A 110,089-nucleotide genomic window follows, 5' to 3' on the forward strand; every position below is an offset into this window, starting at 1 on the left:
CTGGCACTAAGCGGCGGCGGCGCCATCACGCTGTCCGCCCAGTTGACCGACAAGGGTTCCGACATCACGCGCGGCATCGTCTGGCGGGTCTTCAAGCCCGAAGCCGTCAACGGCAAATTGCCGATGGTCGCCTCCTCCCATGGCGGCACCGCCGTCTTCCAGCTCGAGCCTGGCAGCTATCTGGTTCACGCCTCCTACGGCCGGGCCGGCGCCACCAAGCGCATCACTGTCGGCAAGGACGCCAAGCGCGAAAGCCTCGTGCTCGACGCCGGCGGCCTCAAGCTCGACGCCGTGCTGTCCGGCGGCGTGCGCATTCCACCGAAGAAGCTGCGCTTTTCGATCTACGAGGGCACCGCCGAGGCCAATGGCGACCGCGCGCTGATAATTCCCGACGTCGAGCCCAACAGTGTCGTGCGGCTCAACGCCGGCATCTACCATGTCGTCTCGACCTATGGCGCGGTCAACGCGGTCATCCGCTCCGACATCCGCGTCGAGGCCGGCAAGCTGACCGAAGCCACCGTCGAGCACCACGCCGCCGAGATCACGATGAAGCTGGTGCGCGAGACCGGTGGCGAGGCGATCGCCGATACGTCTTGGTCGCTGCTCAATGAGTCCGGCGATCCGATCAAGGAAACCGTCGGCGCCTTCGCCTCTATGGTGCTGGCCGAGGGCGACTACACCATCATCGCCAAGAACCGCGACCGCATCTATCAGAAGGATTTTACGGTCGTGGCCGGGCAGAACCAGGAAATCGAGGTTCTGGCCACCGAGGCCGCGGCGATGGACCCTGAGGAAGGCGCTGATTAGACCAGACTGCAGTTCGCAATCCCTACCAGAGGAATCAGGTGTCTGCTTCATCCTCTGAACTGGCCGGATAATCCTGTCCGCCGTAGAGCACACGCAGGATGACCACGGTGTCACCGTTGACCCGGAAAACGATAGATACGCGGCGTTCAAAACCGACGATGCGGACGCTGGGGCCAACAGCGTCGCGCACGGTCCCGCGCTCCGGGAAGGTGGACAGCGCCATACACGCGGCCTCTATGCGGTTGACATAGTCGCCGGCACGCCGATTCCCGCTGTCGTTTTCGATGTAATTGTAGATGGCGAAGAGGTCGGCTTGAGCCGCTGGCCTGAAGACGACCTTATGCGTCACGCTTAGAGGCCTTCATGCGGTCCGCATGATGGGCGCGCAACGCTTTGAAGACGTCTTCTGCCGGGATGTCCGGACGCGGGTCGTCAAGGGCTTCCTGGACCTTGGCGTGCATAACAGCGGTGATGATCTGCTCCTCGCGATCGAGGGCGCGTAGCGCCGCGCGCATGACTTCGCTGGCGGAATCGTAGGCGCCCGAGGCCAGACGTGCGTCGACGCTGCTCTGCTGGCGGCCGAGGGTCACGGTGATTGGTTTGCTGGTTCTCATGGCAAGTTCGTTTCTTGCCTCCTTATAGCACCGCAACGTTACATTGTCATACTATTTTCTGAACGGACGGTCGAGTCTCGGCCCCTCGTGAGCCGGACGTTTGTTGCCTCAAGCAGCCAGCTTGGTCCGCGCCGGCAGGAACGGAATCCGGCGGCGCCTCACGACTGGCGCAAGGTCGAACACGCCGCGATAAAGCCGGTCGAGCAATGCCTTGCGGTCGCGCAATGGCTCCAGCTCGCTCCAGTTCAGCACATCGCCGACGCGGACGTCGATCGCCTTGCCCGATAGCCGCGCGAATTCGTGGATGAGCAGCGACGTACGCAGCGTCAGCGAGGCCTTGCCGACGAATTTCGCCACCCGGCCGTCGCGCTCTGCCATGTTCATCGGCCCGCTGACCAGATGGAACAGCCTGCCGTTCTGCCCGGAAAAATGCATCGGGATGACCGACGCTTTGGCCTCCTGGACGAGACGGGCCGGAAACATCTTCCACGGCAGGTCGCGCGCCCGGCCAAAACCTTTTGGCGCGGTGGCGACACCGCCGGCCGGAAACACCACGATGGTGACGCCCTCCTTCAGCAGCCGCACCGCTTCATGGCGCACGGCCATGTTGTTCTTCAGCGCGTCCTTGGTCTCGGAAAAGTCGATCGGCAGCGAGTAGGGCTCCATCTCGCGGATCTTGAGCAGGTCCTTGTGGATCATCACCCGGAACGGCCGTCCGAGCTGCTCGGCCAGCGACAGCACGGCAATGCCGTCACCGATGCCGAACGGATGATTGGCGACGATCACCAGCGGCGTATCAGGCAATTGCGCTGGCGGCCACTGATCTGCCGTCCGCACGCGGACGTCGATCAGGTCGAGCATGCGGCTGAACACACGCTCGCCGGTCGGCACGACCTGACGGCGCCAAAAATCGTAAAGCGCGGTGTAGCGGTCGCGGCCCGACAGGCCTTCGATCGAATGGATGAACCAGCGCGTCAGCGCCGGCTGGCGCGGATTGGCATAGGAAAGCTCGGGAAAGGGTCGTTCGCGCGATTTCAGCTTGAGCATAGGGGTTCGTTACAAGGTCGGCGTGACAAGGATATGAAAATGGCGGTGGATCGCTCCACCGCCATTTGGCCGAAAAACTATGCCGATCAGGCAGCGCGTTTGCGCCTGCGGTCGGGCGTGACGGCTTCTTCGGTCAATTGCGCGATCGCCTGGTCAAGGCCAAGCGATTCCTGGTCGCGTGAGCCCAGCCGGCGCATGTTGACCGTCTGCTCTTCCGCCTCGCGCTTGCCGCAGACGAGGATGACCGGAACCTTGGCCAGCGAGTGTTCGCGGACCTTGTAGTTGATCTTCTCGTTGCGCAAATCCGCTTCCGCCAACAGCCCGGCGGCCTTCAGCTTTGCCACCACTTCGGTCGCATAGCCGTCGGCATCCGAGGTGATCGTCGCCACCACCACCTGCAGCGGCGCGAACCACAGCGGGAAATGGCCGGAATAGTTCTCGATCAGGATGCCGAGGAAGCGCTCCATCGAACCGCAGATGGCGCGGTGCACCATCACAGGCTGCTTCTTCTCGGAATCGGAGCCGATATAGAAGGCGCCGAACCGTTCCGGCAGGTTGAAGTCGACCTGCGTCGTGCCGCACTGCCATTCGCGGCCGATAGCATCCTTGAGCACATATTCGAATTTCGGTCCGTAGAAGGCGCCTTCGCCCGGATTGATCGAGGTCTTGATGCGATTGCCGGATCGTGTCCTGATCGTCTCCAGCACGCTGCCCATGATTGCTTCGGCGTGATCCCAGGCTTCGTCGGTGCCGACGCGTTTGTCGGGCCGCGTCGAAAGCTTGACGCTGATTTCGTCAAAACCGAAATCAGCATAGGTCGACAGGATCAGGTCGTTGATGCGCAGGCACTCCGCGGCCAGCTGCTCCTCGGTGCAGAAGATGTGCGCATCGTCCTGCGTGAAGCCGCGCACACGCATCAGCCCGTGCAGCGCGCCCGACGGCTCGTAGCGATGCACATTGCCGAATTCCGCAAGCTTCACGGGTAGATCGCGATAGGACTTCAACCCATGCTTGAAAATCTGCACATGGCCCGGACAGTTCATCGGCTTCAACGCGAAGACCCGGTCGTCATCGGTGTCGTCGCCGGCGACCGTCACCTTGAACATGGCGTCGCGATACCAGCCCCAATGGCCTGACGTCTCCCACAGGCTCTTGTCGAGCACCTGCGGCGCGTTGACCTCCTTATAGCCCTGCTCGTCGAGGCGGCGGCGCATGTAGTTGACCAAGTTCTGGAACATCTTCCAGCCCTTGGCATGCCAGAAGACGACGCCCGGTCCCTCTTCCTGGAAATGGAACAGGTCCATCTCGCGGCCGATCTTCCTATGGTCGCGCTTCTCGGCCTCCTCCAGCATCATCTGGTAGGCTTCGAGCTGCGCCTGGTCGGCCCAGGCCGTGCCGTAGATGCGGGTCAGCATCGGGTTGTTCGAATCCCCGCGCCAATAGGCGCCGGCCACCTTCATGAGTTTGAAGGCATTGCCGATCTGCCCGGTCGAGGCCATGTGCGGGCCACGGCAGAGGTCGAACCAGTCGCCCTGCGCATAGATCTTGAGATTCTGATCCTCAGGAATGGCGTCGATCAGCTCCAGCTTGTAGCGCTCGCCCTTGTCGGCAAAGACTTTTTTCGCCCTGTCGCGCGACCAGACTTCCCTGGTGAACGGCTTGTTGCGCGCGATGATCTCGCGCATCTTCTTCTCGATCACCGGAAAATCGTCAGGCGTGAACGGCTCGTTACGGGCGAAGTCGTAGTAGAACCCGTTCTCGATCACCGGCCCGATGGTCACCTGCGTTCCCGGCCACAATTCCTGCACGGCTTCCGCCAGCACATGGGCCGCGTCGTGGCGGATCAGCTCCAGCGCGCGCGGGTCGTCGCGGGTGACGATCTCGACCTTGCCGGACTTGCCGAGCGGATCGCTGAGATCGCGAACGGTGCCGTCGATCGCATAGGCGACCGCCTTCTTGGCCAGCGATTTCGAGATCGATTCGGCGAGGCCAGCACCGGTCATCGCCGCGTCGTATTCGCGGACGGAGCCATCGGGAAATGTCAGGGAAACGGAATTCAGCATATATATCTCCTATCCAGTCCCGCAAACGAGCGCGGGTGGTTGAAATCCATGTCGCCCAAAAGTGTATGGCGGTTTTGGGTTACGACATGCATAGGGAAAAGCCGGATGCGTCCGGCAGCGGCTGTCTTTTATGGACAGATTCCGCCTCCGTAAAGCCCGGCTCAAATTCAGCGTTCATTTGATGAGGAGCGGCAGGTCCTTCAGGAACGCGGCCCGGGTCTTGAGGCCCTTGGGCATGTCGGTGCGGTTGGTGTCGACGACAAGCCGCGCAAAGACGATCTGGCGGCCATCCTTTTGCGCCCAGCCGACGAACCAGCCGAGCGAACGCTTGTCCTGAACCTTGTCGACATCGTTGCGCAGCCTGGTGCTTCCGGTCTTGCCTTGCACCGTCCAGCCTCCGGCCTGGAAGGTCGGGATGATGGCTGATGTCATGTCGTAAGCCCTGGCCGAGACAGGCAGCTTGCGGGCCAGCAGCTTGCGCAGGAATTCGACCTGCTCGACCGGCGTGATCTTGAGCGAGGAATTCACCCAGGACTTGGTCAAACCATCATTCTTGCCGGGATTGCCGGAAACATCGGCGTTGCCGTAGTCGAATTTCGAGACATAACCGGCAAAACTCTCAGACCCAAGCCGGCGGGTGATTTCCCGGGAAAACCACAGGATCGAATCCCGCTCCCAGACCACCGGATCGACGGTCTTCTGATCCCGCTTCACCGCGTTGAATTCAGGCTTGTAATCCCAGCTCGGCGTGTGCTCGTCGCTCAGGATCCCGCTGTCATAGCCGATCAGCGACAACGGCACCTTGAACGTCGAAGCCGGGCTGAACCGCTCGTCGCACACCCCGTCCTGGTAGAGCCTTGCCGCTCGCCGCATCGGCGATCACCGTGCACTGCACGTCCCCCAGCGGCGCCGATTGCGCGCGCAGCGGAAATCCCAGCAGCCAGGCGAGCAGGAACAGTATCCCGGCAAAGATGAAGGGAAGACGGTCGAAATTGCGCATTTTCTGCTCGCTCCAGAAGGGGGTTCGGGAGCGGCTTAGCGAGGTCTCTTGTCTCGATTTTGTCTCAAATGCGCAGTCTTTGTGCAGGCTGTTGTTAACCCTACCGGATCGTAAACGGGCAGAGCCGGCGGGACCTGACTGACGCGATCACCCCTGCGCTTCGCCGCGCTTGCTGCCGATCCGCCAGTACCGCCATGGCGTGAACCAGACATAACGATCCTCCAGCACCTCCGGCACGAGGTCTATGCCATGCGTGCCGAATGGCCCGCAGCGCAGCACCCGGAAAAATCCCATCCAACCGCCCGCCCACAGGCCATGGCGGGCGATCGCCTCATGGGCATATTCCGAACAGGTCGGCAGATGCCGGCAGGAATTGCCGACAAAGCCCGACAATGTCAGCTGGTAGAGGCGCACGAGCGACGTGCCGAGGAGACGGCCCGGCGTCTTGCGCCATGGACCGGGCCAGTTACGGCCGCGTTTCGGCGGCCGGGCGATATGCGCATGCCCATGCTGGTCGCGCACCACAGTCTCCGTTTCGCTGTTCCCCCGCGATAGATGTGGGCTTCTACTGGAGAACGCAATCCCCGCGCCCTGCATGGCCCCACCGTCAAGGATGGAAACGACGAAACGGCTGCCAGTCAGCCGAAGCCACCCACCGGCCACGACTGGTCGGCTCTTCGTAACGCTTTTCATGCTGTCTTCTGTCACGCCATTGAAACGTTGCGATCCGCATGACATCGCCAAAGATGCTCAGCAACTGGATCATGGTCGGTCTCCTTTGATGCGATTAGACGGCCGCTGGCCTTCGCCTTCAAACGAGTATAATTTCCACTTCGGATAATCCTGGGTTATGCGAAATGAAGCGTGGGCGCCTGCCGCTGACGGCATTGAGGAGCTTCGAGGCGGCGGGCCGGCATCTGAGCTTCAGCCGGGCCGCCGAGGAGCTTTTCGTCTCACAGGCGGCGATCAGCCGGCAGATCCGGGAACTCGAAATCTTCCTGCGCCAACCCTTGTTCGAACGTCACCATCGCCGTGTCGAACTGACCGACACCGGACGGCGTCTGCTGGATCAGCTTGTCAGAAGTTTCGACGCTATCGATACCTTGCTTGGAGAACTGGTGGCGACACCGGCGCAGTCCGTGGTCCGTGTCAGTGTCGAGCCGTCGCTTGCATCCGTGTGGCTGGTGCCACGGCTCAACCGGTTTCGCCAATTGCGGCCTGACATCGACATCTCGCTCGAGGTCGATCCAAGGCTGATCGAGTTCCGCAGCGATCAGCCGGAGCTTGCTTTGCGCTTCAGCGCACATGCCACCGCGTGGCCGCGCAGCGAAGCCGAGCAACTTGCTTCGACAGTCGACTCACCTGTTCTGTCGCCGGCGCTGCTTGCCTCGGGCCCCGCCCTCGAGAGGCCGATCGATCTTGGTCGCTACACGCTTTTGCACGAGGAGAACCGCCAGGGCTGGGCGCGCTGGTTCGAAGCGGCCGGCGTGCCCGCCGACGCCGTGCCGGCGCGCGGGCCGATGCTGGCGGATGCGTCGCTTTCAAAGCAGGCCGCCTTGCTCGGACATGGCGTTGCACTGGGCGATCTCTTGCAGATCGGCGGAGAAGTCGCGTCCGGCGCGCTGGTCAAGCCGTTCGACATCGACGTCGCATCCGGCGCCTATTGGCTGGTGGCCAGAAGCTTGCGCGATCTGTCGGAGCCGGCCGCCGCGTTCGCGGACTGGGTACGCGGCGAATTTGCCGAAAGCAGACGTGCATTGTAAACGGTCGGTTGCCGGCCCTCAGGCTTCGGCGCGCTTCTCGATCTGGCCGATGGCGTCGACCACGGCGTCGAAAGTCAGCATGGTCGAGGCATGACGGGCCTTGTAATCGCGCACCGGCTCCAGATATCTGAGGTCCGCGAAGCGACCGTCCGGCGGGGCGCCATTTTCCTTGAGCATCTTCAGCATGGTGTCGCGCACCGCGCGCAATTCCTCGGCGCTCGCGCCGACGACATGTTGCGCCATGATCGATGACGACGCCTGGCCGAGCGCGCAGGCCTTCACATCATGGGCAAAGTCCGTGACCACGCCGTCTTGCATCTTGAGGTCGACGGTGACCGTGGAACCGCATAGCTTGGAGTGCGCCTTGGCGGTTGCGTCAGGATGATCGAGCCGGCCGATGCGGCCAATGTTCCCGGCAAAACCGAGAATTTTCGCGTTGTAGACCTCGTTTATCATTATTTTCCAATCCGTCGCCGCCAAGCGAACAGCGATTGCCGCTGTCGTGTCTTCCTTTCGCTCGCTATGACCTTATATAATGGTGGCAGTCCGGTATCGACAAGAAGACGAAAGCCAATGTCCTTGCCGGGAAGTTCACGCCGCTTACGGGGCTGGAAACAGGGCGAGTTTCCGACACCGAAAGGTCGTGGTCCGTTCAACTCGTTCCTCCGCCGAGAGGGACTACGGGAGACGCCTTTATGGATGCCGTCATCAAGAAGCTTATGCCACAGTCAGCCTATATGGAAAAGCCGGTCACCGACCGGCCGAGCGAAGCCGAAGTCGAAGCCGCCGTGCGCACGCTTTTGCGCTGGACCGGCGACAATCCGGACCGCGAGGGGCTGGTCGACACGCCGAAGCGGGTGGCAAAGGCCTACCGCGAAATGTTCGGTGGCTACGACATGTGCCCGGCCGACGAGCTCGGCCGCACCTTCGAGGAGGTCGCCGGCTACGATGATCTGGTCATCGTCAAGGACATAACATTCCATTCACATTGCGAGCACCATATGGTGCCGATCATCGGCAAGGCGCATGTCGGCTATCTTCCGGACGGCAAGGTTGTCGGCCTGTCCAAGATCGCCCGCGTCGTCGATATCTTCGCCCACCGCCTGCAGACCCAGGAGGCGCTGACGGCGCAGATCGCCGGCGTCATCCAGGACGTGCTCAATCCGCGCGGCGTCGCCGTCATGATCGAGGCCGAGCACATGTGCATGGCCATGCGCGGCATCCGCAAGCAGGGTTCAACCACGCTGACCTCGACCTTCACCGGCGTTTTCAAGGACACGCCCGAAGAGCAGGTCCGTTTCGTCACCATGGTGCGCGGCGGCGGGGTCTGATCGGCCCTCGCCGGCCATCAGACCATGATCCCGAAAAGTGGAGACCGGTTTTCGGACAAGATCATGGTCAAAGAGGAAAATGGACCGGCGATGTCGGCACTGGAATTTCCAAAAGCTCCGTCAGACAAGAAAGCGCTTGAGGAAGGCGCGGTGTTTTCGCCGCGCTTCGATGCAGCCGGGCTGGTCACGGTCATCGTGACAGACGCCGCGGACGGCATGCTGTTGATGGTTGCGCATATGAATGCGCAAGCACTGGCACTGACACTGGAGACCGGCATAGCCCACTACTGGTCGCGCTCGCGGGACGCACTTTGGAAAAAGGGCGAAACATCAGGCAATTTTCAGCATGTCGTCGAGATGCTCACGGATTGTGACCAGGATGCCATATGGTTGCGCGTCAAAGTATTGGGCCACGACGCAACCTGTCACACTGGCCGGCGTTCATGCTTTTATCGGACGGTGGGGCTGATCGATGGCAAGGGGACGCTTGCCGACGACGGCAGCAAGCCGCTGTTCGACGCGGAAAAAACGTATCGGAAACCACTAGCTTGAACCTTCTGCCTGACACCGACCACACGGATTCATCATTTCGATACGGCCCGCTCGTATAGTAGCCGTGGGACAAGGGAGATCATGATGCTCGAGTGGGCGTCATTGCGTAACAGACCAGATGTCAGGGAGGCCAACGGCCTGTCCTCGTCAGGCGGCGCGTCCGAAACGAACTCCCAGAAGAAAACAGGCATTTCGCTCGCCTTAGGTGGCGGGTGCGCCCGCGGCTGGGCGCATATAGGCGTGCTGCGCGCGCTCGACGAAGCCGGCATCGAAGTATCGATGATCGCCGGCACCTCGATCGGCGCGCTGGTCGGCGGCTGCTATCTCGCCGGCAAACTGGACGAACTGGAAGAATTCGCCCGCAGCCTGACCAAGCGCCGCATCTTCGGCCTGCTCGATCTCAATTTGCGCGGCAGCGGCCTGTTCGGCGGCATGAAGCTCGATGCAAGGCTGCGCGAGCACATGGCCGGCATTCGTTTCGAGGACCTTGCCAAGCCGTTCGTGGCGGTCACCTCCGAAATCCGCACCGGCCACGAAATCTGGCTGTCGAGCGGCTCATTGATCACCGCCATGCGCGCCTCCTATGCGCTTCCCGGCGTGTTCGAGCCGGTGAATTGCAATGGCCGCGTGCTGGTCGACGGCGCGCTGGTCAACCCCGTACCGGTTTCGGTCTGCCGCGCCTACGAGCAGCCGCTCGTCGTGGCGGTCAACCTTCACTATGATCTGTTCGGCCGTGCCGCGGTGATAAAACACAGCGCCGGCGAACTGGTCATCGAAAAGGACGCACCAAGGCCCGGCAAGGTCGACGCCGAGCACCAGTCGCATCAGACGCGGCTCGGCATTACCGGCGTCATGGTCGAGGCCTTCAACATCATCCAGGACCGCATTTCGCGTGCCAGGCTTGCCGGCGACCCGCCCGATATGTCGCTGCAGCCGAAGCTCAGCCATATCGGCCTGACCGAGTTCCACCGCGCCGACGAGGCGATCAACATCGGCTATCAGGCGACGATGGCCCAGATCGGCGAGTTGACCCGGCTGCAGACCGTTCTCGCCTGATCAAAACCTACGCACGCGCCGCATCGGTGATGCGAAACTGCACGGTGCGGTTGCCGTTCCAGTAATTTCCCGACAGCGAACCGGCGACGTGGATCGTCTTGCCCCGGTTCTTGAACAGAAATTCGCCAAGCGCGGTATCGACGGCGCGAAAGGCGATCGCCTGGATGCGGCCGCCGCTTTCCGATTGCAGCTCCACGCGGATGTGGTTGGTGCCGACCGGCCGCGCATCGGCTAGTCGGTGGCGCGGCAGCGCGAAAACGGGGGCAGCGTGCCCGGCACCGAAGGGTCCGGCCTTCTCCAGCGCATCGAGCAGGCTGAGCGTCGCGCCTTCAGCGGCAAGCGCACCGTCTATGGCCAGGCTTTCCTCGCCCTGCAGGCGGAACACGTCGGCTGCCGCCCGCTCTTCGAAAAACGCCCTGAGCTCACCAAGCTTCGCCCGCTCGACGGTGATGCCCGCCGCCATGCCATGGCCGCCGCCCTTGACGATCAGCCCCGCAACGGCCGCCTCGCGCACCAGCCGGCCGAGGTCGAAACCCGAGACCGAGCGGCCCGAACCGGTGCCGATGCCCACAGTGTTGAAGGCGATGGCGAAGGCCGGCCGGCGGGCGTGGTCCTTCAATCGCGAAGCGAGCAGGCCGACAATACCCGGATGCCAGCTGTTGCTGGCGGTGACGACGATAGCCGGGCCATTGCCGCCGGCAAGCTCTGCATCGGCCTCGGCGCGCGCCGCCGCGAGCATCTCCTGCTCCATCAACTGCCGTTCCTGGTTGAGCCGGTCGAGCGTCTCGGCAATGGTGCGCGCCTCCACCGGGTCGTCGGTCGCAAGCAACCGGCTGCCAAGTGCGGCATCGCCGATGCGTCCGCCGGCATTGATGCGCGGACCGATCAGATAGGCCAGATGGAAAGTGCTGATCGGCTCGCCGATGCGCGACACCCGTGCCAGTGCCGCCAGCCCTTCATTCTTCTGCTGGCGCGCCATCTGCAGCCCCTTGACCACGAAGGCACGATTGACGCCGGTCAGTGGCACCACGTCACAAACAGTGGCCAATGCCACGATATCGAGCAGCGAAAGCAGGTCTGGCGGCGTAGCATCGGGCATGCGGCTACGCAGGATCCTGGCCGTCTGCACAAGGGCGAGGAAGACCACGCCGGCGGCACAGAGATGGCCCTGCCCGGAAAGGTCGTCGTCGCGATTGGGATTGACGACAGCGATTGCCGCCGGCAAGGCACCGCCGACCTGGTGGTGGTCGAGCACCACGACGTCGGCCCCGGCCTCGTTGGCGGCATCGATGGAAACGGCGCTGTTGGTGCCGCAATCGACAGTGACGATCAGTGTCGCACCACGCGAAACAAGTTCGCGCATGGCGTCGGGGTTGGGGCCATAGCCCTCGAAAATACGGTCCGGGATGTAGATTTCCGACGGCACCGAGAAATGCGTGAGGAACCGCTTCAGCAACGCCGACGAGGCGGCGCCGTCGACATCATAGTCGCCGAAGATCGCCACCTTTTCCCTGGCCATCACTGCGGCGGCGATGCGGGCCGCCGCCCTGTCCATGTCGGTCAGCGATGCCGGATCCGGCAGAAGATCGCGGATCGTCGGGTCGAGAAACCGCTCGGTTTGTTCGGCGGTGACACCACGGCCGGCAAGCACCCGCGCGACGATGTCGGGCACGCCATGGCCTTGCGCGATGGCGAGCGCAATCATGTCCTGGCGTTCTGTCAGCCGATGTTCCCAGGAAACCCCTGATACCGACTGCCTGACATCGAGGAAGAGGCGTTTTTCGCCGGTCATACGCTTTGCCAACTCATCGTTGGCCGCACGACAATGCATGCCGCCCATAAGTGCGCAGCGGTTTTGAGGCCACGACCCGCATTGGCAACAATTTCAAGCGCGTCACGTTCACGCGACGCTCTATAGGCCAAAGGCGGGCAAAGCCATGCGATTCACGGGTGTGCGCCGTCCCGGAATAGGTCAAGAAAACTGCGCTTTCCGCTTTTCAGCCTGTCGCCTAAGCCATTCGTCGGCCGCATCGCCCATCGTCTTTTCCACACCGTCCTTGAGCCAGGCCATGAAAGGCCGGTCGAACATGAATGCGTTGCCGCATTCCCGGATGAGAAAGCGACGCACATTCTGGGTGTTGCGATAGGACTTTGTGATGGCGGTGGCACGCGAAATCGGATCCGCATGCCAGTCGAACGGTTTCATCGTCAAATCCCTGCAGCCATCATCGGATGCGCCCGAATGGCTAACAATTGCAAGGCGGCTTCGCAAGCGAGCGTCAGAACTTATCCAGATCCTGATGGCGGGCCTTGATCTCGCGCACCGTCCGCGACGACGAGCGCAGCACGATCGTGTGGGTGGTGATGTAATTGTGGCCGAACTTGACGCCAGCCAGCATGTTGCCGTCGGTGACACCGGTGGCCGCGAACAACACATCGCCGCGCGCCATGTCCTCCGTCCGATAGACCCGTTTCGGATTGGAAATACCCATCTTTGCCGCGCGAGCAACCTTTTCCGCCGTGTCGAGGATCAGTCTGCCCTGCATCTGGCCGCCGGTGCAGCGCAGCGCGGCAGCGGCCAGCACGCCCTCGGGTGCTCCGCCAGTGCCCAGATAAATATCGATGCCGGTTTCTTCCGGGTCCGTGGTGTGGATGACGCCGGCGACATCGCCATCGCCGATCAGCCGGATCGCGGCCCCCGTGGCGCGCACGGCATCGATCAGCTTGGCATGGCGCGGCCGGTCGAGAATGCAGGTGGTGATTTCCGATACAGCGACGCCCTTGGCCCGAGCGAGGCTGGCGATGTTCTCAGCCGCCGAGGCGTCGATGTCGATGACGCCGTCCGCATAGCCCGGACCGATGGCGATCTTGTCCATGTAGACGTCCGGCGCGAACAGCAGGCTGCCCTTTTCGGCGATTGCGATGACCGCGAGTGCATTGGGCAGGTTCTTGGCGCAAATCGTCGTGCCTTCGAGCGGATCGAGCGCGATATCGACGGCCGGACCTTTGCCAGTGCCGACTTCCTCGCCGATGTAGAGCATCGGCGCCTCATCCCGTTCGCCTTCGCCGATCACCACCGTGCCCTTGATGGAAAGCCGGTTGAGCTCCTGGCGCATGGCATCCACGGCTACCTGGTCGGCCGCCTTTTCGTCGCCGCGCCCGCGCAGCCTGGCGGCCGCGACGGCGGCTCGTTCGGTGACGCGCACCAGTTCCATGGTGAGTATCCGGTCAAGGCCGGCGACGATGTTCTGGGCCACATTCATCTGGTGATTTCCTCGTTGGCAATGCGGCCCCCGCCGGAGGCGGGCCTGTTTTGTCAAACGAGCATGACAACGGCAAGACCTGCGGAAGATTTTATCGAATAGTCAGCAATATCAATCGATTAAATCGCATTTTTGAAACAAGGCCAGCCGGCCGCAATGAACCGGGCCGGCCTTGAAAAGCGAAAGTTAGACCTCTTTGGCGCTAGAAAACCGCAAGATATTTGAGCAGCGAAATGATGCCGATTATGAGGACGATAACCTGCACGATCTGCCTCATCCGGCCGTCGAGCGGCAGGCGCTGAACAAGATAGAGAACGAGGATGATGACGAGGAATGTGATCAGGATGCTAATCAAGGCGGATGAAGCCACAGTGCCCTCCTTAAAAATGATGTGCTGAAACAAGGAAACGAGCCGGCAAACCCGGCCCTATCGCGCCGTGGTCAATACCAGCGGCGCGACGTATCGTTCGTCGACTGACCTATGGCGAAACCGGCCATAAAGCCGAGCAAACCGATCACGCCGACCAGGGCAGTCGTCGTACCGGGGTTTTCGCGCGCTACTTCCGAGACGGACTGAGCCTGGCTGCGCAGTTGTTGCGCCGTACGCGAAGCGCGGCTCGCGGCCGTGTCGTACAACTCGGACGCCTGTTCGCTGGCGTCATCGAGCATTTCCGCGCCCCGCGCCGAAATGCTCTTGTTGATCTTGGTGATCTCCTTGCGCAAATCGGCAATCTGCTTTTCCAGCGTCTTCTGGATGTCGTCGATATTAGGGGTGTCGGACTTGTTGGCATCGGCCATGAAGCGGTTCCTCTGGTTGCTGACCAAGAGAACGGCGACGACACCAATTCGTTCCCGTGTGGCGGCTGTCCCCACCAGACCGGACCTCAATGCCTGCGGGATTCCTGTCCCGCAGGGCCTATCGGGCAAAAGCTACCCTGCCCGCTCGATGCGGATGACCTGCGGCTTGTCGGTCAGATGGCCATCCTTGGTGATGCCATCGACGGCCTTGCGCACAGCGGCCTCGGTCGTCTCGTGGGTGACGAGGATCACCGTCTTCTGTGCAGCCGCCTCGCCATTGACCGCGTGCTGAACGATCGATTCCAATGAAATATCATTATCGGCCATGCGCTTGGCGATTGCCGCGAACACGCCGATGCGGTCATGCACGGTCAGCCGGATGAAATAGCCGCCGGCATGGCTGCGCATCTGCGCCTTCTTGTAGGGTTTCAGCTCCTTCGCCGGCCGTCCGAAGACCGGACCATGCTGGAAGCCTGGCCGGCTCTTGGCGATGTCGGCGATGTCGCCGATGACGGCCGAGGCGGTGGCGTTGCCGCCGGCACCGGGGCCCGACAGAAGCAGCTCGCCCAGAATATCGGTCTCGATCGCCACCGCATTGGTGACGCCATGCACCTGCGCGATGACCGATGCGGTCGGCACCATGGTCGGGTGCACGCGCTGCTCGATGCCGCTCTCGGTGCGCTGGGCGACACCCAGCAACTTGATCCGGTAGCCAAGATCGGCGGCCGCGCGGATGTCGGCCTGGGTGATGTTGGAGATGCCCTCCATATAGATGTCATTGGCGGCGATCCTGGTGCCAAAGGCAAGGCTGGTCAGGATCGACAGCTTGTGCGCGGTGTCGTGGCCCTCGATGTCGAAGGTCGGATCGGCTTCGGCATAGCCCAGCCGCTGCGCGTCCTTCAGGCAAGCATCGAACGAGATGCCCTCGGCCTCCATGCGCGTCAGGATGTAGTTGCAGGTGCCGTTGAGGATGCCGAACACGCGGGTGACCGAATTGCCGGCCATCGCCTCGCGCATGGTCTTGATGACGGGAATGCCGCCCGCCACCGCCGCCTCGTAGTTGAGCAGAACACCCTTTTTCTCGGCGATCTCGGCCAGCGCCACGCCATGCTTGGCCAGCAGCGCCTTGTTGGCGGTGACGACGTGACGGCCGGCTTCGAGTGCCGTCTTCACCGATGAGCGCGCCGGGCCCTCGTCGCCGCCGATCAGTTCGACGAACACGTCGATTTCTGCGGTCTGCGCCATCTTGACCGGATCGTCGAACCACTTTGCCGAGCTCAGATCGACGCCGCGATCACGCTTCTGGTTGCGCGCCGAGACGGCGGTGACGATCACGTCACGGCCGCACTGGCGGGTCAGTTCCACCGCCTTGTCGCGCAGCACGCGCGCCACCGACGCGCCAACGGTGCCGAGGCCGGCAATTCCAACACGCAATGCTTCAGCCATGTCCGGCGACGTCCCTCAAAGTCAGATCGAATTTGCGTGCGGCAAGCTACCGGTGAGCGGAGAGCGGCACGACATTGTTGGGCTGCTTGGCGCTGGTCGACAGGAAGCGCTTGATATTGCGCGCCGCCTGCCGGATCCTGTGCTCGTTCTCGACCAGAGCAACGCGCACGAATTCGTCGCCATGCTCGCCGAAGCCGACACCGGGCGCCACGGCCACGTCGGCATGTTCGATGAGCAGCTTGGAGAATTCGAGCGAGCCGAGATGCTTGAACGGCTCCGGAATCGGCGCCCAGGCAAACATCGAGGCCGCCGGTGCAGGAATGGTCCAGCCGGCGCGGCCGAAGGCGTCGACCATCACGTCTCGGCGCTTGTGGTAGATGTCGCGCACCTCGGCGATGTCGGCGCCGTCGCCGTTGAGCGCGTGCGCCGCCGCCACCTGGATCGGCGTGAAGGCGCCGTAATCGAGGTAGGATTTCACCCGCGTCAGCGCCGAGATCAGCCGCTCGTTGCCGACGGCAAAGCCCATGCGCCAACCGGGCATCGAGAAGGTCTTCGACATCGAGGTGAATTCGACGCAAACGTCGATCGCGCCAGGCACCTGCAACACCGAAGGCGGCGGATTGCCGTCGAAATAGATCTCCGAATAGGCAAGGTCGGACAGGATGATGATGTCGTTCTTCTTGGCGAAGGCGACCACATCCTTGTAGAAATCGAGCGAGGCGACCAGCGCCGTCGGGTTCGACGGATAGTTGAGGATCAGCGCCAGCGGCTTCGGGATCGAATGCTTGACCCCGCGCTCGAGCGCCGGGATGAAGCCGTCGTCCGGCTCCACCTGCAGCGAGCGGATGACGCCACCCGACATGATGAAGCCGAAGGCATGGATCGGATAGGTCGGGTTCGGGCACAGGATCACGTCGCCGGGCGCCGTGATCGCCTGTGCCATGTTTGCGAAGCCTTCCTTCGAGCCAAGCGTGGCCACCACTTGCGTGTCGGGGTTAAGCTTCACGCCGAAGCGCCTGCCATAGTAGGCGGCCTGGGCGCGACGCAGGCCCGGAATGCCGCGCGACGAGGAATAGCGATGCGTGCGCGGGTCGCGCACGACCTCGCACAATTTGTCGACGATAGCCTTGGGCGTCGGCAGGTCCGGATTGCCCATGCCGAGGTCGATGATGTCGGCGCCACGCGATCGGGCGCTGGCCTTGAGCCGGTTGACCTGCTCGAACACGTAAGGCGGAAGCCGGCGAACCTTGTGAAATTCTTCCATGGCAGTTCCAGACAGCGAAGGGGGTGTTGGGCGCGCGCTATATACTTATTTGCAGGTAGGGTCGAGGGTAGGGTCGCATTTGGCTTCGATCTGCTTCAGCGTTTCGTCGCCATGCTTCTTGGCCAGATCCGTCAGCGCCGCCTGGTTGGCGACCTTCGGGCCGCCGCCCTTTGCCGCCTGCGCATTCTCATCCGCCTTCAATTGCGCGAGCTTGGCGTTCTTCTCGGCTTCGGTGAACTGCGACGCCGCCACTTGCGGCTTGATGTTCAGGTTCGGAAAGGTGCCGGTATCCTTCGGCCCCGTACCCGCAGCGACAGGCGTCGGGCCATTCGTGTTGGTGCTCGAGCACCCGGCAATCCCCATGAGGACGATCGCCACGCCGATGCGGCAAAAACGTCCGGCACCGAAAAAAACAGTCTCGCCAATATTAATCGTCATATTGTTTCCCTGGCAGCCGAGGTAGAGCGAGATTGGCCCGGTCGGATGTCCCATGTTAATATGTCAAGAAAAGGCCTCGGGAGGAACCCCGCCAACCATGTCCAAAACACCCGATTCGGGCAAAGCGGAAGATGACGAGCCTTCGACCGTCGAGCAATATCTGGTGAAGGACCCGGAACGCTTCGCCCTGAACATGGCGCGCATGATCGAGCAGGCCGGCAAGGCAGCTTCCGCCTGGGCTGAGCCGCGCGAAAAAGGCGACGTGCGCGACCATGTCGCCGAGCCCGTTGTCGATATGGTGAAGACCTTTTCCAAGCTCAGCGAATACTGGCTTGCCGATCCGCAGCGCGCGCTGGAAGCGCAGACGCGGTTGTTCTCCGGCTATATGACGGTCTGGGCCAACGCCATTCAGCGCACCAGCAACGCCGCGCAAGACACCGAAGACGCGGTCAAGCCGGAGCGCGGGGACAAGCGCTTCCTCGACCCGGAATGGGGCCGCAACGCCTTCTTCGATTTCCTCAAGCAGGCCTATCTCGTCACCTCGCGCTGGGCGGCCGATCTGGTCGAGCACGCCGAAGGTCTGGACGAGCACACCCGCCACAAGGCCGGGTTTTACGTCAAGCAGGTGTCCAACGCCATCTCGCCGTCGAATTTCATCCTGACCAATCCGGAACTGTTCCGTGAAACCGTCGCCTCGAACGGCGAAAACCTGGTGCGCGGCATGAAGATGCTGGCCGAGGACATCGCCGCCGGCAAGGGCGACCTGAAGCTGCGGCAGGCCGACTACTCCCCCTTCGAGATCGGCCGGAACATCGCCACCACCCCCGGAAAGGTGGTCGGCCGCAGCGACGTCGCCGAAATCATCCAGTACGACCCGGCGACCGAGATGGTGCTCAAGCGGCCCCTGCTGATCTGCCCGCCATGGATCAACAAATTCTACATCCTCGATCTGAACCCGCAGAAGTCCTTCATTCGCTGGGCGGTTGAACAGGGCCACACCGTGTTCGTCATCTCCTGGATCAATCCGGACGAGCGCCACGGCACCAAGAGCTGGGAAGCCTATATCCGCGAGGGTCTGCAATATGGCCTCGACACGGTCGAGAAGGCCACCGGCGAACGCGACGTCAACGCGATCGGCTATTGCGTCGGCGGCACGCTTTTGGCGGCGGCACTGGCGCTGATGGCGCAAGAGGGCGACGACCGCATAAAATCGGCTACGTTCTTCACCACGCAGGTCGACTTCACCCATGCCGGCGACCTGAAAGTGTTCGTCGACGAAGAACAGGTCGCCGCTGTGGAAAAGTCGATGAGCGAAAAAGGCTATCTCGACGGCACCAAGATGGCGACCGCCTTCAACATGCTGCGCTCAGGCGACCTGATCTGGCCCTATGTCGTCAACAACTATATGCGCGGCAAGGATCCCCTGCCCTTCGACCTGCTCTACTGGAATGCCGATTCCACCCGCATGGCGGCGGCCAATCACTCTTTCTACCTGCGCAACTGCTATCTCGAGAACAACCTTTCGCAAGGCACGATGGAACTGGCGGGCCACACGGTTTCGCTCGGGGACATCACCATCCCGGTCTACAACCTCGCCTCCAAGGAAGATCACATCGCGCCGGCGCTTTCGGTGTTCCTCGGCTCGAAATATTTCGGCGGCGCGGTCGAGTATGTGATGGCCGGGTCGGGTCATATCGCAGGGGTCGTCAATCCGCCGGCATCCAACAAATACCAGTATTGGACCGGGGGTACGCCGACGGGCGACTTCAGCCAGTGGATAGCCAATGCCACCGACCATCCAGGATCCTGGTGGCCGCACTGGCAAGACTGGATAGAGGCCAAGGACAACACCCGCGTGCCTGCCCGCAAACCGGGCAAGCATATGAAAACCTTGGGTGATGCTCCCGGCACCTATGTGAAAGTACGTGTGTAACGGACTGTAATGTGTGGTGAGTTGACGGACCGCCAAAAGCGGGCGAAATGGTGTCGTCAACCATCAAGCGGCCGTAATTCGGCAATCACCGCAAAAATACTTTCAGGCTTGCGGATTTGACACAGGTCTCGTTTCCGGATCGGAGACAAAGGTCACCCTGGCATCGACGCATGCGTGTGGCGCCAAGGATATACCGACCGGACATCGAGGGGGAATTTGACTTTGAAATCAGCAGGATGGAGCCTCGCAAAGGGAGAACGCCGCGCCATTGTGGCAGCGCTCTGCTCCTTGCTTCTGGCCTCCTGCACTTCGGCTGGCGACCCGACAATGTCGGTCGGAATGCCCGGTTACAATGCCACCGCATCGGACATAAACGCGGCCTCCAGCGGCAAGGCGATCGCCTCCGATTCGTCTGATATCACGACCGAGCAGACGACGGTGATGACGGCAAGCGATACGGCGCTGCCTGAAAAAGTCGCCTACGTGCCTATGTCCAAACCGGGAGCTGCCTTTCCGCTGATCACGCCGGCGGGCGCCGAAACCATCGTTGGAAACACGCCGCAATCGCTGACGCAGCAGGCACAGACCGCGCAGCAAACCGACGCGGTCGCCCAGCAGATTGCCGCGGTCGACGGCGATGTGGCGGCGCCGAAGCCCGCTTCCGCTCCGGCCATGAACAACCCGGTCTATGTGACGGCTGGCGAGATGCCGCAGGCCGAAGCACCAAAGAAGAAAGGCTTCCTCGCCTCGATGTTTGGCGCAACGCCAGCCTCGGCGACACCAGCCCCCATCATCAGCAACGCCCGGACGGGCGAGCAGCCCCCGGCGCAGGCAAAAGCGGCGCCACCAGCGGCAAAGCCGATCATCACGCTTGCCTCGGCCAGTTCCACGGCCAAGCCGGCGCAGCTGGCTTCGCTCGGCGGCGATACCGGCCACGTCACTGGCAGCGATGCCCTGCCCGGCGTGCGCCAAACGGCCCTGTTCGAGATCAAGCGCAAGTCCGGCCTCGATGACGAAAGCGACGTCGACCTCAACGAGGATGAGGGGCCAATCGGCGGCTCCTATCAGGTTGCGTCAGCCGCCGGCATGGCCCGGTTGGCGCCCAACGGGCTGCTCAAGCAGAACGAGAGCGTCGACGTGGCCTGCCTGAAGCCGTCGCTGGTGCGTGTGCTGAAGACGATCGAAGGCCACTACGGCCGCAAGATGACGGTGACGTCAGGCTATCGCGACCCGGCCCGCAACCGGCGCGCCAACGGCGCCAAAAATTCGCTGCACATGTATTGCGCCGCCGCCGACATCCAGGTGCCCGGCGTTTCGAAATGGGAACTGGCGAGCTACATCAGAAGCATGCCCGGCCGCGGCGGCGTCGGCACCTACTGCCACACAGAATCGGTTCACGTCGACGTCGGCCCCGAGCGCGACTGGAACTGGCGCTGCCGCCGGCGCAGCGGCGGTGACGGCTAGCGCGGATCTGAGATCGGCTGGCGGCCAAGATCGTTCCGTTGGGCATCCCGAATATCGGATTGGCCGAAGCCTTCCCAACTTCATCATTCCGGAGCAGAGCGATGCGGCGTCCCCGCTAATCGTCAAGCTCGCCAACTTCGGGAAATCGTTGATTTGGCAGGCCCGGAAAAAAGTTGTCCAAGGTGGCACCTGACGGGTTGCCGGTTGCGCACAACGCCAGTATAAGCCGCTTCGTCTGAGCGCGCCCATCGTCTAGCGGTTAGGACACCGCCCTTTCACGGCGGTAACAGGGGTTCGATTCCCCTTGGGCGTACCAGATCTTTCAACGACTTAGCCGAATCTGTACCCCATTCGTCACATAAGCGTCGAATAAGCGCAGCGAATTTCAGCGGACGTTCGCGCACAAACCGAATCAACGTGACTGAGAAAAGCCCGCCACCGTGAGGTAGCGGGCCAAACGCGACAGTTCAGGCTGCGCCGCCTTCCGAAGCGTTGACCGCCTCTTCCAATACTTCTTCCGGTAGGAACGACCAGAGCAGCGCGTCAATGTCCTCATGCTTGGTCCGCGATTATGTCGGGTGCGAGCAGATCGAAGTTGGCTTGGTGGACTGGATAACCAGCAAGTAGCAACAAGGAAACCTTTTTCGGGGTTAGGAATTAAGGCCATATGGCCCGCTTCTTCTTTGATCTAACGGACGATGGCGAAGTGTTTCCCGACCCTGAAGGCACCGAGCTTAAAAGCCGGAAAGCCGCTGAAGATGAGGCAGCAACAGCGTTACTCGAAATAGCCAAAGACCAGATGCCGGAAACTTTCAGGAAAGTTGCCATCCGTGTCCGCGACCACACCAGCAAGCCGCTATTCACCGTGAAGGTCACGTTCGAGTGGGTGCGTGAGCTGCCCGATGGATGAGGACATCGCCTTAGAGCTATTCATTATGGCGGCGCACCGACGCCAGCGACATGCGGTCGCTGAGGCAGACAACATGCTTTCGGCCATCGCGGACACGCGCCGCACAATCGCAGAGTCGCGCAAGCTGCTAGAAGGACTAACCGACACGTCAGGCCTTAAGTGGGTAGCACCGGCCCAGTAGTGTTCCACCGGATGAACTCGACTTCCCTTCCGGTCACATCCCGCACGGCTTTCAAAAGCACCTCATGTAAGACGCGTGTCTGTCTGTAGTGGTCGCAGTGCGGCGATATGAACGGCTTGACGATGCTCAGGTGCAGCGCTTCCGCTGCCACCAGAAAGCGCTCGATTTCAACCTGTGATAACTGCTTGGAAGGTTTCGATCGGGCCATTTGTGCGAACTCCGTTTGAGGGGATCGCCGCAACGGAAGGATTATATTCCTCATCGCCATCGGGCTGGCAAGCGACCGTAGTCGGCCCGTTCAAGCAGCCGAGCATCGAGCGCGAGCATCAGCGGCTAAAGCGACCTAGCACCCGGATCGACCTTTCTTGATTTGTGAAGCCTTGGCTTCGGCAGCAAGGCGTTGTTCTCGAAGTCGGGCAGTTTTTGTATCTCGCGCCTCTCTCTCGGCCGCGTTAGCAATCTTTGCCTCACGGTCTGCGCGCTCCAACCGGTCTTTGTCGACGCTCCGCTGGGACAGTTTGGCCTCCTGCAGAAGAACCTTCAATTTACAGTTTGCTAAAATGTTCCCATCAATTTTGTCGCCCTGAGGGAGCAGTGACGGCCTTCCGATGTTCTGCTCCGCCAGGGGAACCGAGCGCGATCCAAACTTCCTTTTCGGAGCGTGTTCCAGTGGGTCCGCCCCCACTGGCGGGCAGAGGCGGACCCGGCCGGGGCTTGGAGCCTCGGCCCGGCAGCGGGGGACGCTGCCGCCATTTCCAACCCCCCTCGATATATCAGGTTCCGCTATTACACAAAAAGCCCCCACCGTTCGGCAGCGGGCCAAACCTTGGATGGAAATCAGATCACCAGCAGGGTTCGAACAGTGGCCAATTCACCGGTCCGTCCCGTGCCACTGAATGAACGACGCATCCTTAGGGGCCGGAACTTTGATGCAATAGCGAAGTTCGAGAGGAGATATTTTCGCAGCAGGCACGCAATGAACGGGATCGTAAACGACATCCTGGCCGAGGTGGCAGAGATACTTCCGTCGCTATCACCGGACGAAAAAGATTTGCTGCCGAAACTGCCAGTCGACGCGCCCAATTTTCCCAACGACCTGGAACCAGTGATTCGAGCGGAGACGCCACCCCCGAAGCAGAAAGCAGAAACCGCAGACCGTCACTGCGACGGGAAGCCGCCTCAAGGCGAAGCCTGATGTCGGACGACGGGCGGAACCGAGTTCGGGAAGGCGCGTTGCTCACCAGCGCCACGTCACGAAAGGCCGGAGCAATGGTGGACAATCTATCTCGCAGGCAAGAACAGCGTGGCACGCGAAGACTCATGGCGTGGGGCGTGGCGGTTATCGCCGTCCTTTTTCTAGGCCTGATAGCATTCTTTGTACTCACGCCTTTATCGAACGGCTCTTGGCAGACAGCACCGTTCAAGCGTGCTCCTGAGCAAAACCAGGGCGGTAATGCGCCAGCGGACACGTCACCCAGCCCAGGCGTGAAAAAAGACCCTCAGGAAAATACTGAAATGCCCGAGCAGCAGTAGTGGGGTGGGAACAAATCCGCACCGGTCTGGAAAACTTCTTTCGGGGCTGCCGGGCGATTTTAACAAAGAACTCGCCCGCCGACCTTTCCCGCGCGGACCTTCTGGTAATGCTCCTACGAGCGGCCCTGATGCTCCGAAACGTAACCGGCCCAGCGCTTGACCCGAGGGTCCAAGAGCCCTTGTCGGGCGTGGCGGAAGAAATGGGGCTCACGAGGGCGGACCTCATCCGAACCATAGTGAGCGATTGGCTTGTCGCTAATGCGTATCTGCCGGTTCCGCATGCATTGGACGAGGACAGCACTGTGGAAGGAAACGCAGAAAGTGAAGGTGGCAGGATCACATTGGTGAAAGATTACATTCGCCAAACCACGTTGCGCGGCTCTCGCCCGAGCAGCGTCAAGAGCCTCCGCCGACCTGTCAGAGCCGATGACAAGACCTGTGGGTCCGACAACATCTGCCGCGAGAAAGGCGACATCCCCGGCGCCGCTCCCCACATCAAGGACATGCATTCCCGCTCGGAGACCAGCTCGCCGTAGGTAATCCCGTGTCAGCGGGTCAACCAATGTCGCCTGCGTCGCCAGCCTTTTTAGTTCTCTTTCCGAATGCCCAGTTCGTATTCGTGCTGACGTTCGCTTGTCATACTGGTGTCCCCCCGGATGAAAAAGCACAACAAGTTAGAGCTCGAATGCAGGCCCTTGGCGCACTCTAAAGCCGAGCGGCTCATCTGCACTTTAGAGATGTCTAACATAAATGGCGGCTGAAAGGGTGTCTAGGCGCATCCTCATTGGACCTCCCAGAAGTCCTTCAGCGAGGCGAACCCGCCGTGCCGGCCCAGCACGACGGTTTTTTCGAAAGTGGCTACATCCTGAGAATCGACCGCTATGCATCAACCTGGGACAGGAAAGTCCCAACGGAAGGTCAGCAGCCTTCCGTGGTCTTTTTCATCTGGCCAGGAGCAGCCGAGTTAGCATCGGTATCCTGTTGACCTGGCGCTGCCTGCTTGGCGCTGCCAGTTTGTTGACCCGGAGCGCAGTCCTTGGCGGAGTTCGAGTTCGTTCCACTCGTGGTGGTCGAATCCGTGCCCTGATCGGTCGTAGTGCTCGGCATGGTCTTGGTTGTCGAGGTCGACGATCCGCCTGTGGTCGTGTCGGTCGATTGCGCAAATGCGAGGCCAGTTGACAGTGCCATAATGGCTGAAGCGAAAAGAACCTGTTTCATGATCAACTCCATTTCGGAATGTCCCTTTGGTACCGAACTTCGCTGCGGCACGACGGTTCCAAGAAAAATGGGCAATCCAGAGGTCCGCACCTGGGATTGCCCTATGGCCCGCCACTGGGAAGCTCTCTGCCGTTATCTTCAACGAAGACCTGTCTTCCGCGATCACACCATAGGCTAACGCGGTCACACGGGTCATAATCCTGCTACAAAGTGGTCGATTCCTCAGGGATGTAGCCGCTCCAAGAGCCCGCCGCAGGTCGCCCCCGTGGCGGGCTTTTCAATTGCACGGTCGAGTTGGGTTCTCGGCACTGCGATGATGAGAAAGCCCCGCAGTGGTGGTAAGCCCGTATTTATTGCCTGGTTTCCCGGCTTTAAACAGCTGACTTCGCGGTGTGCGGATTCGGGCAAAAAGCCGGATTCTGCCTGATGAAGGCGAAGGCGAGCCACCACGGTCAAAGAGTGGGTGTTGCAACCCCCTCAAGCGCAATTATCCTGGTATTGGCGCAACGCTTCCGGATTTCAATAAGGCGGGCGTATTCCGGCGAATTGTACCAGCCCATCAATGACGTCATGTCGGGGAACTCGATAATAACCAAACGGTGTGGCTCCCAATCACCCTCCAAAACCTTGGTCGCACCGCCACGACCTAGATATCTCCCACCATAACGCTCCTCGGTGGCTGGCACATCGCGCCGGTATTCCTCGAAGACGGCAGCATCCTTTATGTCTACATCCGCGATCAGATAGGCGGCCATTTGCGCTTCCTTCTCCTCGACGGCGCCCGATCGTTGCGCTCCGGTGCCGGGGTGGGGCCTGTCGGTTAAGACAACTCTCTTCTGCGCTTCAACCGGCATCCGCCAATGCGAAGTCAAAAGCCGGTTACAATCCACGGGTTGGAGTCGTACCCGAGGCGCGGCTCTGCCTTTGCGCCGCTATCTTCCGGTTTGGCGGTTCCGGTGAAACCGCAGTCCAGATTTGGAACGGGCTTCTTGGCTGACGGGTTGGTGGAACACAAGGCGGCGGCGTCACTGACCGCCACCTTCTTTTCCTTGGCAACAGCGACACCAGCCGTAGCGAAAACGACAGCCACGCAAAATACAGCCACTCTCATTTGAACCCCCATATTGCACCCGACAGATGGTCGGACATGACCTAGCGTCACCTTAATATTAGCACTACGAAATATATTATCTAGCCCCGTGCCATCAAAAGCAGGCTGAGTGCCAAGCTTGCATCGTGACCGCCAAAACCGGTGCCGATCTGGACACCAGCCGGCATGAGTCGCATTCTGCTCGTGGAGAAGGATGTGGATCGACAAAAAACAGGGGCTGATCAGGCCAAACGCTGGCGGGACCGGGCCCTGCGCAGTCGCCGCAGGCGTCTGTCACACAACATTGTGTCGTGGGCGCTGATCCTCATGGCGATAACCATTCTCGGTGGTCTGATCGCGCTCAAGGCGTACAAGTAAGCAGAGCCCCAGCGCGCGAGGCTATCAGGCCACAGCCTAGCCGCTGCCAAGCAGCGGCACGGTAACGGTTGTCGCGTAGTTGATCGGGAAGGAACTGAAGTAGGGGAAGTCGATGACGAAGGCATAGGCCGCGGTCAGATGCGCCATGCGGAAGCCGCCGCTCACGGGGTCGATGGCGATCGTGACGTTCACGTCTTTAAACCCCAAGGCCTGCAATTTCTGCGTGGCGATCGATTGAATGTCGGCCTGGGTCAGCGTGTTCTTAAGCTGCAGCGAGCGCGCTGACGTCTCCAGCGTATAGCGAACACTGGAGACCGAGTGCATCGACCAGCCAAAAGCGAAGATCCCGAACAGCAGCATGACGAGGAAGGGGGCGATCAGCGCGAACTCCAGCCCGGCCCCGCCCGATCGATCCTGCCGGAACGCGCTTACCCTAGCGGACACGGATCATCTCCTGGTGACCGATTACAGTGGAAGTGGCAAATGGGCCGAAGGCAATTGGCGGCACCCAGGTGGCCGATGCCTGGATCTGGACATAGACCGACGGCACCTTCGGCCCACTGCACAAGGTGGCAGCGTCGACCACGGCCGTCCCGCACATGTAAATCCGGCTTAGCGTGACCTGGCCGTCCTCCGGCCGATTCTCCCAGCTCGCAATGGCAACAGCCTTGGTCGCCGCATCATTGGTCGATCCGCTCATGACCAGGTTCGAGGCGGTCTTCACGCCGGCGCGCATCGAGAGCGAACTCGTTACGTAAGACCAGCCGTCCAGAATACCGAGCAGCACCAGGCACAGGATGGGCAGCACCATTGCGAATTCGACCGCCGCAACGCCCGCTTGATCGCTCAGGATCGGCACCGATCGGCGTTCCACGGAGGCTACTCTACCAGCGCCACGGACTGCGCCGCCGGAATGTCGCGCATCCCGAGGCTCTTGCAATCCTGGTTGACGGTCGCGCTGCCGGACCATTGAATTGTGTTGGCGACCACCTGGGTGCAGCCGCTGTTGCCCGAGAAGTTGCCGAGATAATTGACCTGTTGCTTAGGAAAATAGAGCGCGCCGGTCAAAAGCGAGTCCGCCGTGCCGTTGAAGGTGCTCTGGGCCGCGGTCCCCGTCCTGTCGCCATAAAACAGCACCCCGGAATAGGTGCCTGAAGTCGGCGCGCTGAGCTTCACGGAGGCGTTGCCGTTCATGCTGACGGTGTTGCTGCCTTGCATGAAGATGGTAACCCCGGTGCCCAAAATGACCGCACCCGCGTTGATCTTCAAATTGCCCTGCACGACATAGACGCCGGGAGACAGCGTGATGGTGCCGTTAAGGTTCATGCCACCGCAATAGGTCCCGGGCTGGATTGTCTGCGTCGTCTTGTTGCCGTTAATATTCTTGCACGGGTTGCTGGCCGCAGGCGTTGGCAGGTCGGCAAATGGATCGGCGGCAGGCAGTGCCTGGGTGATCGGGGCCTCGCAGACGGTGGTGACGGGATTGCTGAGGGAGACGCCGCCCGCCGATATCAGGCAATCCACCTGGAGGGCCGCCGAGCCCTGAAGCTTGATGGCGTCCGGGGCGTTCGAATTGGACATGATGACGCAGTGTGTGACCTTCACGCTGGTATTGCCGGAAAACAGTACAGCCTGTGGGGCGACCGGATCGAGCGCTTCCATGCAGGCCTTCGAGCCATCGATGATAAGTGCGACCGCCCTCGCCTGCTCGGGAACCGGGGTCTGCGTGAAGATCAAGGTGAACATCCGGTCGAGGTTTTGGCGGACTATGACCTCGACCGCTTTCTTCGCCGTGTTCGGTCCGGACGCCGGCGGCGTATTGACGACGATGGTGCCCGAGCCCAACCCGTTCGTCGCGGCCGACTGGGTCGCGGCCGCGACGATTGTCGGCTTGTTGGAACCCGAGATCTGTTCGAGCGCACCGGCATAGGCGGCGGCATCGGCCGTCGCCTGCAATTTCAGGCTGTTGTAGTACCAATAGGAGGTCTCGACACCGAAGCCTGCGCCGCCGACAACGACCGGCAAGGTCAGAGCAAAAATGGTGGCGACGTTAGCGCCCGTGCTCCGGCGCATGGCGTCCATTACAAGCCGAACACGGGTGAAGCTACTCAAGGCCATGGTTTAAATTAGAAAGCACGCATAGATGAACGAATGGCTAAAAAGTTCGTTGCATTTTTGAGCAGTGGTCCATTGGCTTCAAAAAAGAAGTGTTTCGCTGGCTGACCAACGCGCAAGCGCATCGATGTCTCAGAGTGGGCCACCCCTCAAGGCCGGCGGGAAATTGCCGGATTCGCAGCCGAGACCGCGCGAACAACGACCGGGTCTCCGAAAAACACACCGGAGTAAGTGTATTTACAAATTACTGATGCATGTGTGGAGGATGGAGGTTCAGGATTTGCTTCAAGCGGAAAGAATTGGCATCGACTCCGAGGCCGTATCAGCCAACATCTCTCGCTGCACGGCCAGGAAAAACCTGCGCACTTCATCGCCGGCTGCTGTTCTGTCCCTGCCGGATCCGACCACAAGATCGAGCAACTCCGACGCCTTGGCTCTCCAGAACGAGGTGGCGGTCTCGCCATGCAGGTTGCCGAGCTTGGCGGCAACCTCTCTAACCAAGAATACCTGACGGTCGATCGGGAATGCACGGACTTTTTCTGGGGACATCTTCCAAACCATGAGACTGACGCAACGAATCACCATCGCCAACAAGCAATGGCGTAGCCGGGAAGGTGGAAACGGAAGCTTAACGGCGCTGACGTAGGTGCTGCGGTCGTCGGGGACGAAAGGGCGCAGCCCTACGCTCACGACATCGCCGCGTGCGTTCAAACGCGATCGTTGACGTAGGAATCGGGGCAGGCGAAACGGGCGACGGCCCTCAGGCCTGGAGCGCCCTCGCCTCACCGCCGCGCTTGCGCGGCGTCATCATGTCCCTGGCCATCAGTCCACTGGCGCGGCAAAACGCCATGAACGCCCGGCAGGCATCCTCGGTCTTGACCACCTCCACCGTGGCGCCAAAGCAGGCGTTGAACGCTTTCTGATAGATCGGGCCCTGACGGCGCGCAGGCCAGTCCTGGAGAAAATCGAGCGCCTGTTCGACGCCATAGATCTCCTCGACTGGCAGACCGGATCCAGGCGCTATGCGCACCGGCACCTCGAATTGCAGTCTATCCATTTCCTGTCTCCCGAACGGCGTCGCCGAGGCAACGCCGTTCGTCGTCAAAAGTTGCTTTGACCGGCTTTTGGCTCAGAAATGTGTCGTCACTTGGGTCGCGGGCCGCCACATCGCGCCAAAGAAATCGCGCATCCGAGATCTGTCCTGGGTGCCATATGCTCACTGGTTCGCCGAATCCGTCTCCGCGTCGAAGGCCATGCGAATGGCGGTGATCAGTACAAATACCGTCGGCACGGCGAAGATGCCGCCGAGAACAAGGGCCGCCATCGCCGACAGGCCGAGCGTCTCGGCAACCGCCCAATAGACGGTTCCGATGCAGATGAGCGCCTGGACGGAGAGAAACATGGCAGCCGAGGCCGCGCGCGACAGGGTTTTGAAAGTCTTGATGCGTTGTTGCATTGAAATAATCCGGAAATGACGCGCCGCGCGACCGCTGCGCGGCCGACAGCCGCCGCACGATCACGACGCAACAGGAATAACGAATGAGGTAAAGGGTACGGTCCTGGACCGCTCAGGCCGTGATGGTCGGCGGTGCGCGCGGCTGATTGGTGCTCGCCCCGGGAACCGGAGCGGCCCCATATCCCGAAACCATCGCTCTTTGCGATGTCCGTTCGGCCCAAAGAAAAACAGCGTCGGGGACCGGAAGCGCGGGATGGCCGCCGGCGAACTTGACCAGGAGCGGACGGCCGGCACGAACTTCCAGCGCTTGCGCCTTGCCGGTGACACGCAGCAGCGCCGCCACCTCGCCCGACCGCTCGACACCGACACTGGCACCGCTTGGCGCAGACCCCGCAAAGCCTGACGCCGCCGGCAGGCCGAAGCACAGCATCGCCAGCAGCACCATGCCCATCAGGCATGAGCACGCTGCCGTCAGCGGCGCTTCAGGCCATCCGGTTTGCCTGGCCGCCGCGAAGGGACGCGATCTCGAAAACATCACCCGCCCTAACGCACCATGGCCAGAAAGGGAAGCAAACCGGGCAAAAACCGGCAAGACATCGCCCATGCGAGGCAAATATCCGGAAGCGCGCGGCCGCATCAGACAGTTCTTCCTTGAACCTTTTGCCCTCAAGTGCCAAATCTGGGGAAATTCTCACGCTGGCTCTCCTGCAGAGCCCTACCCGCTACACGGACAAAATGGTCACCTATCTCGACGCCGCCACGGCCCCGCTCAGAAATACCGGCCAGATCCGCCTCTATGGCGAGGACGGCTTTGCCGGCATGCGCAAGGCATGCGATCTCACCGCACGCTGCCTCGACGAGCTGGTGCCGATGGTCCAGCCCGGCGTCACCACCGAAGCAATAGACCGCTTCGTCTTCGAATTCGGCATGGACCACGGCGCGCTACCGGCGACGCTCAACTATCGCGGCTACACGAAATCGTCCTGCACCTCGATCAATCATGTCGTCTGCCATGGCATTCCCGACAACAAGCCGCTCAAGGATGGCGACATCGTCAACATCGACGTCACCTACATCCTCGACGGCTGGCACGGCGATTCCTCGCGCATGTATCCGGTCGGCACGATCAAGCGCGCCGCCGAGCGCCTGCTCGAAGTCACGCATGAATGCCTGATGCGCGGCATAGCGGCGGTCAGGCCCGGCGCTCGCACCGGCGCCATCGGCGCCGCCATCCAGACCTTTGCCGAAGGCGAGCGCTGCTCGGTGGTGCGCGACTTCTGCGGCCACGGCGTCGGCCAGCTTTTCCATGACGCACCGAACATCCTGCACTATGGCAGCGCCAATGAGGGCGTAGAGATGCGGCCTGGCATGATCTTCACCATCGAGCCGATGATCAATCTGGGCAGGCCGCATGTGAAGGTTCTGTCGGACGGCTGGACCGCGGTGACGCGCGACCGCTCGCTGTCGGCGCAGTACGAGCACACGATCGGCGTGACCGACACAGGGTGCGAGATTTTCACGCTGTCGCCCAAAAAGCTCGATCGCCCCGGCCTGCCGGCCTAGCGGCGCATCTACCCGGCAGGAGGCCGTCTATGCCGACTGCACGCCTGCGGCATTCGGCAGGTCGATGGTGACGACCAGTCCGCTGGGCTGGTTGTCCTCCAATTCGATCCTACCGCCGTGACCCTGGACGATGTCGGCAACGATCGACAGGCCCAGACCGAAGCCATGCTTCGATGCAATACCGCGCGACGCATCTTCCTTGAAGAATGGTTCGAAAACACGGGCGCGTGCCGTCATCGGAATACCCGGCCCATCATCCCCTACCGTGATGCGCGCCGCCGTGCCGGTCGCCGTCAAGGCGACCGTGACATTGCCAGCGAATTTGACCCCGTTGTCGCAAAGATTGGCGATGGCACGCGCCAATGCATTGGGCTTGCACCAGCCCAGGAGCCGGTCCGGCCCGGAATATGAGACAGGAAATCCGACATCGGAGAATTCGGCGCAGACGGTTTGCAGAACGCTGGCAATGTCGGCGCGCTGCAGCTTCTCCGTCGAAACATCGTTGCGCAGATAGGTCAGGGTCTCGTCGATCAAGATTTCGATGTGCTGGACATCGGACAGGATTGCGGTTCGGATTGGGCCATCATCCATACGCTCGGCGCGAAGCCGCAGCCGCGTCAACGGCGTGCGCAGATCATGACTGACGCTGCGCAACATGCGCGTGCGATTTTCGATCATCGTGCGGATGCGCGTCCTCATCCTGTTCAGGGCGCGCGCCAAGCCCACCATTTCAATGGAACCGTGTTCGACGAAGAGCTGTTCGCCATTCTCGATCTCGGCCGAACCGACTGCTGCCGAGATGCGCTTCAATGGATCCGTCACGGCCCAAACCGCAAACAGCCAGATCAGCACGGGCAAGGCGACGAAAGCCATGAACCTGTAGAACGAGGCACGGACGAGGCCCGATGTCAGCCAGGAATCGGGCATGCCGAAATGGGCCAGGACGTCCTGCTGGTCCAGGTCGATGACAAACGCGTATCGGCCGCCGATCCTTAGCCAGCGTCCATCAACCGTCCCCCTGTCGATTCGCAAAAGCCATTCGACACTTCGCCATTGCAGATAGGACTGGGGAATGCCGCGTATCTGCTCCTTGGGCAATATCTCGAAATCAAAGCCGGCCCGCGTTGCTGTCGCCAGAATTGCCCCACGCGCCTCCGCCGGCGTTTCTTGCAACAAGGCAGCAACAACGGCCGCACGCCTTGCGTTATCTTCCGCGGCGGGAAGGTCGACGTTCTCCATGAAACTCTCGACGACCGAACCGACGAACATGATCACGATCACCGCGATGAAAATGATCGCCACAAACTGCCCACGCACGGACTGTGGCAAGAAACGGCGGATGAAACCCTTCATGCTTCCTCCACCGTCGCGGTGAAGATGTAGCCACCCAACCGAACGGTCCTCAAAAGCACCGGATCGCGCGCATCCTTTTCGATCTTCCTGCGGATTCGACTGATATGGACATCGACGCTACGCTCGATCGGCCCCGCGAGCCCGGCATGGGTTACGCCCAGAAGCTCCTCGCGAGAGAGAACCCGTCCTGCATTGCGACAAAACGCAAGCAACAGGTCGAATTCATGCGTCGTGGTCGTAACCCGCGCATTGTTGGGGTCATGCAATTGCCGTCGTATGGGATCGAGGCGCCAGCCGTTGAAACGAAGCACCTTCGACCAGTCCCGCTCGTCTGGAGTATAGGCTGTACGGCGCAGCAGCGCCCGTATCCTGGCCGTCAGTTCGCGCGCGCTGAACGGTTTCGTCACATAGTCGTCGGCGCCGATTTCCAGCCCGAAGATGCGGTCGATTTCCTCGCCGAGCGCGGTCAGCATCAGGATCGGAATGTTGGTTCCGGCACGAAGACGGCGGCAGATGTTGAGACCATTTTCGCCCGGCAGCATGACATCGAGCACGATGAGATCGAATTTCTGGTTGCGAAGCGCGGCATTCATCTGGACGCCGCTCTCGGCAATTTCCACGATCATGCCGTTGTCGGTGAGCGTCTCGCCCAGCATCCGTGCGATCTCAAGATCGTCTTCGACAATGAGGATGCGCGAACCTTGCCTTGCCGACCTGGATTCGGCGCTCAAATCGCTTTGGTGCCGTTGCTGTGCCATTCCGGAGTTTGTCTAGCCTGCATTTGGTGCCTGGGTAGGCGTCAGAACCGATATCCGACGAGAAGCATCCCTGAAGGCTGGATCTTTTCGACGACAACAGGACTGTCGGCAGCGTCACCCAAAAGAACACCGACCCCCGCTTCGCCGCGCACCATCCAGCTCTCGTCAAGCATATATGTGGCGGAAATCGAAAAATCGGCGTGCTTCAAACCGGCGCCGGCATCATAGCGCGCCAGCCCCGAGCGAGCCGATTGTTCGGGCGTGACGCCAAAATAGGCCTGCATGTAATTTTCGTCGGCAAAGACGGCGGACGCGCTGGCGCCGATCATCAACGATTGAGACAGAGGCCGGGTCACCTCGATCCCCACCCTGCCCTCCAGGCCATCGCTGCCGCCGATGGTCTTGTCCAGCTGCGCGAATATTTCGGCTGGACCGAACTTCGCCGCTGCCTTCGCGCCGACCGTCGCGCCCATGTCGACATCCCCCAAGCCGCGCAGATGGTCGGAGTCGTCTTCCTTGCGGCCCATCTCATAGCCAAGCCGCGCGCTGAACGCGAACGGTCCTTGTCCATAGACGGCGATGTTGGCACCTGTCGGATCGATCGTCACCGTGTCGAGGAATGTCGCCGTGACGAAAGGCACCGGCATGATCTTGAACTCATCGCTGCCCTCGTATTTGGGGACGATGATGGCCCCGCCGCCGAGCACGACATGCCAGTCGGCCAGCTTCTGTTCGAAACGCCCGAAACGGGAAGGCTCGGGCGGCAGGGTAAAATCATCGGAATTCACGGCAATGGCGTCTGCCGCCAGCGCGCCCTCCGAATGCGTCGAAAGCAGGATTGCCATGGCCGCGAGAGATGCCCGGCCGGCAAATAGTCCAGAGTCGATTTTGGCGAACATGCGCGCTCCAGTATAGCGAGGCCACGAGCCTCCGATGGCGCCAACATGTCAGGTGAAAGTGGCCGCATGCGTTAAGTGATGTTAAGTTTTGTTGCGCAATCGTGGTTTCATCTTGCCGTATAGGGAAGCCATAGACTGACAGCGGGAGCTGCCACGATCTGCCGTGGATCGTCTCGCGATCGGGGAACAGAACTGTTTCAATCCCGGCCAGAACAGTTCTAATGTCTGTGCTGGAGCAATGTAGGCGGTGTATGGGGAACACAAGCGACGACGACGAGCGGAGTTTCTTCTCCGAAGCGCCGATGCGGCCTGCGGCGAAAGCCAAGGCGACGCTCGACGAAAAGCCGCATTACCTCGGCCATCGCGACCGCTTGCGCGAGCGCTTTGCCCTGGCGGGGCCGGATGCCCTGCCCGATTACGAACTTCTGGAACTTCTGCTCTTTCGCCTGATCCCTCGTGCCGACACCAAACCGGCGGCCAAGGCGCTGCTGGCACGCTTCGGCACGCTGGCCGAAGTGCTCGGGGCGCCGGTTGGCCTCCTGCAGGAAGTCAAGGGCATTGGCCCTGCGGTGGCGCTCGATCTCAAGATCGTCGCGGCAACCGCGCAGCGCATGGCGCGCGGAGAGGTGCAGAGTCGCGAAGTCCTCTCGTCCTGGACGCAGCTTCTTGCCTATTGCCGGTCGGTCATGGCCTTCGAGGCGCGCGAGCAGTTCCGCATCCTGTTCCTCGACAAGAAGAACGCGCTGATCGCCGACGAGGTTCAGCAGACAGGCACCGTCGACCATACGCCCGTCTACCCGCGCGAGGTGGTCAGGCGCGCCCTCGAACTCTCGGCCACCGCCATCATCCTGGTCCACAATCACCCGTCAGGCGACCCCACACCCTCACGAGCCGATATCGAAATGACGAAGGAGATCATCGAGGCGGGCAAGCGGCTGGGCATCGCGGTGCACGACCACATCATCATCGGGCGCAAGGGATACGCCAGCATGAAGGGCCTGTTGCTGATCTGACGGGCCGGGGGCATGCCACGACCGCCCGATCAAGCCCGGGCGATCGAATGAAGTGCAGGAAATTCGCTTGCACAATCTTTTGCCAAAAAATTTGAAAATTGTTCAATCTTGGAAAGAGGATCCCAGTATCCGCTATTTCTGGATTAATCTTCCAATCTAGAAGAATTCTCTCTTTGATTTTTAGAAGATAATTCCGTTGAGGCATCGCATTTTCGCTGCTACCGTTTTGAAACGCTTCAATTGGAACTCCGCCATTGCAACGCAAGCGCCCGACCATAGCGGATGTCGCACGAACCGCCGATGTCTCCATCGGCACGGTGTCGAACTTCATCAATGGAACGGCCAGCCTGAGGGAAGGCACGCGCGACCGCATCGAGAAGGCGGTTGCCGCGCTGATGTATCGGCCGAGCTCCTTTGCGCGCTCACTGCCGGGCCGCGCGCCACACAGGCCAAAGAACCTCGATCACCTGCCAAGACTTCTGGTCGCCGGCAGGGTGAGTGTCGACTTCCTGTGCCGCGTCGACGTGCTGCCGCATCGCGACGACCGGATCACCGCCAGCCACATCGACAAGGCGCTGGGTGGCCCCGCCGCCAATCTCGCGGTTGCCGCCGCCGGCATCGGAGCACCCTACGCGCTGGACGTTGAACTGGCGACAGCGGTTGGCCAGGATCCAGAGAGCGATTGGGCGCTCGGCGCGCTTTCGAAACTGGGTGTCCACGCCTTGCCGATCCGCAACACGCCCAACAACCGACTCTCCCAGGCGATCGTGATCATCGAGCGCAACGGCAGCCGGACGATCATCAGCGAACCGTTCGAGCTTGGCGAGGTCGACCTGACAGCCAATCTGGATATCCAGCCCGAGCAACGTCCGGCCTGCCTTCATATCGAAGGCTTTCACTACGAGACGATGACCGCCTCCATCGCGCGCTTTCATCACGCAGGCTGGAAGGTGAGCCTGCATTCGGCCGGCCTTCCCAAAAGCGCACGCACGCCGGAAACCTTCTCGCAGATGGTCAAACAGATCGATCTGACCTTCATCAACGATGTGATGATACGGGAGATCTTCGACTTTCGCAGCCGCATGGCGACGACGATCGAAGAGGTGCGGCTGATGCTGTCACGCATCAAACAACGGGGAACGGTCGTGCTCACCCTCGGCGAGTTCGGCGCCGTCGTTTTTCCGGCGAATGGCGGTCCGCAGATCGAGGTGCCGGCGCTGCCGGTCAATCGCGTCGACGCGACGGGCGCCGGCGACAGCTTTGCCGGCATCTTCCTTGCCCTTTGGCTGCATGGCGCGTCGCTGGGCGACGCCGCGCGCTACGCGGCGATCGGGGCGAGCCTGACGACAACGGTCGAAGGCGCGCAGGGTTACATCGCAGACTTTGCCACGCTGAAGGCTGCGGCCCTGGCGAACAATGCCGTGATGGCCAGTTGAAACAATGGCTTATCGACGTTTCGACCCGGCGCGGAAAACCGCATCAACCGACGAAATCAGGAGAGTATGATCATAGCGAAAACAAAAGTCCTTCTTGTCGGCGAAAGCTGGGTGAGTTCGGCGACCCACTACAAGGGGTTCGACCAGTTCGGCAGCGTCACCTTTCACCTGGGCGCAACACCCCTGGTGGACGCCTTGAAGGGCAGCGAATTCGATCTCGACTACATGCCCGCTCACGAGGCCGTCGAGAAGCTGCCTTTCACCATGGAAGGGCTGTCGCAATACAGGGCGATCATCCTGTCCGACATTGGCGCGAATTCGCTCCTGCTCCACCCCGATGTCTGGCTCCACGGCAAAACGGTTCCCAACCGGCTCAAGCTGCTGCGCGACTGGACGCTGGCCGGCGGCGGCCTGATCATGATCGGCGGCTATTTCAGCTTCCAGGGCATTGACGGCAAGGCGCGCTGGCATCGCACGGCGGTCGAGGAGGCGCTGCCGGTGACCTGCCTTCCCAACGATGACCGGCTCGAAATTCCGGAGGGCTTTCGTCCTGAGATCACTGGTTCCAGAGACCACCCGCTTTTTGCCGGCATCGAGGGCGAATGGCCGCTGCTGCTCGGTGCCAACGAGGTCATCGCCCGTGATCGCGACGATGTCGAGGTCCTGGCACGGCTGCCGCAGGACCAGGGCGGCCATCCCCTGCTGGTCACCGGGCGCCATGGCGAAGGGCGTACGCTGGTCTGGACGTCGGACATCGGTCCTCACTGGCTGCCGAACAGTTTTGTCGAATGGCCTGGCTACGCGAGGCTTTGGACCAACGTGCTGCGCTGGGTCAGCAACGCCTAGCGGTCCGCAATCGTCGGGGAACCCGTCATGACAGAGCCCTTTCTTGTCGCCAGAAACATCGCCAAGCGCTTCGGCGCTCTGACCGCGCTGGCAAATGTCGATCTGGAGATCCGCTCCGGCGAGGTGCTGGCGCTTCTCGGCGATAATGGCGCCGGCAAATCGACCTTCATCAAGATCCTGGCAGGCGCTCATCCGCCCAGTGGTGGGGAGCTTGTGATCGAGGGCAATCCGGTCGCCTTTCACTCGCCCAAGGATGCCGCGGCATCGGGGATCGCGACGATCTTTCAGGAACTGGCGCTTTCGGAGAACCTGTCGATCGCAGAAAACGTCTTTCTCGGCCGTGAATTGAAACGCTCCATTTTGGGCATTCCGTTCCTGAAGCGCAAAGAAATGCGCCAGCGCGTCGACGGCCTGCTGAAGGAGCTCGATGCTCATATTTCCGATCCAGAAGCGCCTGTTGGCAGTCTGTCGGGCGGGCAACGCCAGGCCGTCGCAATCTGCCGGGCGCTCAATCTGAATGCCAGGCTGGTCATCATGGATGAGCCGACTGCGGCCCTTGCCGTTGCCGAAACGCGCAAGGTCCTGGCGCTGACACGGCGGCTTGCCGCGCGCGGCTGTGCCGTTGTGCTCATCAGCCACAACATTTCCGAGGTCTTCGAGGTCGCCGACCGCATCGTGGTGTTCCGGCGCGGCCGCAAGGTGGCCGAACGGCTGGCTGCCGATACCGATCACGAGGAAGTCGTTTCGCTCATAACAGGCGCTCATCCCGACGTGCGGGCGCTTGAAAAAACAAACTGAAACGCACGTCATTTCCAGAGAGGTTCAAACACAATGCTTTCACAGTTCAAGAAAGTGCTCGCCGCATCCGCACTGTCACTCGCCATTGCAACCGCGGCGCATGCCGCGGACAAACACAAGGTCGCCTTCGTTCCGCAATTGATCGGCATCCCTTACTTCAACGCCATGGAAGCCGGCGGCAATCGCGCCGCCAAGGATCTCGGCGTCGATTTCATCTATTCCGGTCCCGTCGACACCAATCCGGTCGACCAGTTGCAGATCGTCCAGAACCTGATCGATCAGGGCGTCGAGGCGATCTCGGTCAGCGTCCTCGATGCCTCCAGCATCGCACCCGTGGTCGAGAGCGCCAAGGCGAAAGGCATCAAGCTGTTCACCAGTGACAGCGACGCGCCCGACAGCGGCCGCGCCGTCTATGTGGCGCAGGCGACCGACGAAGGCCTCGGCACAACCATTGTCGACGAACTCGTCAAGCGCGTCGGCGAGGACGCAACCATCGGCATCGTCTCCGGCGAGGCAACGGCGTCCAATCTCAACGCCTGGATCGGCTTCATGCAGAAGCAAGCCACCGCCAAATATCCGAAGCTGAAGCTGCTCGCGCCGCAATTCGCCGGCGGCACCGCCGAACGCGCCGCGCAAATATCAGGCGATCTGATGGCGGCCAACCCGGACATCAAGGCCATCATCGCCGTCGCCTCCTCGACATGCCCGGGCGTAGCCCAGGCCATCGAAACCGCAGGCAAGATCGGCTCGGTCATCGGTGCCGGCTATTGCAGCCCGAACACGGCACGGTCCTACCTGAAGAGCGGAGCCTTCGGCTTCACCGTGCTCTGGGATCCCGAGCAACTCGGCTATCTCACGGTCTGGGCCGGCAAACAGCTGATCGACGGCAAGAGCTTCGAAGCGGAAAACAAGGTCGCCGGCCTGGAAAAGCCAGTCACCTATGATGCCGCCAAGGGCATTTTGCTTCTCGGGCCGCCGGCTGTCTTCACCAAGGACAATGTCGACAAGTTCAACTTCTGAGCTCTGAGATGAACGTAGTGCGGCAGTTTGGAAACGGTGTCTTCTCCATGAACGGGCGGGAGTGGTCTCTGCTTGTCGCCTGTTTGCTGGCGATCGTCATCTTTTCTGTCGCATCGCCGCACTACGCGACATCAGGCAATGCAGCCACGGTCTTGCGCAACAGCGTCGAACTGCTGCTGATCGGCCTTGGCATGACCCTGCTGCTCGCCATGGGCGGCATCGATGTCTCGATCGGCATCGTCATGGGTCTGGCGGCGATCGCCATCGGGCGCGTGCTCGGCGCCGGCGGCAATCCGCTGCTGGCGCTCATTGCAGGCCCTTTGGTCGGTGCGCTGCTGGGATGCGTGACCGCCGCCGTCGTTGTCCTCGGCCGCGTTCCGGCAATTGTCGGTACACTCGGCCTGCTCGGTGTCTACCGCACCGCCGTCTTCGTACTTCTCGGAGGGCAATGGCTTTCGGGCCTGCCCTCGAGCCTTACATATCTTCTTGCAACCAGCGTGCTCGGCGTCCCCGTCCCTGCCCTGGTGATTGCCGCTGCCTATCTGGCCGTCTGGCTGGCGCTGCGGCGAACCCCTTATGGGCTGCATCTGCTGGCGATCGGCAATTCGGAGGAAAAAGCGCGGCTTTCTGGCATCCCAGTGATCAAGATCCGCTTCACGACCTTCGTCATCAGCGGTGTGCTGACTGGCATTGCCGCCACGTTCTATGTCGCCACCTACCGCAATGTGGAGATGACGATCGGCAGCACGCTGGCGCTCGACGCCATTGCCGCGGTCATTCTTGGCGGCACCAGCATATTGGGCGGCAGATGCAGCCTGATCGGCACCGTGCTCGGCGTGCTTCTGCTTAGAATCCTGCAAAACGGTCTGCTGCTGATCGGTGTCCCCTCCCTTTGGCAGCCTGTCGTCACCGGCGTTCTCATCATCGGCGTGCTTGGCTTCGAAGCTGTTTGCAACCGATTGCCGCTCGGCAGATTTCAACGAGCCCGCGCATGAAAACGCTCCGCAACCTGCAGGGCCCGGCCCTTACCCTGGCTCTGCTCTGTATGCTTTGGCTGATCGTGATTGTCGGCCTGCTGGCGCTCAAGCCTTCTGTCTTCAATCTCGGTACCGTCACCACCATTCTTCAGTTCTCGACGATCCTTGCCCTGGTCGGCCTTGGACAAGGGTTGGTCATCATGGCCGGTGGCGCCGGCATCGACCTCTCGGTCGGCGGTGCGGTCTCGCTGTCCGCCATCGTCGCGATGCTTTGCCTCAAGCTGGGATTGCCGCCGGTCCTGCTGCCCGCCGTCTGCATCCTGGCCGGCGCGATGCTCGGTGCCTTGAACGGATGGCTGGTGAACGGGCTCGCGCTTCTCCCCTTCATCGCGACGCTCGGCACCTTCTTCGTCTATTCCGGCGCTGCACTTGCCATTACCGGCGGCGCGGCCCAAGCCGGCGTGCCCTCCTGGCTGCTTGTGTGGGGGCGCGGCGTCGTCATGGGCATTCCCCTGCCCTTTCTCACCCTTGCCATCCCCTGCTTTGCGCTAGCCGGTTTGGTGCTGCTCTCGACAGCGTGGGGGCGCTGGATCTACGCCATGGGCTTCAACGAACGCTCGGCCAGGCTGGTCGGTATTCCGGTCGATCGCGTTCGCTTGGTCCTCTACGCCTTGAGTGGCGCGCTCGCCGGCGCCGCGGGACTCGTCTCGATCGCCTGGCTCGGCAGCGGCAGGCCCAATATCGGCCAGAACCTCGAACTTGAATCGCTGACTGCCGCCATGCTCGGCGGCATCGCCATCACCGGCGGGCGCGGCGGCGTCGGCGGCGTGTTCGCGGCCGTCCTGCTGCTGGTCACGCTGAAGACCGGCCTTCTGCAATTGAACATCAACACGGTTTGGCAGGTGGGGATTGTCGGCGCCCTTCTGGTTTTTGTCCTTCTCGCCGACCGACTTTCCCAACGTTGGAGATCATGATGCCGTCCATGGAAGAGATCATTGCCGCGCGCGTCGAGGCAAGCGCTGACCGTATCGTCCAAACGCTGAGCGATCTCGTCGCCTTCCCCTCGATCGTGAAATCCGATCCAAAGGAGGCCGGCCCCGGCGAGCGTGATTGCCAGGTCTATCTGCAAAAGCGGATCGAGGCGCTAGGCTTCTCGACCGATCTATGGGACCCGGACGGCCCAGCACTCTACGAAAAATACAAGGGGCGGGCCGGCGCCAACAAAGGCAGGACGTTCGAAGGCCGGCCCAATCTCGGCGGTATCTTGAAGGGCACGGGCGGCGGTCGCTCCATCATGCTGACCGGCCATATCGATGTCGTCCCGCCCGGCGCCGCCGGGCACTGGACGACCGACCCGTTCCAGCCCGTCCTCAAGGACGGATTTCTACACGGCCGTGGTACGGTCGACATGAAAGGCGGCGTCGCCTGCATGCTGATGGCCGTCGAGATCCTGAGGGGACTCGACATTCCCCTGTCCGGAGACGTCGTCTTCACCACCGTCGTCGACGAGGAAATCGGCGGCATGGGGTCGCTGGCCATGGTCGATCGCGGCTTTCACGCCGACGCCGGCATCATGACCGAACCGACCGCGAACAGGATCGCACCGCTCTGTCACGGCATTCTGTGGGGGAAGATCATCATTGACGGCATAGGCGGGCATGCGGAGCTGACGCCCAATGCCTGGTATTCGAGCGGCCCGGTCGATGCCGTCCAGCTTTGCCGGCAGATCCTCGACGGCATCGACATCCTCAACCGGCGCTGGATGTTCGATCCCAGAAAGAACCATCCGTTGATGGACCTGCCCAACCAGATCATCGTCACCCAGATGAGCGCCGGCGAACATCCGTCCTCCATGGCAGGGCGCGGCGAGATCATCATCGACGCCCAGTATCTGCCAAGCGAGCATGACGAGTTCAAACTGGGCGGCAACGTCAAACGCGAAATCGAAGAGCACATCGCCAATGTCTGTCAGGCAGACCCATATCTGCGAAAGCACCCCGCCCGCGTCGAGTGGATCCTCGACGCCGACTGCGCCGAAATCCCGTCGGACAATCCCTTTGTCGGCGTCTTCCAGGAGGCCGTCAAAGAAGCCAATCTCTCGCCGGTCCTGAGTGGCTTTGGCGCGCACAGCGACATCGGCCTGCCGACCGGACTCGGCAACACGCCGACCGTCAATTTCGGTCCCGGCGACCCCGCGCAGGCGCATCAGCCGAACGAACGCGTTTCGGTGCGCGATCTCGTCGATTGCACCAAGGCAATTGCAATTGCCGTCGAAAAATGGTGCCGCTAGCGGGCAGACGATTGGCAGTGCGACAACGCAGCATAGGGGCCATGGCCCTTCGACAGGAGCCGCGGCTTCTGGTCATCGACCGGCGGCGGCACGCCCTCGAGTTCCCGCCATGCGGCAAGTGATCGATCTTTGCCGCACTGCAGGCATGGTTGCGCCCCTGCCTGGTGACGTCGTCGCGTTCTGACACCCGGCGAGCTTGCGCACGTGATTTGAGCTGAACGCCTGTGCAGCAAGCCGTGCCCGTTGCGTCCGTTCACGGCGGATCGGTGTTGCAGCTGCCGGCTACCTGGTTGACCGCTTCGCCGAACCCGGCGAGGTCGAAATCGGCCTCGCCGCGCCCCGCCAGCAGCCCGAACCGCCAGGAAAGCTGGAGCCGGTTCGCGGCGACAAGGCGCCTGATGCCGTCGGCTCCATCGCGCACCAGCATCCGGCCGCGCGGCCCGACCGACCAGCTTTCATCGAACTTGCTCTCCTGATCGACCGTGATCGACATGGTGATCTTGCGGCTGGCCGAAACAGCGTCGTTCAATTGCAGCCATTCAGTCCAATACGGCTCGCCGTTTGCCCGGCAGGCAATCGTCAGGATCGGGCTGTAGCTCAAGGCACCGCCGCCGGTGATCAGCTTGTTGGTGGCATAGAGCGAGGCCGTGACGAGGCCGTCTTCACTCGTGCCGAACCGCCAGTTGTCAGGCACCGTGCCGGCCTGGGCAATGCCGCAGACCGAAACAAGGATCAGCGCGATTACCGAAGCGTGTCCCAATTCGACGAACAGTCTCAACACGCCCTCCAACAACCAAGCGGCTTGCAATAGAAGCGCAGATAATGATCAAAGCTTGGTCGCCACAGGCCATCGCTCGCGAAGCATGGCGGCTGTTGCAGTTTGGCAACGAAAAAGGCCGCCTCGACGGCGGCCTTCCTGTTTCAGCGGAGCGCTGGTGTTATTCGGCGGCCTTCTTCTTCGGCGCGGCCTTCTTCTTGGGCTCTTCCGCGTCGTCGGCCTTCTTCGCGTCGGCCTTCTTGGCGGCGGCTTTCTTCGCCGGCTTCGCCTTGACGGCGGTCTCGTCCTCTTCGTCGTCGGCCATCAGCTCTTCCTTGCTGACCTTGACGTCGGTGACCGAAATCTGACCGAGCAGATGGTCGACCACCTTTTCCTCGAACATCGGTGCCCGCAGCGTGTTCAACGCTTCCGGGTTGTTGCGGTAGAACTCGAAGACTTCCTGCTGCTGATTGCCGGGATAGCGGCGCACCTGCTCGAACAGGCCGCGCTGCAGCTCTTCGTCCGATACGGTCACGCCGGCCTTCTCGCCGATTTCAGCCAGCACCAGGCCGAGGCGCACGCGGCGCTCGGCAAGCCGCAGATACTCGGCACGCGCCTCTTCTTCCGTCGTCTCTTCCTCGGCGAAGGTGCGTCCGGCTGCTTCCAAGTCACGATTGACCTGCGCCCAGATGTTGTTGAACTCGGCATCGACGAGCTTCGATGGCGCCTCGAACGAGTAGGACGCGTCGAGCTGGTCGAGCAGCTGGCGCTTGACCTTCTGGCGCGTCATGGCGCCGAACTGGTTCTCGATCTGGCCGCGTACGACGTCGCGCAGGCGCTCCAGCGACTCCAGGCCGAGGTTCTTGGCGGTCTCGTCGTTGATTTCCAGCGCGCCGGGCTGGGACACTTCCTTGACGGTGACGTCGAAGGTCGCTTCCTTGCCAGCCAGATGCGCGGCCTGGTAGTTTTCCGGGAAAGTCACGGTGACCTGCTTTTCGTCACCGGCCTTGGCGCCGACCAGCTGATCCTCGAAGCCGGGGATGAATTCCTTCGAACCCAACACCAGCGGCTGATCGGTGCCGGCGCCGCCATTGAAGGCCTCGCCGTCGATCTGGCCGACATAGTCGATGGTGACGCGGTCGCCATTGGCGGCCTTGCCGGTCTTCGGCTCATAGCTGCGCGCCGATTCGGCAACGCGCTGAACCTGCTCGTCGATCTCGGTATCCGGAACGTCGAACACCTGGCGTGTCACCTTGATGTCGGAAAAGTCCTTGATCTCGATCGCCGGGATGATCTCGTAGTTGAGGCGGAATTCGAAGTCGGCGCCGCCGGCCAGGATCTTCTCGGCTTCCTTCTCATCCTCGGTCATGATGACTTCGGGCTGCATGGCAGCCTTTTCACCACGCCCGGTAATGATCGAACGGGTCGAATCGTTGAGGATTTCGTTGACCACTTCGGCCATGAACGACTTGCCGTAAACCTTGCGCAGGTGCTGCACCGGCACCTTGCCGGGACGGAAGCCGTTGATGCGGACCTTGTTGCGGGCATCCGAAAGCCGCGCCATCAGCTTGGCTTCCATGTCACCGGCCGGCACGGTGATCTTGATCTCTCGCTTGAGACCGGAGTTGAGCGTTTCGGTGACCTGCATCGTAAAACCTTTGTTTTCACCAATGAGACTGCCACGGCCTCTGCCGTCCACAGCCTGCCGGTATATTCTTGCCGGGAATGGCTTTTGGTACGGAACCTGGCGATTTGACCGAAAACCCGGCTCAAACTCTCCCAAACTGCGTTCCAAAATGTGAATAAGTTCTTGTTTTTCCTACTTCTTATCACATTCTGCAGAAGCGGATCGTCGCGTCCCGTCACATTTGACACGCCTTTTGTCACAGGCGAGGCCAATTTTCAACAGTCTTCGCATTCCGGCGAATAACCAGCATTCGGGCCTGACCACATCTTGTCGCTGACCCACATCTTGTCTCTGACATTGACAGAATGATGGCCACATGGGATTGCCGGTCCATGCGGATGTGGCGGAACTGGTAGACGCCCTGGATTTAGGTTCCAGTGCCGAAAGGCGTGGGGGTTCGAGTCCCTTCATCCGCACCACCCTCGCTCTGCGAGCTTCGGGTGGCGGCCACCGAAGCTCGGTTCAGGCAGCGATCGGATTGAGCTTCAGATGCTGGATCAGAATAATGGTCTTGGCGTCGAGGATACGGCCATCGGCGATGCCGGCCAGGGCCTCGTCGAGCGGCATTTCCAGGACCTCGATGTCCTCGCCCTCTTCTTGCGCGCCGCCGCCGGCCGAGATGCGGTCGGCGGGTGAATAACGGGCGATGAAAAACCAGAGACGTTCGGTGACGCTGCCGGGGCTCATATAGGGCGAAAACAGCCGCTCGACGTTCTGCAGCCGGTAGCCGAGTTCTTCCTCCGCCTCCTTTCGGATGCAGGTTTCGGGATCGTTTTCGTCCAACAGGCCGGCACAGGCCTCGATCAGCGGCTCGCGGTGGCCGGTGACGTAGGCGGGATAGCGGAACTGGCGCACCAGAAGCACGGTCGAACGCAAGGGGTCGTAAGGCAGGATCACCGCGCCATCGCCGCGATCATAGGTCTGGCGGATTTGCGTCTCCCACTGACCGTCGCGCCGACGGTAGTCGAGAACGGTCTTCTTCAGGACGGCCCAGTCGTCGGAGAGGATTTCCTCCGAACGGACGCGAATACGATCTTCCATCGTGGTCTCCATGCAAAAGCGCGTCGCGCTTTATGCTCCTGTTTTATGCGTGTCGTTCTCCCAAACCGGGGCCACTTTTGGGCGCCATGCATTGCCGAGGCCTATCCGCGAACCGGCATTTCGGCAATCCCGTCAGTGATTGGTCCAGAACCCCTTTCACCGCCTCGTGTCTGGCGCAGGCGCCATCGGTCGCCTAAATAGCTGCGAACCCTCCCGGAGTTTCTCATGACATCGTCGCTTTTCCAGTCGATCACCCTCGACGGCCTCACCATTCCCAACCGCATCGCCGTCGCGCCGATGTGCCAGTATTCCGCCGACGACGGCTCGGCCAGTGACTGGCATCTCCATCACTGGATGAATCTCGCAATGTCCGGTGCCGGCATGGTCACAGTCGAGATGACCGATGTCGAGCGGCGCGGGCGTATTACCCATGGCTGCCTCGGCCTTTATTCCGAAGACAATGAAGCCGCCGCCCGCCGCGCACTGAACGCCGCACGACGCGTCGCCGCACCCGGCACGAAATTCGGCTCCCAACTCGCCCATGCCGGCCGCAAGGCTTCGAACCGCAAGCCGTGGGAAGGCGGCGGGCCACTGCAGCCAAACGAGGATCCCTGGCAGACCGTTTCCGCCTCGGCCATCCCCTACGACACCGGCTGGAACGTGCCGCACGCACTGGAGGACGAGGAGATCCTGCAGCTCATCGAACGCTTCGCCGAAGCCGCAAGGCGGGCCGAACGCGCCGGCTTCGATTTCATCGAACTGCACGCCGCGCATGGCTATTTGATCTTCCAGTTCCTGTCGCCCTTGTCCAACCAGCGCACGGACCGCTGGGGCGGCTCGCTGGAAAACCGCATGCGTCTTGCCGTCGAAATCGCCAAGGCGGTGCGCAAGGCTACGCCAAAGCTGATGCTCGGCGCGCGGCTGTCGGTGATGGATTGGGTCGATGGCGGCTTCGACGTGGCGGACGCGATCGAAGTGGCCAAAGCGCTCAAGGACGAGGGCGTTGCCTATCTCTGCTGCTCGAGCGGCGGCAATTCGCCGTTGCAGAAATTGCCCACCGGCCCCGGCTATCAGGTGCATCTGGCGGAGGCGGTGCGCAAGGGTGCTGATATTCCGACCCGTGCCGTCGGCCTGATCGACGACCCCAAGCAGGCCGAAGCGATCCTCACCGAGGGCCGCGCCGACATGGTGGCGCTGGCGCGGGCCTTCCTGGCTGATCCGCGCTGGGGATGGCGTGCGGCGGCGACATTCAGCGAAACGATCCACCCGGCGCCGCAGCTTGCCCGTTCGGTGACCACGATGCAGCACTGGATGAAGGCGGTGGGCTGAACGGTCCGCTCTCCCGACACGCGCCCTCCTGTCTCCAGACAGCTTGACGGTGCTTCGCAGCTATTCCGTCCGCAAGCTGTTGGGTGGGACGAGGCTGCGGCGGGCGTGGCCGGGCGTGGGAGAAAACTGTTCAGGGCATGCTTGCCGGTTGCGGCGCTGACCGCAGGTGTAGAACCTTCAAACAGCCTCTGAGACGTTTGGGCGCAGGCTGACGGCCATGGTTGCAACCAATTTGGCTGCTTTGCGTTGCGGCCATGATGGACAACAAACTTTTTGAAGTGCCGGTCGTCGTCGAACTTGGCCACGTCGGCAAATATCGCCACATCCGCAGCGCCCAGGAGGCCGCGGAGTGCCTGATGACGGTGTGGCCGCTCAATCGCGGCCCGCGCCATCGTGATGCCCTCGACACTTGCCTCAAAGTGCTGGAAGGTTATCGTTCGACAGCAGATGCGCGCCGGGCGCTGATTGAAGCCGCCAAGGAATCGGAAGTGCTGGTGCCCGACGACAGACTGCCCGACGACCGGCTGCATTGAGCAGACGGACCTTTCAACCGGAGGTTTTCCATGGCGAAGCTGACTTACAAGATCGTCGAGCATGACGGCGGCTGGGCCTACAAGGTCGGAGCGACCTTTTCCGAGACGTTCCCCACGCATCAGGACGCATTGCGCGCAGCCGAAATCGCCTCGGCCGAGCAGCAGGTCGCCGGAGCGACCGACGGCATCCAGTATGAGGACGCCGAAGGCAAATGGCACGAGGAACTGGCCGACGGCCGCGACCGGCCGCAGACAGAAGTCTCAGATTAATTCCGGTATAGCGCTTGATGTTGAGCGGTCCGATAGGGCGCCGACCGCAGCGCCGTCCGGAGAAAGGACGCGCCAGCGGCCAGCGGCTGTCCTTGCGGACTAGCCCTCGAACATGGCTTTCCAGAAAGTCGGTATCCGCTTTTCGGAAATCGCGTTCTGACTATTTGCCGCAATACTGATCGTTGACGTTTTGCCCTGCGTTTGCGTCCGGGCCTGGCGTGTTGTGGGCACATGGGCCTATTGCGCCGGTATTGCCTTGGGTGTTCAACCCGGAGCCGTCACTGATGCTTCCCGTGGTATAGGGGTCGACAGTTGTCTGGTCGCTGTTGCCGAACAGCCACCAGTCACGATTGTTGGAATACCTGTCGTCCAATGACTGCGCCATCGCCGATGTTGCGAGACCGATCGTCAGAACAGATGCTGCGAGAATTTTTGTAACCATTGAATCACTCCGTATCTTAGCCGCCTTGGTGCGACACTCATAAAACCCGGTAGTCAGCCGAATGGTTCCTTGAAATTGTCGTGAAGCTCAGTTGAGGCCCTGACCAGCAAAGCCCGGCCGGCGATGGCTCGATGAATGCGGCGGTTCGCTCCGGGATCACGAATTGCGGCATGTGCCCTATTCCCTCGACCAGTTCGAACCTAGATCCTTGACCTCATCGGCTCGCCTTGGCGGCGCGAAGATGACATTGCGGCCACCGTCGCGCCGCGCTATCTCAGACCACTCGCCTTCCCAGGCCACTCGCCTTGCCGGAGCCTTCCATGCCTGAAATCGTGACCGCCGCCATGCTCGTCATCGGCGATGAGATTCTGTCCGGCCGCACCAAGGACAAGAACATCGGCCATCTCGCCGACATCATGACGGCGATCGGCATCGACCTGAAGGAAGTGCGCATCGTCCCTGACGAGGAAGACGAGATCATCGCCGCGGTGAACGCCGTGCGCGCCCGCTACACCTATGTGTTCACCACCGGCGGCATCGGCCCGACGCATGACGACATCACGGCCGATTCCATTTCCAAGGCTTTTGGCGTGCCTTGCGAATACGATGCCAAGGCCTATGCGATGCTGGAGGCGAGCTATGCCGCGCGCGGCATCGAATACACGCAGGCCCGCAAGCGCATGGCACGGATGCCGCGCGGCGCCGATCTCATCGACAATCCGGTGTCGGTCGCGCCTGGCTTCCGCATCGGCAACGTCCACGTCATGGCCGGCGTGCCATCGATTTTCCAAGCCATGCTCGACAATGTCGTGCCGACGCTGAAGGCCGGCACGAAGATGCTGTCGGCGACCGTGCCCTGCCCGTTCGGCGAAGGCCTCATCGGCGGGCCGCTGGGTGATATCCAGAAAGCGCATCCCGATACGATCATCGGCTCCTACCCGAAATATGGCGATGGCAAGTTCTGGACCGAGTTGGTCGTGCGTGCCCGCAGCCAGGAGGCGCTGGACGCCGCCCGCGCCGATGTCGAGGCAATGGTCGCGGGGTTCGCCGACAATCCCGGCTGATCTGAGCCAGACCGGAACCAAGCACGACGCTGCAACGTTTCCCCGGCACGAGTTCGCTAGCTCGTAGATTGAGGGATCATCATGCGATTCAAAACCATCGTCGCCATTCTGCAGAACGAGCAGGACGCCGAGCGCGTGCTCGACTGCGCCATTCCGCTCGCCACCCGGTTTCAGAGCCATCTGGTCGGCATCCACGCCGAAACGCTTCCCGTGCCCTACACCTCCGCCACAGGCTTTCCCGACACCGAATTCCTGCAGGTTTCGGCAGATATGAACCGGGAACGGGCCGAGAAGTTGAGGACGCTGTTTCTCAGGCATATCGAGGATTCCGGTCTTTCCTTCGAGTGGCGAAGCCTGGAAAGCTTTTCGGGTGACAGCGCGCTGACCGGGATTTCGAGCGTGCGGGCCGCCGACCTGATCATAGCGGCGCAGCGCGAAACGGGCGGCGATTCCAGTGCGGACGTAGACACGCTGGTCTACGATGCCGGCCGGCCGGTGCTGGTGGTGCCGCACGAGGGTCCGCTGATCACCACCTTCAAACGCGTCTTGCTCGCCTGGAACGGAAGCAAGGAAGCGGCACGCGCCGCCTTCGACGCGCTGCCCTTCATCATCGAAGCCGAGAAGACCGACATATTGGTTATCGACCCTCCTGAAACGCTCGACGACAGCCCGGAGGCCGCCGGCGCCGAAATCGCGTCGGCGCTATCGCGCCACGGCGCCACCGTCAGCGTCTCGGTGCAGCAGTCGGGCGGCAGTTCGGTCGATGACATCATCCAGACCAGGATCGCGGAAACCGGCGCCGATCTGCTGGTGCTCGGCGCCTACAGCCACTCATGGCTGCGTCAGCTTCTGTTCGGCGGCGTGACGCGCAGCGTGCTGCGCACCGCGCCGGTGGCAGCCTTCCTGTCGCGGTAGGTCCACAGCGATCGCTGGCCCTTGCCTTTGCCAAGGCCCTTACTCTTGCCAAGATGGGGGCTTTCCAGCTAATTCCGCGCGCATTCCCCTGTTTTCCTGCGCGCGATCCCCGCGTGCTGTGGAGTGCGCGACATGTCCCTTCCCGAAAAAGCCTTTCCGGTCTCCTGGGACCAGTTCCATCGCGACGCCCGGGCGCTCGCCTGGCGGCTTGCCGGCGCCAACAAGGGACAATGGAAAGCGATCGTCTGCATCACGCGAGGCGGGCTGGTCCCCGCGGCGATCATCTCGCGTGAACTCGGCATCCGTGTCATCGAGACGGTCTGCGTCGCCTCCTATCACGACTATACCAGCCAGGGGCAGCTGCAGGTCCTCAAGGAGATCACCCCTGCCCTGCTCGCCGAAGACGGCGCCGGCGTGCTGATCATCGATGACCTGACCGACACCGGCAAGACGGCGGGCATCGTGCGCGCGATGATGCCCAAGGCGCATTTCGCCACCGTCTACGCCAAGCCGAAAGGCCGGCCGCTGGTCGATACTTTCGTCACCGAAGTCAGCCAGGACACCTGGATCTATTTCCCGTGGGACATGGGCTTCACCTACCAGAAGCCGATCGCCGACGACCACGCGGGCTGATTCGAACTACCTGCCTGTTACAGACCGGCAGCTTGCACTGGGGATGATTTGCTTTCGCAAACAGGTCCGGCAGGGCCGGATATTTTGTGAAATCGACGTCTATCGGCGGAAATCGGCCAGGCGAATGAAATTTTTTACTTTTATTGCCGACAATTAGCCGTAAGATTCGTGAGACGGCAAACGATTCCGGAGGCTGGGGCTAGCTTCTTCGATGTTGACGAGGCCAACGACACACAATCATCTGGCCGAAAGGGTCCGACGGCTCTTCGGCACGGCGCCGTGCCGCCTGCAGGTTGCCGCCCTGCCCTGGCGCGACACGGGAGACGGCGTCGAGATCATGCTGATCACCAGCCGCGATACGGGTCGATGGGTGTTGCCCAAGGGCTGGCCCGAGGCCAGGGAGCCGCTCTGCGAGGCCGCGGCGCGCGAAGCCGGCGAGGAGGCCGGGCTGCGCGGTCGTGTCTCTCATCTTGAAGCCGGCCGTTACTTCTACGCCAAGGTACTGGCTTCCGGCGAAGAAGTGCCGTGCGAGGTCCTGGTGTTTCCGCTGCATGTCGACAAAGTCGCGGACCGCTGGAAGGAAAAACACTCACGCACCCGCAAATGGGTCCGCGCAAGCGAAGCGGTGCGCATGGTCAACGAACCCGACCTTTGCCAGATCATCGCCTATTTCTGCGCCGACCCGCACAGCTTCTCCTGACGGGCGGCCACACCGCGCTCTTTGCAAAACGGGACTGGCTTGCAAGGGCTGGACATGCGTTGGCGCGTATCGACATGAATGCTTTGCTAAGGAATCAAGGATAGGATTCGGCAGCTCTGGTATTTTTGATCGATGGCGAATCCCGCAAATCCAATTCCAAACGAGTCCGACGAGCCCCAGCGCGAGCGTCGTCCGCGCGTGCTCAAGGGCGGGTCGATCATCACCGGAATTTCGAATTCGGAAGTGGGCTGCACGCTGCGCAATCAGCACGACGGCGGCGCCGAACTGAAGATACCGCTCGAAGCCCGGGTCCCAGATCGCTTCCTTCTCTATGTGCCGCTCGACGGCATTGCCTATCGTTGCGAGGTCCGCTGGCGACGCAACGACCGTATCGGGGTGCAGTTCACCGGCACCGAGCCAAAACCCCGGCTGCATTACGGCTGACGCCCGGGCAAGCTTGCGCGCGGAAAATCGTGATCCGCGCCTGCATTCTATCCCCGTTATCCACATATGTGACACACAAGATGTTGGGGTCACAAAAGCTACGCAAACGAATCCTTGACGGCGCAAAACGAGTCGCCTTTTATAGGCCATGTGCTCCTGTTGAGAGTGCGACCGGAAAGTTCTGAGCCCGGTCTTTTTTCCCGGACTATGTGCGTTTTTGCTCGCATTTCCGCCTGTTTACGAGGCCGGCGGAAGCGTTGGGATTGTGGGGCGGTTGGGACGATAGGGACAATTGTCGGGCTTGAATAAATTGTCTGTTAATACTATATTTAGTGTTTGCAGGTAGGTTCGACGCTAGATAGTGTGAATTTCCCTCGATCGAGGGAATCGGAAAAAATCAGTTTTGAGGGACCCGCGGGTTCGTCGGCGCGTTGGACAGATACTTCGCAAGGAGTTTGACCAGCAGGGCCGGCGGAGACCGCGAAAATGGAGAGCCGGTCGTTTCGAACGCCCGGCAGACGGCGGACATGCGCGTTTCGCATCGGGGGCAGAAATCCCTTGGGAAAAGCGCTATATATAGACAAAAGGGACCGGACCAATGCGCATCGAGCGTCGTTTCACCAAGCCAGGACAATCTGCCTATGCGGAGATCGAATTCCGCAAGGCGCTTTCGGAGATCAAGAATCCGGATGGTTCGGTGGTGTTCCGCTTGGACAATATCGACGTGCCGGCGCAGTTCTCCCAGGTTGCAGCCGATATCCTGGCGCAGAAATATTTCCGCAAGGCCGGTGTCCCCGCACGCCTTAAGAAGATCGAGGAGAACGACGTCCCCTCCTTCCTGTGGCGCTCCGTCGCCGATGAGGCGGAACTGGCGAAGCTGCCGGAAGCCGAGCGCTACGGTTCCGAGATCGACGCCCGCCAGGTCTTCGACCGGCTTGCCGGCACCTGGACTTACTGGGGCTGGAAAGGCGGCTACTTCAAGGGGTCGGAGGAAGACGCGCGCGCCTTCCGCGACGAGCTTGCCTACATGCTGGCCACCCAGCGCGTCGCGCCGAACTCGCCGCAATGGTTCAACACCGGCCTGCACTGGGCCTATGGCATTGACGGCCCGAGCCAGGGCCACTTCTATGTCGACCCGTTCACCGGCAAGCTGACCAAGTCGAAATCCTCCTACGAGCATCCGCAGCCGCATGCCTGCTTCATCCAGGGCGTACAGGACGACCTCGTCAACGAGGGCGGCATCATGGACCTGTGGGTGCGTGAAGCGCGCCTGTTCAAATACGGCTCCGGCACCGGCTCCAACTTCTCGCTGCTGCGCGGCGAAGGCGAAAAACTGTCCGGCGGCGGCCGCTCGTCGGGCCTGATGAGCTTCCTCAAGATCGGCGACCGTGCGGCGGGTGCCATCAAGTCGGGCGGCACCACGCGCCGCGCCGCCAAAATGGTCATCGTCGACGCCGACCACCCCGATATCGAGGAATTCATCGACTGGAAGGTCAATGAAGAGCAGAAGGTCGCCTCGCTGGTGACCGGCTCGAAGATCGTCAAGAAGCATCTCGAAGCGATCATGAAGGCCTGCGTCAACTGCGAAGGCAATGGCGACGACTGCTTCGACCCGTCGATCAACTCCGCGCTGAAGCGCGAGATCAAGGCGGCCAAGAAGTCGGCCGTGCCGGAGAACTACATCTACCGCGTCATCCAGTTCGCCAAGCAGGGCTATAGCTCGATGTCGTTCAAGACCTACGACACCGACTGGGATTCGGATGCCTACCTCACGGTTTCGGGCCAGAACTCCAACAATTCGGTGTCGCTGAAGGACAATTTCCTGCGCGCCGTCGAGGACGATGCCGACTGGCACCTGACCGCCCGCAAGGACGGCAAGGTGTTGAAGACGCTGAAGGCCAGGGATCTCTGGGAAAAGATCGGTTACGCCGCCTGGGCGTCGGCCGATCCGGGCCTGCATTTCAACACCACGATGAACGACTGGCACACCTGCGCATCGGCCGGTGCGATCCGGGCGTCGAACCCGTGCTCGGAGTACATGTTCCTCGACGACACGGCCTGCAACCTCGCCTCGATCAATCTGCTGCCCTACCGCAACGCTGACGGCACGATCGACATCGCAGCCTACGAGCACACGGTGCGGCTGTGGACCATCGTTCTCGAAATCTCGGTCATGATGGCGCAGTTCCCGTCGAAGGAGATCGCCAAGCAGTCCTACGAATACCGCACGCTCGGCCTCGGCTATGCCAATATCGGCGGCCTGCTGATGACGTCGGGCATTCCCTACGACTCCGATGAAGGCCGCGCGATCTGCGCCGCACTCACCGCGATCATGACCGGCATGGCCTATGCCACCTCGGCCGAGATGGCCGGCGAGCTCGGCGCCTTCGCCGACTACGACCGCAATGCGCAGAACATGCTGCGCGTCATGCGCAACCATCGCCGTGCCGCCTATGGCGAGAAGCAGGGCTACGAGAAGCTCGCCGTCAATCCGGTGCCGCTGGTCGCTTCCGACCTGAAGCAGCAGGACCTTGCTACCCACGCTAAGGCCGCCTGGGACCGCGCCATCGAACTCGGCGAGGAGCATGGCTACCGCAACGCGCAGGCGACCGTGATTGCGCCGACCGGCACGATCGGCCTGGTCATGGATTGCGACACCACCGGCATCGAGCCCGACTTCGCGCTGGTGAAGTTCAAGAAGCTCGCCGGCGGCGGCTATTTCAAGATCATCAACCGCGCCGTGCCGGAAGCGCTGCGCACGCTTGGCTACTCCGAAGCCCAGATCGCCGAGATGGAGGCCTATGCGGTCGGCCACGGCAACCTCAACCAGGCGCCCGCCATCAACCCCGGCGCGCTCAAGGCCATGGGCTTCACCGACGACAAGATCGCGGCGCTCAATGCGGCGCTGAAATCGGCCTTCGACATCAAGTTCGTCTTCAACCAGTGGACGCTCGGCGGCGACTGGGTGAAGGAGAATTTCGGCTTCACCGACGAGCAGCTCAACGATTTCTCGTTCGAGATCCTGCCGGCGCTCGGCTTCTCCCGCAAAGACATCGAGGCCGCCAACATTCATGTCTGCGGTGCGATGACACTGGAAGGCGCGCCGTTCCTCAAGGCCGAACATCTGGCGGTGTTCGACTGCGCCAGCCCGTGCGGCAAGATCGGCAAGCGTTCGCTGTCGATCAACAGCCACATCCAGATGATGGCGGCTGCACAGCCCTTCATTTCCGGCGCCATCTCCAAGACCATCAACATGCCCAACGATGCGACGGTGGAAGACGCCAAGGGCGCCTACATGCTGTCGTGGAAGCTGGCGCTGAAGGCCAACGCGCTCTACCGCGACGGCTCGAAGCTGTCGCAGCCGCTCAACTCGTCACTGCTCGCCGATGGCGAGGACGACGAGGATGAAGCCGTCGAGCAGCTGCTCGCCGCACCTGCGGCAGCACGTGCCGCACAGATCACCGAGCGGATCGTCGAGCGCATCATCGAGCGCGTGTCGCGCGAGCAGGAAAAGCTGCCCGGCCGCCGCAAGGGTTACACGCAGAAGGCCAAGATCGGTGGCAACACCATCTTCCTGCGCACCGGCGAATATGACGATGGCCGTCTCGGCGAGATCTTCATCGACATGAACAAGGAAGGCGCGACCTTGCGTGGCCTTCTCAACAATTTCGCCATCGCAATCTCGCTGGGCCTGCAATATGGCGTGCCACTCGACGAATATGTGCACGCCTTCACCTTCACCAAGTTCGAGCCGGCCGGCATGGTGCAGGGCAACGATGCCATCAAGAGCGCGACGTCGATCCTCGACTACGTGTTCCGCGAACTGGCGATCTCCTATCTCGGCCGCAACGATCTCGCTCATGTCGACCAGTCGGACTTTTCCAACACCGCGCTCGGCCGTGGCATCAGCGAAGGCAAGACTGATGCGGTTTCCAAGGGCCTGACCCGTGGCGCCTCGCCGGTGAAGCTGGTGTCGCGCGTCAGCGGCAATGATCCGAAAGGCTTTGCGGCCCCCTCGGGCGCCCCTGCCCGCTCGGTGCCGACCGCCTTCTCCGGCTCCAACGTGCTGGCGCTGAAACCTGCTAGCGACGAAGCGGTCGCCTACAAGCGCGACTATGAGGAGCGGGCAAAGGAACTGGCCGAGGACATCGCCTTCGAGGAAGCCGCTGCTTCCGATGCCACGGCAGGCTTGTTCACCGACGCCGCGGCCGTTGAGGCGGCCGAAGCCAAGAAACTCGCCAACGACCGCCGCGCCAAGTCCCTGCTCCAGGGCTACACCGGCAATTCCTGCTCCGAGTGCCAGAACTTTACGATGGTGCGGAACGGGACTTGCGAGAAGTGCGACACGTGCGGTTCGACGAGCGGGTGCAGCTGAGCATATTCTGAGGCGCTAAAACGCAACATCATCGGCCCGGTCGCAAGATCGGGCTGATTTATTTAAACCGTCAAAAAAGTGATTCTTGGATTTCGTTCTCAACCCCATGATCGAACCGGATCACACCATTGATAAGCCATTGCGGATAGGCTTTGTGGGTCCCCATCGCGAGAACAAAACCTTTCTTCGAATACTCGACTCCAAATCTTTCCGTCATTTTTCGCAACGTTTCCGTTTCGCCATAAAGCCGTTGCCATTTGAGAAAAGTCGCCTCTATCTCCCAATCCTGACAAGTTCCTTCACGTGACCCATCTGCCGTTTCGTATTTATACTTGAAGAGAAATGGAGCTGGTTCATACGGAACTAAGCTCTTGTCCAGAAACCCAAACAGGCTATTGGCCTCCTGATCGTGCCACTTACGAAATCGCGCTTTCTCGTCCTCAAACGTAGCGCGATCTTTTCTTTCAACCACAAACTCAGCGTTCAGTGGTCGAATGAGTGCCAAACTTCGACCTCGTTCTAGTTCGGTATTAAGACTGAAAACAACATGCCGAGCTAAGAATTGGGCTCGTGATTTTTCAGACAAACTGCCCGTTATTACGAGAGAACGATGCTCCAGCCTTCGGCTCTCGCTTCTGTGGTCGCCTTTAGGAAGGCTCCAGCCATACTCTATAGTATCCCATCTACCAAACTTTTGGGCATCTTCTAGAGTCCGAAAAGCTACTGGGTATAGCCGAATCCAGTTACCGTTGAAATCTAACCCTGCACAACAGACCAGCTCCCCGTGAGTTTCTCCAACGCGCGGCGCCGCCTTTACCAAAATCACCGCCGAGTCGCGCTGAGATAGAGATGCCAATCACGCAGCCTTTAGACAAAAGCCTTTCGGTACGCCAAGATTTTTAATTGAACTCTTTCTGATTTTCAATATCTCTTCACAAACAATAGAGCGATGGCAGTCTTTGTGATCCCTTTCAAAACACATCAAGCAGATGTTTTTTGTTTCCGCCTGCAATGCCAAATCACGGATTAATTTTCCAGCTTCCTCATTCGCGATATGGCTTCTGAAAATTCGCTCGAACCGCTGACGATCGCCGCTTCGGGCAGCCAGCCGACCCTCTCTGGGATCACCAAGAATTTTTGTGTGCCGATAGTCGATCGCATAATTTTCGAGATGGTTCCTAAGCGAGTTTTTGGAGAATCCGGGCTTTCTTGACAGGGGTAAATCTCTCACATCGACAAGCAATTCAACCTTTGCTGCCTTCAGTACGGATACGAAGTCGCCAATTTCAGAACCTTCGTAGCCAATTGTCAGTAGCGCCATGGGACATCTCATTTTCTGTTACCACGGTCATAGGCCATCAAACTTGTCCGAAGCGTGACGCACGATCAATCACTAGATCGCACATTAGTGACGCCGTGCGATCGCGGTTGGCTTCGGCCGACTCCTAGCCCGCCGGCAACACCCGCAGCGTCTGCTCGTCAAACAACGGCTCATCCTGCCCGATGCGGACGAACAGCAGCTTCCGCCCCTCACCCGTGGGCACCTCGAAATACTGGATGCCGTCAGGCATTTCGCCCCAGTCGCCGCACGGCGGCTCCGGGATCTCATCGGGGCTTGCTACCGCTTTCAGTTCTTTCGCGTAGGCGGCGTCGGGGCTGAATGTGTAGCGTTTGACGGCGGCAGGCGCGGCGCCCTCGGTCTAAGGCGTCGAATTCAATAACTTGTTTGCATCTGGCCATGCCTTCGGCTTGCCCAGCTCAAAGTCTCTCGCCATGCCATCTCAGATGGTCGTCCATGAAGCTGGAGATGAAAAGATACGAGTGATCATATCCATCCTGCATCCGCAATTTTAGCGGAATACCCGCTTTGGCGCAGGCCGCCTCAAGCAGCCAGGGCCTCAGCCCGTCGTCAAGAAATCCATCCGACGTTCCCTGATCCACCAGAAATTCGGGGAAACGGTATCCGTCGTCGATGAGCGACGTCGCGTCACAGGCTCGCCACGAGGCCTCATCCTTGCCGAGATACTTCTCAAAGGCCGGTCTCGACCAGCCGGCGGTGCTTGGCTGGGCGATCGGGGCGAACGCCGAGCAGCTCTTGAAACGTTGCGGATTCTTCAAGGCAATCGTCAGCGCGCCATGCCCGCCCATCGAATGGCCAAAGATTGCCTGGCGCGCCATATCGGCTGGAAATTCAGCCGCGATGAGGGCCGGCAACTCCTCGGTGACATAGGAATACATGCGATAATTCTTCGCATAAGGCTCTTGCGTCGCATCGAGATAGAAGCCGGCGCCGGAGCCGAACTGCCAGTTGTCTTTTTCATCCGGAATGTCGGCCCCACGCGGGCTGGTGTCGGGACAGACGACGATCAGGCCAAGCTCGGCGGCCATGCGCCTGTACTCGCCCTTGTCCATTACATTGGCGTGGGTGCACGTCAGGCCTGAGAGATACCACACAATTGGACAAGGCGCCTCCCGCGCCTGCGGAGGTATGAAAACGGCAAAAGTCATGTCGCAACGGCAACTCGTCGACAAATGGGAATAGACGCCCTGCACGCCGCCATGGGCTTTCGTTTGAGAGATGATTTTCATGTGTTCTCCACGTTGCGGGTCGGATGACGGTCGCCCCCTACTGCCAACCAGCGGCAGCACTTGCGTCCTGCCATCCTATGGTTCTTGTGTCGACGGATCTCAGCGCGGAAAAAGAACCTCGCCCATTCCGAGCACTGCATTGTCCCCGCCATATTTGTGCGGTGCGCTCCCCAGAAGCGGCCGTTTCAAAATGCCCTCGGCGATCAGATGACGATCGATGATGGCGGCGAAAACGCTCTCGGGTGCGCCACATTCGACGAAGCTCGGCGACATGCGTGCCGGCGTGCGATCGAGAAGGATCGAACCGCGACGCATCAAATAACCGGGCATCTCGCCGGTGCCACCGGCCACCACCAGCGTGCCGGCGATCATGCGGCTGCCGGCAAGGTCGCCGGAGCCTTTCAGCACCGCGATCAGGCCGCGCCGCATGCGGTCCGCCGCGAAGGCGCCCGCCTTGCCCCTGACAATCAACACACCGCCGTTCATGCCGGCCAGTTCCCCCACGAGCGGCGCACCGAGGTGGTCGCCGGCATTGCCCGTTATCTCAAGCCTGCCGCCGCGCATGCCGGAGCCGGCGTATGGACCCGCATTGCCTTCGATCGTGAGCTTGCCACCGCGCATGGCGCGCCCGGCCTGGGCGCCGGCATTGCCAACGAGGCGAACCGACCCGGTCCGCATGCCTTGCGCCACAAGGTCAAGGCGCGCGCTTCCACCTTCGAACACGATGCTTGTCGGATCGCTGCCGGCGACGCGAAAAATGTCGCCCACCTTCGATCCGTGCTTCGACATGCCGATCTGGATTCCTTCGACGTCGCGCCTTTCGATCCCGGCCAGCCGCTCCGGCGTCAGCGGCGACAGGTCAAGGCGCTCCGGCGGCTCTGTAACCAGGGTGAAGGTCAGCCCCTTCATGGCAGCATATCCTTCAGCGAGTAGATGAATTTTCCGAGCTTGCCGCCGTAATTGCCGGCGCTGATGCGAACCGCGCCTCTTTTCGGTCCGAGCTCTATGACAGCCTTGATGCCGGCCTTCATCGCGGCGGCAACTGCATCATTGGTTTCACCATCGATGACGATTTCCAGGACGGCGTTGATGTCGGGACCGAGTTCACTCGCGACGACGCCGCGCAACGTCGGCGCATAGGCTTCGTTGGCCGAGGCGATCATCCCTTTGTATTTGCCACCTATCTTGGAACCCGAACGGGCGATGCCGCCCGGAAACGGCACGATGGCGCCAGGCGCCATGCCGATCGCACCGACCGCGGCCTCGGCAGCGGCCAAAGCGTTGGCGCTGCTTTGCGCCATGACAAAGAAATTGCCGCCACCGACAGCTTCCTTCGTCAGTCCGGTCGTTGCTTCGCACAGGAACTCGCCATCCATGACGGGAATACGCCAGAAATGCCTGTCGCCGATCTTCTTGGAGATTTGCCAGCCGTCGCCGAAATAACGCAGCGCCGAACCGAGCTTGAGCTCGGCGCTGCCCTGCAGCCCGGCAAAGCAGGCGGAACCCGGCGAGGTCAAAACGCACTGGCCGACACGATTGAGCAGTTGTTTCTGCAATTCGTCCGTTCCCATCGCGAAAATCATGACGCGGCAGCCCGGCCGGCCATCCGGTGTGGCCGACGGCGGCAGGTCGAGATCGATTGCCGCTTCGCAGCCGCAACCGATCACCGAGGTGGCGAAGCCGGTCATCGTGATCGCCGCCTGGCGAGCCCATTTCCGGCTCGGCGCGGTGATGACGATGGCGGTTGCGCGCATGCCGAAGGCTTCCGCGAAGGTATCGTCGATCGTCACCCCATTGACGCTCATGTTCGGCATGGCACCTCGCCGAATGGCTGTTCGCGCGCAATCGCGGAATCCGGAAAATTGAACCAGTCCAGCGACAGGCCGTAGCGCTGCTGGTGATAGTCCTCGAGCCGTCGCACCATTGCCTTGTCGACAGGCGGCTTGAGCCTCAATGCCTTGCCCCAGCGGTAATGGATGATTTCCCCGTCTTGCACGACGAGATCGCCATCCTTGAAAACATACGCCGCCTGTCCGAGCATTTTCGCGATATCGCGGTCCCTGCGATAGACAGCGATGTCGGCTATTGCACCGGCGCCGAGATGGCCTCGATCCGTCAAGCCGAGCAGCTTGGCCGGCGCCGCGCGCGTCATGATGGCGATTTCCTCGAACGTGTATTCGCGGTCGATTGCGGCCAGGGTAGAGAGCGCCAGGGCGGATCGTGAAAGTCCAGCGGTCATTTCGGCGCGCGCTTCCCGGCTCATCAGCAGTTCGAACAGCGCCGGATAAGCGGTAAAAGGTGCACCGTTGGGATGATCAGTGGTGAAGAACACACGCCAGGGATCGTCGATCAGGAGAAAAAGCTCAAGCCCGATCGCCCACTGCATCGTGCCGTAGAAGTCCTTGCCATAGCTGTAGGGCACGATGCCGCCGCCATTGCCGTCACCATCATGAATGACGGTCTTTTTCGGGTGCGCGCTGCCACGCGCCGAAAACTGCCGCATGACGTCGGAGGAGACCGTGACCGTCTGGCCGAACATGACCTGGCCGATATCGATGGTGACTTCCGGCGTCGCGTTGACCAGTTCGGCAAGCCGTGCGGCGGCGGAAGAAAACCCGCGTTTTCCTTCCGTGCCATAGCCATAGAACTGGAGGTGGGCGAGATGCAGCGGCAGCCCATCCGCCGCTGCAATCGTCGCAGCCGCCGTATCCGCCGATCCGGGGCTGCCCAGATTGTTGCAATGGACATGCAGGGGATGCGGCAGGCCAAGACTGTCGACGGCGGCCTGCAGCGTCTTGACGATCTTGCGCGAACTGACGCCATAGGAAGGCACGACATCGTCCAGCGAGAAGGTGCGGACGTTCTCCTTGAAGGCGGCCGCCGCACCGGCGTTGATCACCTTGACCCCAAGCGCTCGCGTCGAAGCGACCGTCCAGGCGACATAGTCCTCGATCATCGTTCGGGGGGCGTCGTCGCGGATCATCGACAACAGGAAATCGTCATTGCCGAGAATGGCGAGGGTTGCTTTGTCGATGATCGGGATGTCAGCCAGTTCGAGATGCGTGTGAAGCGCCGCTCCCGGCGACATCGCCGGCTCGACCACCGTCGTAAAGCCCATCTTTGCGTAGAGGCAGCCGGTCTGGAACGTCGACCAGCCGGCATTGGAGAGCGGCGTCATTGCTGGCCGCGGCTGATGGGCGGCGTGCTGTTCGGGCAAGAGCAGCCGCGCGGTGTTCACATTGCCGCCGCCAATGTGGGAGTGGATGTCGATGGCGCCAGCCATCACGATGCAGCCGCTGGCTTCGATGATCCGGTCGGCCGCCCCTCCCGCCGGCGCCGGAACGATCTTGTCGTCCTTGATCCAGAGGTCGCCTTTGCCGAGACGGCCGTTGACGGGATCGATGATGTCGCCGCCGGCGATTTTCGTCAGCATGGCAGTGCCTCGGCGAAAGCATGGGTAGCGATCAGGCGGATGATCGTCGCGGCGGAGGGCAATTGCGAGGCCGCTTGCGCATCGATCGACCTGAGCGAGCCCGTGCGGCTGGAGTAGACAACCGCATCGTGATCGACCCCAGCCTCGCCGATGGCGATGGTGACCGCGGCGCCGGCAACCGGCTCTTGCGTTTTCGTCAACGCAATCAGCGCGATGCGGCGCTTTTTTTCCTTCGGTTGAGCCGTTGTGGCGGAGATCCGCAGGTGCAGGTCGGCTTCGCCGGCAGCGATCATGCGCGCCACATCGCAGCGCCAGGGATCGAATTCCGGGAAGCCGCGCGCAAAGCCGGTGCGCAGTGGAAAACCTGTCATCCAGGCCGAGGCGAGCGTGCTTCCCCAGCCGTTTTCGTTCGCCGGCAGATGAAGGCCGGATGCGCGCGATTTGCGATTGAGATCGGCGATCAGTCCTTGCAGCATCTCCAATGCCAAGCCTTCGGCGGCGTGGCCTGAAAACAGGAACACGGGGAAATGCGCGGCCGCCAGAGCTTTGGCGAAATCATTGAAATTCGACACCGGTTGCGATGTACGCTGCCCTTTGTACTGTGCCCGCAGTGCCGCCAGCGTGGCGGCGAGGCTGGCTTGGCCACAGGAAAGTTGCGTTGCCTTGCGCCCGCCGTTCAGCGGCGGCACGGACATCCCGTTTGGACCTACCACGAAGAACGCGCGCTGGTTCCCGGTCGAGAGGTCGGGAACCGTCCCAGCGAGTTCGCCAACAAGACCATGATGGATCCGCGGGAGCTCGCCCACGATCACCACGACATCGGCACGCCGGCGCGTCTCACCGGGGGCGACGGTCATTGCCCCCTTGTCCGTAAAAAGCGCGGTCTCTCGGGCAAGTGCCGCGCCATCGGCATGGTCGTATGCCGCGCCAGCCCGCTCGGCCAGCGCGATCGCCACCCTGGTGCCGTCTATATCCGTATCAAAGCTGAAAACCGGGCACCGACTTGACGACAATAGCGACGCGGCATGCGCAGCCGCGTGCTCAATCAGCGCTTCCCGGTTGCCGATCCAAGCAACCGCCATTCGCTAAACTACTTTCTGGTGCCGGCCCGATCCTAGACGAAACTGGATTGGCCGTGAACCCCACCTTGCAGCGGATCAGCGAATGTTTTCATACGCGTCAACAAATTCCGACCCTGCTTAGTCATATTTGACGTAAGCGAAGCGTTGATCGGTCAGCGGAGTGCCTTCCAGCGCCCCGCCTTCCTTGGCCGGCTGCCACTGAACAACATCCTCGATCTTTTTCGCCAACTCGAAATCCTTGTCGGTAATGCCTTTCGCCGCGTGGTTCGTCAGGCGCACCTCGACCCAGGCATAGGAGGCGGTGATATCGGGATGGTGCCACGCCGCCTCGGCGAGATGGCCAACCGTGTTGATGACCATGAGCGTCGATTTCCAGCTGTGGGTCTTGTATTTGCGCCGGATCCAGCCGTTTTCGTAACGCCATTTCGGCAGCTCCTTCTCAAGCCGATCGGCGATCTCGGCTTCCGAATAGACCTTTTCCTTGACTGTCTCGTTCATCTCGACCTCCGCGAATTGCTCGGTCTGTCTATGCGCCGGAGCCGGCAAACACGTGATGCATTCTCTTTGGCTTGCCCCATCGACGAAAACAGTTATCATGGTACCGGGCACCTAAACTTCCATGATGCATCCATGATGCACCCATCGGGGGGCAGATGTCGAATTCTGTTACCATACGAGTGCCCGCTCGCCTGCACCTTGGCTTCCTTGATCTCAATGGCGATGCCGGACGGCGGTTCGGCAGCGTCGGGCTTCCATTGAGCGAACCCGAAACCGTCGTCACCCTGTCGCGGTCCGGCGAGACCATCGTCGAAGACTCCGAGAGCACCCGCGCCAGCGAGCATCTGTCGACGCTCTGCAAGCATCTCGGCATTCGCGGCCAGCACCATCTGGTGGTCGAGCAGTCGATCCCCAGTCATGCGGGTCTGGGGTCCGGCACGCAGATCGCCCTTGCCGTCGCCTCGGCATTGCGCACTCTCCATAATTTGCCTCTGGATATCGTCGGCGACGCCAGCCTGCTCGAGCGGGGCGGCCGATCCGGCATCGGCATCGCAAGTTTCGAAGACGGCGGCGTCATAGTCGACGCCGGCAAGAACGACCGCGGCGGAACGCCTCCGGTCGTCGCGCGGCTGCCGTTTCCGGAAGAGTGGCGCGTCATCCTCATCCTCGACCATTCCGGGCATGGACTGCATGGCGCTGCCGAGGTCGCGGCGTTTCGTTCGCTGCCGCCATTCCCAACGGCAGGCAGCGGGGAGATCTGCCGGAGGGTGCTGATGGGCATTATGCCGGCTCTGGTCGAGCGGGACCTTCCGGCATTCGGCGCCGCCGTCACCGCGATACAGATGCTGATCGGCAGCCATTTCGCCCCGGCGCAGGGCGGCGTGTTCACCTCGAAGGGGGTCGAGATGGCGGCCCACCGTCTCAATGAAGCAGGCGCCGTCGGCATCGGCCAGAGTTCCTGGGGGCCGACAGGCTTTGCCTTCGCGCCATCGCATGACGCCGCACTCAAGTTCGTCGACGCGGTTCGGAAGACGAAAGTTGGAGACGGCCTTGAGATCAAGATCGTCAAGGGCAGGAACTCCGGCGCGAAGATCAGCTCAACCAGGCTGAATCTCGTCGGCAGCTGACGCTCCCGTTTCAGGCAGAAAGGCAAGAAATGGCCCGCAAACACATCCTGCACATGCTGACACCGTTGAAGCAGATGAGCCCCTTCGACGTGAATATGGCGCTCGACGCAGGTTTCGACGCCGTCGTCCCCTATGTCGATGTAAGCCTCGCCGAAGTGACAGGCCTGGTCCAGGACGCGATCTTTTCGCGCCCGCCGGATGCGGGTGTCGACACCGGCATCTTCATCGCCGGGAAGGATGCCTCGTTGGCGCTCGACATGTTCGACGCCGCGAAGAAGGCGATGGTGCCGCCTTTCCAGGTTTCGGTATTTGCCGATCCGGCCGGCTCGTTCACCACGGCCGCGGCGATGGTGGCCAAGGTCGAAAAGGCGCTGGAGAAGAAATTCCAGCGTGGGCTCAGGGATACGAGGGTGGCTGTTTTCGGCGCCACCGGCGTCGTCGGCTTCTGCACCGCCGTCATCGCGGCAGAGGAAGGTGCACGGGTCACACTTGTCGGCCATGACGGCATTGAAAGGGTCAAGCAGATCGCGGCCGAGATCGAAAGCAGATTCAACATCATCGTCGATGCCGCTGACGGATCGAGCGACGCCCGCAAGACAAAGCTGGCCGAGGCAAACGAAATTATCCTGGCTTGCGCTAAAGCCGGCGTCCAAGTGGTCTCCAAAGCCCAATTGAAAGGCAATGACCTGCTTATTGCGGCCGACGTCAATGCTGTTCCCCCGGCCGGCATCGAAGGATTGGCCGTCAATGCCAATGGTGATCCACTCGAAACGGCAAAAGCTGTCGGCATTGGTCCGCTTGCCATTGGCAATGTCAAATATAAGGTCGAATTCGGTCTCTTCAAAAGAATGATCGAATCCGAAAAGACGATCACGCTCGATTTTCAGGAAGCGTTTTCCCTTGCACGCGAGATTGCCAAGTAACGCCGGATCTCTTTTGATCGCGGCAATTTCAGGCCGGGCGCTGGCCGCCGCCGCGCGTCGCGCCGGTTATCGTCCGCTGGTCGCCGATTTCTTTTGCGATACGGACACCGTCGCGCTCGCAGAACGCGCGACGATATTGCCGGGCGACCTGCAGGGGGGCGTCGATGGCGAGCGCATCATTGACACGCTTCGGCGATTGGCTGGCGACGACCTCCCGGTCGCCATTATCCTGGGCTCTGGGTTTGAGCGGATGCCTGAGACCGTGGACAAGATCGCGCGACACTTTCCGCTCGCAGGCAATGGCGGCGGCGCGATCCGCAGGATCAAGGATCCGCAGTTGCTGGCTGATGATTGCACCGAACTCGGCATCCCGCATCCGCAATTGCGATGGGACCAGCCGCCTGATCCGGAGAACTGGGTGGTCAAGACCGCGGGCGGCGCCGGCGGCGGGCACGTCAGACGAGCAGCCGGAGAAAGCCCGACCGCCGGCCGCTATTTCCAGCGCTTCGTTGCCGGACGCAGCATCTCGGCCCTGTTCGTCGGCAACGGGCAAACCGCGCACATCGTGGGCTTCAGCCAACAGTGGACGTCCCCCTCCCCGACAGCGCCCTATCGCTATGGCGGCGCCGTGCGGTTGAGACGCTTCGATCGCAGACAGGCGGCGCTCATCGGCGGTTGGCTCTCAAGTCTGACGCGGCGCGCCGGCCTGGTTGGATTGTGCAGCGCCGATCTCATCCGCGGGCCGGATGGCTACAAGTTCATCGAGATCAATCCGAGGCCGGGCGCCACCCTCGACATTTTCGACGATGTCGAAGCGCCATTGATCGAAGCGCATCTGCGCGCCGCGACGGGTCAGGTCTTCCGCTTGCCGCGCTTCGTCGATTCGATGGCGTCGATGGTGACTTACGCCGCGACGCCAATCACTCACTTTCCGTCGATCGCCTGGCCTGAATGGACAGCGGACCAGCAGTCGGCTGGCACCCGTCTGATTGCCGGCGACCCTGTCTGCACGGTCTTCGCACGCGGTCCGAGCGTCCAATCGACCAAGCGGCTCATCAAGGGACAAGCCAGTCAATTGCAACTCCAATGGGAAGGAGACCGGACATGAAAGACGGTTCGGCATTCCTGAACGACAATGCACAGCGCATCGTTGACGGCATGATCGGCGACGCCGAACGCCTGCGTATCGTCGTCTCCACGGGGCCATTGGGCGAGCGCCTGATCGATGCCGGCGCCAAGACCGTCGGCAGCGTCGAAGCCGGGCTGCGCATGGCTGAGGCCGCGATGGGCGGTCTCGGCAGCGTTTCGGTGTTCATGGATCGCGCTTCACAGCAATGGCCGTTCACCGTCGAAGCGCGATCTTCGCAGCCGGTGCTAGCCTGCCTGGGCAGCCAGTATGCGGGCTGGAACCTGTCTGGCCAGGACTATTTCGCCATGGGATCTGGACCGGCGCGGGCACTCGCCCGGGTCGAACCGCTGTTCGAAACACTTTCCTATCGCGACATCGCATCGTCCGCGGTGCTTATCCTGGAGACGGCCGAACCGCCTCCCCGCGCGATCGTTGAGAAAGTGGGCAAGGCAACTGGACTGGCGACGGAAAAGCTCACCTTCCTCTATGCGCCGACACAAAGCCTTGCCGGCGGCGTGCAGATCGTTGCGCGCGCGCTCGAGGTTGCCCTGCACAAGATCAACGATCTCAAATTCCCGCTGGAGAACGTTGTCGATGGCATCGGAACGGCTCCGATCCCCGCCCCCCATCCGGATTTCCTGACCGCCATGGGCCGAACCAACGATGCCATCATCTATGGCGGCAGCGTCCAGCTCTTCGTGAAAGGATCGGCGAAAGAAGCTGGCAAACTCGCGGAAAAACTCCCAAGCAGCGCCTCACGGGACTACGGCCAACCCTTCGCCGAGATCTTCACGCGGTTCAAGGGCGATTTCTATGCCATCGACCCGCTGCTGTTCAGCCCGGCCGAAGTGATCGTGACAGCGATCGAAACCGGCGATACGTTTCGCGCCGGTGGGCGTGATCTGAAGATGCTCGAACGGAGTCTCGGCTAAGAGGATGGCGGTGCAAAGGGATTCGTCCGTCATTCGCCTGCCCGACGACTGCATTTCGTGCAGCCCTGCCGCGGACGCGGCAATGAGGGCGTGGAATCGCTCGCGCCGCCGACATTCCCGCACCCGAGAGGCCACATGATCCCTCGCATCCTGATCGTCAGCGACAAAGTGGACACCGGCTCCAACGGCCTGGCGGTAGGGCTTGGTCGGCGGGGCGCCGCCGTTGCAGCCGCGCCGCTGGCGGCTATCGCATTCGACACCGGCAGCCCGAGCGGGCTTTCGATCCCTGGCTTCGGCGGCACGCTGCCCGACGCCGTGCTCGTCCGTTCGATCGCCGCTGGATCGTTCGAAGCGATTACCCGGCGCCTCGGCGTGCTGCACGCGTTAAGCAGACTGTCGGTTCCCGTGTGGAATTCCGCGCAGGCGATCGAGCGCTGCGTCGACAAGTCGATGACGACATTCCTCTTGAAAAATGCCGGCCTGCCTACGCCACGCACCTTTGCCGTAGAAGGACTTGCCGTCGCCGAGGAGATCGCGGCGCAAGAGCTTCCGCGGGGACCGCTGGTGCTGAAACCATTGTTCGGGGCGCAAGGCCGCGGGATAAAGCTGATCCGCACGCTCTCGGACCTGCCGGCCGCAGAAGAGGTGAACAGCGTCTACTACCTTCAGCAATATGTGTCGCGTGCCGGTCCGCCTTTCCGGGATTTTCGCGTCTTTGTCTGCGCCGGCGAGACCGTGGCGATGATGAGCCGCATCAGCGACGACTGGATCACGAACGTCAACAGGGGCGGCGTGCCGGAACAGGTTTCCGAACATGGCAAGGCGGAACTGGCCTCGCTGGCTGTCGCCGCGTCAGCTGCGGTCGGCGCGGATTTTGCCGGCGTGGACATCGTGCGGGCTGACGACGGCAATCTGCTCATACTCGAAGTGAACAGCATGCCCGCCTGGTCGGGATTGCAATCGGTGGTCGCCGTGAACATCGCCGAAGCAATCGCCGATGCCTTGCTGAAACTCCTGGCCGACCGCGCCGAAGCGGCCGCCGCGCCGCGGCCCTACCGTTTCGCCGCGCCTGCGAATTCGTGAGGGCCGCTAGGTTGGCGCTATCGCGTGAACGCCTCCGGGCCAGCTACAAGGATGCCTGCAGGATGGAGATCGAAGCCCTCAAACCGGGCAACGTCCATCTGTTCGCCGACGGACACGGCATGTCGGCCGCTCAATTCATGATGAGTGCGGAGGTTTCTTCCGGGCCGCTGACCGATCCTCGTCTGCCGGTCGGACAGCGCATGCTGGAGGCGGTGCGCGCGACCCGACTGGCGGTCGCAACCAATACCAATCTCGGAATCATCCTTCTGACAGGGCCACTGATATGCGCCGCCGAAATGAGCGGTGACAGACTGCAGGACAATCTCGACTCGCTGCTTCGGGCTTTGAGCGTGCAGGATACCAAGGCGGTGTTCGAGGCGATCGTCACGGCCGCGCCAGGTGGCCTCGGAGAAGCCGCCAACGATGTGCGGCAGGAGCCGAAGATCCATTTGCTGGACGCGATGCGGGAGGCCACCGACCGCGACATGATCGCCCGCCAGTACGGCAGCTGTTTCGGCGACGTGTTCGGGGTCGGGCTCGCGGCGCTGGATGGAGCGTTGGCACGTGGAGAAACCGGCATGTGGCCGACGATATTCGTCTACATGGCGTTTTTCGCCGACTTCCCCGACAGCCATGTGATGCGCAAGCACGGCGTTGACGTCGCAAATCAGGCGCGGCAGGAAGCCGTTGCCGTCCAGGCGGCGCTCCATGCCGAGGGCGACGAACCGTCTCGCATTCGCCTGCTCATGGAGTTCGACCGTCGGTTAAAGGCCGACAACATCAATCCCGGCACCTCGGCCGACCTCACCGTGGCTACTCTTTTAGTCCACACCCTCGCCCTCACCTTGCATAATCGCGGCGTTGGTGCTTGACTTCCAAAAGCGGAAGCTGTGCTTCCGCGGCTATCTAGCCAACCGGTCCGGGCAAATCCGGACGCTGCCAACAAGGATAGCTGTCCATCGAGCGCCTGCTCGGTTGCAGCGTCCGTGGACACCATAATTGTGTCTTGGAGGAAATTGGCATGGCAAAAATCTCAAAGGTTATGGTCGGTGAATCGCTGGTGGGAGACGGCAACGAAGTCGCGCATGTCGACCTGCTCATCGGCCCGCGGGGGAGCGCGGTCGAAACGGCATTCTGCAACGCGCTTACCAACAACAAGGACGGCTTTACTTCGCTTTTGGCGGTGATCGCGCCCAATCTTCAATGCAAGCCCAACACCGTGATGTTCAACAAGGTCACGATCAAGGGCGCCAAGCAGGCGGTCCAGATGTTCGGCCCGGCGCAGCACGCCGTGGCAAAGGCCGTGCAGGACAGCGTCGCGGACGGGACCATTCCGGCCAACGAAGCGGACGACGTGTTCATCTGCGTCGGGGTATTCATCCATTGGGACGCGGCGGACGACGCCAAGATCCAGAAATACAATTACGAGGCGACAAAGGAAGCTATCCAGCGCGCCGTTGCAGGAACGCCGACCGCCGCCGAAGCAACGGCCCAGCGCGACAAGGTCAAGCATCCGTTCGCAGCCTAGACAAGAGACAGCCCCGCACAGGAAAAACCCTCTTCTGAGACGGATGGTCTGTTGCGCCGGCTGAAAAAGGTTCTGGGCTTTTGAAACGTCAACTCCCGAAGGGCGCTCGCCCTTCGGGAGTTGACGAGCGACGATTGTCAGGCGCCGAGTGACGCGAGGCGGCCGGGGGTGAGCGTAGCGTTGTGCAATGAGGTTGCGACCAGCGCCGCGGCGACACCCATCGCGGACAAGGCGCTGATGTCGGTCTCATCTCGGACGCCGCCGGCCGCGATGACGGCGCGATTTCCGGCCTTGGCCTTGACCTCCTGCAACCGCCCGAAGTCGGGACCGGCGGCCGCACCGACCTTGGCCAGCGTCATGACAATCACCTTTTGCGGCCAAAGCTCGGGCTCATCGAGAAGAGAACGCGGTCCGCAAAAACTATCGCCGACGAAATCAAGGGACAGGATGAGATCGGGATGATCGCGAAAACGCCGCAGCAACATGTCGTCCCGCTGCGATTCAGAGCCCAAAACAGGAGACAGCGAGCGTTCGGCAAGCGCCGCCAAAAGTGTCTTTTCGTCGGCCACACCGGCATCGACCCAAAGTTCCGGCGGCTCCGCCATCGTCCTCAGCCGGGCGAGTGCGTCGCTGTTTGGCACACCGCCTTCGATAGCGTCCAGATCCGCGATGTAGAAGGTCGAAAAAGGATAAAGCCCACGCAGTCCTTCAGCGACCGCGACGACATCAGGGCTTCGGCTGAGCGGCGTAACGATCGGCCTGTAGCGATCGCGTTTTCCCTGCTGGGCGCGAACCACCACGCCGTCTTTCAGGTCGAGAACCGGAATGACACGCAACGCTTTTTTCACCGACCAATTGCCCCCGTCATGAAAGCTTGAAGCGTGGAAAAAAGAAAGGGCATCATTGCCGGTTTCGACATTGGCGGCGCACATCTGAAGGTGACCCGCGCACAAGACGGTCGCATCGTCGAGGCGGTAACGATCGCAACGCCGCTCTGGCAAGGGCTGCACAAGCTGGCTTCAGCCCTCGACGAAACGGCTCCGATCTACGCGGGTGCGGATCTCAACGCATTCACCATGACAGGCGAACTGTCGGACATCTTTCCGTCTCGCGATGTCGGCGTAGCGGCTCTGCTGGGTCAGATTTCCACCCATTTCCCCACAGACAAAAAGCTGGTCTATGCCGGACCATCCGGTTTCGTCGGGGTCGAGCGGGCAGCGCAGCTAGGCGCCGATGTGGCTTCCGCCAATTGGCACGCGACAGCCTTATTGGTGGCAAAACTTGCCGGCGATGCCCTGTTCGTCGACATGGGCTCCACCACCACCGATATCATCGCCATCAAGAACGGCGCCGTGGCCAATGACGGCTACACCGACGCCGGACGGCTTCTAACCGGCGAATTGGTCTATACCGGCTTTACCAGAACATTCCTGTTCGGCGTAGCCTCGTCGGCTCCCGTCCGTGGCAGGCTAACGCCGCTGATGAACGAGTATTTCGCCTCAATCGCCGACGCTCACCGCATCCTGGGCGTGCTCGACGAGGACGACGACAGGCACCCTCCCGCCGACGGCAAGGAAAAGACCGTGGATGGCTCGATCGCGCGGCTGGCGCGCATGGTCGGGCGCGACGCCACTGACCTTACCCCGCCGGAATGGGGTGAAGTCGCGCGCTGGTTCAGCGAGCAGCAACTGCGCAAAGTGCACGATGCAGCGTCGCTGGTTGCCGGAACCCTGCCTCGGGACGTCCCGATCGTCGGCGCCGGAAGCGGTCGCTGGCAGATCAAGCGACTGGCCCAACGCATGGAACGCAGTTACGTCGATTTCGCCGACATCATCCCCGCGGATGACACCGTTCGCGGCCAAGCGAGCAGCGCGGCACCCGCTTCCGCGGTAGCGCTTTTGGCGGGATATCCGTCGTAAGCAGGATGCGGCGCTCGGCCTAAGCCCGCGCGTCCTCGCTCCCGGAACCTTTGGCGGTCAAATGATCGCTGACACGCTGCATCAGCCAGCCCCAGGCTTCCTTTTCACCGTCGCCTGCTGTCTTTTCGATGGCGATCGAAAGGTAGGCGATTTCCGCCTCGATCTTGTCGCGCGGCAGCATGCCGAGCCGGCTGACCAGGATGGCCAGCTCAAGCACCGCCGCCTTGGCTCGGTTAAGGCCGGTGAACGGCGCAAGCGCTTCCTCCCGCACCACGCGGCAGAAATGGCGGGGGCGCACGCCATTGTCATCGACCGCTTGGACTTCGAGGCCCGAATACGCCAGCGCGGCCTCGAGCCTCGGCACCGGAAACCCGTCAACCGGAACAGTTGGCCAATGCTTGCGGCCTGTCAGGCAGCCGGCAAAGACACGCACGTCGTCGGTATAATTGGCGATGGCGAACGGCACTTCGGCGAGATTGTCGAGCGTGACCGACGGCCGGAAGGGCGCAATCACCCAGCCGTCATTCTCGGCGATGATGCCGATCGGCGCGATGTGGACGTTGCCTGCCTTGTTGACCGTCGTGATGATCGATTCGCGAATGTAGGGCATGGTCCTAGCGCTCTTTCCTTGCGCGGAGCGTCTTGCCCGGCTCGGCAAGACGGGTACGGTCGGGTTCGGGAGCCGGCGCGGCAACGCCCCATGCGAGCGGCTCGTCCTGCACATAACGCTTGCCGAGGCGCCACGCGATCTCGGCCTTCATCAGTTCGGCGCCGAGGTAAAAAGCGTGTGCGCCATCGGCGTTGACGTCCAGCCCGGCAAAAAGTTCGAACGCATCCGTGGCAACCGCATGCCCTTTGCTATTGAAAACATGGATGCCGTCCTCCGCTACCGCGATCCGGAAGTTGGCATCGCGCACCTGGGCCGCCAATGCCTCGATATCGTCGGTTGAGGCTGTGAAAGGCTTGCGATCGTGGACCTGCAACAGGCCTGGGTGATAGCCGCGCGGCAAGGCGCCGTCCGTGCAAGCAGCCAACATGACGCGGCGGGCGATATCGTGCTCCTCGATCGTCCGCACCGTGTGTGGGCTGACATGCACCGCCAGCACGTTTCGGATCCGGAGTTCCGAGCAGAGTCCCGCTAGAACGGCCGTAACACCAGAACTGTCCGCGTCGGTCAATTCGGTGAGATTGCCGGTGCCCATCAGCAATTCGACGTCCGGCCAGCGGCGCCGCGCCTCGATGAAGCGCCCGAGTGAAACGGCGAAGCCGAAATGGATCGGGTCGAGCACGGGATCGGCAATGAAGGCAACGCCGGCCTTTTGCGCGGCTTCGATGGCCCGGCCGAGCGAATCCAGATCGCCAGGCGTGGAAGGTATCAACACTGCCGTAGCCCTATGGTCGAAGATCAACGGCAGCGTGTTCTCGTCGAGGCTGAGAAGATAGTCCGCGCCGGCGCGTGCCCCGATCGTCAGTTCGTCCACGCTGGCCGAATCGACGCTGACCATGAATCCCCGTGCCTTGAGCGCTCGCACAGCCTCCGCCAGCAACGGAAACGGCGTCTCCGGCAGGCAGCCCAGATCGATGACATCGGCGCCGGCCGCAGCTAGCATCGAGGCCCTCGCCATCAGTGCCTCGACCGACAGCATCGGCGCATCGACGATCTCGGCGAAGATGCGCATATCGTGACGCGTCAGATCCGGCGGTTTGCCCGCCCGGCCAAGGAAGGCCGGAAGGTCGGCGATCTCGTCGGGGCCGCGCACAAAAGGCACGCCGAAATGCTCCGACAGGTGCTCGATGTTTCCCCGATAGCGTCCGGGCAGGATTACGCGGTCGACGTCTCCTGTCAGAGTGAGCCGACGCTTCACAATGTCCTCGCTCATCAGCGCGGCGACCTTGACGCCGACGTCGACGATTTCCCACGCGAATTCGGTTTTGCCCAGCCCGGCCAGCAGCCGTTCCAGCCGCGCCTTGGCCAGATGGCCGGTAAGAAAAACCAGCCGCTCAGCCATCGCTTGCGAGTTCGGCCTGTCGCCGTGTGAGCGAGGCTTCGAGATCAGCGAGCGACTCGACCACCTGGGTCCGCTCGAAACTCTTCAACTGCTTGGTATTTTCCAGGTCGATCCCGCGCGGATAGACCTTGACTAGCCCGTGCGGTGCCTGGGTTTCGAGTTCCGGCGCGGTGTCGCAAGCAAAGACGATGGCTGGCACACGGCACTTTCCCGCTTGGGCAAAGACATTGGTGGCGAGCGTGTCGGAAATGCCATGCACGCATTTGGCGACCGTGTTGGACGTGGCCGGCGCCACCACGACCGTGTGATAGACACCGTGGTAGAATTCGCCGACCGGGATCGCGCTCGCGGTCTTGTCGTGCAGCACGCGCGTCGTCTCCGGGAAATCAAGTTTAAGCTTGTACATGCGCAGCACTTCGTTGGCGGCCTTTGACACGAAGACATCGCAGTGTTCGAGTTGGCGAACAAGTGCGAAGCTCTCCGTAAAAAAATGCCCGGAACCCGTCAAAACCCACGCCCAGCGCGGCACATGCAGCTTCACCATCGGCTATCCCGCCTTCTTTGCCGACGACCCTGTTGAAGCCACGATCCTGATGCCGGGCAGCTTGCCCAACGCGAGCATCGCGCCGGCCTCGGCAGCATCCTTCGGACCGGCGAGATGGAAATCGACGCCGTCAGGCAGCATGGCGGCAAAGCCTGGGTCGACAATGCCTCGGGTCCTCAGGCTGTCAGCGGTATCGCCGTCGAAGAATGCACCGGTCTGTTTGATAAGCAACAGCGCGTCTGCGCCAAGCTTGCCGGCAAGCCAGGCGGCCAGAGAATCGGAGGTAATGTCCCAGGAGGCCGGAACATCCAGCGCCGGCAGTGCCAGTGAGGACGGCAGCCACACCGGAACCTTCCCCGCCTCCAACGCTCGCCCGATCTCATCCAGCGACCGCGCCGGCGTCAGCCTTTCGTCCCGGTCGAGGATGACATGGCCGAACTGTTCCATGGCCAGGATCGCCATGGCATGTGCGGCGGTGTCGGAAAAATCCATGCGGGTCTGCGTTTCGCGCACATGATCGGCAAAGAGCCCGCCGCCGGGCACGATGACGATCGGCAGCCTGGAACCCGCCAGCGCTGCGATCCAGCTCTTCATCTCCGCCGCATGGGCCGTGCTGCCGCCAAGCTTGACGATGGCCCTTCGGAGCATTTCGGGGCGTTCCTGGCGCGGTCGGAAAACAACGCTTCGGTCTTTTCGGCCAGCAGTGCCGGAGGCAGCACCGCGTCCCGCCGATTGGCGCTTGCGTTCGATCTCGACGCCGACGCCGCCAGGGCCGAGCTCGAGCTTTTCCACCCTTACCGTGACGCGCACGACACGCTGGTTCTCCAGGACGTGCGCCGCCACCTGCTCGGCCAAAGCCTCGCTGAGCTGGATATGGCCTCGCGCGACGATGGTGCGAATGCCGTCCATGATGATGTCATAAGAGAATACATGGCGCATGTCCTCGGGATGGTCGGTGATTTGCAGCACGTCGGCGGTCACATCAAAGCGCACTTTTTGAGTATGGCCATGCTCGAAGCTGTAGGCACCGATCTGGACCGGCAGAACAAAATCCCGCACAAAAATCCTGTCCGTGCCCAGTGTCGGGTCGGTGTCCGGCGAATAGCCTCTCGCCGCCAACAGGCGATAGTCGATACTCGATTGACCGCCGGTCCCGGATTCCGCCGGGATCAACTCTCGAATCTGCGAGACCGCCTCGGCGCTGATCGAACTCGTGCGACCGGAATGGCCACACAGCGCCCCCCGAAAGCCGAGAAAATCGGGAGCGAAAGGCAAGAGGCGCGGAAGATCCGGAGCTTCCAGCGATCCACTCAGGCCGACCATCAGACCGAGCGATTTCGTGCGATCGACGAATCCCGGAATACGCTCCGGCGGCAGATGATTGAGCAGCCGGCCCTTCCCTTTTTGCGCGGTATCAACCATCACGCCATGGAAGCGATGCCTGGCGAATATCGGCAGAAGTTCGAAGTCCGGCGCCAGATCGGCAAACAGCACGGCAATCAGCTTCGTTCGTGCGGCGAGCGGTTCGAGCGCCTGTGCGCAGGCAGAGATATTTGCCGAAGGGAAAAATCCGATCTTCACATAGTCGACGCCGGTCGCCGCGATCTCTTCGGCCTTGATGCGGATCGTTTCGGGCTCCATCGGCAGGTCGCCGCAGACCGCGCTGACCGGAGCCCGACCAGCGATGAACGAAATCGTTCGGCGCATGGTTTCCGTGGACACCGCGCCCAGGGCTCCCGCCTTCGGGTCCTTCAGGTCGACGATGTCGACACCTCCAGAAAGAGCGATCTCCGCCTCTTCGATGCCGGTGACGCTTGCCAGCATTCTGGTCATTTGAACAGTTTCTCCAGCTTGGAGGACAAGACGTTTTTATAAAGGCAGTCGAGATCCCTGCGCCACGTCTCGTCGGCGTTGCCACGCGAATCGACGCTGGCGACTTTCCGCACCGTTCTGGCAGGCGCGAAAAGTCGTCCGATAGGGTTTGATAAATTTTGCGGGTCGGCTAAGTTGATCATGGGCACCTTGACTTGGCGCGGGTCCGGCAACAGTCGAACCTTTGCGCAAGAATGGGTAATTACTATCGATGACGAGCGCGGTGCCAGGCACTCTCGCTGCCTTTTTGTGCTTTTTTTCCCTGACCGTCAACGTTTCCGACGCGACAGGCCAGGAAACGGTGGCGAAGCCGGAAAAAAAGACAACTGAAATCAAAATAGGTTATTTGCGGGCCTACGCACCGCAATTGACGCTTTCCATGCTCGACCTGCCGCCACGTGACGAAGGTGTCGCCGGCGCCGAGGTGGCAATCGGCGACAACAACACGACGGGAAAGTTCACCAACCAGAAATTCAGCCTGGACGTGACCGAGATCAAACCCGAAGGCGACGCGGTTCGGGCATTCGAGGACCTGATCGCCAAAGGCGACCGCTATGTGGTCGCCGATCTTTCAGCAAAACAATTGCTGTCGATCGCCGACATCGCCCGCGAAAAAGGCGTGCTGATCTTCAACGTCGGCGCGACCGACGACAGCCTTCGCGAGGAGGACTGCCGCATCAACGTTTTCCATATCGCGCCGACGCGCAGCATGCTGGCCGATGCGCTGGCGCAGTATCTCATGGTGAAGAAGTGGCCGAATTGGGTGCTGCTCTATGGATCGCATGAGCAGGATCTTTACGCCGATGCGTTGCGCCGCGCGGCGACCCGCTTCGGCGGCCAGATCGTCGCCGAGAAGGAATTCAAGGATACCGGCACAGCCAGGCGCACCGACACCGGCGCCACGCAGATACAGCAGCAGATTTCCGTGTTCACGCAAGATCTCCCGGAGCATGACGTGGTGCTTGTCGCCGACGAAAGCGAGGTTTTCGGGACCTACGTGCCCTATCGCACCTGGACGCCGCGGCTGGTCGCCGGCACGGCCGGTCTGGTTGCATCGTCGTGGCATCCCGCCAGCGAACAGTGGGGCGGCATCCAGATGCAGAGCCGCTTCCTGAAGACGACGAGCCGGCGGATGCTCTCCAAGGACATGTCGGCCTGGACGGCGGTGCGTGCCGTCGGCGAGGCCACCACGCGCACCAACGGCGACGATGCGAAAAAGATCAGCGACTACATGCGCTCTGACGATTTTTCGGTTGCTGCTTTCAAGGGGCAGAAGCTGACCTTCCGCAAATGGAACCTCCAGCTTCGCCAGCCGATCCTGCTTGGCGATACCAAGTCCGTCGTCTCGACATCGCCACAAGAGGGCTATCTTCACCAGGTCTCCGAACTCGACACGCTCGGTGTCGATCAGCCGGAAACGAAATGCGCTCTCAAGTAGAGTCAATCGGGAGGAATTTGCGTGCAGAAACGAGCTTGCGCATTCGCCATTCTCGCGGCCGGCCTGACAGTCAGCCCCGCATCGGCCTATACGGCCTACGTTTCCAACGAGAAGGACAACACGATGACCGTCGTCGACACGGCGACGATGCAGGTGATGAAGACCGTCGAAGTCGGCCAGAGGCCGCGCGGCATCACCATCTCGCATGACGGCAAGTTCGTCTACCTATGCGCCAGCGATGACGATACGGTCCAGATCATCGATACCGCGACGCTTGAAATCGTCGGTACGCTGCCATCCGGCCCCGATCCCGAATTGTTCGTGCTCTCGCCGGACGGCAAGACGCTTTATGTCGCCAATGAGGACGATAATCTCGTCACCGCCATCGACGTCGAAAGCAAGCAGGTCCTGGCCGAGATTCCGGTCGGCGTGGAACCGGAAGGCATGGGTGTCAGCCCCGATGGCAAGACCATGGTCAACACTTCGGAAACCACCAGCATGGCGCATTTCATCGACACCGGCACGCATGAGGTGACCGACAACGTGCTGGTCGACACGCGCCCGCGCTTCGCCGACTTCAAGCCCGACGGCACGCAGGTCTGGGTCAGCGCCGAGGTTGGCGGCACCGTCAGCGTCATCGACAACGCCAAACGCGAAGTGGTGAAGAAGATCCAGTTCGCGATTCAGGGACTGCGGGCCGAAACCATCCAGCCGGTAGGCATCGCCATCAGTGCCGATGGCAAGAAAGCCTATGTCGCGCTCGGCCCGGCGAACCATGTCGCGGTGATCAATACCGATACCTACGAGGTGGAGAAATACATCCTCGTCGGCCAGCGCGTCTGGCATCTGGCCTTCACGCCCGACCAGAAAACGCTAATCACCACTAATGGCAATTCCAACGATATCACCTTCATCGACACGGCCACCGACGAGCCGGTCCAATCGCTCACCGTGGGCCAGCAGCCCTGGGGTGTGGTCATTTCGCCCAAATAGCAGACATTGATCATCGGGAGGTCAAGACATGAAACTTTGCCGCAGGTTTTTCTTCGCCGCGCTCGCCGGATTTGTCCTTGCTCCGATCGGAGCAAGCGCCGACGACGCAACACCAAAACCGTCGCGTGCCAGCAAGAACCTGCCGGAATTGATTATCGGTTCGGCCGATTCCACCTATGCCGTCAATCAGAAGGACTTCGAGCTGATCGCCGGCCAGGGGTATCGCTGGAAGATCACCTCCAAAGGCGGTTTCGAATACAAGTTCGTGACCGACCTCTTCCGCAATGTCTGGATGGACCAGATCGTCATCAACGATTTGGAAGTGCATATGGACGGCGGACCAGCCTGGCTGGAATTCGACGATGCGGGAACGATCCAGGTGCAGTTCCATACCGTTCGCCCGGGCGAATATACCTGGTCGGTTCCCGACCTTGCCGACAAGGGACTGAAGGGCAAGATTACGATCAAGTGAGACAAAGGCGACCAGGGCGCCAGATAGCCAACGCGTCCTGAAGGAGCGACCCGGCATGCAGCATATGAGGACAAACGGTCCGGGAGAAGAGGTGGCGGCGCTCGATGTCGGCGCCGTCAGCCATTCCTATGGCCAGAAGCGGGCGCTCAACGACGTCTCCTTCTCGATCGCGCCGGCGACTTTCACCGTTCTGCTCGGCCTCAACGGGGCCGGCAAGACAACGCTGTTCTCACTGATAAGCCACCTCTACGACACGCGTCACGGATCGATCCGCATCTTCGGCCATGACATTCGCCGCGCGTCCGGCGAAGCACTCAGACGGGTCGGCATCGTGTTCCAGGCACGCACGCTCGACCTCGACCTCAGCGTCTACCAGAATCTCTCCTACCACGCCTCGCTGCATGGCATTGGCGGACGCGAAGCTCGCCAGCGCATTGCCGCGCTGCTTGAAACGGTCGACATGCAGGGCCGCCAGCACGACAAGGCACGCAGCCTCTCCGGCGGTCAGATGCGACGCATCGAAATCGCCAGGGCGCTGCTTCACCGACCTTCCCTGCTCCTGCTTGACGAGGCGACCGTCGGCCTCGACATCGAATCCCGCGCGGGCATCCTCGCCACCATCCGCAAGCTCGTCCAGGCAGAGGGCATCGGCGTGCTCTGGGCCACGCATCTGATCGACGAAGTCGAAGACGCCGACCATGTTGTCATACTGCGGCGGGGTGATCTGGTCGCGAGCGGCAAGGTGTCGGATGTGACCCGTGCGAACGGTGGAAATTCGATTCGCGAAACCTTTTCGAAGCTCAGCCGCGTCGATGCGGCGGGCATGGCGGAGACGTCGCCATGAGCGCTCCTGCGATGCCTGGAAAGGTCGCCGGCATCATGCCGGTGCGGTCTGAGCCATTCGGCCTGCGCCACTATCTCATTTGCCTGAAAGGCGTCGTCCTGCGCGAGTGCCTGCGCTTCCTGCACCAGCGCGAACGCTTCATTTCCTCGCTGGTCCGGCCGCTCGTCTGGCTGTTCATCTTCGCCGCCGGCTTTCGCCAGGTGCTCGGCGTGTCGATCATCCCGCCCTACAAGACCTATGTGCTCTACGAGGTCTATATCACACCGGGCCTTTGCGGCATGATCCTGCTGTTTTCCGGCATGCAGTCTTCGCTGTCGATGGTCTACGACCGCGAGATGGGCAACATGCGCATCCTGCTGGTCAGCCCGTTTCCGCGCTGGTTCCTGCTGGTGTCGAAGATGCTGGCCGGTGTGGCCGTATCGATCGTGCAGGTCTACGCGTTCCTGATCGTTGCCTGGTTGTGGGGCGTCAAGGCGCCGCCACTCGGCTACCTCTACGTGCTGCCGGCACTGTTCCTGTCGGGCATGATGCTTTGCGCGCTCGGTATGCTCTTGTCTTCGCTGATCAAGCAGCTCGAAAACTTCGCCGGCATCATGAACTTCGTCATCTTTCCCGGCTATTTCGCGTCTCCGGCGCTCTATCCCTTGTGGCGCATCCAGGAGGCGAGCCCGCTGCTCTACAAGATCTGCCTCTGCAACCCGTTCACCTATGCCGTCGAACTGATCCGCTTTGCCTTCTACGGACAGATCGAATGGCTGTCGCTGGGCGTCGTCGCCGGCTGCACGCTGCTGTTTCTGGGCGGCGCCATCATCGCATACGATCCTTCGCGCGGTTTGGTGATCCGCAAACAGGACATGGGAGGAAACGCCTGATGGCGCGAATGAGGCTTGCTCACACTCTGGTTCTGGTCGCCACGCTTGCCTCGATGGGGAGCGCCGGCGCGGCAAACACCGATCCCGACTGGCCCTGCATGCAGCGTAAGGTGCCACAGCTCTCGCTTGGCCAGATCTGGAATGGGCCGGAGCTTCCTGCGACCGCGAAAGATTGGGCGAAGGATGCCCGTGTGTCGGCGCTTGTCGAGGCGGTGGCGGCCCGGCGGACGCCGATTGCCGAAGCCCAGAAAGAGATCAAGGATTTCGCGACTTCCCTGTCGGCCGAGCAGGTCGCACCAAAAATGACGATGCTGGTGCAGGGAATGTTCGACCATATGGACGCCGAGCGTTCGCACGTGATCTCCGGCATCTCCCGCTATGCGCACAAACAGCTCGAAATGGCGGCACAGTTGCGCAAGGAAGCATCCGAAGTCGACGCGCTGCGCGCCAAGGCCGATGCGGATCCGGACGAAGTCGAACGGCGAACCGACCAGCTGAATTTCGCGACGCGAATTTTCACCGAACGGGTCCAGTCGCTGACTTATGTCTGCGATGTGCCCACGATAATCGAGCAGCGGCTTTACCAGTTGTCGAAGACCGTCTCGGAAACGCTCGTCGTGAAGAAATAGACCTTGGCGCCTGCCTCATGACCCCCTGCCAGGCAGCACACGCCAGCGCTGCACGAAATAACCGGGATGCGTCTCGATCCACCGAGCCACCAGCGGCTGCGCCTGCATGAAGGCAGTCCCGGGATTCATCGCCAGACCGTCTACCATTTGTTCGCGTTGTTCGCAGGTCCGCGGTACATCCGTCAGGCAGACCATCATAACGAGTGTGTAAAGCATTACCCCTTTTCCCCATCGAATTCCCGAACCCTACCCGGGAGATTTCTGCAGGGGTTGCACATACGGATCGCTTACGGGTGTGAAAGGACGTGGCCCCCGCTCTTTCGCACTGCAACATAACATATTGCTTATATAACACCAACGATCGCGAGCGTTATCCACCGGGCTTTCATCCGTTGCGTTCGTGCAATGTCATCCCGCCTTGTCTGGATACAGCTTTCCGAAAAGGGGCAGATACATCGCGCCCTTGCGCATCAGGAAATCGTTGAACGTGGCCATGGCCGGCGAGATCGCGTGATCGGTTCGCATCACCGAAAACCATTGCCGGCGGATCGGCATGCCGACAACGTCGAGGATGACAAGCCGGCCTGCTTCGGTTTCCGCAGCGATGGTGTGGGCAGAGATGAAGGCGATGCCGAGACCAGCCATCACCGCCTGCTTGATCGTTTCGTTCGAGGCCATCTCGACACCGAGGTCGTCGATGCGCCCAGGTACGTCGCTCAGGAATATTTCCAACGAGATGCGGGTTCCGGAGCCGGGCTCGCGAATAAGGAAATGCTCCTCGGCGATGCGCTCCTTGGAGATATCGCGCGCCGCGACCAACGGATGGTCGGGCGGCGCGATGATGACCAGCGGGTGATCGCCGAAGACCGAAGCACGCACCGGAACCTCCTTCGCCGGGCGCCCCATCAGCGCGATATCGATGTCGTGGTTCCTGAGGTTGTCGATCGTCTGGGCACGGTTGCCGATGGCAAGCCGCATGTCGATGTCGGGATGGTCCTTCATGAACGCAGCCATCAGCCGCGGCGCGAAATATTTGGCGGTGGAAACAACGCCGAGCCTCAAGCTGCCGGTGCGTACGCCCTTGATGGCATCCATCTTGTCTTCGAGCAAACCGAGATGCTCCTCGATAACCTGCGCCGTCTCGACGAAAGCCCGACCTGCGGCAGTGGGACGCATGCCGTCCGACGTTCGGTCGAACAGAGCCAGCTGGAATTCTTCCTCCACTTGCCGCAGCTGGATTGTCAGCGCTGGAGGAGACAGACCTAACATCTTGGCTGCGCTGACAATTTTGCCGCACTTGATGATTGCCTGGACGGTCTTGAAATGCTTAAGCGTGAGGTTTCTCATGCCGCACACTAAATTATTTTTACTGGTTAAGTAAAGTTATTGAATTTTACTTATCTGGCGACGTTTGTTTCCATTCCTCCAGTCCAGCCGCTCCGAGGAGATGCGGCCCGACCGGGAGGTTACGATGCCAGCGGCAACGCTCGACGCTTTTCTGAACTCCTATCTCGGCCAGCCTGACGAATTTCGCTCGGCAGTTGTGACGACCGTCCGTCAGTTGACACAGGCCGCCATCAAGGTCCGCAACACCATCAACCAAGGGGTGCTCGGCGCCGCCTTTGCCGAAACCCGTGGCGCCAATGCCGACGGCGACGTCCAGAAGGATCTCGACGTCTTCTCCGACGACATCTTCCTCGACGCCATGCGCCGCGCACCGGTCGCGCTTTACGCCTCCGAGGAACTGGAGCAGCCGGTCCTGCTCGACAGGCAAGCGCCACTCGCCATCGCGATCGACCCGCTCGACGGCTCTTCCAACATCGACACCAACGTGTCGATCGGAACGATCTTCTCGCTCCTGACCGCAACTGGCGCGCCGGACGCTGATCCGACCGCCTCTTTCCTGCAGGCGGGCGTGAACCAGCTAGGCGCCGGTTTCTTCATCTATGGGCCGCAGCTGGCACTCGTCCTGTCGCTCGGCAGCGGCACGCATGTCTTCGTCTTCTCGACAAGGCTCGGAACCTTCGTCCAGACCTATGAAAGCCGGATCATTCCGCAACGCACTCAGGAGTTCGCCATCAACGCCGCCAACTACCGGCACTGGGACGAGGCCGTGCGGCTCTATGTAGACGACTGCCTGGAGGGCACCGAAGGACCGCGCGAGAAGGATTTCAACATGCGCTGGATCGCCTCTCTGGTTGCCGACTGTTACCGCATATTGATGCGCGGCGGCGTTTTTCTCTACCCCGGCGATCGGCGCAAGGGCTATGGTCAGGGACGGCTGCGCCTCGTCTACGAGGCCAACCCGATCGCCTATCTCATAGAACAGGCTGGCGGTGCCGCCACCGATGCGATCAACCGCATCCTGGAAATCGAACCCGAGAGCCTGCATCAACGCGTGCCGATGATCTTCGGGTCGGCGCGGGAAGTCGCGCGCATCACCCGCTACCACACAGAGCCGAGCAACATCGGTGAGCGTGCGCCGCTGTTCAGCCGCCGCGGCCTGTTCAGAGCCTGAGCAGCACCATGTCAGCCAAACACCCTATCATCACCATCACCGGGTCGTCGGGCGCCGGCACGACCTCGGTCAAGCGCATCTTCGAGCTGATTTTCCGGCGCGAGAACATCGAGGCCGCTTTCATCGAAGGCGACGCATTCCACCGCTACGACCGCGCGGCGATGAAGGGAAAGGTGGCCGAGGAGGAAAAGGCCGGCAACCCGAACTTCACCCATTTCAATGCCGCGGCCAACGAACTCGGAATTCTCGAAGAGGTGTTCGCGGAATATGGCCGCCGCGGAACCGGCAAGACCCGCACCTACATTCATGATGAGGAAGAGGAAAAGCAGCACGGCACGCCCCCGGGAACCTTTACCGAATGGCGCGAATTCGCTCCCAGCGACCTGCTCTTCTACGAGGGGCTGCACGGCTGTGTCGTCACCGACACGATCAATTTGGCCAAGCATGCGGATCTCAAGATCGGCGTCGTGCCGGTCATCAATCTCGAATGGATCCAGAAGATCCATCGCGACCGTTCGACACGCGGCTATTCCACCGAGGCGGTGATGGACGTCATCCTGCGCCGGATGCCCGACTATGTCCGCTACATTGTCCCGCAATTCTCGCAGACCGCCATCAACTTCCAGCGCGTGCCGATCGTCGATACGTCCAACCCGTTTATCGCGCGCTGGATTCCGACGCCCGACGAATCGATGCTGGTTATCCGCTTCGCCAATCCGCGCGGCATCGATTTTCCGTATCTGCTGTCGATGATCCACGACTCGTTCATGTCGCGGCCAAATTCCATCGTGGTGCCAGGCAACAAGCTCGATCTTGCCATGCAGCTGATCCTGACGCCGCTCATTCTGCAATTGACTGAACGCAAGAGCCGTGTGTCGTGAGGAGGATGCAATGACCAGCCAAACAGCACTGAAGCCCGTCACCACAACCGCTCCCGTCTCGGAGCGCGACATGGCGAACGCCATTCGCGCGCTGGCGATGGACAGCGTCCAAAAGGCGAATTCGGGTCACCCTGGCATGCCGATGGGCATGGCCGATGTCGCAACGGTGCTGTTCAACCGCTTCATCAACATCGATCCGTCGAGGCCGGGCTGGCCCGACCGTGACCGTTTCGTGCTTTCAGCCGGCCACGGCTCGATGCTGCAATACGCGCTGCATCATCTGCTTGGCTATGAAGACATGCAGATCGAGGAATTGCAGCGATTTCGGCAGTTGGGCAGCCGCACCGCCGGACATCCGGAATACGGCCATGCGCTTGGCGTGGAGACCACCACCGGACCGCTCGGACAGGGCATTTCCACGGCGGTCGGCATGGCGCTGGCGGAACGTATGCTTGCCGCCCGCTATGGTACCGATCTGGTCGATCATCATACCTATGTGATTGCGGGCGACGGCTGCCTTCAGGAGGGCATCAGTCACGAGGCGATAGACCTCGCTGGTCACCTGAAGCTTTCCCGCCTGATCGTCTTCTCGGACGACAATGCGATTTCCATTGACGGGCCGACCTCCCTCTCCACGTCGATGGACCAGCCGGCGCGCTTCAAGGCCGCCGGCTGGGATGTCCAAAGCGTCGCCGGCCACGACATGGAGGCAGTCGCCGCGGCAATCGAGTCGGCGCGGCGGTCGGATCGGCCATCGCTGATTGCCTGCCGCACAGTGATCGGCATGGGTGCCCCCAATCTCGGCGGTTCGGAGAAGACGCACGGCGCACCGCTGGGTGAAGCAGAGATCGCCGCGACACGCGAAAACATCGGCTGGGCCCACGCGCCGTTCGATGTGCCGGATGATATCCTTTTCGCCTGGCGCGAGATTGCCGGTCGCGGCGAAGCGATGCGGCGCGACTGGGAGCAGCGGCTTGCCGCCTCGCCGCGGCGCGAGGCTTTCGAGAGCGCCGTCGCCGCCGAACTGCCCGACACCGTCTTCAAAGCGCTCGACGCCTTTCGTCGCGAACATGTCGAGAAGGCAACCAAGGTGGCGACGCGAAAAGCCTCCGAAATGGCGCTCGAGGTCATCAACGGCGCAACGGAATTGACCGTCGGCGGCTCGGCCGATCTGACGCATTCAAATCTGACGATCACCAAGGGCATGAACCGCATTGCGCCGGGTGATTATGCCGGCCGCTACATTCACTACGGCATTCGTGAACACGGCATGGCGGCCGCCATGAACGGCATCGCGCTGCATGGCGGTTTCGTGCCCTATGGCGGTACGTTCCTGTGCTTCGCCGATTATGCGCGCGGCGCGATGCGGCTCTCGGCGCTCATGGGCCAGCGCGTCATCTATGTGATGACACACGATTCCATCGGCCTCGGCGAGGACGGCCCGACGCACCAGCCGGTCGAGCACCTTGCGATGCTGCGTGCCACGCCTAATCTCAACGTCTTCCGCCCGGCGGATGTCATCGAAACGGCGGAGTGCTGGGAACTCGCGCTAAAGAGCAAGGATCGGCCTAGCGTCCTGGTGCTGTCGCGCCAGAACCTGCCGATGCTGCGTCGGTCGCACAGCGACGAGAACCGCTCCTGCCAGGGCGCTTACATCCTGCGCGAGCCGGCAAAGCACCGCGCCGTCACCCTGATCGCCACCGGCTCGGAGGTCGAGATCGCGGTTGCTGCCGCCGAAAGGCTGGAGACCGAGCATGGCGTCGCCGCCGCCGTCGTGTCGATGCCGTGCTGGGAGCTTTTCGAGGAGCAGGAAAGCGCCACCCGCAAGGCCGTTCTCGGCTCGGCGCCGCGCGTCGCGGTCGAAGCGGCAGCCCGGCTGGGCTGGGACCGCTGGATCGGCGAGACCGGCGCTTTCGTCGGCATGACCGGCTTCGGCGCCAGCGCCCCTGCCCCCGACCTCTACCGGCATTTCAACATAACGTCCGAAGCGGTTGCTGCAGCGGCGCTGAAGCTCATCATCTAGGAGGATTCACAATGGCTCGCATCACCCTTCGCCAGCTTCTCGACCATGCCGCCGAGCACGGCTACGGCGTTCCGGCATTCAACATCAACAACATGGAACAGGGCCTCGCCATCATGGAGGCGGCCAAGGCCTGCGACGCGCCAGTCATCATCCAGGCTTCACGTGGCGCCCGGTCCTATGCCAACGACATCATGCTGGCCAAGATGATGGAGGCGCTGACCGAAATCCACCCGGCCATCCCGCTATGCATCCATCAAGACCACGGCAACAGCGAGGCCACCTGCCTTTCCGCGATCCGCCACGGCTTCACCTCGGTGATGATGGACGGATCCTTGATGGCGGACGCCAAGACGCCGGCAAGCTACGACTACAACGTCGCCATAACCGAACGCGTCGCACGCATGGCGCATTGGGTCGGCGCTTCCGTCGAAGGCGAACTGGGCGTGCTCGGCTCGCTGGAAACCGGCCAAAGCGAGGCGGAGGATGGCCACGGCGCCGAGGGCGCGCTCTCTCACGACCAACTCTTGACCGATCCAGATCAGGCGGTCGATTTTGTGACTGCAACCCAGGTCGACGCGCTGGCGATTGCCTGCGGCACCTCGCACGGCGCCTACAAATTCACCCGCAAGCCGGACGGCGACATCCTGGCCATGCAGGTGATCGAGGCGATCCACGAGAAGCTGCCCAACACGCATCTGGTCATGCACGGCTCTTCCTCTGTGCCGCAGGAGCTGCAGGACATCATCAACAGATACGGCGGCGAGATGCCCCAGACCTTTGGCGTTCCGGTCGAGGAGATCGAGCGCGGCATCCGCTTCGGCGTGCGCAAGGTCAACATCGACACCGATTGCCGCATGGCCATGGCCGGACAGTTCCGCCGCGTCGCGACGGAAGACCCGCGCGAGTTCGATCCCCGCAAATTCCTGAAACCCGCCATGGATGCCTTGCGCGATCTCTGCCGGGACCGCTTCGAGCGTTTCGGTACGGCCTCCAACGCCTCGAAGATCAAGGTCATCGCCATGGACGAGATGGCGAAACGTTACGCCGCGGGAAAACTCGACCCCCATATCGCAACCGCGAAAGCCGCCTGAGCAACAAACAGGAGACCTGTCATGAACAAGATCGACATACTGCCAGCGGGGACGCTCAAGGAAGGCAAGGAACGCTACAAGTCAGGGGTCATCCCCTACAAGAAGATGGGCTATTGGGAGCCTGACTACAGGCCCAAGGAAACCGATCTGATCGCGATGTTCCGGATCACGCCGCAACCCGGTGTCGACCACGAGGAGGCGGCGGCCGCCATCGCCGGCGAATCCTCCACCGCGACGTGGACCGTGGTGTGGACCGACCGGCTGACCGCCTGCGAGCTCTACCGCGCCAAGGCGTTCAGATCCGAGCCGGTGCCGAACACCGGTCCCGGAACCAAGACCGAACAACAGTACTTCGCCTACATCGCCTACGACCTCGACCTGTTCGAGCCGGGCTCGATCGCCAATTTGACCGCATCGATCATCGGCAATGTGTTCGGCTTCAAGGCAGTCAAGGCGCTGCGGCTGGAAGACATGCGTATCCCGGTCGCGTACCTCAAAACCTTCCAGGGGCCGGCGACTGGCATCGTGGTGGAGCGTGAGCGGCTCGACAAGTTCGGCCGGCCGCTGCTCGGCGCTACGACGAAGCCGAAGCTCGGCCTCTCGGGCCGCAATTACGGGCGCGTCGTTTACGAAGCGCTGAAGGGCGGCCTCGATTTCGTCAAGGACGACGAGAACATCAACTCGCAGCCCTTCATGCATTGGCGCGACCGCTTCCTCTACTGCATGGAGGCCGTGAACAAGGCGTCGGCTGCCACCGGCGAGGTCAAAGGCCATTATCTCAACGTCACCGCCGGCACGATGGAGGAGATGTACGAGCGCGCCGAATTCGCCAAGCAGCTTGGCTCCTGCATCGTCATGATCGACCTCGTCATCGGCTACACGGCGATCCAATCTATGGCCAAGTGGGCACGCCGCAACGACATGATCCTGCACCTGCACCGTGCCGGCAACTCGACCTATTCGCGCCAGAAGAACCACGGCATGAATTTCCGCGTCATCTGCAAATGGATGCGCATGGCCGGCGTCGACCACATCCATGCCGGCACGGTGGTCGGCAAGCTGGAAGGCGACCCGCTCATGATCAAGGGATTTTATGACACGCTGCGTGAGGAGCGCACGCCGCAGAACCTCGAAACCGGGCTGTTCTTCGATCAAGAATGGGCCTCGCTCAACAAGGTGATGCCCGTCGCCTCGGGCGGCATCCATGCCGGCCAGATGCATCAGTTGATCCACTATCTCGGCGAGGACGTCATCCTGCAGTTCGGCGGCGGCACAATCGGCCATCCGGACGGCATCCAGGCAGGCGCGACGGCCAATCGCGTCGCCCTGGAAGCGATGATCCTGGCCCGCAACGAGGGGCGCGATTATTTGCGCGAAGGGACCAAGATCCTCGAACAGGCGGCCAGATGGTGCACGCCGCTGAAGGCTGCCCTGGAGACCTGGAAGGACGTCACCTTCAACTACGAATCGACCGACACGGCCGACTTCGTGCCAACCGCAACGCCCAGCTTCTAGACGAAAGGAACCATCGTCATGATGACCAATCCGGGAAACAAGGTCACGCAGGGACAGTTCTCGTTCCTGCCAGACCTGACCGATGAGCAGATTTCGGCGCAGATCAAATACGCGCTGAAGAACCATTGGGCGGTCAGCGTCGAGTACACGGACGATCCGCATCCGCGAAACACCTACTGGGAAATGTACGGCAACCCGATGTTCGATTTGAAAGATCCGGCGGGCATACTGCTCGAGGTCAATGCATGCCGGAAAGCCTGTCCGAACATGTATGTGCGGGTAACCGCCTTCGATTCGACCAAGGGCTGGGAAGCGCCGCGCATGTCGTTCATTGTCAACCGGCCGCCCAGCGAACCCGGGTTCCGGCTGCTGCGCCAGGAGCGCGACGGCCGCAGCCAGGGTTATTCGATCGTGCCTTATGCGACCGACAGGCCCGAGGGCGAGCGGAGCTAGCTGAACCATGCTGAACGCGATGACCAAGGACGCTGCCGCACAGGACGCGACGGTTGATCTGCAGGCCGAGTTCGAGGCCTCCAACATCGACGAGGTGATGGACAAGCTCGACCGTGAACTCGTTGGCCTGAAGCCGGTCAAGACCCGCATCCGCGAGATCGCCGCTCTCCTCCTGGTCGACCGGCTTCGCCGCAAGTTCGGGCTGACCTCGGGCGCCCCGACGCTGCACATGAACTTTACGGGAAATCCCGGCACCGGAAAGACCACCGTGGCGCTGAGGATGGCCGAAATCCTGCATCGTCTGGGCTATGTCCGCGAAGGCCACATGGTCGCCGTGACGCGCGACGATCTTGTTGGCCAGTATGTGGGCCACACCGCGCCCAAGACCCGCGAGGTGATCAAGCGTGCCATGGGCGGCGTGCTTTTCATCGACGAGGCCTACTATCTCTACAAGCCCGAGAACGAACGCGACTACGGCCAGGAATCGATCGAAATCCTGCTGCAGTGCATGGAGAACAACCGTGACGATCTGGTTGTGATCCTTGCCGGCTACAAGAACAAGATGGACCGCTTCTTCGACAGCAATCCCGGTATGCGTTCGCGCATCGCCCACCATCTCGATTTCCCCGACTATGGTGTCAGCGAACTGAAATCAATCGCCGAGATTATGCTCGCGGAGCAGAATTATCGCCTCAGCGAGGCGGCATCCCGTGCGCTCGAAGAGTATCTTCCGATCCGCATGAGGCTGCCGCATTTCTCCAACGCGCGTTCGGTCCGCAATGGGCTCGATCGGGCACGGCTGCGGCAGGCCAACCGGCTTTTCGCATCGCGCAGCAGGGTGTTGACCAAGGCCGATCTTGTCACCATCGAGGAATCCGACATCCGCGGCAGCCGCGTGTTCGCGGAAGGGAAACTCGAAGGCGAACCGGAGACGAAGATGCGCTGACGGGATGGAGCCGGCTGGCGCAGAGACCAACAGCGCAGACAGGATTGGAGACGACGACCATGGTCACCAGGACAATCATCGCACCCTCGGTGCTTTCCGCGGATTTCTCGCGGCTCGGCGACGAGGTCGAAGCTGTCGTGCGGGCGGGTGCCGACTGGATCCATCTCGACGTGATGGACGGGCATTTCGTACCCAACATCACCTTCGGTCCGCCGGTGATCAAGGCGATCCGCGACCGAACGGACAAAGTCTTCGACTGCCATCTGATGATCGCGCCGGCCGACCCCTATCTGGCCGCCTTCGCCGACGCCGGCTGCGACATCATCACGGTGCACGCCGAGGCCGGGCCGCATCTCGATCGTTCCCTGCAGGCGATCAAAAATCTCGGCAAGAAGGCCGGCGTATCGCTGAATCCTTCGACGCCGGAGAGCGCCATCGAATATGTGCTCGACAGGCTCGACCTGGTGCTTCTGATGACGGTCAATCCAGGCTTTGGCGGCCAGGCCTTCATTTCCGCGGTCATCGAGAAGATCAGGCGAATCAAGGCACTGGTTGGCCACCGCCCGATTGACATCGAAATCGATGGCGGCGTCACGGCCGAAACCGCCCCGCTGGTCGCCGCGGCCGGCGCCAATGTGCTGGTCGCCGGGTCGGCCGTGTTCAAGGGGGGCACCGAGGCGGCCTATCGCGCCAACATTGGAACCATCCGACAGGCGGCCGACGGTGCGATCCGGAAAGCCGCGTAAACCATTCCATCGGAGGCAAGCATGGCGGCCGTCCCCCCTGTCTGCGATTTCGGCTGGCGCGCCATCGATGCCGTTTTGCCTGACGTCGACGGCAGGTCGCATTCGATCTTCAGCCAGGCCGGCCCGAACGGCCTGGTCGTGGCCTTCATCTGCAATCACTGCCCTTATGTGAAGGCGGTGATTTCACGTATCGTGCGCGATGCCAACGACCTCAAGGCCGAAGGTATCGGCTTTGTCGCGATCAACTCAAACGATGCCGATGCCTACCCGGAGGATTCCTTCGACCAAATGAAGCTATTCGCCACGACGAGCGGCTTCAGCTTCCCTTACCTGCACGACCAGCACCAAACTGTGGCGCGCGATTACGCAGCCGTGTGCACTCCCGATTTCTTCGGGTTCAACAGCGAGTTGGGACTGCAATATCGCGGTCGGCTGGACGCCTCGCGACGAGAAGCCGGAGCGCCCGGGCTGAGACGCGATCTGTTCGAGGCGATGAAGCAGGTTGCCCGAACCGGCGACGGGCCGCTGGACCAGATCGCCTCGATCGGCTGCTCGATCAAGTGGAAGGATGCCGCATGAACGTCGGCGCAGGTAGGCCGCTTCGATCGCCGAAGGCGATCCTGTTCGACCTCGACGGCACGCTGGTCGACTCGGCGCCGGACATAGCGGCCGCAGTCAACGAATTGCTGGCCAGCCGCGATCTGCCGCCGCTGCGCCTGGATCAGGTCACGGCCATGATCGGCGGCGGCGTCAGGAAATTGATCGAGCGAGCCTTCGCGGCGTCGGGAGCGCCACTGCTCGGTAACGCTCTCGATGAGGCCAACCGCGTCATGGCGCCTATCTACCGCCGGCATCTGACCGGCCTGACAAGGCTGATGCCTGGCGTCAGGGAGGCTCTCACCCACTTTCATTTGGGCGGGGTAAGCATGGGGGTGGTAACCAACAAACCGCAGTTGGCGACCCGCGAAATCCTGCTTCATTTCGGATTGACGGAATATTTCGGCGCCATCGTTGGCGGAGACGCGGTGACATTCCTGAAACCGGCGCCCGATGCCCTGCTGCTGGCGTTGGCACAGCTTGGGGTCGACGCCGGTGACGCGCTGCTGGTCGGAGACAGTGGCGCTGACCTGGGCGCCGCACGCGCCGCCGGCTTGCCCGTCATTCTGTTGCGCGGCGGCTACAGCCACATTCCGGTGGAAGAGCTTGGCGCCGACCTTGTTTGCGACAGCCTTTTCGATCTGCCTTCGGCAATGCAGAGGCTGCAAGCCGATGCGTGATTGAGGCGTCCGCCGGCCGAACGCAAATTCGAACGGCCGGCTGCGCTCTATTTCGAGAATTGCTTCAGATAGGCAATGACATTGGCGATGTCTTCGTCCTGCTTGAGGCCGACAAACGCCATCTTCGTTCCTTTGACCATGGCCTTGGGATCGTGAAGATAGGTCTTCAGTGAGGGCTCATCCCATTTGACGCCGGATTTGCCAGCCGCGACCATCGCCTGAGAATAGCTGAACCCCGGGTGTGTTCCAGCCGTTCGGCCTATGACGCCGTTCAACGACGGGCCGACCTTGTTCTTGTCCTGGTCGGCGACGTGGCAGACCTTGCATTTGGCGAAGACCTTCTCACCCGCCGCCGCATCCTGTGCCTGGGATTGGCTCGCGATGAAGGGCACAACGGACATGACTGCGAAAAATGCGATTGCGCGCATGGCATTTCCTCATTGATCGTCTGGGTGCCCTGGACGATTTGCGCATGCCGATCCTTTGATCCGTCGGCATGCGCCTTACGCGGTGGTGTGGAATATCCGCTTCTCCCGTGGAGCCGCGCCGCGTGATTCAGAAGCTAATTGGCATGTTGTGAAAGTCAATCGTACAAAGGTTTAGAGGCCTGGGTGCTCAACAGACCCGTCCATTCGTCTTTGTTGACGGTGATCCGGCGAGCGCGTAGCTTGACCTCACTCCGGTTTCTCCATTGGCACCTCGGGAAATCCGGCAAACGGTGATTTTGCCCTCGCTTCTGGTTGGGCTGAGCTCGCCGGGATGAGCGTTTGGGAACGCGCAAGAGGTGCTGAATGGACATGGTCGATCTCATATTGACGGTTTGCCTCAGCGCCAATCCGAGCAATTGCCGAGACGAACATCTCTATTTCGAGAGCCGCGGCACTCTGTTCCAATGCATGATCCTTGCCCCCAGCGAAATCGCGAAATGGTCCCAAGAACACCCGACCCTCAAGGTCATGCGCTGGAAATGCGCATTTCCAAACAAGGAACGAGCCATTTGATTTGGCAGCGCGGAACCCTGGGGAGGAGGTGTCATGATGGTTTCACGGCGCATGACGTTGCGTCTGGCGGTTCTCGGGACAGCCGCTGTTCTTGCTACCAGGCCGGGCGTTGCGGCAGCCAGGATTCGCCTCGGTGTGCTGAAGTTTGGAACCGTGAGTTGGGAACTCGATACGCTAAGGCAGCACAAATTCGATGCCGCGAACGGGATCGGTCTGGAGATCATCGACTTCGCCGGCGAGGATGCAACCAACGTCGCGATGCTGGCTGGCGCGATCGATATGATCGTCTCCGACTGGCTGTGGGTCTCGCGCCAGCGCTCCGAAGGCGGCGACCTCACATTGACCCCCTATTCGACCGCGGTGGGTGCGATCATGGTGAAGGAGGATTCGCCGATCCGGACGGTCGCCGATCTCAAGGACAAGAAGATCGGCGTCGCCGGCGGCCCGCTCGACAAGAGTTGGCTGCTGATACAAGCGCTGACCAGACGCGATCTCGGCGTCGACCTGTCGGCAACCAGCGACATCGTCTTTGGCGCGCCGCCACTGATTTCGGAAAAGGCGATACAGGGCGAACTCGATGCAGTGCTGAATTTCTGGCATTTTTGCGCGCGTCTCGAGGCCAATGGCTTCCGTCGATTGATCGGCGTGAATGACGCGGCAAAGACGCTCGGGGCTCTGGGACCCGTTTCGGCGCTCGGTTACGTCTTCCATGACCAATGGGCCAACGAGAACCCCGATGCCGTCAGGGGTTTCGTGAGGGCGTCCGCGCAAGCCAAGGACTTGCTGGCCAGATCCGATGACGAATGGCTGCGCCTGGCGCCGATCATTCGCGCGGAAGGCAAGGAACTGGAAAAACTGCGCGATCGCTACCGCCAGGGCATTCCCAGCCGGTCGATCGCCGAGGAAGCGGCCGACGCCGGCAGGCTATACCATGTGCTTGCGGCGATCGGCGGCGCGAAGCTTGTCGGCAGCGCGCCGGAAATGGCGCCCGGCACGTTCTGGCAGGACCCCGAGAAATGACCGCATTGGGAACCGACGGCGCGCGTGATGCCCCGCCGACCATGTCCGGCCGACGCAATCTGGCGACGGCACTCATGCCCGCGCTGACCGTAGCGGTCTCCCTGCTCGGGCTTTGCCTGCTGTGGAACCTTGCGGCAAGTGTCTGGCCAAGCCGTGCCTTTCCAGGACCTGGGCAGGTCTGGCAGGTGCTTCTCAGGGAGGCTGCGAGCGGCGACCTTTTTTACCATCTCGGCGTGACCCTCGGCCGGGTCGCCGCGGCATATATCGTCGCAATGATCATCGGATCCGTCATCGGCGTTTTGCTCGGCAGCCATCGTCGCGTCGACCGTTTTTTCAACCCGTGGGTGATCCTGTTCCTCAACATCCCGGCGCTGGTGGTCATCGTCCTCGGCTATATCTGGTTCGGCCTCAACGAGGTGGCGGCGATCGGCGCGGTGGCGGTGAACAAGATCCCGAATGTCGTGGTGACGATGCGCGAAGGCGCCAGGGCGCTTGATCCAAGTTACGCCGAAATGGCCACCGTCTATCGCTTCGGCCGCCTTGAACGCATCCGCCATATCCTGCTGCCGCAATTGCAGCCCTATCTTGCCGCCGCATCGCGATCCGGCATCGCCCTCATCTGGAAGATCGTCCTGGTCGTCGAGTTGCTCGGCCGCTCGAACGGTGTCGGCTTCCAGATCCATCTCTATTTCCAGCTCTTCGATGTCGCCGCCATTCTTGCCTACACGCTGGCTTTCGTGGCGGTGATGCTTGTCATTGAACTTCTCCTGGTGCAGCCCGTTGAACGACATGCAACCCGTTGGCGCCGTCGTCCCGCTTAAGGTCGACATCGCCGAAAAGACCTTCAGGTCCGCGCGAGGCGTCTCGATCACGGCGCTTCAGGACCTTTCCTTCGAGGTCCGGCAAGGCGAATTCGCCTGCTTGCTGGGACCGTCGGGCTGCGGCAAAACCACGACGCTGCGTATCCTGCTTGGCTTGGACAAAGACTTTTCCGGCTCCTTCCAGTTGCCGCAAGGAGGTTCGAACCGCATCGCCGCCGTATTCCAGGAACCGACCCTGCTGCCGTGGCGAACGGTGGAGCAGAATGTCAGGCTGGCGTTGCCGAAAAGCTTGAGAGCGAAAAATCTCGACAGGCTGTTCGACACGCTCGGCCTCGCCGGCATGCGCTCGCTCTATCCTGCCGAACTGTCGCTCGGCCTTGCGCGCAGGGCAGCACTTGCCAGGGCTTTCGCCACCGAGCCGGCGGTGCTTTTCCTGGACGAACCCTTTGTCTCGCTCGACGAACAGACCGCCGAGCGGCTTCGGCATCTGCTTTTGACCGTGTGGTCGGCACGGCCAACGACCGCCTTGATGGTGACGCACAATCTACGCGAGGCACTGATGCTGTCGGACCGCATCATCGTGCTCGCGCCGCGGCCAACCCATGTGCTCGGCGTGTTCGACGTACGGCTGCCACGGCAACATCGCAATTCGCAGGTGATGAGCGACCTTCTGCGGTCGTTCCATCATAGATTTCCGGACGTCACCTGATTGCCAGCAGGCGAAATGCATATCGGAGGCCTTCATGTCGGTTGATCTGCTAAGACGCAGGCTTGTGAGTGGCTTCGCCTGCACCGCCGCCAGCGCCGCCTTGCTGCCATGCTGCCTCGGACGAGCCGTTCTGGCCGCAGGTGGCAGTTCTCGGTTCTCGGTCAGACAAATCGCCGACGGCGTCTTCGCCTTCCAGGGCGCGGATGAGTTGATGACCGCCGCCAACGACGGTGCGATCTGCAATCTGGGCGCCGTCATCGGCACCGATGCGGTTGCCGTCATCGACAGCGGTGGCAGCCTCATCGAGGCGCACGCCTTTCTCGCCGCGATCGGAAAGCTGACAGCAAAGCCGGTTCGCTTCCTGGTCAACACCCACATGCATCCCGACCATATCTTCGGCAATGCGGCATTCCGGAAGATCGGCGCGACCATCGTCGGTCACCGTAATCTGCCGCGTGCTCTCGAGGCGCGTGGCGCGTTCTATCTGCACAACTATCGCGAACAGCTTGGCGAGGCGCTGATGGAGGGGATCGAGATCGTGTCGCCGACCATGCTGGTCGACGATCGCCTGCAACTCGACCTCGGCGGGCGCATGATCGAACTGCGGGCATGGAAGGCGGCGCACACCGACAACGACCTGACCGTGTTCGATCCCGCGACCAGAACGCTCTTTGCCGGCGATCTCGTGTTCATAGGCTCCTTGCCGACGCTCGACGGATCACTGCTTGGATGGCTCCGCCAGATGGATGCGCTCACCGCGATCGACGCCGCGCGCGTCGTTCCAGGTCATGGTCCTGTAACGGCCGACTGGCCACAGGCGCTGGCGGAGGAGCGACGCTATTTCGAGATTCTGGCGCGCGATATCCGAAAGGCGATCGCCGACGGAACGCCGCTGCGCGAAGCAGTTAAAACCGCGGGCGAAACCGAACGGGATAATTGGCACCTGTTCGACGATTACAACGAGCGCAACGCAACGGCCGCATTTGCCGAACTCGAATGGGAATAGACGATGCCGACACGCGTCAGGTACCTGTAACGCACGGCGATTTGCCAAGGTGTCGCCAAAGGCTTATCCTCAACGCAGCCTGGGCACCACCTCTCTTGCATTGGTGGAGGCATCGAAATGCAAAATCACGCTTACTCGAGCCGGCAGCTCGCTTTGCCGCTCGCATCCGTTTTCGTCGCGATCATCTTGGCCATCGGCACGCTGCTCGGCTCCTCGGGAACCGCCAGCGCACAGCAAACAACCGCGTCCTCGGATAGGATCTGGCAGGATTTGAAGGGCGACGTGTTCGGCGATCGGGCAATTCTGGTCGATACCGGGGTCGTCAGGATCGAAGCGCCGAAGCGGGCGCAGGATGCCGCCATCGTGCCCGTCGACATCTATCTCGATCCAGCCAAGGCGCCGGACGGCATCAAATCCGTTACCTTGATCATCGATGCCAACCCTGCACCGGTGGCGGCAACGTTCCAGCTCGGCAAGGATGCCGGCGTGACGCATCTGTCGACGCGCGTGCGCGTCAACGACTATTCCTATCTGCGTGCCATCGCTGAGACGCAGAGCGGCCAACTCCATATGATGCAGACCTTCGTCAAGGCATCAGGCGGATGCTCCGCCCCTGCGGTCAAGAACCAGGACGAGGCCAACGCAACGATGGGTCAGATGAAGCTGCGCCAGTTCCCGCCCAAAGAGACGATGACCAAGACTGAGGAACTGCAGTTGATGATCCGGCACCCTAATAATTCGGGCCTGCAGCGGGATCCGCTGACCCAGTATTTCATACCGGCCCATTTTGTCCAGAAACTGTCGATCTCCCAAGCCGGCCGGCCGATCCTCTCCATGGAAGGTGGAATATCGATTTCGGAAGACCCCAATTTCCGGTTCGATTTCAGCGTGCACGGCAACGGCGAAATCCAGGTGGAAGCGATCGACACGGATGGCAAGACATTCCGCAATCAGTGGCCCCTGGAGACAGCAGGTCTCTGAAGTATCCCTCTTGCGCCGTAATGCCGGCTGCTTGCCAGCTCGATCCCGAAAGTGGAGTTCGTTTCGCGAGGATCAGACAAAGGATGGTACTCCATCCGGCTTGCGGAGGGAGCAGGCTCTAAAAGCAGCGCACGTCGGCTTCCGACTGCGCGCGCTTCAATTCGGTGCGGGCTGCCTTCGCCGGTGCGCTTTCGCGAAACAACCCCGCGTTTTCCCCTGTGGTCAAAGACATGCTCTTGAAAGTCTCGGCTCTCTCATAGTGGTCGTAGGGAAGGATCGAGGCGATGACGTCGATCGAGCAGGAACAGCTTTCCAGCGCCTGACGTGTCTGGCCGTTCGTCTGCATGCAGCCGAGCACGTAATCGGCGATCGTTGCTGTCGGGTAATCTCCCGCGGCGCCCGCCGGGTTTGCGAAGGCCAGCGGCGCGGCAAGGAGCAGCGGCAAAGTCGAAAATCCAACATATCTGATCACGGGAAAACCTCCGGTTGGGCTGGGCGCGATGCGCCCAGTCGGGATCACCGTGGCAGTTGGCAACGTGCCGCAGAGTCAGTCAAGCGCCCATGGCTTCCGTATACGACCAAAGGAGGAATGCAGTGCTGGTCGACGGTGGTTCCGCATGGGGGCCCCATGCCCCGGTCCACGCTCCAACTCCAACGATCATCTCATGCTTGGCTCACTATCGTTTCCCAACGGGGCACGTACATGGCCATGCCGAGACATCGAAGTGAATACCTCCAAATAAAATCCACACTTAGGTGAAATGTAAAACTCAAAAAATAATCAAATTTTATCCGGCCCACCGTTATTTCTCAATCAGAAATACTTCATCTAACAAATACTACCCTACTTATTTCCTTATATTGCGCCGCATCATTTACGATATTGCGGTGCAAAAAAACACCCAGGCTTTTTTGCTTGCCTAGCGTTTTGCGATGACATAGCCTCACTCTGTTTCCGGCTTCAAGGGCGTCACCGTCATTAGGGAGCGGCGACAGTCTTTCGTAGGCCAAGGTGAGGTGGGCAGTAACGGTGCCCTCTGCACATCTGGCTTAGGTCGTGACACGCTGCCGGAAATATTTCCCCCCCGTGAATCGCTTGGGCAAGCCCTTGTGGGCTCAGCAAATGATTCATCACTATGAACCTCGGGAGGAATTCGGATGCGTGTATTTACGAAAGCTACCTATATTCTAACCACTGCGGCGTTTCTGTCGCTCGGCGCGGCCTTTACGGCGTCGGCTAACGAGGACCTTGCAAAGCTGGCTTCGGATTCGAAGAACTGGGCAATGCAGACGGGTGACTACGCCAACACCCGCTATTCCAAACTCAACCAGATTACTGCGGACAATGTGAAGAACCTGCAGGTCAAGTGGACCTTTTCCACCGGCGTGCTACGAGGCCACGAGGGTGGACCGCTTATCATCGGCGATGTGATGTATGTTCACACGCCTTTCCCGAACAATGTCTTTGCGCTCGATCTCAAGAATGACGGGAAGATCCTCTGGAAATACGAACCCAAGCAGGATCCCAACGTCATTCCGATCATGTGTTGCGATACGGTCAATCGCGGCGTTGCCTATGGTGACGGCAAGATCATTCTCAATCAGGCCGACACCACCGTCGTCGCCCTCGACGCGAAGACCGGCAAGGTCGTCTGGTCGGTCAAGAACGGCGACCAGACCGATGGCGGCAAGGGCGAATCCGGCACGGCTGCTCCCGTCGTCGTCAAGGACAAGGTGCTCATCGGCGTATCCGGCGCCGAATTCGGCGTTCGCGGCTGGCTGGCCGCCTACAATCTGAAAGATGGCAAACTCGCCTGGAAAGCCTATTCGGAAGGTCCGGACGCAGACACCCTGATTGATCCCGAGAAGACCACGCATCTCGGCAAGCCGGTGGGCAAGGACTCCGGCACGAACACCTGGGAAGGCGAGCAGTGGAAGACCGGCGGCGGCACGACATGGGGATGGTATTCCTATGATCCCAAGCTGAACCTGGTCTACTATGGCACCGGCAATCCCTCGACGTGGAACCCGGTACAACGCCCCGGCGACAATCGCTGGTCGATGACGATCATGGCCCGCGATGCGGATACGGGTGTTGCCAAATGGCTCTACCAGATGACCCCGCATGACGAATGGGACTATGACGGCATCAACGAGATGATCCTCGTCGATGGCATGGAGGTCAACGGCGCCAAGCACGACGTGCTGGTGCATTTCGATCGCAATGGTTTCGCCTACACCATGGATCGCGCCACCGGCGACCTTCTCGTCGCCAAGAAATACGATCCGGCCGTGAACTGGGCGACGGAAGTCGTCATGGACCCCAAGAGCGAACAATATGGTCGCCCGCAGGTCGTGGCGAAATATTCGACCCAGCAGAACGGCGAAGACACCAACTCGACGGGCATCTGCCCGGCGGCGCTTGGAACGAAGGACCAGCAGCCGGCGGCCTATTCGCCGAAGACCGGGCTGTTCTATGTCCCGACCAACCATGTCTGCATGGACTATGAGCCTTACAAGGTGAGCTACACCGCCGGTCAGCCTTATGTTGGCGCCACCGTGTCGATGTATCCCGCACCTGGCGGCGACGGCAACATGGGCAACTTCATTGCCTGGGATGCGGCCAAGGGCGAGATCGTCTGGTCGAAGCCCGAGCAGTTCTCGGTGTGGTCGGGTGCGTTGGCGACAGATGGCGACGTCGTCTTCTACGGTACACTCGAAGGCTACATCAAGGCGGTCGATAAGGACGGCAAGGAACTCTACAAGTTCAAGACCCCGTCCGGCATCATCGGCAACATCACGACCTACGAGCAGGGCGGCAAGCAGTACATCGCCGTTCTGTCCGGCGTCGGTGGCTGGGCAGGTATCGGCCTGGCAGGCGGTCTGCTTTCGCCTGATAACGCCGCTGCCTGGCATGGCGCCGTCGATCAGGGCCGTGCCCAAGGCGACGAGGCCGCGGTCGTTGGCACCGCTGGTCTTGGTGCCGTCGGCGGTTACGCTGCACTTGCCGACTACACGACGCTGGGCGGTCAGCTCACCGTCTTCGGTCTCCCGGATTGATGCGCTGGGAACCTTGAGAACGCCTCAGGTCTTGTGAGACCAAAGGCTTGAAGAACGAGAGCCCGGATCATCCGGAAGCCATGGCCGGGCTCTCGATTCGGTCACGCACCCAAAACACCGATCAATGCCGGTCGCGCCAGCAAAACCGTGTCCATTGGCAAATGAAGGAAGTTTGAATGTCCGTTCGCATTGTAATTTCGGCTTTGGTCCTGGCTCTGCTGCCTCTGGCAAGCTCAGGCGTCGCCCAGGCCGACGACAGCATGGAAAAAGCCAAGGCGGTGAAGGAAGAAGGCGGCAAGTATTTGGATGCGGATGGAAATCCGACCTACAAGATCGAAAACGGAACCGTCGATTGGTACACGTTCAGCGGCTACCGCCGGTATCACTCCGATTGCCATGTCTGCCATGGGCAGGACGCAACAGGTTCGAGCTATGCGCCGGCTTTGGTCAACAGCTTGAAAAACATGGATTACGGCACGTTCCTCTCGATCGTCGCCGAGGGCCGCAAGAATGTCGGCGGCGGCAAGGAAAACGTCATGCCTGCCTTTGGCGACAACAAGAATGTCTATTGCTACATGGACGACCTCTACATCTACCTGCGCGCGCGCGCAGATGGCGCGGCGCCCCGCGGACGGCCGCCCAAGCACGAAGACAAGGCCCAGGCGGCGAAGGATGCCGAAGCATCCTGCATGGGTGGATGACATGATTGGCCGCGATGCATTGAAGCTGCGCGTCGTTCTGCCGATCCTCGGAACACTCGCCTTGCTGCCGTCGAACGCGCATGCGCAAAGCGCCGGCCTTGGCGCGGCGGGAGAACTGGTCGATCCCGACATTCTGCGCGTCTGCGCCGATCCCTCGAATATGCCCTTCACCGACAAGAGCGGCGAAGGATTCGAAAACAAGCTGGCCGAACTGGTTGCCGCGAAAACCGGGCGCAAGTCCGTCTCCTACACCTGGTTTCCCACGATCACCGGCTTCGTGCGCAATACGTTGGGGGCCAACCGATGCGACATCATCATGGGCTATGCCCAGGGCGATGAGCTGGTGCAGAACACCAACGCCTACTATCGCTCCGCCTATGTGCTGGTGCATCCGAAAAGCAAAGTTATGGAAGGCGTGGAAACGATCGAGGATCCCAGACTCACGGGCAAGACGATCGGCGTCGTTGAAAGCACGCCGCCAACCGCCAACATGGCCGCCAACAAGCTTCTGCGGACCGCCAAGATCTATCCGCTTGCGGTGGATACGCGCGTCACCCCATCCATGGGAGAGGTCATGATCAAGGACATGCTGGCACACAAGATCGATGCGGCGGTGCTCTGGGGTCCGATGGCAGGTTACTATGCAAGGGAACTCGGAGCTGATGTGACGATCGTTCCACTGGTGAAGGAAAAAACCGGCTCGCGCATGTCTTACCGCATCACCATGGGCGTACGTCCGTCCGACCAGGAATGGAAGCGGACGCTCAACCGGGTGATCAGGGAAAACCAGGCGGAGATCACCAGGATCCTGCTGAGCTACAACGTGCCGCTGATCGACGAACACGACAACCTGATTACCCAATGAATGGAAGGGAGACTATTTTCTTGCTGGTCGCCGCGAGCCTTCTGGGTCTGACCGAGCCGACATGGGCTGGCGATGTCGCCGAACCCAGCGGTTACCGAATGGACGACTATCGGGCGCCGGTGCCGCGGACGCTGCAAGGCGCGAGGGTGGTGACGACGGTGGAAGCGGAAGCGCTGTGGCGAGCGAAAAAGGCGATCTTCTTCGACGTGATGCCGGACACGCCCAAGCCGGCCAATCTGCCGGCAGGGACGATATGGAGGGACAAGGTCAGAAAGGACATTCCAGGCAGCATATGGCTGGCCAATGTGGGATACGGCGCTATTTCGCAGGAGACCGCCAGCTATTTTCGCCAAGGCCTCGAGGCCAAGGCCGGGACGGACAAGTCGCGCGCGATTCTGTTCTACTGCATGACGAATTGCTGGATGTCGTGGAATGCGGCGAAACGGGCCGTCGAGTGGGGCTACAGTTCGGTAATCTGGTATCCGCTCGGCGCTGATGGGTGGGAAGATGCAAACCTTCCACTGGAGGAGAAAAAACCCTACACAACGAACAATTGAAGTAAGGACTGCAATTATTCTCGATAGTTTGTTTTCAACTTTTCAAAACCTATTGTTTCATTTGTCCATTTTGAGACTTGATGGACGAGCCATTGCGTCGGTGCCCTGCAATGGTTGACTAACGACAGGATCGGTCCCTTCGGGCTGGTATAAGAGGAGAAATGTCATGAAGAAGAACTGGAAAAAACCGACCATGTGTCAGGTTGCCGCTGGCTTCGAAATTTCACGGTATCTGCCTGCTGAAATTACTCCCAAGAAGTAGGCCGCAGAGGTGCGCGTCCCTGGCGACAGGGGCGCGCATCCCCTCGCCGCATGGGATTTTCGTGAAAGATTTTGACGCACGCAAAGCGTGCGAAGCGTTTTTTGTGACTGCAAATTGCCTGCAGGTCAGAGAAGCCGCCGCGCGGGCATTTTCATGCATTTGAAGATCATCGGATCGGCGGCGGGCGGCGGCTTTCCGCAATGGAACTGCAACTACCGTCTGAGTCGTGCGGCTCGCACCGGCATGGCCGGCGTACATTCACGAACCCAGTCAAGTGTCGCCGCCTCTGCGGACGGGTTCGGCTGGGTTCTTTTCAATGCCTCGCCCGACATTCGCCAACAAATCGCTGCAACACCTGAACTGCAGCCTGCGGGCGATGCGCCGCTGCGCTCGACGCCTATTCGCGCGGTGGTGCTGACCAATGCCGATGTCGATCATATCGCCGGACTGCTCAGCCTGCGCGAACGGCAGCCTTTCGCCATCTATGCAACGGCGCAGGTTCTGGCGACGCTGGAGGCGAATTCGATTTTCAACGTTCTCGATCCAGCGCTTGTGCCGCGGCGCATCCTGCCGCCGGCGAAAGAATTGGCCATCTGCGACGCAGAAGGCCGCGATACCGGCGTAATGATCGAGCCCTTTCCCGTGCCCGGGAAGATAGCACTCTATCTGGAGGATAGAGACCGTCCGGATGCCAATTTCAGCTCCGACGCAGGTGACACGATCGGAGTCCGAATTGCCGGCATCGGCAGCCGCGGCTCCGTCTTCTATATCCCAGGCTGCGCGCGCATCGATGCGCGCTTACGCGCGCGTCTCACCGATGCCGCCTGTCTTTTGTTCGACGGCACGGTGTATACCGACGACGAGATGATCGTCGCCGGCGTCGGTCAGAAAACCGGCGCGCGCATGGGGCATCTGGCGATCTCGGGAGAACTGGGTTCGATCGCAGGCTTGGCCGATGTGAAGGTTAGCCGCCGTGTCTTCGTCCACATCAACAACACCAACCCCATCCTTGACGAGAATTCCGCCGAGCACGCGGCGGTCAAGGCGGCAGGCTGGGAAATCGCAAACGACGGTATGGAGATGGAATTTTGAGCGACTTCCGCGATGCAGCCAAAGGCGGACTCTCCACGAGCGCTCTCGAAGCCGTATTGAGGCAGGTTGGCGCCGAGCGCTATCACAATCGCCATCCCTTTCACCACAGGATGACCAGCGGCGCGTTGTCAAAGGCCGAGATGAAGGCCTGGGCGCTGAACCGCTATTGCTATCAGGCGGTCATCCCGCGCAAGGATGCCATGATCCTCGTGCATGCCGAGGATCCGGCGTTTCGCGCCGCTTGGCGCAAGCGGATCGAGGATCATGACGGCGAGGACGGCTGGAGCGGCGGCATCGCGCGCTGGCTGCATCTGGCAACTTCGCTCGGCCTGGACGCCGAGGCCGTGAAGAGCGAAAGGCTGGCGCTGCCGGCGACGCGCTTCGCGGTGGGCGCTTACCTTTCCTTTTGTACAAACCGGACGCTGTTCGAGGCGGTCGCGTCGTCGCTGACCGAGATGTTCTCGCCACTCATCATCGGTGAGCGGGTGCCGGCAATGCTGGCCAAATACGACTACATCACCGAGGATACGCTGGCCTATTTCAGGCAAAGGCCCGAACAAGCCTCGCGTGACGCCGGCTTCGCCCTCGCCTACGTGCTCAGCCATGCCGATACGGCGGAGCGCCAGCAGCAGGCAATCGATGCACTGGTGTTCAAATGCGATATACTCTGGGCCATGCTTGATGCGCTTCAACACGCTTATGGCGAGCAGGGCAGCATACCGCCTGGCGCCTTCCAGCCCGAGGCAGCCCAATGATGGCGCTGCGCGAAAGAGCCGTGGTGTCGTTGCGATCGGTGCCTTCGCTGCCGAAGCACGCGCGCATACAGTACGATTCCGTGCGGCAGGCATTCGCCGTACTGTCACCGGAAAAGATATTCTGGCCGAACGATATCAGTCTCGACATATTGCGCCGCTGCGATGGACGGTCCACGGTCGGCGACATCATTGCCGGCCTTGCCGCGGATTACGAGGCCGAGCAGGAGGCCGTGGCGACTGACGTCATCGCCTTCCTGCAGGAATGGTCGGATAAGCTGCTGGTGAGGCTATGAGCACGCCCCTCCTCCCGCCAATCGGCATGCTGGCGGAACTGACGCATCGCTGCCCGCTGCAATGTCCTTATTGCTCCAATCCGCTCGAACTGCTGAAGGCCAATCGCGAACTCGACACAGAGACCTGGCTCGCTCTGTTCTCGGAGGCCGCCGATCTCGGAGTGCTCCAGGTGCATCTGTCCGGCGGCGAGCCGACACTGCGCCGCGACCTCGAGCAATTGATCGCCGGGCTTGCGGGGCGCGGCGTCTACACCAATCTGATTACCGCGGGCGTTGGCATCGTCGAGGGCCGTATCGAGGCATTTGCCGAAGCCGGTCTCGACCATCTGCAACTGAGCTTTCAAGGCGCGCGGCCGGCGACCACCGATCGCATCGGCAACCACAAGGGCGCCCACGAAAAGAAGCTGGAGACGGCACGCCGCGCGCGCGCTGCCGGTCTGCCTCTTACCATCAACGCACCGATCCATCGCCATAACATCGAGGAAGTGCCGGAATTCATCGATCTCGCCCTTTCGCTGGGCGCGGAGAGGCTTGAGATCGCCAATGTGCAGTATGCCGGCTGGGCGTTGACCAATCGCGATCAACTGATGCCCGAGCGTGAAGCGGTCGACAGGCAGGCGGAGATCGTCGCGGAGGCACAGGAGCGGTTGGCCGGCATCATCAACATCGATTTTGTGACGCCGGACTATTTTGCGATCTATCCCAAGCCGTGCATGGGCGGCTGGGCGCGTGACGCCTTCATGGTGACGCCTGACGGCACCGTACTGCCCTGTCATGCCGCACAGACGATCCCGTCTCTCAGCTTCGAGCGTTTCGAACCACGCAGGCTGTCCTCGATCTGGGCCGATTCACCGGGGTTCAATGCCTTTCGCGGCACGGACTGGATGCAGGAACCCTGTCGCGGCTGTGAGCGGCGCGAGATCGACTGGGGCGGCTGCCGCTGCCAGGCGATGGCGATCGCCGGCGATGCCGCTGCAACGGACCCGGCTTGCGCGAAATCGCCGATCCATGCTCGCATGGCAATGCTGGTCGACGAAGCCAAGCGCATTGCCACAGCCCCTTCGAGAGAAGAACCATTCGTCTACCGGCGGATCGGCGCCATGACCGAATCCGCCTGACCAGTGTCATACCAGCCCGAGCAGAAAGGCGGCGCCGCCGAGAAAGCCTGCCGAGCAGATCCATAGCAGCCCAAGCCCCCGGACCCGGCATTCGAGCACCGCTGAGCCGGGGTTGACGGGGTCATAGTGAACGTCGACCTTGCTACCTTCGACATATTGCCGTGCCTGGCCGCCGACGAGGCCGGGCAGCGAGGCGGTCACGGTGGCGCCGAAGGTCACACGATCGGCGCTGTAGCGCTGGCCGGCGACGCCATAGGAGTAGACGATGCGGGATTTGGAGACGGTGCGCCAGCGGCCATAGCCTGAATGGTTTCGGAGCGCCTGCAGACCTGAAGTGTCGATGCGGCCAGCGACGATCGGCCATTTTGCCGCCTGCTCGGCTAACGCTTTCTGGGCGAAACCCATGCTCAGGATGAACAAGCCCATAAAAAGCAGCAACGCCGCGGCACCGAGATTCTGCGGCTTGGGCAAATGCGGCCCAATCGCTTCCAGAACACCGCCGACGGAAAACACCAGCACAACCGCCCCGATCACCAATCCTGCCGAAAGTTGGACCATGAACTTGAAGGCGCCGTCCGGCAGTGTGCGCTCGATCACCGCTTTGCTCGGATCGGCCGGATTGTAGAAGACAGTCACCTCCGCGCCGCGGGGAAACTGGGCAAGGGTTTCAGCGACTTCGAAATTCCCCAAATTCTCCTTCACGCTGTAGCGCGAGCTTTGAAATTTCTTGCCGCCGACCTTGTATTCGAAGGTGATCGCCGGAAAATTGCGCATTTCGGTGGTATCGCTGCTGTCCGAGCCAACGCCCGAGTTTCTCACTTCACGTGCCTCGACGCGCGAGGAAATGATCTTTCCCGGGGCCGGCAACCAGCGGCTGAGCGCTTTCACCTCTCGCCATTTCATGAAGGTGATGAACGACAGCGCGCCCGCGACCACGCAGGCAAAGCCGACAAGCATGATCTTGAGTTCCAACTCGTCTCCCCCAGGAGTGCAGGAACTTCACATAGACAGCAAGGCTGCGGCAATGTCTTGCTTATTCGCGAAATCTGAAAAGGCTGAGCAGCGCAAACAGCGACAGCGTTCGGCGGGTCATGCAGGCTTGACGGCCAGGAACGTGTTCCATTCTTCGCTATTGCGGCCGACGTTGAAATCCTCCCTGATGAGGACGAGCCCGGCGCCTTCGAGACGGGCCGCGAAGTCGTCCCTGCGCCAGTAGACCATGTGATATTCGCCTGATGTCTCGCCGTCGCCATTGCGCATCGAGACGAGGAAGGCGCCGCCCGGCCGCAGCGACCCGGCTATCTTGGCAAGTACCTGGTCGGTCTCGTCGCGAGGCACATGGATGAGGACGCAGAGGGCCAGGACTGCGTCGTAGGGGCCGCCGAGATCATCGGTGATGAGATCGAGCAACTCGCCATGCTTGCCACGCGCGGCCTGCAGTTCCAGAAACCGCTTGGTTGCGTCGGTGCGCCGGACTTTGACACCCAAAGTCTCCAGAAAATCCGCGTCATATCCGGCTCCGGACCCGACTTCCAAAATCCGGCCGCCTGTGCCAGCGATTGCCACCAGGCGCTTCAGCGATGCCTGCTCCCTCTCGTTGGGAACATGGCGCACGGTGG

122 protein-coding genes, 2 tRNA genes and 1 pseudogene (2 of these 125 only partly in view) are annotated in these 110,089 nt (G+C 61.4%); 70 read left to right on the forward strand and 55 right to left on the reverse strand.

The annotated features are described in order from the left end of the window. A protein-coding gene (locus tag NKJ00_RS14565; protein ID WP_023810491.1) for an RgsD C-terminal domain-containing protein crosses the window boundary here: on the forward strand, nt 1–807 show its 3' portion. The gene continues 156 nt to the left of window position 1, outside the view; the window shows 807 of its 963 coding nt (coding positions 157–963); the start codon falls outside the window, past its left edge; it ends in the stop codon at nt 805–807. A 34-nt stretch (nt 808–841) separates the two neighbouring features. On the opposite strand, the gene NKJ00_RS14570 is transcribed toward NKJ00_RS14565, so the two are convergent. From NKJ00_RS14570 to NKJ00_RS14600, 7 genes and pseudogenes are all read right to left on the reverse strand, one after another. After that, on the reverse strand, nt 842–1,156 hold the full coding sequence (locus NKJ00_RS14570) for a type II toxin-antitoxin system RelE/ParE family toxin (protein WP_352630179.1): 315 nt from the start codon (nt 1,154–1,156) through the stop codon (nt 842–844). Beyond that, complete coding sequence (locus NKJ00_RS14575; protein WP_023810489.1) at nt 1,146–1,421, reverse strand: type II toxin-antitoxin system ParD family antitoxin; 276 nt, start codon at nt 1,419–1,421, stop codon at nt 1,146–1,148. Before NKJ00_RS14575 ends, NKJ00_RS14570 begins: the two co-directional genes overlap by 11 nt. A 108-nt stretch (nt 1,422–1,529) precedes the next feature. Continuing rightward, nucleotides 1,530–2,468: a lysophospholipid acyltransferase family protein gene (locus tag NKJ00_RS14580; protein ID WP_352630181.1), complete on the reverse strand. Its 939-nt coding sequence runs from the start codon at nt 2,466–2,468 to the stop codon at nt 1,530–1,532. 86 nt (nt 2,469–2,554) lie between these two features. Continuing rightward, entirely contained in the window at nt 2,555–4,531 is a 1,977-nt protein-coding gene (gene thrS, locus NKJ00_RS14585) for a threonine--tRNA ligase (protein ID WP_352630183.1), read from the reverse strand. 174 nt (nt 4,532–4,705) lie between these two features. Then, nucleotides 4,706–5,531 (reverse strand): annotated as a pseudogene (gene blaOXA, locus NKJ00_RS14590) (class D beta-lactamase). 147 nt (nt 5,532–5,678) lie between these two features. Continuing rightward, nucleotides 5,679–6,053 (reverse strand): membrane protein insertion efficiency factor YidD, encoded by a 375-nt coding sequence (gene yidD / locus NKJ00_RS14595; RefSeq protein ID WP_127297163.1) that lies wholly within the window; start codon nt 6,051–6,053, stop codon nt 5,679–5,681. Nucleotides 6,054–6,138: 85 nt separating this feature from the next. Beyond that, entirely contained in the window at nt 6,139–6,297 is a 159-nt protein-coding gene (locus NKJ00_RS14600; protein ID WP_352630185.1) for a hypothetical protein, read from the reverse strand. Between the two features lie 91 nt (nt 6,298–6,388). Between NKJ00_RS14600 and NKJ00_RS14605 the strand changes: the two genes are divergently transcribed. Further along, a complete protein-coding gene (locus tag NKJ00_RS14605; protein WP_352630187.1) occupies nt 6,389–7,294 on the forward strand; it encodes a LysR substrate-binding domain-containing protein in 906 nt (301 codons plus the stop codon). 18 nt (nt 7,295–7,312) lie between these two features. Here the strand turns inward: NKJ00_RS14605 and NKJ00_RS14610 are convergent, their stop codons facing one another. Beyond that, nucleotides 7,313–7,750 carry an iron-sulfur cluster assembly scaffold protein gene (locus NKJ00_RS14610; RefSeq protein WP_352630189.1) on the reverse strand — a complete coding sequence of 146 codons (438 nt, stop codon included), beginning with the start codon at nt 7,748–7,750 and terminating at the stop codon, nt 7,313–7,315. Nucleotides 7,751–7,989: 239 nt separating this feature from the next. Here NKJ00_RS14610 and folE point away from each other — a divergent pair, with 239 nt between their 5' ends. From folE to NKJ00_RS14625, 3 genes are all read left to right on the forward strand, one after another. Further along, nucleotides 7,990–8,625 carry a GTP cyclohydrolase I FolE gene (gene folE, locus NKJ00_RS14615; RefSeq protein ID WP_023810482.1) on the forward strand — a complete coding sequence of 212 codons (636 nt, stop codon included), beginning with the start codon at nt 7,990–7,992 and terminating at the stop codon, nt 8,623–8,625. Between the two features lie 90 nt (nt 8,626–8,715). Next, nucleotides 8,716–9,177 carry a phosphoribosyl-AMP cyclohydrolase gene (gene hisI, locus NKJ00_RS14620; protein ID WP_352440229.1) on the forward strand — a complete coding sequence of 154 codons (462 nt, stop codon included), beginning with the start codon at nt 8,716–8,718 and terminating at the stop codon, nt 9,175–9,177. 81 nt (nt 9,178–9,258) lie between these two features. Then, nucleotides 9,259–10,233 carry a patatin family protein gene (locus NKJ00_RS14625; protein ID WP_196815316.1) on the forward strand — a complete coding sequence of 325 codons (975 nt, stop codon included), beginning with the start codon at nt 9,259–9,261 and terminating at the stop codon, nt 10,231–10,233. Nucleotides 10,234–10,240: 7 nt separating this feature from the next. On the opposite strand, the gene recJ is transcribed toward NKJ00_RS14625, so the two are convergent. The 8 genes from recJ to NKJ00_RS14665 all read right to left on the reverse strand — a co-directional run bounded on the left by recJ (nt 10,241) and on the right by NKJ00_RS14665 (nt 17,442). Continuing rightward, entirely contained in the window at nt 10,241–12,025 is a 1,785-nt protein-coding gene (recJ, locus tag NKJ00_RS14630) for a single-stranded-DNA-specific exonuclease RecJ (protein ID WP_023810479.1), read from the reverse strand. Nucleotides 12,026–12,205: 180 nt separating this feature from the next. Further along, on the reverse strand, nt 12,206–12,439 hold the full coding sequence (locus NKJ00_RS14635) for a DUF6434 domain-containing protein (RefSeq protein WP_023810478.1): 234 nt from the start codon (nt 12,437–12,439) through the stop codon (nt 12,206–12,208). Nucleotides 12,440–12,512: 73 nt separating this feature from the next. Beyond that, a complete protein-coding gene (gene glpX / locus NKJ00_RS14640) occupies nt 12,513–13,496 on the reverse strand; it encodes a class II fructose-bisphosphatase (RefSeq protein WP_023810477.1) in 984 nt (327 codons plus the stop codon). A 202-nt stretch (nt 13,497–13,698) separates the two neighbouring features. Further along, nucleotides 13,699–13,866, reverse strand: a complete 168-nt coding sequence (locus NKJ00_RS14645) for a Thivi_2564 family membrane protein (protein ID WP_023810476.1) — start codon at nt 13,864–13,866, stop codon at nt 13,699–13,701. A gap of 71 nt (nt 13,867–13,937) precedes the next feature. Further along, nucleotides 13,938–14,294, reverse strand: a complete 357-nt coding sequence (locus tag NKJ00_RS14650; RefSeq protein ID WP_023810475.1) for a hypothetical protein — start codon at nt 14,292–14,294, stop codon at nt 13,938–13,940. Between the two features lie 132 nt (nt 14,295–14,426). Beyond that, entirely contained in the window at nt 14,427–15,740 is a 1,314-nt protein-coding gene (locus NKJ00_RS14655) for a homoserine dehydrogenase (protein ID WP_352630192.1), read from the reverse strand. Between the two features lie 46 nt (nt 15,741–15,786). After that, a complete protein-coding gene (locus tag NKJ00_RS14660; RefSeq protein ID WP_013531991.1) occupies nt 15,787–17,004 on the reverse strand; it encodes an LL-diaminopimelate aminotransferase in 1,218 nt (405 codons plus the stop codon). A 45-nt stretch (nt 17,005–17,049) separates the two neighbouring features. Further along, nucleotides 17,050–17,442, reverse strand: coding sequence for a hypothetical protein (locus tag NKJ00_RS14665; RefSeq protein ID WP_127297171.1), 393 nt, complete (start codon nt 17,440–17,442; stop codon nt 17,050–17,052). 97 nt (nt 17,443–17,539) lie between these two features. On the opposite strand from NKJ00_RS14665, the gene phaC reads away from it, so the two are divergent. The 4 genes from phaC to NKJ00_RS14685 all read left to right on the forward strand — a co-directional run bounded on the left by phaC (nt 17,540) and on the right by NKJ00_RS14685 (nt 21,749). Next, a complete protein-coding gene (gene phaC, locus NKJ00_RS14670) occupies nt 17,540–19,375 on the forward strand; it encodes a class I poly(R)-hydroxyalkanoic acid synthase (RefSeq protein ID WP_352610664.1) in 1,836 nt (611 codons plus the stop codon). Nucleotides 19,376–19,591: 216 nt separating this feature from the next. Continuing rightward, nucleotides 19,592–20,839 carry a YcbK family protein gene (locus tag NKJ00_RS14675; protein ID WP_352552870.1) on the forward strand — a complete coding sequence of 416 codons (1,248 nt, stop codon included), beginning with the start codon at nt 19,592–19,594 and terminating at the stop codon, nt 20,837–20,839. A 241-nt stretch (nt 20,840–21,080) separates the two neighbouring features. Then, a tRNA-Glu gene (locus NKJ00_RS14680) sits at nt 21,081–21,155 on the forward strand. Nucleotides 21,156–21,506: 351 nt separating this feature from the next. Beyond that, complete coding sequence (locus tag NKJ00_RS14685; protein ID WP_023810468.1) at nt 21,507–21,749, forward strand: DUF6894 family protein; 243 nt, start codon at nt 21,507–21,509, stop codon at nt 21,747–21,749. 155 nt (nt 21,750–21,904) lie between these two features. Here the strand turns inward: NKJ00_RS14685 and NKJ00_RS14690 are convergent, their stop codons facing one another. Continuing rightward, nucleotides 21,905–22,138, reverse strand: coding sequence for a hypothetical protein (locus NKJ00_RS14690; RefSeq protein ID WP_352552867.1), 234 nt, complete (start codon nt 22,136–22,138; stop codon nt 21,905–21,907). A gap of 768 nt (nt 22,139–22,906) precedes the next feature. Here NKJ00_RS14690 and NKJ00_RS14695 point away from each other — a divergent pair. Beyond that, nucleotides 22,907–23,125 carry a hypothetical protein gene (locus NKJ00_RS14695; RefSeq protein ID WP_352610663.1) on the forward strand — a complete coding sequence of 73 codons (219 nt, stop codon included), beginning with the start codon at nt 22,907–22,909 and terminating at the stop codon, nt 23,123–23,125. Nucleotides 23,126–23,163: 38 nt separating this feature from the next. After that, nucleotides 23,164–23,463 carry a hypothetical protein gene (locus NKJ00_RS14700; RefSeq protein WP_352610662.1) on the forward strand — a complete coding sequence of 100 codons (300 nt, stop codon included), beginning with the start codon at nt 23,164–23,166 and terminating at the stop codon, nt 23,461–23,463. Between the two features lie 113 nt (nt 23,464–23,576). Here NKJ00_RS14700 and NKJ00_RS14705 read toward each other — a convergent pair whose 3' ends face one another. The 4 genes from NKJ00_RS14705 to NKJ00_RS14720 form a co-directional block, all read right to left on the reverse strand. Beyond that, nucleotides 23,577–24,131 carry a methyltransferase domain-containing protein gene (locus tag NKJ00_RS14705; protein ID WP_352610661.1) on the reverse strand — a complete coding sequence of 185 codons (555 nt, stop codon included), beginning with the start codon at nt 24,129–24,131 and terminating at the stop codon, nt 23,577–23,579. Nucleotides 24,132–24,381: 250 nt separating this feature from the next. Further along, on the reverse strand, nt 24,382–24,681 hold the full coding sequence (locus NKJ00_RS14710) for a hypothetical protein (protein ID WP_127297149.1): 300 nt from the start codon (nt 24,679–24,681) through the stop codon (nt 24,382–24,384). A 452-nt stretch (nt 24,682–25,133) separates the two neighbouring features. Beyond that, nucleotides 25,134–25,436: a DUF1330 domain-containing protein gene (locus NKJ00_RS14715; protein ID WP_127297148.1), complete on the reverse strand. Its 303-nt coding sequence runs from the start codon at nt 25,434–25,436 to the stop codon at nt 25,134–25,136. A 113-nt stretch (nt 25,437–25,549) separates the two neighbouring features. Next, nucleotides 25,550–25,792, reverse strand: a complete 243-nt coding sequence (locus tag NKJ00_RS14720) for a hypothetical protein (protein ID WP_352555229.1) — start codon at nt 25,790–25,792, stop codon at nt 25,550–25,552. A gap of 165 nt (nt 25,793–25,957) precedes the next feature. Between NKJ00_RS14720 and NKJ00_RS14725 the strand changes: the two genes are divergently transcribed. After that, nucleotides 25,958–26,149 (forward strand): hypothetical protein, encoded by a 192-nt coding sequence (locus tag NKJ00_RS14725; protein WP_352555231.1) that lies wholly within the window; start codon nt 25,958–25,960, stop codon nt 26,147–26,149. A 36-nt stretch (nt 26,150–26,185) separates the two neighbouring features. Here NKJ00_RS14725 and NKJ00_RS14730 read toward each other — a convergent pair whose 3' ends face one another. The 7 genes from NKJ00_RS14730 to NKJ00_RS14760 form a co-directional block, all read right to left on the reverse strand. Further along, nucleotides 26,186–26,593 (reverse strand): TadE/TadG family type IV pilus assembly protein, encoded by a 408-nt coding sequence (locus NKJ00_RS14730; RefSeq protein WP_023810463.1) that lies wholly within the window; start codon nt 26,591–26,593, stop codon nt 26,186–26,188. Continuing rightward, nucleotides 26,583–27,023, reverse strand: a complete 441-nt coding sequence (locus NKJ00_RS14735; protein WP_352610660.1) for a TadE/TadG family type IV pilus assembly protein — start codon at nt 27,021–27,023, stop codon at nt 26,583–26,585. Before NKJ00_RS14735 ends, NKJ00_RS14730 begins: the two co-directional genes overlap by 11 nt. A gap of 5 nt (nt 27,024–27,028) precedes the next feature. Further along, nucleotides 27,029–28,222 carry a pilus assembly protein TadG-related protein gene (locus tag NKJ00_RS14740; RefSeq protein ID WP_502895804.1) on the reverse strand — a complete coding sequence of 398 codons (1,194 nt, stop codon included), beginning with the start codon at nt 28,220–28,222 and terminating at the stop codon, nt 27,029–27,031. Between the two features lie 327 nt (nt 28,223–28,549). Further along, nucleotides 28,550–28,975, reverse strand: coding sequence for a DUF6074 family protein (locus NKJ00_RS14745; RefSeq protein WP_352555237.1), 426 nt, complete (start codon nt 28,973–28,975; stop codon nt 28,550–28,552). Nucleotides 28,976–29,024: 49 nt separating this feature from the next. Further along, nucleotides 29,025–29,321 carry a DUF982 domain-containing protein gene (locus NKJ00_RS14750; protein WP_128303352.1) on the reverse strand — a complete coding sequence of 99 codons (297 nt, stop codon included), beginning with the start codon at nt 29,319–29,321 and terminating at the stop codon, nt 29,025–29,027. Nucleotides 29,322–29,480: 159 nt separating this feature from the next. Next, nucleotides 29,481–29,720: a hypothetical protein gene (locus tag NKJ00_RS14755; RefSeq protein ID WP_023810458.1), complete on the reverse strand. Its 240-nt coding sequence runs from the start codon at nt 29,718–29,720 to the stop codon at nt 29,481–29,483. Between the two features lie 112 nt (nt 29,721–29,832). After that, nucleotides 29,833–30,255, reverse strand: a complete 423-nt coding sequence (locus NKJ00_RS14760; RefSeq protein ID WP_023810457.1) for a hypothetical protein — start codon at nt 30,253–30,255, stop codon at nt 29,833–29,835. Nucleotides 30,256–30,455: 200 nt separating this feature from the next. Here NKJ00_RS14760 and map point away from each other — a divergent pair, with 200 nt between their 5' ends. Further along, entirely contained in the window at nt 30,456–31,283 is an 828-nt protein-coding gene (gene map / locus NKJ00_RS14765) for a type I methionyl aminopeptidase (protein ID WP_013532002.1), read from the forward strand. A 27-nt stretch (nt 31,284–31,310) separates the two neighbouring features. On the opposite strand, the gene NKJ00_RS14770 is transcribed toward map, so the two are convergent. The 3 genes from NKJ00_RS14770 to NKJ00_RS14780 are packed head-to-tail and all read right to left on the reverse strand — an operon-like array spanning nt 31,311 to nt 34,293. After that, the gene (locus tag NKJ00_RS14770; RefSeq protein ID WP_352630195.1) at nt 31,311–32,636 is read right to left on the reverse strand and encodes a sensor histidine kinase; all 1,326 of its coding nucleotides are present in this window, start codon (nt 32,634–32,636) and stop codon (nt 31,311–31,313) included. Then, nucleotides 32,633–33,394: a response regulator gene (locus NKJ00_RS14775; protein ID WP_031212976.1), complete on the reverse strand. Its 762-nt coding sequence runs from the start codon at nt 33,392–33,394 to the stop codon at nt 32,633–32,635. Before NKJ00_RS14775 ends, NKJ00_RS14770 begins: the two co-directional genes overlap by 4 nt. A gap of 41 nt (nt 33,395–33,435) precedes the next feature. Then, the gene (locus NKJ00_RS14780) at nt 33,436–34,293 is read right to left on the reverse strand and encodes a MipA/OmpV family protein (RefSeq protein WP_352610657.1); all 858 of its coding nucleotides are present in this window, start codon (nt 34,291–34,293) and stop codon (nt 33,436–33,438) included. A gap of 251 nt (nt 34,294–34,544) precedes the next feature. Between NKJ00_RS14780 and radC the strand changes: the two genes are divergently transcribed. The 8 genes from radC (at nt 34,545) to NKJ00_RS14820 (ending at nt 42,673) form a co-directional block, all read left to right on the forward strand. Continuing rightward, nucleotides 34,545–35,306 carry a RadC family protein gene (radC, locus tag NKJ00_RS14785; protein ID WP_023810452.1) on the forward strand — a complete coding sequence of 254 codons (762 nt, stop codon included), beginning with the start codon at nt 34,545–34,547 and terminating at the stop codon, nt 35,304–35,306. A 254-nt stretch (nt 35,307–35,560) separates the two neighbouring features. Beyond that, on the forward strand, nt 35,561–36,742 hold the full coding sequence (locus tag NKJ00_RS14790) for a carbohydrate kinase family protein (protein WP_352610656.1): 1,182 nt from the start codon (nt 35,561–35,563) through the stop codon (nt 36,740–36,742). Between the two features lie 66 nt (nt 36,743–36,808). Further along, complete coding sequence (locus NKJ00_RS14795) at nt 36,809–37,588, forward strand: glutamine amidotransferase (RefSeq protein WP_352610654.1); 780 nt, start codon at nt 36,809–36,811, stop codon at nt 37,586–37,588. Between the two features lie 27 nt (nt 37,589–37,615). Then, a complete protein-coding gene (locus NKJ00_RS14800; protein ID WP_023810449.1) occupies nt 37,616–38,386 on the forward strand; it encodes an ATP-binding cassette domain-containing protein in 771 nt (256 codons plus the stop codon). A 33-nt stretch (nt 38,387–38,419) separates the two neighbouring features. Then, the gene (locus NKJ00_RS14805) at nt 38,420–39,406 is read left to right on the forward strand and encodes an autoinducer 2 ABC transporter substrate-binding protein (RefSeq protein WP_027036878.1); all 987 of its coding nucleotides are present in this window, start codon (nt 38,420–38,422) and stop codon (nt 39,404–39,406) included. 47 nt (nt 39,407–39,453) lie between these two features. Further along, nucleotides 39,454–40,401, forward strand: coding sequence for an ABC transporter permease (locus NKJ00_RS14810; RefSeq protein ID WP_352610650.1), 948 nt, complete (start codon nt 39,454–39,456; stop codon nt 40,399–40,401). After that, the gene (locus tag NKJ00_RS14815; protein ID WP_352555247.1) at nt 40,398–41,357 is read left to right on the forward strand and encodes an ABC transporter permease; all 960 of its coding nucleotides are present in this window, start codon (nt 40,398–40,400) and stop codon (nt 41,355–41,357) included. The genes NKJ00_RS14810 and NKJ00_RS14815 overlap by 4 nt, the downstream gene beginning before the upstream one ends. Beyond that, on the forward strand, nt 41,357–42,673 hold the full coding sequence (locus tag NKJ00_RS14820; protein ID WP_352630198.1) for a M20 family metallopeptidase: 1,317 nt from the start codon (nt 41,357–41,359) through the stop codon (nt 42,671–42,673). Before NKJ00_RS14815 ends, NKJ00_RS14820 begins: the two co-directional genes overlap by 1 nt. A gap of 253 nt (nt 42,674–42,926) precedes the next feature. Here the strand turns inward: NKJ00_RS14820 and NKJ00_RS14825 are convergent, their stop codons facing one another. Both NKJ00_RS14825 and tig read right to left on the reverse strand, forming a co-directional pair. Beyond that, nucleotides 42,927–43,451, reverse strand: a complete 525-nt coding sequence (locus NKJ00_RS14825; protein WP_352610645.1) for a hypothetical protein — start codon at nt 43,449–43,451, stop codon at nt 42,927–42,929. Nucleotides 43,452–43,611: 160 nt separating this feature from the next. After that, complete coding sequence (gene tig / locus NKJ00_RS14830) at nt 43,612–45,078, reverse strand: trigger factor (RefSeq protein ID WP_352630200.1); 1,467 nt, start codon at nt 45,076–45,078, stop codon at nt 43,612–43,614. A 373-nt stretch (nt 45,079–45,451) separates the two neighbouring features. Here tig and NKJ00_RS14835 point away from each other — a divergent pair. Next, a tRNA-Leu gene (locus NKJ00_RS14835) sits at nt 45,452–45,536 on the forward strand. A gap of 43 nt (nt 45,537–45,579) precedes the next feature. Here the strand turns inward: NKJ00_RS14835 and NKJ00_RS14840 are convergent. Then, entirely contained in the window at nt 45,580–46,158 is a 579-nt protein-coding gene (locus NKJ00_RS14840; protein WP_352555253.1) for an NUDIX domain-containing protein, read from the reverse strand. A gap of 225 nt (nt 46,159–46,383) precedes the next feature. Here NKJ00_RS14840 and NKJ00_RS14845 point away from each other — a divergent pair, with 225 nt between their 5' ends. The 3 genes from NKJ00_RS14845 to NKJ00_RS14855 all read left to right on the forward strand — a co-directional run bounded on the left by NKJ00_RS14845 (nt 46,384) and on the right by NKJ00_RS14855 (nt 48,290). Then, nucleotides 46,384–47,487: an NADH:flavin oxidoreductase/NADH oxidase gene (locus NKJ00_RS14845; protein WP_352630202.1), complete on the forward strand. Its 1,104-nt coding sequence runs from the start codon at nt 46,384–46,386 to the stop codon at nt 47,485–47,487. Between the two features lie 254 nt (nt 47,488–47,741). Further along, nucleotides 47,742–48,020, forward strand: coding sequence for a DUF982 domain-containing protein (locus NKJ00_RS14850; protein WP_352630204.1), 279 nt, complete (start codon nt 47,742–47,744; stop codon nt 48,018–48,020). A 30-nt stretch (nt 48,021–48,050) separates the two neighbouring features. Next, nucleotides 48,051–48,290, forward strand: a complete 240-nt coding sequence (locus NKJ00_RS14855) for a DUF2188 domain-containing protein (protein WP_013532013.1) — start codon at nt 48,051–48,053, stop codon at nt 48,288–48,290. A 160-nt stretch (nt 48,291–48,450) separates the two neighbouring features. On the opposite strand, the gene NKJ00_RS14860 is transcribed toward NKJ00_RS14855, so the two are convergent. Further along, complete coding sequence (locus NKJ00_RS14860; protein WP_352610642.1) at nt 48,451–48,732, reverse strand: hypothetical protein; 282 nt, start codon at nt 48,730–48,732, stop codon at nt 48,451–48,453. Between the two features lie 320 nt (nt 48,733–49,052). Between NKJ00_RS14860 and NKJ00_RS14865 the strand changes: the two genes are divergently transcribed. The 6 genes from NKJ00_RS14865 (at nt 49,053) to NKJ00_RS14890 (ending at nt 56,863) form a co-directional block, all read left to right on the forward strand. Continuing rightward, entirely contained in the window at nt 49,053–49,796 is a 744-nt protein-coding gene (locus tag NKJ00_RS14865; RefSeq protein ID WP_352630206.1) for a competence/damage-inducible protein A, read from the forward strand. An 81-nt stretch (nt 49,797–49,877) separates the two neighbouring features. Then, the gene (locus NKJ00_RS14870; RefSeq protein ID WP_023810436.1) at nt 49,878–50,711 is read left to right on the forward strand and encodes a universal stress protein; all 834 of its coding nucleotides are present in this window, start codon (nt 49,878–49,880) and stop codon (nt 50,709–50,711) included. 132 nt (nt 50,712–50,843) lie between these two features. Continuing rightward, the gene (gpt, locus tag NKJ00_RS14875) at nt 50,844–51,344 is read left to right on the forward strand and encodes a xanthine phosphoribosyltransferase (RefSeq protein WP_057145797.1); all 501 of its coding nucleotides are present in this window, start codon (nt 50,844–50,846) and stop codon (nt 51,342–51,344) included. Between the two features lie 211 nt (nt 51,345–51,555). Then, nucleotides 51,556–52,044 carry an NUDIX hydrolase gene (locus NKJ00_RS14880; protein ID WP_023810435.1) on the forward strand — a complete coding sequence of 163 codons (489 nt, stop codon included), beginning with the start codon at nt 51,556–51,558 and terminating at the stop codon, nt 52,042–52,044. Nucleotides 52,045–52,176: 132 nt separating this feature from the next. After that, nucleotides 52,177–52,488, forward strand: a complete 312-nt coding sequence (locus NKJ00_RS14885; RefSeq protein WP_023810434.1) for a PilZ domain-containing protein — start codon at nt 52,177–52,179, stop codon at nt 52,486–52,488. A gap of 598 nt (nt 52,489–53,086) precedes the next feature. Next, nucleotides 53,087–56,863, forward strand: coding sequence for a vitamin B12-dependent ribonucleotide reductase (locus tag NKJ00_RS14890; protein WP_352630207.1), 3,777 nt, complete (start codon nt 53,087–53,089; stop codon nt 56,861–56,863). Between the two features lie 70 nt (nt 56,864–56,933). On the opposite strand, the gene NKJ00_RS14895 is transcribed toward NKJ00_RS14890, so the two are convergent. The 9 genes from NKJ00_RS14895 to NKJ00_RS14935 form a co-directional block, all read right to left on the reverse strand. Next, entirely contained in the window at nt 56,934–57,719 is a 786-nt protein-coding gene (locus tag NKJ00_RS14895; protein ID WP_352630209.1) for a DUF8758 domain-containing protein, read from the reverse strand. Then, nucleotides 57,720–58,184, reverse strand: coding sequence for a DUF488 domain-containing protein (locus tag NKJ00_RS14900; protein WP_352630211.1), 465 nt, complete (start codon nt 58,182–58,184; stop codon nt 57,720–57,722). A 124-nt stretch (nt 58,185–58,308) separates the two neighbouring features. Beyond that, entirely contained in the window at nt 58,309–58,434 is a 126-nt protein-coding gene (locus NKJ00_RS14905; protein ID WP_352630213.1) for a hypothetical protein, read from the reverse strand. Nucleotides 58,435–58,621: 187 nt separating this feature from the next. Further along, entirely contained in the window at nt 58,622–59,452 is an 831-nt protein-coding gene (gene fghA / locus NKJ00_RS14910; RefSeq protein ID WP_352630215.1) for an S-formylglutathione hydrolase, read from the reverse strand. Between the two features lie 99 nt (nt 59,453–59,551). After that, nucleotides 59,552–60,361: a formylmethanofuran dehydrogenase subunit C gene (locus tag NKJ00_RS14915; protein WP_352630217.1), complete on the reverse strand. Its 810-nt coding sequence runs from the start codon at nt 60,359–60,361 to the stop codon at nt 59,552–59,554. Then, nucleotides 60,358–61,266 carry a formylmethanofuran--tetrahydromethanopterin N-formyltransferase gene (gene fhcD / locus NKJ00_RS14920; protein ID WP_352630219.1) on the reverse strand — a complete coding sequence of 303 codons (909 nt, stop codon included), beginning with the start codon at nt 61,264–61,266 and terminating at the stop codon, nt 60,358–60,360. Before fhcD ends, NKJ00_RS14915 begins: the two co-directional genes overlap by 4 nt. Then, a complete protein-coding gene (locus NKJ00_RS14925; protein ID WP_352552633.1) occupies nt 61,254–62,885 on the reverse strand; it encodes a formylmethanofuran dehydrogenase subunit A in 1,632 nt (543 codons plus the stop codon). The genes fhcD and NKJ00_RS14925 overlap by 13 nt, the downstream gene beginning before the upstream one ends. Next, nucleotides 62,879–63,967, reverse strand: a complete 1,089-nt coding sequence (locus tag NKJ00_RS14930; RefSeq protein ID WP_352610626.1) for a tungsten formylmethanofuran dehydrogenase — start codon at nt 63,965–63,967, stop codon at nt 62,879–62,881. The genes NKJ00_RS14925 and NKJ00_RS14930 overlap by 7 nt, the downstream gene beginning before the upstream one ends. Before the next feature lie 117 nt (nt 63,968–64,084). Further along, entirely contained in the window at nt 64,085–64,465 is a 381-nt protein-coding gene (locus NKJ00_RS14935; protein WP_013532029.1) for a 4a-hydroxytetrahydrobiopterin dehydratase, read from the reverse strand. A 155-nt stretch (nt 64,466–64,620) separates the two neighbouring features. Here NKJ00_RS14935 and NKJ00_RS14940 point away from each other — a divergent pair, with 155 nt between their 5' ends. The 7 genes from NKJ00_RS14940 to fae all read left to right on the forward strand — a co-directional run bounded on the left by NKJ00_RS14940 (nt 64,621) and on the right by fae (nt 71,187). After that, nucleotides 64,621–65,592, forward strand: coding sequence for a beta-ribofuranosylaminobenzene 5'-phosphate synthase family protein (locus tag NKJ00_RS14940; RefSeq protein WP_128303333.1), 972 nt, complete (start codon nt 64,621–64,623; stop codon nt 65,590–65,592). A 29-nt stretch (nt 65,593–65,621) separates the two neighbouring features. After that, entirely contained in the window at nt 65,622–66,515 is an 894-nt protein-coding gene (locus NKJ00_RS14945; RefSeq protein ID WP_352610624.1) for an NAD(P)-dependent methylenetetrahydromethanopterin dehydrogenase, read from the forward strand. Nucleotides 66,516–66,528: 13 nt separating this feature from the next. Beyond that, nucleotides 66,529–67,623 (forward strand): ATP-grasp domain-containing protein, encoded by a 1,095-nt coding sequence (locus tag NKJ00_RS14950; protein ID WP_352610622.1) that lies wholly within the window; start codon nt 66,529–66,531, stop codon nt 67,621–67,623. Continuing rightward, entirely contained in the window at nt 67,620–68,576 is a 957-nt protein-coding gene (gene mch, locus NKJ00_RS14955; RefSeq protein WP_352440197.1) for a methenyltetrahydromethanopterin cyclohydrolase, read from the forward strand. Before NKJ00_RS14950 ends, mch begins: the two co-directional genes overlap by 4 nt. A 135-nt stretch (nt 68,577–68,711) precedes the next feature. After that, the gene (locus NKJ00_RS14960) at nt 68,712–69,659 is read left to right on the forward strand and encodes an ATP-grasp domain-containing protein (protein ID WP_352630221.1); all 948 of its coding nucleotides are present in this window, start codon (nt 68,712–68,714) and stop codon (nt 69,657–69,659) included. Beyond that, the gene (locus NKJ00_RS14965) at nt 69,656–70,531 is read left to right on the forward strand and encodes a triphosphoribosyl-dephospho-CoA synthase (protein WP_352440195.1); all 876 of its coding nucleotides are present in this window, start codon (nt 69,656–69,658) and stop codon (nt 70,529–70,531) included. Before NKJ00_RS14960 ends, NKJ00_RS14965 begins: the two co-directional genes overlap by 4 nt. Before the next feature lie 149 nt (nt 70,532–70,680). After that, the gene (gene fae / locus NKJ00_RS14970; RefSeq protein ID WP_013532036.1) at nt 70,681–71,187 is read left to right on the forward strand and encodes a formaldehyde-activating enzyme; all 507 of its coding nucleotides are present in this window, start codon (nt 70,681–70,683) and stop codon (nt 71,185–71,187) included. A 137-nt stretch (nt 71,188–71,324) separates the two neighbouring features. Here the strand turns inward: fae and NKJ00_RS14975 are convergent, their stop codons facing one another. Further along, entirely contained in the window at nt 71,325–72,035 is a 711-nt protein-coding gene (locus NKJ00_RS14975; protein ID WP_352630223.1) for a HisA/HisF-related TIM barrel protein, read from the reverse strand. Between the two features lie 33 nt (nt 72,036–72,068). On the opposite strand from NKJ00_RS14975, the gene NKJ00_RS14980 reads away from it, so the two are divergent. Beyond that, a complete protein-coding gene (locus NKJ00_RS14980) occupies nt 72,069–73,106 on the forward strand; it encodes a hydantoinase/oxoprolinase family protein (protein WP_352630225.1) in 1,038 nt (345 codons plus the stop codon). Between the two features lie 19 nt (nt 73,107–73,125). Here the strand turns inward: NKJ00_RS14980 and NKJ00_RS14985 are convergent, their stop codons facing one another. From NKJ00_RS14985 to NKJ00_RS15000, 4 genes are read right to left on the reverse strand one after another with little or no spacing between them, the layout of a single operon-like run. Beyond that, entirely contained in the window at nt 73,126–73,716 is a 591-nt protein-coding gene (locus tag NKJ00_RS14985) for a DUF447 domain-containing protein (RefSeq protein WP_127379793.1), read from the reverse strand. A gap of 4 nt (nt 73,717–73,720) precedes the next feature. Further along, complete coding sequence (locus NKJ00_RS14990; protein ID WP_352630227.1) at nt 73,721–75,115, reverse strand: DUF6513 domain-containing protein; 1,395 nt, start codon at nt 75,113–75,115, stop codon at nt 73,721–73,723. Further along, complete coding sequence (locus NKJ00_RS14995; RefSeq protein ID WP_352630229.1) at nt 75,108–75,659, reverse strand: flavoprotein; 552 nt, start codon at nt 75,657–75,659, stop codon at nt 75,108–75,110. Before NKJ00_RS14995 ends, NKJ00_RS14990 begins: the two co-directional genes overlap by 8 nt. 3 nt (nt 75,660–75,662) lie before the next feature. Then, nucleotides 75,663–77,492 carry a (5-formylfuran-3-yl)methyl phosphate synthase gene (locus NKJ00_RS15000; protein ID WP_352630231.1) on the reverse strand — a complete coding sequence of 610 codons (1,830 nt, stop codon included), beginning with the start codon at nt 77,490–77,492 and terminating at the stop codon, nt 75,663–75,665. 250 nt (nt 77,493–77,742) lie between these two features. Here NKJ00_RS15000 and NKJ00_RS15005 point away from each other — a divergent pair, with 250 nt between their 5' ends. The 6 genes from NKJ00_RS15005 to NKJ00_RS15030 are packed head-to-tail and all read left to right on the forward strand — an operon-like array spanning nt 77,743 to nt 82,779. Beyond that, on the forward strand, nt 77,743–78,969 hold the full coding sequence (locus NKJ00_RS15005) for a lanthanide ABC transporter ABC transporter substrate-binding protein PedA1 (RefSeq protein WP_352630233.1): 1,227 nt from the start codon (nt 77,743–77,745) through the stop codon (nt 78,967–78,969). Between the two features lie 21 nt (nt 78,970–78,990). Beyond that, entirely contained in the window at nt 78,991–79,962 is a 972-nt protein-coding gene (locus NKJ00_RS15010) for a YVTN family beta-propeller repeat protein (protein ID WP_352440192.1), read from the forward strand. A 28-nt stretch (nt 79,963–79,990) separates the two neighbouring features. Continuing rightward, nucleotides 79,991–80,434 carry a hypothetical protein gene (locus NKJ00_RS15015; RefSeq protein WP_023810411.1) on the forward strand — a complete coding sequence of 148 codons (444 nt, stop codon included), beginning with the start codon at nt 79,991–79,993 and terminating at the stop codon, nt 80,432–80,434. A gap of 55 nt (nt 80,435–80,489) precedes the next feature. After that, the gene (locus tag NKJ00_RS15020) at nt 80,490–81,278 is read left to right on the forward strand and encodes a lanthanide ABC transporter ATP-binding protein PedB/LutE (protein WP_128303321.1); all 789 of its coding nucleotides are present in this window, start codon (nt 80,490–80,492) and stop codon (nt 81,276–81,278) included. A 35-nt stretch (nt 81,279–81,313) separates the two neighbouring features. Next, nucleotides 81,314–82,150: a lanthanide ABC transporter permease protein PedC gene (locus NKJ00_RS15025; RefSeq protein WP_050580490.1), complete on the forward strand. Its 837-nt coding sequence runs from the start codon at nt 81,314–81,316 to the stop codon at nt 82,148–82,150. Beyond that, on the forward strand, nt 82,150–82,779 hold the full coding sequence (locus NKJ00_RS15030) for a hypothetical protein (protein WP_023810408.1): 630 nt from the start codon (nt 82,150–82,152) through the stop codon (nt 82,777–82,779). The genes NKJ00_RS15025 and NKJ00_RS15030 overlap by 1 nt, the downstream gene beginning before the upstream one ends. A 15-nt stretch (nt 82,780–82,794) precedes the next feature. Here the strand turns inward: NKJ00_RS15030 and NKJ00_RS15035 are convergent, their stop codons facing one another. Together NKJ00_RS15035 and NKJ00_RS15040 are read right to left on the reverse strand one after the other, a co-directional pair. Beyond that, nucleotides 82,795–82,995 (reverse strand): hypothetical protein, encoded by a 201-nt coding sequence (locus NKJ00_RS15035; protein WP_023810407.1) that lies wholly within the window; start codon nt 82,993–82,995, stop codon nt 82,795–82,797. A gap of 192 nt (nt 82,996–83,187) precedes the next feature. After that, a complete protein-coding gene (locus NKJ00_RS15040) occupies nt 83,188–84,126 on the reverse strand; it encodes a LysR family transcriptional regulator (RefSeq protein WP_127319312.1) in 939 nt (312 codons plus the stop codon). A gap of 124 nt (nt 84,127–84,250) precedes the next feature. Between NKJ00_RS15040 and NKJ00_RS15045 the strand changes: the two genes are divergently transcribed. Genes NKJ00_RS15045 through gph form a run of 10 tightly spaced genes read left to right on the forward strand, consistent with a single transcriptional unit; the run spans nt 84,251 to nt 94,229 of the window. Further along, nucleotides 84,251–85,297 carry a class 1 fructose-bisphosphatase gene (locus NKJ00_RS15045; RefSeq protein WP_352630236.1) on the forward strand — a complete coding sequence of 349 codons (1,047 nt, stop codon included), beginning with the start codon at nt 84,251–84,253 and terminating at the stop codon, nt 85,295–85,297. A gap of 8 nt (nt 85,298–85,305) precedes the next feature. After that, complete coding sequence (locus tag NKJ00_RS15050) at nt 85,306–86,178, forward strand: phosphoribulokinase (RefSeq protein ID WP_352610610.1); 873 nt, start codon at nt 85,306–85,308, stop codon at nt 86,176–86,178. Nucleotides 86,179–86,188: 10 nt separating this feature from the next. Continuing rightward, nucleotides 86,189–88,201 (forward strand): transketolase, encoded by a 2,013-nt coding sequence (gene tkt, locus NKJ00_RS15055; RefSeq protein WP_352630238.1) that lies wholly within the window; start codon nt 86,189–86,191, stop codon nt 88,199–88,201. Between the two features lie 11 nt (nt 88,202–88,212). Then, the gene (gene fba / locus NKJ00_RS15060; protein WP_352610606.1) at nt 88,213–89,292 is read left to right on the forward strand and encodes a class II fructose-bisphosphate aldolase; all 1,080 of its coding nucleotides are present in this window, start codon (nt 88,213–88,215) and stop codon (nt 89,290–89,292) included. 21 nt (nt 89,293–89,313) lie between these two features. Further along, nucleotides 89,314–90,807, forward strand: coding sequence for a ribulose-bisphosphate carboxylase large subunit (locus NKJ00_RS15065; RefSeq protein ID WP_013532056.1), 1,494 nt, complete (start codon nt 89,314–89,316; stop codon nt 90,805–90,807). A gap of 18 nt (nt 90,808–90,825) precedes the next feature. Next, nucleotides 90,826–91,260, forward strand: a complete 435-nt coding sequence (locus NKJ00_RS15070; protein WP_013532057.1) for a ribulose bisphosphate carboxylase small subunit — start codon at nt 90,826–90,828, stop codon at nt 91,258–91,260. A 7-nt stretch (nt 91,261–91,267) separates the two neighbouring features. Continuing rightward, nucleotides 91,268–92,206 carry a CbbX protein gene (gene cbbX / locus NKJ00_RS15075; protein WP_023810399.1) on the forward strand — a complete coding sequence of 313 codons (939 nt, stop codon included), beginning with the start codon at nt 91,268–91,270 and terminating at the stop codon, nt 92,204–92,206. A gap of 59 nt (nt 92,207–92,265) precedes the next feature. Continuing rightward, nucleotides 92,266–92,952: a ribulose-phosphate 3-epimerase gene (gene rpe, locus NKJ00_RS15080; protein WP_128303317.1), complete on the forward strand. Its 687-nt coding sequence runs from the start codon at nt 92,266–92,268 to the stop codon at nt 92,950–92,952. A 21-nt stretch (nt 92,953–92,973) separates the two neighbouring features. Next, a complete protein-coding gene (locus tag NKJ00_RS15085) occupies nt 92,974–93,531 on the forward strand; it encodes a thioredoxin family protein (protein ID WP_023810397.1) in 558 nt (185 codons plus the stop codon). Further along, nucleotides 93,528–94,229, forward strand: coding sequence for a phosphoglycolate phosphatase (gene gph / locus NKJ00_RS15090; RefSeq protein WP_352440185.1), 702 nt, complete (start codon nt 93,528–93,530; stop codon nt 94,227–94,229). Before NKJ00_RS15085 ends, gph begins: the two co-directional genes overlap by 4 nt. 47 nt (nt 94,230–94,276) lie before the next feature. Here the strand turns inward: gph and NKJ00_RS15095 are convergent, their stop codons facing one another. Further along, nucleotides 94,277–94,657, reverse strand: a complete 381-nt coding sequence (locus tag NKJ00_RS15095; protein WP_023810395.1) for a c-type cytochrome — start codon at nt 94,655–94,657, stop codon at nt 94,277–94,279. Between the two features lie 363 nt (nt 94,658–95,020). Here NKJ00_RS15095 and NKJ00_RS15100 point away from each other — a divergent pair, with 363 nt between their 5' ends. The 6 genes from NKJ00_RS15100 (at nt 95,021) to NKJ00_RS15125 (ending at nt 99,767) form a co-directional block, all read left to right on the forward strand. After that, on the forward strand, nt 95,021–95,230 hold the full coding sequence (locus NKJ00_RS15100; protein WP_023810394.1) for a hypothetical protein: 210 nt from the start codon (nt 95,021–95,023) through the stop codon (nt 95,228–95,230). A 33-nt stretch (nt 95,231–95,263) separates the two neighbouring features. Next, on the forward strand, nt 95,264–96,250 hold the full coding sequence (locus NKJ00_RS15105; protein WP_023810393.1) for an ABC transporter substrate-binding protein: 987 nt from the start codon (nt 95,264–95,266) through the stop codon (nt 96,248–96,250). Further along, complete coding sequence (locus tag NKJ00_RS15110; RefSeq protein ID WP_031212962.1) at nt 96,247–97,071, forward strand: ABC transporter permease; 825 nt, start codon at nt 96,247–96,249, stop codon at nt 97,069–97,071. The genes NKJ00_RS15105 and NKJ00_RS15110 overlap by 4 nt, the downstream gene beginning before the upstream one ends. Further along, a complete protein-coding gene (locus NKJ00_RS15115) occupies nt 97,040–97,780 on the forward strand; it encodes an ABC transporter ATP-binding protein (protein WP_023810391.1) in 741 nt (246 codons plus the stop codon). The genes NKJ00_RS15110 and NKJ00_RS15115 overlap by 32 nt, the downstream gene beginning before the upstream one ends. A 34-nt stretch (nt 97,781–97,814) precedes the next feature. Next, nucleotides 97,815–98,786, forward strand: a complete 972-nt coding sequence (locus tag NKJ00_RS15120) for a quinoprotein relay system zinc metallohydrolase 2 (RefSeq protein WP_352610602.1) — start codon at nt 97,815–97,817, stop codon at nt 98,784–98,786. A 117-nt stretch (nt 98,787–98,903) separates the two neighbouring features. Then, nucleotides 98,904–99,767 carry a quinoprotein dehydrogenase-associated SoxYZ-like carrier gene (locus NKJ00_RS15125; RefSeq protein WP_352610600.1) on the forward strand — a complete coding sequence of 288 codons (864 nt, stop codon included), beginning with the start codon at nt 98,904–98,906 and terminating at the stop codon, nt 99,765–99,767. Nucleotides 99,768–99,885: 118 nt separating this feature from the next. Here the strand turns inward: NKJ00_RS15125 and NKJ00_RS15130 are convergent, their stop codons facing one another. After that, nucleotides 99,886–100,239, reverse strand: a complete 354-nt coding sequence (locus NKJ00_RS15130; protein ID WP_023810388.1) for a hypothetical protein — start codon at nt 100,237–100,239, stop codon at nt 99,886–99,888. Between the two features lie 686 nt (nt 100,240–100,925). Here NKJ00_RS15130 and NKJ00_RS15135 point away from each other — a divergent pair. From NKJ00_RS15135 to pqqE, 9 genes are all read left to right on the forward strand, one after another. Beyond that, nucleotides 100,926–102,827 (forward strand): methanol/ethanol family PQQ-dependent dehydrogenase, encoded by a 1,902-nt coding sequence (locus NKJ00_RS15135; protein WP_352610598.1) that lies wholly within the window; start codon nt 100,926–100,928, stop codon nt 102,825–102,827. Between the two features lie 176 nt (nt 102,828–103,003). Continuing rightward, nucleotides 103,004–103,528, forward strand: coding sequence for a c-type cytochrome, methanol metabolism-related (locus NKJ00_RS15140; RefSeq protein ID WP_127327544.1), 525 nt, complete (start codon nt 103,004–103,006; stop codon nt 103,526–103,528). Continuing rightward, nucleotides 103,500–104,393, forward strand: a complete 894-nt coding sequence (locus tag NKJ00_RS15145) for a quinoprotein dehydrogenase-associated putative ABC transporter substrate-binding protein (RefSeq protein ID WP_352610596.1) — start codon at nt 103,500–103,502, stop codon at nt 104,391–104,393. Before NKJ00_RS15140 ends, NKJ00_RS15145 begins: the two co-directional genes overlap by 29 nt. Further along, complete coding sequence (locus NKJ00_RS15150; RefSeq protein WP_352610594.1) at nt 104,390–104,950, forward strand: PQQ-dependent catabolism-associated CXXCW motif protein; 561 nt, start codon at nt 104,390–104,392, stop codon at nt 104,948–104,950. Before NKJ00_RS15145 ends, NKJ00_RS15150 begins: the two co-directional genes overlap by 4 nt. 166 nt (nt 104,951–105,116) lie before the next feature. Continuing rightward, nucleotides 105,117–105,212 (forward strand): coenzyme PQQ biosynthesis protein A, encoded by a 96-nt coding sequence (locus NKJ00_RS32220; RefSeq protein ID WP_013532074.1) that lies wholly within the window; start codon nt 105,117–105,119, stop codon nt 105,210–105,212. Nucleotides 105,213–105,365: 153 nt separating this feature from the next. Beyond that, a complete protein-coding gene (gene pqqB / locus NKJ00_RS15155; RefSeq protein WP_023810382.1) occupies nt 105,366–106,304 on the forward strand; it encodes a pyrroloquinoline quinone biosynthesis protein PqqB in 939 nt (312 codons plus the stop codon). Further along, the gene (pqqC, locus tag NKJ00_RS15160) at nt 106,301–107,059 is read left to right on the forward strand and encodes a pyrroloquinoline-quinone synthase PqqC (protein WP_023810381.1); all 759 of its coding nucleotides are present in this window, start codon (nt 106,301–106,303) and stop codon (nt 107,057–107,059) included. The genes pqqB and pqqC overlap by 4 nt, the downstream gene beginning before the upstream one ends. After that, entirely contained in the window at nt 107,056–107,352 is a 297-nt protein-coding gene (gene pqqD, locus NKJ00_RS15165; RefSeq protein ID WP_023810380.1) for a pyrroloquinoline quinone biosynthesis peptide chaperone PqqD, read from the forward strand. Before pqqC ends, pqqD begins: the two co-directional genes overlap by 4 nt. Further along, entirely contained in the window at nt 107,349–108,470 is a 1,122-nt protein-coding gene (gene pqqE, locus NKJ00_RS15170) for a pyrroloquinoline quinone biosynthesis protein PqqE (protein WP_023810379.1), read from the forward strand. Before pqqD ends, pqqE begins: the two co-directional genes overlap by 4 nt. Nucleotides 108,471–108,476: 6 nt before the next feature. On the opposite strand, the gene NKJ00_RS15175 is transcribed toward pqqE, so the two are convergent. Next, complete coding sequence (locus NKJ00_RS15175) at nt 108,477–109,442, reverse strand: DUF3592 domain-containing protein (RefSeq protein ID WP_352610592.1); 966 nt, start codon at nt 109,440–109,442, stop codon at nt 108,477–108,479. Between the two features lie 117 nt (nt 109,443–109,559). Further along, on the reverse strand, nt 109,560–110,089 hold the 3' portion of the coding sequence (locus NKJ00_RS15180; protein WP_023810377.1) for a class I SAM-dependent DNA methyltransferase. It continues 79 nt past the right edge of the window; 530 of the gene's 609 nt are visible here — the last part of the coding sequence; its start codon lies beyond the right edge, outside the window; the stop codon is at nt 109,560–109,562.

Origin of the sequence: Mesorhizobium sp. M0227 (genome assembly GCF_040321855.1) — a bacterium.
GTDB lineage: Bacteria > Pseudomonadota > Alphaproteobacteria > Rhizobiales > Rhizobiaceae > Mesorhizobium.

Excerpts from the sequence above, each read along its gene's own strand:
- NKJ00_RS15135 (WP_352610598.1), top strand. The coding sequence starts at position 100,926 with ATGCGTGTATTTACGAAAGCTACCTATATTCTAACCACTGCGGCGTTT.
- NKJ00_RS14760 (WP_023810457.1), bottom strand. The coding sequence starts at position 30,255 with ATGTTTTCGAGATCGCGTCCCTTCGCGGCGGCCAGGCAAACCGGATGG.
- NKJ00_RS15005 (WP_352630233.1), top strand. The coding sequence starts at position 77,743 with ATGACGAGCGCGGTGCCAGGCACTCTCGCTGCCTTTTTGTGCTTTTTT.
- NKJ00_RS14995 (WP_352630229.1), bottom strand. The coding sequence starts at position 75,659 with ATGGTGAAGCTGCATGTGCCGCGCTGGGCGTGGGTTTTGACGGGTTCC.
- NKJ00_RS14605 (WP_352630187.1), top strand. The coding sequence starts at position 6,389 with ATGAAGCGTGGGCGCCTGCCGCTGACGGCATTGAGGAGCTTCGAGGCG.
- NKJ00_RS14715 (WP_127297148.1), bottom strand. The coding sequence starts at position 25,436 with ATGGCCGCCTATCTGATCGCGGATGTAGACATAAAGGATGCTGCCGTC.
- NKJ00_RS14690 (WP_352552867.1), bottom strand. The coding sequence starts at position 22,138 with ATGGCCCGATCGAAACCTTCCAAGCAGTTATCACAGGTTGAAATCGAG.
- rpe (WP_128303317.1), top strand. The coding sequence starts at position 92,266 with ATGGTCACCAGGACAATCATCGCACCCTCGGTGCTTTCCGCGGATTTC.
- NKJ00_RS14660 (WP_013531991.1), bottom strand. The coding sequence starts at position 17,004 with ATGGAAGAATTTCACAAGGTTCGCCGGCTTCCGCCTTACGTGTTCGAG.
- fghA (WP_352630215.1), bottom strand. The coding sequence starts at position 59,452 with ATGAAAATCATCTCTCAAACGAAAGCCCATGGCGGCGTGCAGGGCGTC.
- phaC (WP_352610664.1), top strand. The coding sequence starts at position 17,540 with ATGTCCAAAACACCCGATTCGGGCAAAGCGGAAGATGACGAGCCTTCG.
- NKJ00_RS14710 (WP_127297149.1), bottom strand. The coding sequence starts at position 24,681 with ATGAAACAGGTTCTTTTCGCTTCAGCCATTATGGCACTGTCAACTGGC.
- folE (WP_023810482.1), top strand. The coding sequence starts at position 7,990 with ATGGATGCCGTCATCAAGAAGCTTATGCCACAGTCAGCCTATATGGAA.
- NKJ00_RS14625 (WP_196815316.1), top strand. The coding sequence starts at position 9,259 with ATGATGCTCGAGTGGGCGTCATTGCGTAACAGACCAGATGTCAGGGAG.
- NKJ00_RS14990 (WP_352630227.1), bottom strand. The coding sequence starts at position 75,115 with ATGGCTGAGCGGCTGGTTTTTCTTACCGGCCATCTGGCCAAGGCGCGG.
- cbbX (WP_023810399.1), top strand. The coding sequence starts at position 91,268 with ATGCTGAACGCGATGACCAAGGACGCTGCCGCACAGGACGCGACGGTT.
- NKJ00_RS15145 (WP_352610596.1), top strand. The coding sequence starts at position 103,500 with ATGCCGAAGCATCCTGCATGGGTGGATGACATGATTGGCCGCGATGCA.
- NKJ00_RS15040 (WP_127319312.1), bottom strand. The coding sequence starts at position 84,126 with ATGAGAAACCTCACGCTTAAGCATTTCAAGACCGTCCAGGCAATCATC.
- NKJ00_RS14815 (WP_352555247.1), top strand. The coding sequence starts at position 40,398 with ATGAAAACGCTCCGCAACCTGCAGGGCCCGGCCCTTACCCTGGCTCTG.
- mch (WP_352440197.1), top strand. The coding sequence starts at position 67,620 with ATGAAAGACGGTTCGGCATTCCTGAACGACAATGCACAGCGCATCGTT.
- NKJ00_RS15065 (WP_013532056.1), top strand. The coding sequence starts at position 89,314 with ATGAACAAGATCGACATACTGCCAGCGGGGACGCTCAAGGAAGGCAAG.
- pqqE (WP_023810379.1), top strand. The coding sequence starts at position 107,349 with ATGAGCACGCCCCTCCTCCCGCCAATCGGCATGCTGGCGGAACTGACG.
- NKJ00_RS15045 (WP_352630236.1), top strand. The coding sequence starts at position 84,251 with ATGCCAGCGGCAACGCTCGACGCTTTTCTGAACTCCTATCTCGGCCAG.
- thrS (WP_352630183.1), bottom strand. The coding sequence starts at position 4,531 with ATGCTGAATTCCGTTTCCCTGACATTTCCCGATGGCTCCGTCCGCGAA.
- NKJ00_RS14840 (WP_352555253.1), bottom strand. The coding sequence starts at position 46,158 with ATGGAAGATCGTATTCGCGTCCGTTCGGAGGAAATCCTCTCCGACGAC.
- hisI (WP_352440229.1), top strand. The coding sequence starts at position 8,716 with ATGTCGGCACTGGAATTTCCAAAAGCTCCGTCAGACAAGAAAGCGCTT.
- NKJ00_RS15095 (WP_023810395.1), bottom strand. The coding sequence starts at position 94,657 with ATGCGCGCAATCGCATTTTTCGCAGTCATGTCCGTTGTGCCCTTCATC.
- NKJ00_RS14900 (WP_352630211.1), bottom strand. The coding sequence starts at position 58,184 with ATGGCGCTACTGACAATTGGCTACGAAGGTTCTGAAATTGGCGACTTC.
- NKJ00_RS15125 (WP_352610600.1), top strand. The coding sequence starts at position 98,904 with ATGCAAAATCACGCTTACTCGAGCCGGCAGCTCGCTTTGCCGCTCGCA.
- NKJ00_RS15110 (WP_031212962.1), top strand. The coding sequence starts at position 96,247 with ATGACCGCATTGGGAACCGACGGCGCGCGTGATGCCCCGCCGACCATG.
- NKJ00_RS15070 (WP_013532057.1), top strand. The coding sequence starts at position 90,826 with ATGATGACCAATCCGGGAAACAAGGTCACGCAGGGACAGTTCTCGTTC.
- tig (WP_352630200.1), bottom strand. The coding sequence starts at position 45,078 with ATGCAGGTCACCGAAACGCTCAACTCCGGTCTCAAGCGAGAGATCAAG.
- NKJ00_RS14985 (WP_127379793.1), bottom strand. The coding sequence starts at position 73,716 with ATGCCCTACATTCGCGAATCGATCATCACGACGGTCAACAAGGCAGGC.
- NKJ00_RS14805 (WP_027036878.1), top strand. The coding sequence starts at position 38,420 with ATGCTTTCACAGTTCAAGAAAGTGCTCGCCGCATCCGCACTGTCACTC.
- NKJ00_RS14940 (WP_128303333.1), top strand. The coding sequence starts at position 64,621 with ATGTCGAATTCTGTTACCATACGAGTGCCCGCTCGCCTGCACCTTGGC.
- NKJ00_RS14865 (WP_352630206.1), top strand. The coding sequence starts at position 49,053 with ATGCCTGAAATCGTGACCGCCGCCATGCTCGTCATCGGCGATGAGATT.
- NKJ00_RS14685 (WP_023810468.1), top strand. The coding sequence starts at position 21,507 with ATGGCCCGCTTCTTCTTTGATCTAACGGACGATGGCGAAGTGTTTCCC.
- radC (WP_023810452.1), top strand. The coding sequence starts at position 34,545 with ATGGGGAACACAAGCGACGACGACGAGCGGAGTTTCTTCTCCGAAGCG.
- pqqB (WP_023810382.1), top strand. The coding sequence starts at position 105,366 with ATGCATTTGAAGATCATCGGATCGGCGGCGGGCGGCGGCTTTCCGCAA.
- NKJ00_RS14880 (WP_023810435.1), top strand. The coding sequence starts at position 51,556 with ATGTTGACGAGGCCAACGACACACAATCATCTGGCCGAAAGGGTCCGA.
- NKJ00_RS14580 (WP_352630181.1), bottom strand. The coding sequence starts at position 2,468 with ATGCTCAAGCTGAAATCGCGCGAACGACCCTTTCCCGAGCTTTCCTAT.
- NKJ00_RS14915 (WP_352630217.1), bottom strand. The coding sequence starts at position 60,361 with ATGAAGGGGCTGACCTTCACCCTGGTTACAGAGCCGCCGGAGCGCCTT.
- NKJ00_RS15025 (WP_050580490.1), top strand. The coding sequence starts at position 81,314 with ATGCCGGTGCGGTCTGAGCCATTCGGCCTGCGCCACTATCTCATTTGC.
- fae (WP_013532036.1), top strand. The coding sequence starts at position 70,681 with ATGGCAAAAATCTCAAAGGTTATGGTCGGTGAATCGCTGGTGGGAGAC.
- NKJ00_RS14890 (WP_352630207.1), top strand. The coding sequence starts at position 53,087 with ATGCGCATCGAGCGTCGTTTCACCAAGCCAGGACAATCTGCCTATGCG.
- glpX (WP_023810477.1), bottom strand. The coding sequence starts at position 13,496 with ATGAATGTGGCCCAGAACATCGTCGCCGGCCTTGACCGGATACTCACC.
- pqqD (WP_023810380.1), top strand. The coding sequence starts at position 107,056 with ATGATGGCGCTGCGCGAAAGAGCCGTGGTGTCGTTGCGATCGGTGCCT.
- NKJ00_RS14845 (WP_352630202.1), top strand. The coding sequence starts at position 46,384 with ATGACATCGTCGCTTTTCCAGTCGATCACCCTCGACGGCCTCACCATT.
- NKJ00_RS14755 (WP_023810458.1), bottom strand. The coding sequence starts at position 29,720 with ATGCAACAACGCATCAAGACTTTCAAAACCCTGTCGCGCGCGGCCTCG.
- NKJ00_RS14925 (WP_352552633.1), bottom strand. The coding sequence starts at position 62,885 with ATGCTGACGAAAATCGCCGGCGGCGACATCATCGATCCCGTCAACGGC.
- NKJ00_RS15030 (WP_023810408.1), top strand. The coding sequence starts at position 82,150 with ATGGCGCGAATGAGGCTTGCTCACACTCTGGTTCTGGTCGCCACGCTT.
- NKJ00_RS14820 (WP_352630198.1), top strand. The coding sequence starts at position 41,357 with ATGCCGTCCATGGAAGAGATCATTGCCGCGCGCGTCGAGGCAAGCGCT.
- NKJ00_RS15105 (WP_023810393.1), top strand. The coding sequence starts at position 95,264 with ATGATGGTTTCACGGCGCATGACGTTGCGTCTGGCGGTTCTCGGGACA.
- NKJ00_RS14725 (WP_352555231.1), top strand. The coding sequence starts at position 25,958 with ATGAGTCGCATTCTGCTCGTGGAGAAGGATGTGGATCGACAAAAAACA.
- NKJ00_RS14650 (WP_023810475.1), bottom strand. The coding sequence starts at position 14,294 with ATGGCCGATGCCAACAAGTCCGACACCCCTAATATCGACGACATCCAG.
- NKJ00_RS14800 (WP_023810449.1), top strand. The coding sequence starts at position 37,616 with ATGACAGAGCCCTTTCTTGTCGCCAGAAACATCGCCAAGCGCTTCGGC.
- NKJ00_RS14780 (WP_352610657.1), bottom strand. The coding sequence starts at position 34,293 with ATGTTCGCCAAAATCGACTCTGGACTATTTGCCGGCCGGGCATCTCTC.
- NKJ00_RS14850 (WP_352630204.1), top strand. The coding sequence starts at position 47,742 with ATGATGGACAACAAACTTTTTGAAGTGCCGGTCGTCGTCGAACTTGGC.
- NKJ00_RS14575 (WP_023810489.1), bottom strand. The coding sequence starts at position 1,421 with ATGAGAACCAGCAAACCAATCACCGTGACCCTCGGCCGCCAGCAGAGC.
- NKJ00_RS15115 (WP_023810391.1), top strand. The coding sequence starts at position 97,040 with ATGCAACCCGTTGGCGCCGTCGTCCCGCTTAAGGTCGACATCGCCGAA.
- NKJ00_RS14695 (WP_352610663.1), top strand. The coding sequence starts at position 22,907 with ATGAACGGGATCGTAAACGACATCCTGGCCGAGGTGGCAGAGATACTT.
- NKJ00_RS15015 (WP_023810411.1), top strand. The coding sequence starts at position 79,991 with ATGAAACTTTGCCGCAGGTTTTTCTTCGCCGCGCTCGCCGGATTTGTC.
- NKJ00_RS15100 (WP_023810394.1), top strand. The coding sequence starts at position 95,021 with ATGGACATGGTCGATCTCATATTGACGGTTTGCCTCAGCGCCAATCCG.
- NKJ00_RS14935 (WP_013532029.1), bottom strand. The coding sequence starts at position 64,465 with ATGAACGAGACAGTCAAGGAAAAGGTCTATTCGGAAGCCGAGATCGCC.
- NKJ00_RS15150 (WP_352610594.1), top strand. The coding sequence starts at position 104,390 with ATGAATGGAAGGGAGACTATTTTCTTGCTGGTCGCCGCGAGCCTTCTG.
- NKJ00_RS14810 (WP_352610650.1), top strand. The coding sequence starts at position 39,454 with ATGAACGGGCGGGAGTGGTCTCTGCTTGTCGCCTGTTTGCTGGCGATC.
- NKJ00_RS14960 (WP_352630221.1), top strand. The coding sequence starts at position 68,712 with ATGATCCCTCGCATCCTGATCGTCAGCGACAAAGTGGACACCGGCTCC.
- tkt (WP_352630238.1), top strand. The coding sequence starts at position 86,189 with ATGACCAGCCAAACAGCACTGAAGCCCGTCACCACAACCGCTCCCGTC.
- NKJ00_RS14885 (WP_023810434.1), top strand. The coding sequence starts at position 52,177 with ATGGCGAATCCCGCAAATCCAATTCCAAACGAGTCCGACGAGCCCCAG.
- NKJ00_RS14855 (WP_013532013.1), top strand. The coding sequence starts at position 48,051 with ATGGCGAAGCTGACTTACAAGATCGTCGAGCATGACGGCGGCTGGGCC.
- NKJ00_RS14720 (WP_352555229.1), bottom strand. The coding sequence starts at position 25,792 with ATGAGAGTGGCTGTATTTTGCGTGGCTGTCGTTTTCGCTACGGCTGGT.
- NKJ00_RS15085 (WP_023810397.1), top strand. The coding sequence starts at position 92,974 with ATGGCGGCCGTCCCCCCTGTCTGCGATTTCGGCTGGCGCGCCATCGAT.
- NKJ00_RS15140 (WP_127327544.1), top strand. The coding sequence starts at position 103,004 with ATGTCCGTTCGCATTGTAATTTCGGCTTTGGTCCTGGCTCTGCTGCCT.
- NKJ00_RS15120 (WP_352610602.1), top strand. The coding sequence starts at position 97,815 with ATGTCGGTTGATCTGCTAAGACGCAGGCTTGTGAGTGGCTTCGCCTGC.
- NKJ00_RS15050 (WP_352610610.1), top strand. The coding sequence starts at position 85,306 with ATGTCAGCCAAACACCCTATCATCACCATCACCGGGTCGTCGGGCGCC.
- NKJ00_RS14860 (WP_352610642.1), bottom strand. The coding sequence starts at position 48,732 with ATGGTTACAAAAATTCTCGCAGCATCTGTTCTGACGATCGGTCTCGCA.
- NKJ00_RS14795 (WP_352610654.1), top strand. The coding sequence starts at position 36,809 with ATGATCATAGCGAAAACAAAAGTCCTTCTTGTCGGCGAAAGCTGGGTG.
- NKJ00_RS14775 (WP_031212976.1), bottom strand. The coding sequence starts at position 33,394 with ATGGCACAGCAACGGCACCAAAGCGATTTGAGCGCCGAATCCAGGTCG.
- NKJ00_RS14930 (WP_352610626.1), bottom strand. The coding sequence starts at position 63,967 with ATGGCGGTTGCTTGGATCGGCAACCGGGAAGCGCTGATTGAGCACGCG.
- NKJ00_RS15000 (WP_352630231.1), bottom strand. The coding sequence starts at position 77,492 with ATGACCAGAATGCTGGCAAGCGTCACCGGCATCGAAGAGGCGGAGATC.
- NKJ00_RS14655 (WP_352630192.1), bottom strand. The coding sequence starts at position 15,740 with ATGGCTGAAGCATTGCGTGTTGGAATTGCCGGCCTCGGCACCGTTGGC.
- NKJ00_RS15035 (WP_023810407.1), bottom strand. The coding sequence starts at position 82,995 with ATGCTTTACACACTCGTTATGATGGTCTGCCTGACGGATGTACCGCGG.
- NKJ00_RS14610 (WP_352630189.1), bottom strand. The coding sequence starts at position 7,750 with ATGATAAACGAGGTCTACAACGCGAAAATTCTCGGTTTTGCCGGGAAC.
- NKJ00_RS14945 (WP_352610624.1), top strand. The coding sequence starts at position 65,622 with ATGGCCCGCAAACACATCCTGCACATGCTGACACCGTTGAAGCAGATG.
- NKJ00_RS32220 (WP_013532074.1), top strand. The coding sequence starts at position 105,117 with ATGAAGAAGAACTGGAAAAAACCGACCATGTGTCAGGTTGCCGCTGGC.
- NKJ00_RS14770 (WP_352630195.1), bottom strand. The coding sequence starts at position 32,636 with ATGAAGGGTTTCATCCGCCGTTTCTTGCCACAGTCCGTGCGTGGGCAG.
- gph (WP_352440185.1), top strand. The coding sequence starts at position 93,528 with ATGAACGTCGGCGCAGGTAGGCCGCTTCGATCGCCGAAGGCGATCCTG.
- NKJ00_RS14905 (WP_352630213.1), bottom strand. The coding sequence starts at position 58,434 with ATGCCTGACGGCATCCAGTATTTCGAGGTGCCCACGGGTGAGGGGCGG.
- fba (WP_352610606.1), top strand. The coding sequence starts at position 88,213 with ATGGCTCGCATCACCCTTCGCCAGCTTCTCGACCATGCCGCCGAGCAC.
- fhcD (WP_352630219.1), bottom strand. The coding sequence starts at position 61,266 with ATGCCGAACATGAGCGTCAATGGGGTGACGATCGACGATACCTTCGCG.
- recJ (WP_023810479.1), bottom strand. The coding sequence starts at position 12,025 with ATGACCGGCGAAAAACGCCTCTTCCTCGATGTCAGGCAGTCGGTATCA.
- NKJ00_RS15020 (WP_128303321.1), top strand. The coding sequence starts at position 80,490 with ATGCAGCATATGAGGACAAACGGTCCGGGAGAAGAGGTGGCGGCGCTC.
- NKJ00_RS14740 (WP_502895804.1), bottom strand. The coding sequence starts at position 28,222 with ATGCGCCGGAGCACGGGCGCTAACGTCGCCACCATTTTTGCTCTGACC.
- NKJ00_RS14870 (WP_023810436.1), top strand. The coding sequence starts at position 49,878 with ATGCGATTCAAAACCATCGTCGCCATTCTGCAGAACGAGCAGGACGCC.
- gpt (WP_057145797.1), top strand. The coding sequence starts at position 50,844 with ATGTCCCTTCCCGAAAAAGCCTTTCCGGTCTCCTGGGACCAGTTCCAT.
- NKJ00_RS14600 (WP_352630185.1), bottom strand. The coding sequence starts at position 6,297 with ATGATCCAGTTGCTGAGCATCTTTGGCGATGTCATGCGGATCGCAACG.
- NKJ00_RS14665 (WP_127297171.1), bottom strand. The coding sequence starts at position 17,442 with ATGACGATTAATATTGGCGAGACTGTTTTTTTCGGTGCCGGACGTTTT.
- NKJ00_RS14635 (WP_023810478.1), bottom strand. The coding sequence starts at position 12,439 with ATGAAACCGTTCGACTGGCATGCGGATCCGATTTCGCGTGCCACCGCC.
- NKJ00_RS14750 (WP_128303352.1), bottom strand. The coding sequence starts at position 29,321 with ATGGATAGACTGCAATTCGAGGTGCCGGTGCGCATAGCGCCTGGATCC.
- map (WP_013532002.1), top strand. The coding sequence starts at position 30,456 with ATGGTCACCTATCTCGACGCCGCCACGGCCCCGCTCAGAAATACCGGC.